This window comes from Spirosoma profusum (assembly GCF_014699005.1).
GTDB classification, from domain to species: domain Bacteria; phylum Bacteroidota; class Bacteroidia; order Cytophagales; family Spirosomataceae; genus Spirosoma; species Spirosoma profusum.
In genome coordinates, this window is record NZ_JACWZY010000008.1 from 1 (window position 1) to 115,343 (window position 115,343).

At 48.0% G+C, this 115,343-nt stretch carries 96 protein-coding genes (1 of these 96 running past the window's edge); 35 read left to right on the plus strand and 61 right to left on the minus strand.

What is annotated here, in order from left to right; all coding sequences use genetic code 11:
• Positions 1-199: 199 nt before the first annotated feature.
• From porG to IC229_RS11555, 7 genes are all read right to left on the minus strand, one after another.
• Entirely contained in the window at positions 200-871 is a 672-nt protein-coding gene (gene porG / locus IC229_RS11525) for a type IX secretion system protein PorG (RefSeq protein WP_190887129.1), read from the minus strand.
• 40 nt (positions 872-911) lie between these two features.
• A complete protein-coding gene (locus IC229_RS11530; protein WP_190887130.1) occupies positions 912-1,892 on the minus strand; it encodes a DUF6089 family protein in 981 nt (326 codons plus the stop codon).
• A 74-nt stretch (positions 1,893-1,966) separates the two neighbouring features.
• Positions 1,967-2,158: a hypothetical protein gene (locus tag IC229_RS11535; RefSeq protein ID WP_190887131.1), complete on the minus strand. Its 192-nt coding sequence runs from the start codon at positions 2,156-2,158 to the stop codon at positions 1,967-1,969.
• A 49-nt stretch (positions 2,159-2,207) separates the two neighbouring features.
• Positions 2,208-3,083 carry an NAD kinase gene (locus tag IC229_RS11540; RefSeq protein ID WP_190887132.1) on the minus strand — a complete coding sequence of 292 codons (876 nt, stop codon included), beginning with the start codon at positions 3,081-3,083 and terminating at the stop codon, positions 2,208-2,210.
• Between the two features lie 91 nt (positions 3,084-3,174).
• A complete protein-coding gene (locus tag IC229_RS11545; RefSeq protein ID WP_190887133.1) occupies positions 3,175-3,843 on the minus strand; it encodes a CBS domain-containing protein in 669 nt (222 codons plus the stop codon).
• 284 nt (positions 3,844-4,127) lie between these two features.
• Positions 4,128-4,916, minus strand: coding sequence for an alpha/beta fold hydrolase (locus tag IC229_RS11550; protein ID WP_190887134.1), 789 nt, complete (start codon positions 4,914-4,916; stop codon positions 4,128-4,130).
• Positions 4,913-5,560: an anthranilate synthase component II gene (locus tag IC229_RS11555; RefSeq protein WP_190887135.1), complete on the minus strand. Its 648-nt coding sequence runs from the start codon at positions 5,558-5,560 to the stop codon at positions 4,913-4,915. Before IC229_RS11555 ends, IC229_RS11550 begins: the two co-directional genes overlap by 4 nt.
• 216 nt (positions 5,561-5,776) lie before the next feature.
• Here IC229_RS11555 and IC229_RS11560 point away from each other — a divergent pair, with 216 nt between their 5' ends.
• Positions 5,777-7,084 (plus strand): protoporphyrinogen/coproporphyrinogen oxidase, encoded by a 1,308-nt coding sequence (locus tag IC229_RS11560; RefSeq protein ID WP_190887136.1) that lies wholly within the window; start codon positions 5,777-5,779, stop codon positions 7,082-7,084.
• 43 nt (positions 7,085-7,127) lie between these two features.
• On the opposite strand, the gene IC229_RS11565 is transcribed toward IC229_RS11560, so the two are convergent.
• The 11 genes from IC229_RS11565 to IC229_RS11615 all read right to left on the minus strand — a co-directional run bounded on the left by IC229_RS11565 (position 7,128) and on the right by IC229_RS11615 (position 19,513).
• Positions 7,128-11,597: an Ig-like domain-containing protein gene (locus IC229_RS11565; protein ID WP_190887137.1), complete on the minus strand. Its 4,470-nt coding sequence runs from the start codon at positions 11,595-11,597 to the stop codon at positions 7,128-7,130.
• A gap of 251 nt (positions 11,598-11,848) precedes the next feature.
• Complete coding sequence (locus IC229_RS11570) at positions 11,849-12,790, minus strand: hydrogen peroxide-inducible genes activator (protein WP_190887138.1); 942 nt, start codon at positions 12,788-12,790, stop codon at positions 11,849-11,851.
• Positions 12,791-12,965: 175 nt separating this feature from the next.
• Entirely contained in the window at positions 12,966-13,655 is a 690-nt protein-coding gene (locus IC229_RS11575) for a hypothetical protein (RefSeq protein ID WP_190887139.1), read from the minus strand.
• Positions 13,656-13,673: 18 nt separating this feature from the next.
• Entirely contained in the window at positions 13,674-14,045 is a 372-nt protein-coding gene (locus tag IC229_RS11580; RefSeq protein WP_190887140.1) for a GntR family transcriptional regulator, read from the minus strand.
• A 2-nt stretch (positions 14,046-14,047) separates the two neighbouring features.
• Positions 14,048-14,881 carry a hypothetical protein gene (locus tag IC229_RS11585; RefSeq protein WP_190887141.1) on the minus strand — a complete coding sequence of 278 codons (834 nt, stop codon included), beginning with the start codon at positions 14,879-14,881 and terminating at the stop codon, positions 14,048-14,050.
• Entirely contained in the window at positions 14,878-15,735 is an 858-nt protein-coding gene (locus IC229_RS11590; RefSeq protein WP_190887142.1) for an ABC transporter ATP-binding protein, read from the minus strand. Before IC229_RS11590 ends, IC229_RS11585 begins: the two co-directional genes overlap by 4 nt.
• Positions 15,736-15,882: 147 nt before the next feature.
• Positions 15,883-16,116, minus strand: coding sequence for a hypothetical protein (locus IC229_RS11595; protein WP_190887143.1), 234 nt, complete (start codon positions 16,114-16,116; stop codon positions 15,883-15,885).
• Positions 16,117-16,257: 141 nt separating this feature from the next.
• On the minus strand, positions 16,258-16,668 hold the full coding sequence (locus tag IC229_RS11600) for a hypothetical protein (protein WP_190887144.1): 411 nt from the start codon (positions 16,666-16,668) through the stop codon (positions 16,258-16,260).
• Positions 16,669-16,760: 92 nt separating this feature from the next.
• Positions 16,761-18,359, minus strand: coding sequence for a peptide chain release factor 3 (locus tag IC229_RS11605; protein WP_190887145.1), 1,599 nt, complete (start codon positions 18,357-18,359; stop codon positions 16,761-16,763).
• A gap of 91 nt (positions 18,360-18,450) precedes the next feature.
• Positions 18,451-18,828, minus strand: coding sequence for a DUF423 domain-containing protein (locus IC229_RS11610; protein WP_190887146.1), 378 nt, complete (start codon positions 18,826-18,828; stop codon positions 18,451-18,453).
• Positions 18,829-18,853: 25 nt separating this feature from the next.
• Positions 18,854-19,513: a YggS family pyridoxal phosphate-dependent enzyme gene (locus tag IC229_RS11615; RefSeq protein WP_190887147.1), complete on the minus strand. Its 660-nt coding sequence runs from the start codon at positions 19,511-19,513 to the stop codon at positions 18,854-18,856.
• Positions 19,514-19,700: 187 nt separating this feature from the next.
• Between IC229_RS11615 and IC229_RS11620 the strand changes: the two genes are divergently transcribed.
• The 7 genes from IC229_RS11620 to IC229_RS11650 all read left to right on the plus strand — a co-directional run bounded on the left by IC229_RS11620 (position 19,701) and on the right by IC229_RS11650 (position 24,928).
• On the plus strand, positions 19,701-20,642 hold the full coding sequence (locus IC229_RS11620) for a hypothetical protein (RefSeq protein WP_190887148.1): 942 nt from the start codon (positions 19,701-19,703) through the stop codon (positions 20,640-20,642).
• Positions 20,643-20,763: 121 nt separating this feature from the next.
• Positions 20,764-21,126 (plus strand): 30S ribosomal protein S6, encoded by a 363-nt coding sequence (gene rpsF / locus IC229_RS11625; protein WP_190887149.1) that lies wholly within the window; start codon positions 20,764-20,766, stop codon positions 21,124-21,126.
• Positions 21,127-21,141: 15 nt separating this feature from the next.
• Positions 21,142-21,393 carry a 30S ribosomal protein S18 gene (gene rpsR, locus IC229_RS11630; protein WP_190887150.1) on the plus strand — a complete coding sequence of 84 codons (252 nt, stop codon included), beginning with the start codon at positions 21,142-21,144 and terminating at the stop codon, positions 21,391-21,393.
• A 93-nt stretch (positions 21,394-21,486) separates the two neighbouring features.
• A complete protein-coding gene (gene rplI, locus IC229_RS11635; protein WP_190887151.1) occupies positions 21,487-21,930 on the plus strand; it encodes a 50S ribosomal protein L9 in 444 nt (147 codons plus the stop codon).
• Between the two features lie 90 nt (positions 21,931-22,020).
• Positions 22,021-22,683, plus strand: coding sequence for a Uma2 family endonuclease (locus IC229_RS11640; RefSeq protein WP_223833964.1), 663 nt, complete (start codon positions 22,021-22,023; stop codon positions 22,681-22,683).
• A gap of 73 nt (positions 22,684-22,756) precedes the next feature.
• Positions 22,757-23,755 (plus strand): GSCFA domain-containing protein, encoded by a 999-nt coding sequence (locus IC229_RS11645; protein WP_190887152.1) that lies wholly within the window; start codon positions 22,757-22,759, stop codon positions 23,753-23,755.
• A gap of 69 nt (positions 23,756-23,824) precedes the next feature.
• The gene (locus tag IC229_RS11650) at positions 23,825-24,928 is read left to right on the plus strand and encodes an Mrp/NBP35 family ATP-binding protein (protein ID WP_190887153.1); all 1,104 of its coding nucleotides are present in this window, start codon (positions 23,825-23,827) and stop codon (positions 24,926-24,928) included.
• Between the two features lie 67 nt (positions 24,929-24,995).
• Here IC229_RS11650 and IC229_RS11655 read toward each other — a convergent pair whose 3' ends face one another.
• From IC229_RS11655 to IC229_RS11675, 5 genes are all read right to left on the minus strand, one after another.
• Entirely contained in the window at positions 24,996-28,481 is a 3,486-nt protein-coding gene (locus tag IC229_RS11655; RefSeq protein WP_190887154.1) for a VCBS repeat-containing protein, read from the minus strand.
• Between the two features lie 19 nt (positions 28,482-28,500).
• Positions 28,501-29,535, minus strand: a complete 1,035-nt coding sequence (locus tag IC229_RS11660) for a GntR family transcriptional regulator (protein WP_190887155.1) — start codon at positions 29,533-29,535, stop codon at positions 28,501-28,503.
• 21 nt (positions 29,536-29,556) lie between these two features.
• Positions 29,557-29,694: a hypothetical protein gene (locus IC229_RS11665; RefSeq protein WP_190887156.1), complete on the minus strand. Its 138-nt coding sequence runs from the start codon at positions 29,692-29,694 to the stop codon at positions 29,557-29,559.
• Positions 29,695-30,116: 422 nt separating this feature from the next.
• Positions 30,117-31,619: a RagB/SusD family nutrient uptake outer membrane protein gene (locus tag IC229_RS11670; protein ID WP_190887157.1), complete on the minus strand. Its 1,503-nt coding sequence runs from the start codon at positions 31,617-31,619 to the stop codon at positions 30,117-30,119.
• 9 nt (positions 31,620-31,628) lie between these two features.
• A complete protein-coding gene (locus tag IC229_RS11675; protein WP_190887158.1) occupies positions 31,629-34,919 on the minus strand; it encodes a SusC/RagA family TonB-linked outer membrane protein in 3,291 nt (1,096 codons plus the stop codon).
• A gap of 82 nt (positions 34,920-35,001) precedes the next feature.
• Between IC229_RS11675 and IC229_RS11680 the strand changes: the two genes are divergently transcribed.
• Complete coding sequence (locus IC229_RS11680) at positions 35,002-39,066, plus strand: two-component regulator propeller domain-containing protein (RefSeq protein ID WP_190887159.1); 4,065 nt, start codon at positions 35,002-35,004, stop codon at positions 39,064-39,066.
• Here IC229_RS11680 and IC229_RS11685 read toward each other — a convergent pair.
• From IC229_RS11685 to IC229_RS11705, 5 genes are all read right to left on the minus strand, one after another.
• Positions 39,063-39,470: a nuclear transport factor 2-like protein gene (locus IC229_RS11685; protein WP_190887160.1), complete on the minus strand. Its 408-nt coding sequence runs from the start codon at positions 39,468-39,470 to the stop codon at positions 39,063-39,065. The genes IC229_RS11680 and IC229_RS11685 overlap by 4 nt on opposite strands.
• Positions 39,471-39,520: 50 nt before the next feature.
• Complete coding sequence (locus IC229_RS11690; RefSeq protein WP_190887161.1) at positions 39,521-42,490, minus strand: PVC-type heme-binding CxxCH protein; 2,970 nt, start codon at positions 42,488-42,490, stop codon at positions 39,521-39,523.
• Positions 42,487-44,028, minus strand: coding sequence for a sulfatase family protein (locus IC229_RS11695; RefSeq protein ID WP_190887162.1), 1,542 nt, complete (start codon positions 44,026-44,028; stop codon positions 42,487-42,489). The genes IC229_RS11690 and IC229_RS11695 overlap by 4 nt, the downstream gene beginning before the upstream one ends.
• Before the next feature lie 109 nt (positions 44,029-44,137).
• Complete coding sequence (locus IC229_RS11700; protein ID WP_190887163.1) at positions 44,138-46,315, minus strand: hypothetical protein; 2,178 nt, start codon at positions 46,313-46,315, stop codon at positions 44,138-44,140.
• Positions 46,316-46,499: 184 nt separating this feature from the next.
• Positions 46,500-47,531 carry a hypothetical protein gene (locus IC229_RS11705; RefSeq protein ID WP_190887164.1) on the minus strand — a complete coding sequence of 344 codons (1,032 nt, stop codon included), beginning with the start codon at positions 47,529-47,531 and terminating at the stop codon, positions 46,500-46,502.
• A 128-nt stretch (positions 47,532-47,659) separates the two neighbouring features.
• Between IC229_RS11705 and IC229_RS11710 the strand changes: the two genes are divergently transcribed.
• Complete coding sequence (locus tag IC229_RS11710; protein ID WP_190887165.1) at positions 47,660-49,345, plus strand: glucosidase family protein; 1,686 nt, start codon at positions 47,660-47,662, stop codon at positions 49,343-49,345.
• Between the two features lie 66 nt (positions 49,346-49,411).
• Here the strand turns inward: IC229_RS11710 and IC229_RS11715 are convergent, their stop codons facing one another.
• The 8 genes from IC229_RS11715 to IC229_RS11750 all read right to left on the minus strand — a co-directional run bounded on the left by IC229_RS11715 (position 49,412) and on the right by IC229_RS11750 (position 58,390).
• Complete coding sequence (locus IC229_RS11715; protein WP_190887166.1) at positions 49,412-50,560, minus strand: FAD-dependent monooxygenase; 1,149 nt, start codon at positions 50,558-50,560, stop codon at positions 49,412-49,414.
• Between the two features lie 108 nt (positions 50,561-50,668).
• Positions 50,669-51,256: an outer membrane beta-barrel protein gene (locus IC229_RS11720; RefSeq protein ID WP_190887167.1), complete on the minus strand. Its 588-nt coding sequence runs from the start codon at positions 51,254-51,256 to the stop codon at positions 50,669-50,671.
• 312 nt (positions 51,257-51,568) lie between these two features.
• Positions 51,569-52,012, minus strand: a complete 444-nt coding sequence (locus tag IC229_RS11725) for a GNAT family N-acetyltransferase (protein ID WP_190887168.1) — start codon at positions 52,010-52,012, stop codon at positions 51,569-51,571.
• A 104-nt stretch (positions 52,013-52,116) separates the two neighbouring features.
• The gene (locus tag IC229_RS11730; RefSeq protein ID WP_190887169.1) at positions 52,117-52,857 is read right to left on the minus strand and encodes a LytR/AlgR family response regulator transcription factor; all 741 of its coding nucleotides are present in this window, start codon (positions 52,855-52,857) and stop codon (positions 52,117-52,119) included.
• Positions 52,858-52,861: 4 nt separating this feature from the next.
• Entirely contained in the window at positions 52,862-56,509 is a 3,648-nt protein-coding gene (locus IC229_RS11735; RefSeq protein ID WP_190887170.1) for a sensor histidine kinase, read from the minus strand.
• 202 nt (positions 56,510-56,711) lie between these two features.
• Positions 56,712-57,062 carry a DUF2834 domain-containing protein gene (locus IC229_RS11740; protein ID WP_190887171.1) on the minus strand — a complete coding sequence of 117 codons (351 nt, stop codon included), beginning with the start codon at positions 57,060-57,062 and terminating at the stop codon, positions 56,712-56,714.
• A gap of 22 nt (positions 57,063-57,084) precedes the next feature.
• Positions 57,085-57,705, minus strand: coding sequence for a hypothetical protein (locus IC229_RS11745; protein WP_190887172.1), 621 nt, complete (start codon positions 57,703-57,705; stop codon positions 57,085-57,087).
• Between the two features lie 214 nt (positions 57,706-57,919).
• On the minus strand, positions 57,920-58,390 hold the full coding sequence (locus tag IC229_RS11750) for a hypothetical protein (protein ID WP_190887173.1): 471 nt from the start codon (positions 58,388-58,390) through the stop codon (positions 57,920-57,922).
• A 487-nt stretch (positions 58,391-58,877) separates the two neighbouring features.
• On the opposite strand from IC229_RS11750, the gene IC229_RS11755 reads away from it, so the two are divergent.
• From IC229_RS11755 to IC229_RS11780, 6 genes are all read left to right on the plus strand, one after another.
• Entirely contained in the window at positions 58,878-60,068 is a 1,191-nt protein-coding gene (locus tag IC229_RS11755; protein ID WP_190887174.1) for an acyltransferase family protein, read from the plus strand.
• Complete coding sequence (locus IC229_RS11760; protein WP_190887175.1) at positions 60,065-60,607, plus strand: DUF4833 domain-containing protein; 543 nt, start codon at positions 60,065-60,067, stop codon at positions 60,605-60,607. Before IC229_RS11755 ends, IC229_RS11760 begins: the two co-directional genes overlap by 4 nt.
• A 218-nt stretch (positions 60,608-60,825) precedes the next feature.
• A complete protein-coding gene (locus tag IC229_RS11765; protein ID WP_190887176.1) occupies positions 60,826-61,092 on the plus strand; it encodes a NifU family protein in 267 nt (88 codons plus the stop codon).
• Between the two features lie 11 nt (positions 61,093-61,103).
• Positions 61,104-61,340: a DUF433 domain-containing protein gene (locus IC229_RS11770; RefSeq protein WP_190887177.1), complete on the plus strand. Its 237-nt coding sequence runs from the start codon at positions 61,104-61,106 to the stop codon at positions 61,338-61,340.
• A 404-nt stretch (positions 61,341-61,744) separates the two neighbouring features.
• Positions 61,745-63,400, plus strand: coding sequence for a D-alanine--D-alanine ligase family protein (locus IC229_RS11775; protein WP_190887178.1), 1,656 nt, complete (start codon positions 61,745-61,747; stop codon positions 63,398-63,400).
• Between the two features lie 122 nt (positions 63,401-63,522).
• Positions 63,523-65,442 (plus strand): M14 family metallopeptidase, encoded by a 1,920-nt coding sequence (locus IC229_RS11780; RefSeq protein ID WP_190887179.1) that lies wholly within the window; start codon positions 63,523-63,525, stop codon positions 65,440-65,442.
• Between the two features lie 33 nt (positions 65,443-65,475).
• Here the strand turns inward: IC229_RS11780 and IC229_RS11785 are convergent, their stop codons facing one another.
• The 4 genes from IC229_RS11785 to IC229_RS11800 all read right to left on the minus strand — a co-directional run bounded on the left by IC229_RS11785 (position 65,476) and on the right by IC229_RS11800 (position 67,882).
• Positions 65,476-65,853: a VOC family protein gene (locus IC229_RS11785; RefSeq protein WP_190887180.1), complete on the minus strand. Its 378-nt coding sequence runs from the start codon at positions 65,851-65,853 to the stop codon at positions 65,476-65,478.
• 246 nt (positions 65,854-66,099) lie between these two features.
• On the minus strand, positions 66,100-66,633 hold the full coding sequence (locus IC229_RS11790; RefSeq protein WP_190887181.1) for a DUF4199 domain-containing protein: 534 nt from the start codon (positions 66,631-66,633) through the stop codon (positions 66,100-66,102).
• 93 nt (positions 66,634-66,726) lie between these two features.
• Positions 66,727-67,152: a helix-turn-helix transcriptional regulator gene (locus IC229_RS35715; RefSeq protein ID WP_190887182.1), complete on the minus strand. Its 426-nt coding sequence runs from the start codon at positions 67,150-67,152 to the stop codon at positions 66,727-66,729.
• A 10-nt stretch (positions 67,153-67,162) separates the two neighbouring features.
• Positions 67,163-67,882, minus strand: a complete 720-nt coding sequence (locus tag IC229_RS11800) for a hypothetical protein (protein ID WP_190887183.1) — start codon at positions 67,880-67,882, stop codon at positions 67,163-67,165.
• Positions 67,883-67,958: 76 nt separating this feature from the next.
• Here IC229_RS11800 and IC229_RS11805 point away from each other — a divergent pair, with 76 nt between their 5' ends.
• The 3 genes from IC229_RS11805 to IC229_RS11815 are packed head-to-tail and all read left to right on the plus strand — an operon-like array spanning position 67,959 to position 71,195.
• Positions 67,959-69,860 carry a CocE/NonD family hydrolase gene (locus tag IC229_RS11805; RefSeq protein WP_190887184.1) on the plus strand — a complete coding sequence of 634 codons (1,902 nt, stop codon included), beginning with the start codon at positions 67,959-67,961 and terminating at the stop codon, positions 69,858-69,860.
• A 17-nt stretch (positions 69,861-69,877) separates the two neighbouring features.
• Positions 69,878-70,624, plus strand: a complete 747-nt coding sequence (gene bla, locus IC229_RS11810) for a subclass B1 metallo-beta-lactamase (protein WP_190887185.1) — start codon at positions 69,878-69,880, stop codon at positions 70,622-70,624.
• A gap of 34 nt (positions 70,625-70,658) precedes the next feature.
• Positions 70,659-71,195 carry an arsinothricin resistance N-acetyltransferase ArsN1 family B gene (locus tag IC229_RS11815; RefSeq protein WP_190887186.1) on the plus strand — a complete coding sequence of 179 codons (537 nt, stop codon included), beginning with the start codon at positions 70,659-70,661 and terminating at the stop codon, positions 71,193-71,195.
• Positions 71,196-71,315: 120 nt separating this feature from the next.
• On the opposite strand, the gene IC229_RS11820 is transcribed toward IC229_RS11815, so the two are convergent.
• The gene (locus IC229_RS11820; protein WP_190887187.1) at positions 71,316-73,982 is read right to left on the minus strand and encodes an MGH1-like glycoside hydrolase domain-containing protein; all 2,667 of its coding nucleotides are present in this window, start codon (positions 73,980-73,982) and stop codon (positions 71,316-71,318) included.
• Between the two features lie 733 nt (positions 73,983-74,715).
• Here IC229_RS11820 and IC229_RS11825 point away from each other — a divergent pair.
• Positions 74,716-75,264 (plus strand): RNA polymerase sigma factor, encoded by a 549-nt coding sequence (locus IC229_RS11825; protein WP_190887188.1) that lies wholly within the window; start codon positions 74,716-74,718, stop codon positions 75,262-75,264.
• A 17-nt stretch (positions 75,265-75,281) separates the two neighbouring features.
• Here the strand turns inward: IC229_RS11825 and IC229_RS11830 are convergent, their stop codons facing one another.
• A complete protein-coding gene (locus IC229_RS11830; protein WP_190887189.1) occupies positions 75,282-76,118 on the minus strand; it encodes an SdiA-regulated domain-containing protein in 837 nt (278 codons plus the stop codon).
• A gap of 196 nt (positions 76,119-76,314) precedes the next feature.
• On the opposite strand from IC229_RS11830, the gene IC229_RS11835 reads away from it, so the two are divergent.
• The 8 genes from IC229_RS11835 to IC229_RS11870 all read left to right on the plus strand — a co-directional run bounded on the left by IC229_RS11835 (position 76,315) and on the right by IC229_RS11870 (position 85,199).
• A complete protein-coding gene (locus IC229_RS11835) occupies positions 76,315-76,665 on the plus strand; it encodes a hypothetical protein (protein ID WP_190887190.1) in 351 nt (116 codons plus the stop codon).
• 100 nt (positions 76,666-76,765) lie between these two features.
• Positions 76,766-77,923 (plus strand): sensor histidine kinase, encoded by a 1,158-nt coding sequence (locus tag IC229_RS11840; protein WP_190887338.1) that lies wholly within the window; start codon positions 76,766-76,768, stop codon positions 77,921-77,923.
• A gap of 77 nt (positions 77,924-78,000) precedes the next feature.
• Complete coding sequence (locus tag IC229_RS11845; protein ID WP_190887191.1) at positions 78,001-78,777, plus strand: LytR/AlgR family response regulator transcription factor; 777 nt, start codon at positions 78,001-78,003, stop codon at positions 78,775-78,777.
• A gap of 108 nt (positions 78,778-78,885) precedes the next feature.
• Positions 78,886-79,470, plus strand: coding sequence for a Crp/Fnr family transcriptional regulator (locus IC229_RS11850; protein ID WP_190887192.1), 585 nt, complete (start codon positions 78,886-78,888; stop codon positions 79,468-79,470).
• A gap of 103 nt (positions 79,471-79,573) precedes the next feature.
• Positions 79,574-80,407, plus strand: coding sequence for a DUF2306 domain-containing protein (locus IC229_RS11855; RefSeq protein WP_190887193.1), 834 nt, complete (start codon positions 79,574-79,576; stop codon positions 80,405-80,407).
• A 103-nt stretch (positions 80,408-80,510) separates the two neighbouring features.
• Positions 80,511-81,428: an RluA family pseudouridine synthase gene (locus IC229_RS11860; RefSeq protein WP_190887194.1), complete on the plus strand. Its 918-nt coding sequence runs from the start codon at positions 80,511-80,513 to the stop codon at positions 81,426-81,428.
• 323 nt (positions 81,429-81,751) lie between these two features.
• Positions 81,752-84,634: a TonB-dependent receptor domain-containing protein gene (locus IC229_RS11865; RefSeq protein ID WP_190887195.1), complete on the plus strand. Its 2,883-nt coding sequence runs from the start codon at positions 81,752-81,754 to the stop codon at positions 84,632-84,634.
• Between the two features lie 112 nt (positions 84,635-84,746).
• Complete coding sequence (locus IC229_RS11870; protein WP_190887196.1) at positions 84,747-85,199, plus strand: hypothetical protein; 453 nt, start codon at positions 84,747-84,749, stop codon at positions 85,197-85,199.
• Between the two features lie 20 nt (positions 85,200-85,219).
• On the opposite strand, the gene IC229_RS11875 is transcribed toward IC229_RS11870, so the two are convergent.
• Complete coding sequence (locus IC229_RS11875; protein WP_190887197.1) at positions 85,220-85,849, minus strand: DinB family protein; 630 nt, start codon at positions 85,847-85,849, stop codon at positions 85,220-85,222.
• 179 nt (positions 85,850-86,028) lie between these two features.
• Between IC229_RS11875 and IC229_RS11880 the strand changes: the two genes are divergently transcribed.
• Complete coding sequence (locus IC229_RS11880) at positions 86,029-86,388, plus strand: VOC family protein (protein WP_190887198.1); 360 nt, start codon at positions 86,029-86,031, stop codon at positions 86,386-86,388.
• Positions 86,389-86,415: 27 nt separating this feature from the next.
• On the opposite strand, the gene IC229_RS11885 is transcribed toward IC229_RS11880, so the two are convergent.
• A complete protein-coding gene (locus IC229_RS11885) occupies positions 86,416-87,078 on the minus strand; it encodes a hypothetical protein (protein ID WP_190887199.1) in 663 nt (220 codons plus the stop codon).
• A gap of 254 nt (positions 87,079-87,332) precedes the next feature.
• Between IC229_RS11885 and IC229_RS11890 the strand changes: the two genes are divergently transcribed.
• On the plus strand, positions 87,333-89,852 hold the full coding sequence (locus IC229_RS11890) for a DUF5686 and carboxypeptidase-like regulatory domain-containing protein (protein ID WP_190887200.1): 2,520 nt from the start codon (positions 87,333-87,335) through the stop codon (positions 89,850-89,852).
• Between the two features lie 13 nt (positions 89,853-89,865).
• Here IC229_RS11890 and IC229_RS11895 read toward each other — a convergent pair whose 3' ends face one another.
• The 8 genes from IC229_RS11895 to IC229_RS11930 all read right to left on the minus strand — a co-directional run bounded on the left by IC229_RS11895 (position 89,866) and on the right by IC229_RS11930 (position 97,523).
• Positions 89,866-91,635, minus strand: a complete 1,770-nt coding sequence (locus IC229_RS11895) for an amidohydrolase family protein (protein ID WP_190887201.1) — start codon at positions 91,633-91,635, stop codon at positions 89,866-89,868.
• Between the two features lie 217 nt (positions 91,636-91,852).
• Entirely contained in the window at positions 91,853-92,785 is a 933-nt protein-coding gene (locus IC229_RS11900) for a GlxA family transcriptional regulator (protein WP_190887202.1), read from the minus strand.
• The gene (locus tag IC229_RS11905) at positions 92,778-93,302 is read right to left on the minus strand and encodes a DinB family protein (protein ID WP_190887203.1); all 525 of its coding nucleotides are present in this window, start codon (positions 93,300-93,302) and stop codon (positions 92,778-92,780) included. Before IC229_RS11905 ends, IC229_RS11900 begins: the two co-directional genes overlap by 8 nt.
• Complete coding sequence (locus tag IC229_RS11910) at positions 93,299-94,729, minus strand: HEAT repeat domain-containing protein (RefSeq protein WP_190887204.1); 1,431 nt, start codon at positions 94,727-94,729, stop codon at positions 93,299-93,301. The genes IC229_RS11905 and IC229_RS11910 overlap by 4 nt, the downstream gene beginning before the upstream one ends.
• A gap of 127 nt (positions 94,730-94,856) precedes the next feature.
• Positions 94,857-95,516: a beta-phosphoglucomutase gene (pgmB, locus tag IC229_RS11915; RefSeq protein WP_190887205.1), complete on the minus strand. Its 660-nt coding sequence runs from the start codon at positions 95,514-95,516 to the stop codon at positions 94,857-94,859.
• Between the two features lie 41 nt (positions 95,517-95,557).
• Positions 95,558-96,289, minus strand: coding sequence for a DUF4386 domain-containing protein (locus IC229_RS11920; protein ID WP_190887206.1), 732 nt, complete (start codon positions 96,287-96,289; stop codon positions 95,558-95,560).
• A gap of 28 nt (positions 96,290-96,317) precedes the next feature.
• Positions 96,318-96,767 carry a hypothetical protein gene (locus IC229_RS11925; RefSeq protein ID WP_190887207.1) on the minus strand — a complete coding sequence of 150 codons (450 nt, stop codon included), beginning with the start codon at positions 96,765-96,767 and terminating at the stop codon, positions 96,318-96,320.
• Positions 96,768-96,959: 192 nt separating this feature from the next.
• A complete protein-coding gene (locus IC229_RS11930) occupies positions 96,960-97,523 on the minus strand; it encodes a Crp/Fnr family transcriptional regulator (RefSeq protein WP_190887208.1) in 564 nt (187 codons plus the stop codon).
• Between the two features lie 281 nt (positions 97,524-97,804).
• Between IC229_RS11930 and creD the strand changes: the two genes are divergently transcribed.
• Positions 97,805-99,175 (plus strand): cell envelope integrity protein CreD, encoded by a 1,371-nt coding sequence (gene creD, locus IC229_RS11935; protein ID WP_223833966.1) that lies wholly within the window; start codon positions 97,805-97,807, stop codon positions 99,173-99,175.
• A 109-nt stretch (positions 99,176-99,284) separates the two neighbouring features.
• Here the strand turns inward: creD and IC229_RS11940 are convergent, their stop codons facing one another.
• Both IC229_RS11940 and IC229_RS11945 read right to left on the minus strand, forming a co-directional pair.
• The gene (locus IC229_RS11940) at positions 99,285-99,695 is read right to left on the minus strand and encodes a hypothetical protein (RefSeq protein ID WP_190887209.1); all 411 of its coding nucleotides are present in this window, start codon (positions 99,693-99,695) and stop codon (positions 99,285-99,287) included.
• Positions 99,696-99,774: 79 nt separating this feature from the next.
• Positions 99,775-101,646, minus strand: coding sequence for a glycoside hydrolase family 13 protein (locus tag IC229_RS11945; protein WP_190887210.1), 1,872 nt, complete (start codon positions 101,644-101,646; stop codon positions 99,775-99,777).
• Positions 101,647-101,845: 199 nt separating this feature from the next.
• On the opposite strand from IC229_RS11945, the gene IC229_RS11950 reads away from it, so the two are divergent.
• Entirely contained in the window at positions 101,846-103,591 is a 1,746-nt protein-coding gene (locus IC229_RS11950) for an alpha-amylase family protein (protein WP_190887211.1), read from the plus strand.
• Between the two features lie 61 nt (positions 103,592-103,652).
• The gene (locus IC229_RS11955; protein ID WP_190887212.1) at positions 103,653-104,525 is read left to right on the plus strand and encodes an N-acetylmuramoyl-L-alanine amidase-like domain-containing protein; all 873 of its coding nucleotides are present in this window, start codon (positions 103,653-103,655) and stop codon (positions 104,523-104,525) included.
• A 114-nt stretch (positions 104,526-104,639) separates the two neighbouring features.
• On the opposite strand, the gene IC229_RS11960 is transcribed toward IC229_RS11955, so the two are convergent.
• From IC229_RS11960 to IC229_RS11975, 4 genes are all read right to left on the minus strand, one after another.
• Positions 104,640-106,157: a sulfatase family protein gene (locus IC229_RS11960; protein WP_190887213.1), complete on the minus strand. Its 1,518-nt coding sequence runs from the start codon at positions 106,155-106,157 to the stop codon at positions 104,640-104,642.
• 176 nt (positions 106,158-106,333) lie between these two features.
• On the minus strand, positions 106,334-107,455 hold the full coding sequence (locus IC229_RS11965) for a GHMP family kinase ATP-binding protein (protein ID WP_190887214.1): 1,122 nt from the start codon (positions 107,453-107,455) through the stop codon (positions 106,334-106,336).
• A gap of 76 nt (positions 107,456-107,531) precedes the next feature.
• Positions 107,532-109,046, minus strand: coding sequence for an arylsulfatase (locus IC229_RS11970; RefSeq protein ID WP_190887215.1), 1,515 nt, complete (start codon positions 109,044-109,046; stop codon positions 107,532-107,534).
• Between the two features lie 180 nt (positions 109,047-109,226).
• Positions 109,227-110,609 (minus strand): Gfo/Idh/MocA family protein, encoded by a 1,383-nt coding sequence (locus tag IC229_RS11975; RefSeq protein WP_394355934.1) that lies wholly within the window; start codon positions 110,607-110,609, stop codon positions 109,227-109,229.
• Positions 110,610-110,840: 231 nt separating this feature from the next.
• Between IC229_RS11975 and IC229_RS11980 the strand changes: the two genes are divergently transcribed.
• Positions 110,841-111,863: a LacI family DNA-binding transcriptional regulator gene (locus tag IC229_RS11980; protein WP_190887216.1), complete on the plus strand. Its 1,023-nt coding sequence runs from the start codon at positions 110,841-110,843 to the stop codon at positions 111,861-111,863.
• A gap of 202 nt (positions 111,864-112,065) precedes the next feature.
• Here IC229_RS11980 and kbl read toward each other — a convergent pair whose 3' ends face one another.
• Both kbl and IC229_RS11990 read right to left on the minus strand, forming a co-directional pair.
• Complete coding sequence (gene kbl / locus IC229_RS11985; protein WP_190887217.1) at positions 112,066-113,274, minus strand: glycine C-acetyltransferase; 1,209 nt, start codon at positions 113,272-113,274, stop codon at positions 112,066-112,068.
• A 3-nt stretch (positions 113,275-113,277) separates the two neighbouring features.
• Complete coding sequence (locus tag IC229_RS11990) at positions 113,278-114,240, minus strand: NAD-dependent epimerase/dehydratase family protein (RefSeq protein WP_190887218.1); 963 nt, start codon at positions 114,238-114,240, stop codon at positions 113,278-113,280.
• 212 nt (positions 114,241-114,452) lie between these two features.
• Between IC229_RS11990 and IC229_RS11995 the strand changes: the two genes are divergently transcribed.
• Complete coding sequence (locus IC229_RS11995; RefSeq protein WP_190887219.1) at positions 114,453-114,917, plus strand: Lrp/AsnC family transcriptional regulator; 465 nt, start codon at positions 114,453-114,455, stop codon at positions 114,915-114,917.
• 104 nt (positions 114,918-115,021) lie between these two features.
• On the opposite strand, the gene IC229_RS12000 is transcribed toward IC229_RS11995, so the two are convergent.
• On the minus strand, positions 115,022-115,343 hold the end of the coding sequence (locus IC229_RS12000; RefSeq protein ID WP_190887220.1) for a hypothetical protein. 2,150 nt of this gene lie beyond the right edge of the window; the window shows 322 of its 2,472 coding nt (coding positions 2,151-2,472); the start codon falls outside the window, past its right edge — the gene reads right to left on this strand; the stop codon is at positions 115,022-115,024.

Sequence of the window (115,343 nt, forward strand, 5' to 3'; positions counted from 1 at the left end):
CGCTCAAAAAACTGGCCCAGACTGGCAAAGGGACTTACACACATGTAACGCCCGAAAACGCCGACCTCAAACTCATCCTGGAAGCCCAGGCCAAACGGGCAAATTGAGTGATGAGTGATAAGTGATGAGTTTGCTGACCCAGTCAATAAGTACTGGCGTCAGCAAACTCATCACTTATCACTCATCACTCATTATTCATTTACGGGCAGAAAATCTTATAAAACGTATAGCTCACCGTGATGGCTGTATACGAATAACTGTCGCGAAGAGCAGGATTACCCGTGGCATTTTTGGCCGTTGCGTTACCGAATGTACGGTCGCCCAGACCATCTAAATAATCATTATTGGAAAAGCGTGTGCCAAATTCCAGACCAATGCTCCAGGGACGCTTGATTTCATATTTGACACCGATACCCAGCGGAAACATTAACATCCCGCCAACCTTAGCCACCGCATTCTTATACTGGCATAAACCAATTCCCCCAAAAACATAGGGCGTCCAGTTTTTGGCTTTAGGCAGCGGCTTATAATTCAGAAAATTATATTCAAAATCGACTGTAACTTCATTCATATTCGTCCGAAACGAATAATTGCGAAGTTGCTGAAGCGGATCGCTGCTGTACTTATCTTCGGCCCGGAACGCGCCAATAGCCCCACTCGCCCGCATCGAAAACGAGCGACTGAAGTTATACCGAAAGAACAGATTACCAGCCGGAGTAACAAAACGAGGATTCAGTTCGGGTGATACGTCGCCTTTGTAGAGCATACCCCCTAAACCCGCCCCTATTTCAATCTGCTGGGCCTGCGCCTGGAAACCGATAAAAAGCCCGACTACAATCAGTCGGGCTACACTCACCTGATACCGATGCATTACTTATTGTCAATAGCAGATAGTCACGGACCATGACTATCTACCGAATGGGCGGGCATTTGATTTTACCCGGAATAACGTATTGGATAGTCAATTGTGTAAGTAAATAACCGTCGGGCAGAATACCTTTCTCTCCACGCGTTGTGGTTGAGAACGGTGTCGGATCGGACGTAAAGAGCTGTGTTGCTACCGTATACCGTTCTTTATTTTCCCGTGCAGCATCGCGTTCAAACCGCCGGTCAGCCATCAGCGTCGATAAACCTTGCAGCGCATCCGGTTGTGCATAATCCCCGCCTACATCGTCCAGATAGTCCGTAAATGTATATCGGTAGCCAACTTCAAGACCAACGTTAAAAAATTCATTAATCATGTACCGCGCTCCAATACCTACCGGAATCGCCACTGTCACCAGTGAGTAAGGTTTTTCATAACCTGGCTGACCCTGTCCTTCGGTATGCAGTGGTTGCAGTTTCACCCATTTACGGGCTTCGTAGGCTCCATTATTACCGTTGGTTTCCGTAGGCGTCCGGGCTTCAGGGCTGTGCGCTAACAACGCGACGCCACCAAACAAATAAGGGGTAATTTTAGCCCGGTTTTCAGGAGTGCGTCCATCGGCAATGAAGTTATAAATCCCCGTCAGGGCAAACTCTTTCAGATCGTTCCGAAAATGCAGATTTCGTGCGTAGGGAATAGCGAGCTGGGTCGGATTACTTTTGCTAAACGTAAAATCATCTCCTGAGATACGAGCCCAGGTAAACATGGCGCGAGCGGCAAAGTGGGGCGTAAATTGTCGGGAATATCCCAGGCCCACATTCCAGCGAGGTAACGTCGTCAGCGATTTAAATGGCTGGCGGTAACCTGCCAAATCGCCAAAATAAGTTGATGAGCCACCTCCAAACGTAACTGATGAATAAGGCACAAAATGTGCGTTCAAACGCTTTTGTGCAATACCCTCCGTAACCTGGCCAACCAGCAGGCAAGCTGCTGCAGCACATACCATCAGCCAATTATTTTTATTCATACTCATAAATTAGGTGAATCAACTGCGGCTGGTCTATCAGTCCAGCCACTTCCGAAACGGTATGAAGAATGCTTTTATTGGCAGTAAGCCCCAAAATTTATGCCGTAAACGGGATTATTCGAGAAAATGGGCACTTTATGCTGGACAATTCCGGGCTCAGCTAAAAGATCAGTAGACGTAGTGAGAGTTGGTTTACCAGAAACGTAGTGAGGACGTAGTGTTGGTTTCTCAGAAACGACGTAGCAGTTTATACAAAATATAGTCATGTCAGATGCTTATATCTGACGTGGCTAACTTCACAAATGACTTCAGAACCTAGTTTCGAATATCGAAGCCCCAATTCAATTTACTACGTAGCGTATTGAGAAAACTGTCGTCGCTGAGTTTGAGCAGACGAGCTTTGAAGGTTTCTTTTTGCAGACTGATACGTACCGACACATCGACCGTAAACGAACGGGAATCGAGTGCTGCCAGAAAATTGCCGCTGCGGCTTTCAACCTCAAAAGCCAGCTGACAGCTGTCCATCACAAGCATTGGGCGAACATTCAGATTGTGCGGACTAATCGGCGTGATAATGAAACTATCGGTATGTGGAAGCAGAACAGGACCACCGCAACTGAGCGAATAGCCCGTTGAGCCCGAAGGTGTCGAAATAATAAGCCCGTCGGCCCAGTACGAATTCAGAAATTCCCCATCGAGATACGTGTGTACCGTGATCATCGATGAAGTCTGGGTCTTGGTTATGGTAAAATCGTTAAGCCCAAAAGGTAAATTCCCAAAAATATCCTGAGTCGATCGCACGCTAACCAGCGTTCGCTCATCGATTGTGTATTGTTCGTTGAAAAGCGAATCGATCATGAGCCGAACGGATGCCGGCGCTACCGTTGCCAGAAATCCCAGCCGCCCGATGTTGATACCAACAATCGGAATCTGGCTGGCCCCTACGTGCGTAACGGCATCGAGCAACGTACCATCGCCCCCAAGGCTGAAAATAAAATCGGCGTCCTTAACGCCCTCTTCGACAGTGTAGGTAGCCTCACTATAATGAGCAACGCCCGCAGTATCAAGAAACTCGCGGTAGCCATTCGAAATGATTATTTCAGCTTGTCGGCGGGCCAACTCTTCAAACATGGATTGAATGTAAGGCCGGGCCGATTCGGGAAAGTTGCGCCCGTGAATGGCGATTTTCATGAAAAAAAGCGAAGGGCAAAGGGCGAAGAGCAGCGGGAAAAGAGGTATCAACTGTTCACCCTCTGCCCCATGCCCTCTGCCCTATGCTAATTTACGTATTTAGATAACGTAGCAGCGAATTGAGACGATCCTGGTCAATACTCTCGATCGGTGTATTGGCAAAGGCTGCTTCAATCTGATAGCCAAATCGTTCGAGGGTAGCAATAACGGGGGTAATATCACGCCGATTGAGTTTGATGGTTAATCGGGAGCGGTCGGGCATGCCATAAGCCGCACTGGAAAAATAGCTGCTGATGATCTTGACGTTATTCGATTCAATCAGGCGGCTAATTTCCGACATCGAATAATCTCGTTCGTTGATGCTTAAAATCAGAATGGCGCCCCCCTCCTGCACGCCCAGTTCCTGCGTAAATTGCTTCAGAAGTTCGTTCACTGAAATGGTACCGATGCACTGACGTTCTTCGTTCAGAACGGCCACAACTTCCATCTGATGTTGTACAACCAGCCCCAGTACTTCCAGCAGGTGCTGATCTTCCTGTACATACGTCTGCTCGAACAGGCGCATGATTTGCCCCACAGGCCGTTCTTCATCAACGGCATCCATCAGCAATTCTTCAGTCAGTATTCCTCGATACTCGCCCAAATCCATCAGAACGAGTTGCCCTATGCGATGCTCCTGCATCCATTCCAGCGCCTGTCCGACGGTATCCGTCGGCTTCAGCGTGGGAATCATAGGGTCTATTAATTCGGCAGCGAGCATATTTCTAACAGTGTAGTGGAATAAACAGCAACCTGTTTGCCAGAAAACTACGTAAATTCTTGCATAGTTTCAAAACAGAAAGCTGTAATGATTCAACTGTACTCCAGAATTCGCGAACAGTTACCACTAAATCAACTATTCACCGAATTCTATAATCAAAAAAGCTTTTTTGTCATGCTGAGGTATGAAGCATCTTAAAGACCCCTTACTCTCAGGTTTGGAAGCTATAAGATGCTTCGTGCCTCAGCATGACAAAAAGCTCACTTTTAACTTTGATACTTGCATTAATTAGTCACTGATAACTGCTCGTCATAAATCGGATGACGTACCAGCCAGTTGTCCAGTAATTCATTAAATCGATTCGGGCATTCCATCATCGGCGCGTGGCAGCACTTGTCAATGAAATGAAGTTCTGAATCAACGATAAGCCGATTGAACTCATGCGCTACTTCGGCGGGGGTAATAGTATCGTTCAGCCCCCAAACCAGCAACGTAGGAACCTGAATCTTGTAAAGGTCTTTCGCTACGTTGTTACGTTGCGCCGATTTGGCAATACCCACAATGCTCATACATTTTGGAATACTGCTGGTAATCTCAAACACTTCATCAATCAGATCCTTCGACGCCACTTTCGGATCGTAGAACGTATAAGCCACCCGCTCTGCTACGTACTCATAACTTCCGCGTTTCGGAAAAGATCCGCCCATGCCGTTTTCGAACAAGCCCGAGCTACCCGTAAGTACCAGCCTTCGCACCTGATCGGGGTGGTTGAACGTGTACAAAATGGCCAAATGACCGCCCAGCGAGTTACCCAGCAGCGTCATTTCGTTCAATCCTTTCTGCGCCACGAACTTTTCGATGAACGCCAGCAACCCTTCCAGGCTAGCCTGACGTATCGGCATTTCATAAATGGGCATCATCGGAATAATGACCCGATACCGCTTCGAGAACGTAGTAATCACCTCATCCCAGTTACTAAGGGCGCCAAACAAACCATGCAGCAACAGCAGTATGTCGCCCTGTCCTTCGTCAACGTAGCGGAAACCGGCTTCTTCCCGAATCTGATAGTTCATATGTACGACGTGGTTAAGGATAAAATGGAATCGTTTTTCTTAGTACTAAACCCGATAAAGTCAATCCAGTTTTGAATAAGCTGCAATCCGTACTGGGTCAGATGCGCTTCGGGATGAAATTGAATTCCCCACAACGGCAATGTCCGGTGACGTAACGCCATGACCTCGCCCTCCTTCGAAAGCGCGGTGCAGACCAGTGGCTTCATGATACCAGTACTGGGTTGATACGTATCGGACAGATCAGTCAATATTAGTGAATGATAGCGTGTTACGTCGAATTCGGTCGGTATATTCTTCCATAATACGTCATCAGCCATCGTGCAGATTGTCGATATTTTCCCGTGCATGGGCTGTCGGGCGCGAACGAGTCGGGCACCGAAAAATTCGCCGATGGCCTGATGACCCAGACAGATGCCCAATATGGGCAACCGGTGGTGGTAATGAGCAATAATTTCCATCAGGCGACCTGCGCGCCGAGGGATACCCGGCCCCGGCGAAAGCACAACTCCATCAACCGCCTTTTTGCTCAGCTGCACCAACGATTCATTGTTACGTACTACGTGGCAACGAGCACCCGCCTGTTGCAGATAATCGACCAGCATGTACGTAAACGAATCGAAGTTGTCAATAACCAGCAGGTCCATGTGGCTATAACGCAAATTGGTGAGACAAAATTAATGCTTTCTCGGAAAAACAATAAAAACTTATTGTTAATCACTGTATGTCAAGAACTTAAATAAATGTAAACTTTGAAATATCCAATCTATATAAAAAAAATACTACTGTCTGGCTTATAATTCTTGTGGGTGAATTACATTTGAGCTTCTCCCCGTTGATGAATAACCAAACGTTTCTTTCTCATGCCTACTGATTTGCCCGAGTCGCTCGATTTACCTGTCGTTATTGTTGGTGCCGGTGTGGCTGGTCTGGCCTGCGCCGTTTATCTGAAACAGGCTGGTATCGACGCACTCCTGCTTGAAGCCGATGAAGCCGTCGGTGGACGTATCCGCACGGATGTTGTCGATGGATTTCAGCTCGACCGAGGGTTTCAGATTCTGCTGACGGCTTATCCGGAAGCGCAACGCCTTCTGAAGTATTCGGCTTTAGATTTGAAGTGCTTTCGTTCGGGAGCGCTGATACGTCACCAGCCGCCAGGCAATCCGGCTGGTTGGCGAACGTTGCTCAATCCGGCGAGGGAGCCATCTTCGGTATTTAAAATGATCGGTTCGCCAGTGGGTTCATTTAATGATAAGGTACTTCTGCTGGAGTTGCTACGTCAAACCCAAAGTTTAACCCTCGATGAACTCTTCCGGCAAACGCCTGCTACTACGTTAGACTTTCTGGATGAGTTCGGCTTTTCTGATTCCATTATTGAGCAATTCTTCCGACCCTTTTTTGGGGGCGTATTTTTAGAAGATGCGCTTACTACGTCCAGCAATTTCTTTTCATTTTGCTTCCGAATGTTTTTCGAGGGTGATGCCGCCCTTCCCGCACGCGGCATAGGTGCCATTCCAGAACAGTTAGCGAGCGGACTAAACCCGAATCATATCTGGCTCAACTCGCCCGTTCAACGTCTCGATGGTAAAACGGCTACGTTAGTATCCGGCAAAACTATTTCAGCAAACACCATTGTACTGGCTGTAGATGCTGCTCAGGCTGCTCGTCTGACTGGTCGTCCAACACCTACCGAACAGGCATTTAATCATACCACCTGCACTTATTTTGCGGCTGATGCAGCACAGCTTATCCTAAGTCCGAAGCAACGGAAACTACTGATGCTCAATACACACCGTAGTTCTTCCGTGCATAACGTAGCCATTGTTAGCGATATAGCCCCAACATACGCACCCGCCGAGAAATCCCTAATTTCGGTCAGTACACAGCAGCTCGAACTAGTCGATGAAAAAACGCTCACCGCACAGATTCGGCAAGAGCTTGCTGGTTGGTTTGGAAGCGAAGTTCAAACATGGCAATACCTACGAACGTATCATATTCCGCACGCATTACCAGCTTATTCCCCTGAACAGGCAGGTACAGATTCGCTACGTCAACCGCTTAAATTAGCCGAAAACCTCTATCAGTGTGGCGACCAGATGACGTATCCATCCCTCAATGCTGCCCTAAAAACGGGTCGGGAAGTAGCGGAAATGATAGTCGATAGTCGTTAACGTCAGAAAGTGGCAACTATTAACTATCGACTAACGGCTTTTTTTACTCTTTCACAATTCGCTTAGCGGCAGTCCGGTCACCGACGCGGATACGTAGCAGGTACGTACCAGGCGGATTCGTTTCCAGAGAAAGGGACGTATCAGCCTGTCTGGTTTCCTGCTGATGGATGGTACGTCCGTTTATGTCAGTCAGTTCAAGCGTAGCAGGCTGTGCCAACGATAGTCCACGGATGCGTACTGTCAGCGTGGACGTAGTTGGTATCGGATACACATCCACCGCATCGACCAGCAACTGGTCTTCAATACCCAATAAGGGCGTCACAGTAACAACAGACACCCGATTGATAACACTACCCGCTCCACACCCATTGCTCACTCCAGTGAGCAGATACGCACTGGTTTTCGTCGGTCTGACTTCCAGCGAATGAGGATTGGTACTGGTCTGTACGGTCATTATGCTACCGAGTCCTGACGACGTACTATCCCGATACGAGAAACTCCAGGGGGCATCGCCCGTCAGCACAACGGTAAGTCGTGCAGGCTGCCCTTCATACACGGTTGGGTTGCCCGTTAGCGTTGCGGTTGCCATCGGACGTATCGTTAACGTTGTAGGACTGGCGCTGCCATTGATCGGTACCTTAGGATTCGTAGCTACAACTCGTACGGCATAGGCACCACCGGTCAGCGTATTCGAAATAAGCCCGCCAAGCTGCCCATTGGCCGTCTGGCTCACGGGCACATCGATGTAAATCATTTTCGTCGTGTCCGTCTCGACTTTCGCTACCTGTAATTTGAAAACGCTACCCGAATTAAACGCGCCAGTCGTCTGGAAACTGGTAGTCAGTAGCGTGCCCACACACAACGTAGTGGAGGTGAGTGCCAGTGTTCGGATGGTTGGAACCAGCACCGTGACGGTAATAGCTGTGGCGATTCCGGTTGGTCCGGCACCGCATTTATTGGTTATTTCAAGTACTTGATACGTAGTGGTTTGTGTAGGAGACACCGATATAGTTGTATCCTTGGTAGCCGTTCCAGCTATGCCGTTCGACAATTTATACTGGTACGGTCCCACCCCACCAAATGTCAGTTTCAGTGGAACGTCCAGGCCGATGTTCGTTGTTACGCTGCCGCTCAGGGTTAGCTTAGGCGTGGCCTGCACAAATACACGTATCGACGCTTTGGTGCTTTCGCAACCATTGACGGTCTGCGTAACCGAATACTCATCTCCATCGGGCCGGGCGGTGGGCGAATTCGTAGAAGGCATCGGCGCTACGTTCGTTACGTTGCCATTCGGTTCAGTCCATTTCAGATTTGATCCGGTTGCCGAAAGTGCCTGAGGTGGTGATCCCTGGCAGAGTTCAACAATCGCTTTAGCAACAGCCGGTATGGGCGTTGATACTACGGTGATCAGTAAATTAGCTTTGGGGCCTTCGCAGCCGTTCACCGTTTGGGTTACGAACAACGAATAGGAAGCTCCCCGGTCGGTATTGATGACCGGAGCCGAACCAAGCTTCGTTCCATCCGTATTGTACCAGGTCAGGTTTTCGCCGGCTGCCGATGCAGGCTCCGACGGGCTCATGGCGCAGATCGTTCGTGGTGTTACGCCGGGTGCCGATGGCAATTGTTTTACGGTTACAGTCAGCGCGTTACGTGATCCCTCACACCCCTCGCGGGTTTGACTGACGTAGTACGTAGTTTGCCCAGGCTGATTCGTACTGATAGCTGGTGCTGCCGAAGAACCCGTTCCACCTGATCCAGCCGTATACCAGAGCAGATTCTGACCAGTTGCAGTCAATGTTTTGGCTGGCTCACTCTGGCAAATTGAAAGCTCGGCTGTGGTGGGGGCAGGTGGGAGAGCTTTGGTTTTTACGTTGATCGGCGCACTGGTCGTGCTGGCGCAACCAGTTATATCAAGAACATAAGCTCTAAACGACTCCACAGAGGACGTAGCACTAGCCGAAGAGGGCGAAAAAACATTCGGCACATTGACGACCAACGTCTGGTTGGTGGTTGTAGCCTCGAAGAAATTTTCTTTCGTAGCAGTTCTGAAAACGATCCAACGTTTTGAATCCGTAATAGCAGGCAACGTAAAACTGATTACCGGCTGAGTCTCACCTTCACAGAATTCATAGTCGCTTTTAACAGGCGAGGGCGCATCGGGGGCTCGGCGAACCGTTACCGTCAAACTAGCTCTTGGCCCTTCACAACCGCCAACGGTCTGGCTAACGTAGTAGATTTTGGATGAAGGTGTCGAAGGATCTGATTGTGGAACGGATGTCAATGGGTTTCCACCCGTAGCAACATCATACCAGCGTAAATTCTGACCATCTGCGGTCAATGTTTGAGCCGGTGTGTTCTGGCAGACGGATATGATTGGTGAAGCAAGTGACGGCGCCGACGGAGTATTATTGACAGATACTGGCAAAAGCACCCGAGCGCTTTCGCATCCATCAATCGACTGACTGACATAATAAGAAAACTGGCCAGCCTGCGACGTACTGACCACGGGCGTAGTAGATGAACCCGTCCCACCTAAACTGTTCGTATACCAGAGTAAACCCTGACCATTGGCCGAAAGGGCTGGCGCGGCCCCGCCCTGACACGCGCTAACTGACTGAACAGATGGAGTACTAGGTGTAGTTTTTACCGTAACAGTGGCCGTAGCACTGGAAGGGCTTTTACAGCCATTCGAACTAGTCTGAATCAGCGAATACGTCAGTGTTCGGGCCTGGTCAGTAGGTATGGTTGCCGTGGATACGTTGTTGTTTACACTAGTATTGGTTGGGGCTGGCGAATCACCGTAGTTCATCCAGGTACTGGTTAAACCTGGCACCACCGTAGCGCTAATGGTAGCTGTTGTTCCCTGACAAACTGTAAAACTGGTTTGACTGATGGTAGGAGCGACTGGAACTGCCTGCACATTGACAGTCAACACATTACGTGGCCCCTCGCAGCCATCACGAGTTTGACTTACATAGTATGTGGTTTGTCCGGCCTGACCTGTATTAACAGTTGGTGCTGTCGACGAGCCGATTCCGCCTGTTCCGTTAGTATACCAAAGTAGATTCTGGCCAGTTGCTGACAAAGACTGAGCTGGTGAATTCTGACATATTGGAAGTGTGGTTGTTGCTGGGGCAGATGGGCGAGCCTTAGTTTTTACATTGATCGGCGCACTGGTCGTGCTGGCGCAACCAGTTATATCAAGAACATAAGCTCTAAACGACTCCACAGAGGACGTAGCACTAGCCGAAGAGGGCGAAAAAACATTCGGCACATTGACGACCAACGTCTGGTTGGTGGTTGTAGCCTCGAAGAAATTTTCTTTCGTAGCAGTTCTGAAAACGATCCAACGTTTTGAATCCGTAATAGCAGGCAACGTAAAACTGATTACCGGCTGAGTCTCACCTTCACAGAATTCATAGTCGCTTTTAACAGGCGAGGGCGCATCGGGAGCTCGGCGAACCGTTACCGTCAAACTAGCTCTTGGCCCTTCACAACCGCCAACGGTCTGGCTAACGTAGTAGATTTTGGATGAAGGTGTCGAAGGATCTGACTGCGGAGCGGATGCCAGTGAGCTTCCCCCTGATGCTACATCATACCACTTCAGATTCTGTCCATTTGCGGTCAATGTTTGAGCCGGTGTGTACTGGCAAACAGATATGATTGGTGAAGGTACAGTTGGGGCGACTGGAAGGGCACTCACTACTACCGACAGAACGGCTCGCGTGCTTTCGCAGCCATTAACTGTCTGGCTAACGTAGTACGATTTTGTACCGACATTAGCGGTGTTCGGCGTAACAGCATTGACACTTGTACCACCACTGGCAGTTTCATACCACTTCAGATTCTGCCCAGTAGCTGAGAGCGGCTGAGCCGGTGAATTCTGACAAATTGAATAATTTGACTGCGAAACACTCGGAGCCGAGGGCGTAGGTTGTATGGTCGCCTGCACAGTTGCGCGCGGACTTTCGCAGGAACCGTTAATGGTTTGGCTAACGTAGTACGTAGCCACACCGGGGCTGGCTGTTGAAGGAGTTGGCGCCCCCGACAAATTACTTCCTCCCGAAGCTGTTGCATACCAGATGAGCGTTCCACCTGCGCTGGCCGTAGCGGATGCAGGACTCGCCATTGCACCCTGGCAATACGTAGCGGATGCTGTGACGGGTGTTGCTGCCGCTCCCTTAACCGTCAATACCGTCGAACTGGGCGTACCGGCCAGATCGGGGTTTTTCGATACCATCCGGATGCGGTAGTTGTTACCAGCCGGCGTATTTCCAGGAATAGTAGCCTGATATTTAATTTCGAATCTATTCCCGTCAAGAAGTACAGAAGGAATTTCGTAATAATTTCCGCCATTGGAGAGTTCAACCCGGAATTCGGCACTGGCGTAATTCCGGAATGCCGTTACGTCGATAGTTGAGCCGGGGCAGATCGTTGTAACCGGAAGAGGTTGGGTTTCAAGGGTAGAAGGCTGGGCAATTGCCCGTGTTCCGAGCAGCAGTGCCAAGGTCATGAGTAGGCCCGTGCACACCTTTTGTATAGGAAATTTATACAACAGGAACAGCCACCGTAGACGATGAATCATGTTTATGCAAATAGGTTAGGAGTCCTCTTAACAAATTGAATGCCAAAATTAATCAATCTGTCTATTTGCGCTTGAAATTCACCAATTTGCTACGAATAAGCAATTTAACGGGTCATGTTTTTTTTAAACACAAAGAAAGCAAATGGTATCATCTGATGTAACTATCAGTAAACCAGCCATCACCGTACACTTACCATTTGCCCATTATTTCCTGCCTCGATTAAATCGGTCGGCAGGTGCGCCATGATTTCGGCTTTAAATGCCTGGATGAGTTTGCGTTTCAGAAAACTCCGGTGCATCACCAAACTCACTTCGCGTACCGGTACGGGAGTCGAAAGCGGACGTAGCCGCGCTCGTCGGGCGGAATCGATGTCGATCGTAGCCAGGTACGGCAATAACGTAAAGCCCACCTGTTTGTCGATCAGTTTGATGAGCGTTTCCAGCGAACCGGTTTCGTAACGTAGCGCCATAGGATTGTTCGTCTGTCGATCAGCCCCGCACAAATTCATCACCTGATTCCGAAAACAGTGCCCTTCGGAGAGCAACCAAAGTCCGTCGGTTGGCAAATTTGCTGGCGAAACGGCTGGTTGGGAAAGCAACGGGTGACCTTCAGCCGCATAAACCACGAATGGCTCCCGAAACAGCGGAATTTCCGTGATTCCGTTTTCAGCAAGGGGCGTTACAACCAGCCCTACATCAAGCAGACCATTCCGCAGGCGTTCGACAATCTGTTCGGTAACTACTTCCTGAATCTGAACGCTTACTCCCGGATATTTCGCGACAAACTCACCAATAAAATAAGGAAGTAAATACGGCGCTAGTGTCGGAATGATACCAATGCGAAAATCACCCCGAAAGTCTTCCTTGGATTCGCTCACAATTTCCGGAATTCGACGAGCCGCCCGCAATACATCGCGTGCCTGCGCCAGAATAGCCTGCCCGGTTTCGGTTGGTACAACAGGCTGCTTCGACCGGTCGAACACCAGTACGCCCAGTTCATCTTCCAGTTTCTGAATCTGCATGCTGAGCGTCGGCTGCGTTACGTGGCAAGCTTCAGCCGCCGTAGCAAAGTGCCGATACGTATCGACGGCCACGATATAATCGAGTTGAGAAAGCGTCATGTTGTACCAAAACAGGAAGAAGAAAAGTTATCGAAAAACTCTCTTTTCTAAAACCAGAAGCATTTTTTGTCATTCTGAGGAACGAAGAATCGTAAGGTTTCTTAACCCTTAAGCAAGGATACGTTAAGATTCTTCGTTCCTCAGAATGACAAAAAGTGGAACGTATTGTAACGTATCACTTCAGCCACTTAAGCATCTGGCCGCGTAGCTGCACTTCTGCCTTAGGTGATACGTCGAGTAAAAACTTCATTACCTGCGTATTATTAAACAGTACACCGCTCGAATCCTGTACGGAAGTACGTAGCAGATTATACTGATCAGCATCTCCCAGAACAGCAAAACTATTCTGCCCCATTGTCAGCGAAAAAACCCCCGAAACGGTCAGTTTTTTTGTTCGCAGACGGCTGTTCTCCAACGCGATTGATAACGTATCGGTTCCTACGTCTGCCAGTGTCATTCGGGAATCTTTGATACGTAGTGATTGAAAATCAGGCATTCGCAAAACAATCTGATGGCGTTTCTCGTAGGCAGCGTCATCGCGTGGTTCGGCATCGTAGCCGCCAATTTCGGGTGTAAACGTAACGAATACCGTATCGTCCTGTTGACGAGTTTTATAGAATTTCACCTGTTCAGGGTCAATCAGGGCTTCGGCGCTATCCTTACTACGTAGCATAATAATTTCACCTGCTGGTGTGCCTTTTACTACCCAATTTTTCGCAGTTGGTAACGACCGATGCGCAAACGCCTGATACGGGTTTCGCCAGTCAATTTTCTCGTATTCCTGTTTGAGTAACAGGTCTGTAGCCACCATACTGGTGAGCGTTACCAGCGCAATGATGGCCAGTAAAATAGAACTTGTTTTCATGTTGATTTATTAGAGAGGTCATGAATAATGAGCGGATACGAATTGCTCGTAACGCGATTCAATCTCGGGCAATTCGATGCCCAGCAGATACAGGTTTTTGAAGAAAATGGGCAAATCATTATCCAGAAACTGCTCGCGCCGATACGCCCGAATCCGGTCGATAGCATCATCCGTCGGGAAGTAGCCGATGCCCCGTTTGTTGGCAATAACCCCTTTCTGACTCAGAAAATCATAAGTTCGCATAACCGTATTCGGGTTTACTTCCAGTTCAGCCGCCAGTTCGCGTACTGACAGAATCTTCTCGCCTACGGGCCAGCGCCCCAGCAACACCTGCTCGCTGACATGTTCAGCAATTTGCAGGTAAATGGCCTGTTTATCTCGAAAATCCATCGCTACACCTCCCTTTCTTTTAGTCCCACATAAGCGGTGATGTACGACAGAACGGCCACTAATCCCGCTACTAAATAGCGAATTTGATTCCCAATCGGTTGCGGTAAATCGAGAAGTCGCCAACTCGTCTGATCGGGTGATTCTAGTAACACAGGTGAAAACAGCCCGGCTGTACGGATTGTCGAATTACCGGTAAAAAATTCTATAAGTGAGGTGTTCAGTAAGGTGGTGAATATAGCTATGGCCAGCGTCAGTACGACTCCAAGCGCAATTGTATATCGACGTAGCATAAATGACAACATCATGTAAACCGCATGAAAAATGGCGGTAAATACCCATATCGTGACTGGAATGTTAACTAGTGCTTTACTAGCATACCAGGGTTTTAACTCAAGAAGCCCTCCGATACGTCGAATCTGGTTAAGTTGTTCGGGTGTCCAATTTCGATTATTGACAAAACCGATCCCGATAGCATCAATGAGTGTGTATACAGCGAAGAAAACTACCAGAAATCCAACGCCTGAGATAAGCCACAGTAACGTGATTTTTTCCAGTGCCGAAGCGGGCTGCATCAGGTAATTAATGGCTCGTTGTTTCTCGTTCAGGGCAGTTATCTGCTGCATAATAAATATGTACCAGCCTCCCCAGCCAACAACGAGCATAATCTTGTAACGCATATCGTCAATCTCCCTCGGATAAGAGCGATATAAGAAGATAGTGACGGCCACTAAAACGCCTATCAGCAACCCCAGATTGGCTAGCAACTGACCCCGATTGTCGGTGAAATACTTACGTAGTATGCGGGTAAATCGGGTAAATGAAAATGTCTGGTTCATGCGTTTACGGGAGTGGACAGCGTGGAAAACAATTCCTGGATACGTAGCGGCTCGGCCTGAACAGCGTTGAAGAGCCATTCTAAATCGAGCCGACTTGACTCGCCCATCGGATTTTCGGCAACAATAGCGTAACCACCCACGGCACGCTCCGCATGAAGCACCCGTTGGTTTTTATCCAATTCAGGCACCATCCCAAACCAAAGTTTCGATGTGATTTCTTCAACGCTGGCGTTCAGCGCAATACCTTGATTCGACAGAATCACGATTGGGTCGATCAGCGTTTCAAGATCGCGCGCCTGGTGGGTCGAGATAACCACGGTTCGATGTTCGTCGACGGCACCGGCCACCAACCGCCGAAACTGGCTTTTGGAAGGAATGTCCAGTCCATTCGTCGGCTCGTCCATCAGCAGTACGTCGGTGTTTGTCGCCAGTCCAAAGCCAATCAACAGTTTCTTCTTCTCACCATACGACAGTTCGTTAATTTTCTGATTTTCAGTCAGACCGAATTCACGAATGTAGCCCTGCATCTGCGCCTGATCGAATCGAGGATAAAAGGGAGCGTTGGATTCAACAAATTGCCGGATACGTACCGAAGGCATATAAAACTCTTCTGGTACTAGAAAAATGTTCTCGAGGAACGCTGGCTTTCGGTCACCAGCCACGTACTCCCCTACCCTGATTTCTCCGCTTCTGGGATATAACAGTCCGGCTATCAACCGCAGCAACGTTGATTTACCAGCTCCATTCGGCCCTAGTAATCCGTAAATAGAACCCGGTTTCAGCCTCAAATTCAAGTGCTCATACAGAAGTTTGTTCTTCTGATAGCCAAAGAATACGTCTCGTACATTAATCATGAGTCATGCGCTATAGTGTATTAGATAAATAGTACACTGCAATAGTACGAATCATTCTGTACAGAAGTCAAGTTTTCACGCTATTTTTTTTGCGCATAAAAAAAGCCTCCCAGTTTGGGAGGCTTCTTTGCAAACGACAGATTCTCTTTATTGATCCGTTGTTTTTTTCTCTTTCTTCATCTCTTTATGTTCTTTCTTCATCTCCTTAGCTGCATCTGCCTTCATGTCGTCGCCTTCTTTCTTAGCCTCCTTCTTCATTTCCTTGGCTTCATGTTTCATTTTCTTATGCTCCATTTTAGCCTCTTTCTTCACCTCATCCTGGGCAAAAGCAGCGCCCGACAGCAACGTACCAGCTATGGCCAACATCAGTAACTTTTTCATGATTTTTCGTCGTTAAGTAAAACTCAAATCTTTCTTGATAATATATGTAACTCTCTATAGAGTAGTACTGTTATTAAAGTTTTGTTAATAAAAAACCCGCATTGACCTGCGGGTTTTTGTAAATAGCGATCTATCAGTCTATTAATTCTCTTTTGGCGGCTTTATTTTTTTCGCTTTCACCTCCGTAGATGTCCCTTGCCTGACACTACTCGTATTATCGGTTTTCGTCGGAATGGGGTCACTGCTGACGGCTGGACTAGGAGAATTACTGGCCGCCCCTGCATTCTGATCCAACGTAGTACCCGTTCCGACAGTTGGGTTTGTTTGGTTGTTACTGTTACGTGGCAACGAATTCTTAGGTGTACCTGTCGTTGTACTCGTGTTCGCGTCGCCCTCGGTCGTATTATACTGTTCCGCCGATTGCCCTGCTCCTGAACCTTTTGTTGTGGAAGCGGCTGTATTTCCGGCTTTCTGATTTGTGCTACGTTGTTGAGCCTTTGCCGTACCAGCCATCAGTAGCAGTAGCGAGAATAGTCCAATTGCGTATTTCATAGCTGTTGAGTTTTATATGTTTTCATATATAACTCGACTAAACCAGAGTAGTTTACCAGAAGGCTCCGATTTACGCTATTAACGCATTCCAGCTATTCGACTGCTACGTTAAATTCCGACGTAAGATGGAACTGAATATCGGGGTTGTTTTGCTGATTCATACGTAGCATCCAGTCCGATTCGGCCAGAAAAACAGGATTTTTGTCTTTATCATAGCCAATCTGATTGCCTTTCAGGCGAATAAACTCGGCCAGTTTCACCGGATTGTCGGAGGTTATCCAGCAGGCTTTGGTGTAATTTAACGGTACCCAGCGGCACTTGGCTGCGTATTCGTTCTCCAATCGGTACTGAATCACTTCGAATTGAAGTTCGCCAACGGTTCCTACGATTTTCCGATTACCTAACTCAAGCGTAAATAACTGCGCTACGCCTTCGTCGGTCAACTGCTGAATACCTTTGTCCAGTTGCTTGGATTTCATCGGATCGAGGTTGATCAACTCCTTGAAAATTTCGGGCGAAAAACTCGGAATTCCCTGAAATTGCAGATCTTCTCCTTCTGTCAACGTATCACCAATTTTGAACGTACCGGTATCGTAAAGACCTACTACGTCGCCCGGAAACCCTTCTTCCACTACGCTCTTGCTATCAGCCATGAAACTGAACGGACTGGCAAATCGAACGTTTTTATCCAGACGCGTGTGGTGGTAAAACTTGTTACGTTCAAAAACTCCCGAACAGATGCGTAGGAACGCAATACGGTCGCGGTGGCGCGGGTCGAGGTTTGCGTGGATTTTGAAGACAAAGCCACTGAAATTTTTCTCGTCGGGCAGGACTTCCCGTTTGTCTGTCGGTCGCGCAATCGGCTCCGGCGAAATACCACAGAAACCCTCGAGTAATTCTTTCACCCCAAAATTGTTCACCGCCGACCCGAAGAATACCGGAGCCAGTTTTCCATCCAGATACGCCTGCCGATCAAACGTATCGTAGACGCCATCAATCAATTCAACATCTTCCCGAAGCTGAGCCGCGTCACGTTCACCAACCTTTTGATCAAGTAGAGAGTCAGCTAGCTCAATAGGTAGTACGTCGTCTTCAACTTTGGTTTTATTGACTTTAAAGAAATATAATTTTTTCTCGATGAGGCTATAAACACCCTTAAAGTCAGAACCCATATTGACCGGCCATGTCATAGGCCGAACGCGGATACTGAGTTTTTCTTCCAGCTCGTCAAGCAGATCGAACGGGTTACGTCCTTCTCGGTCGAGTTTGTTGATGAAAATAATCACCGGCGTATCGCGCATCCGGCAAACTTCCATCAGGCGTTCGGTCTGTTCCTCAACGCCTTTCACGCAGTCGATCACCAGAATGACACTGTCAACAGCTGTAAGCGTACGATACGTATCTTCCGCAAAATCTTTGTGGCCGGGCGTATCAAGAATATTAATTTTCAAATTGTCGTACTCAAACGTCATCACCGACGTAGCGACAGAAATCCCGCGTTGCTTCTCGATTTCCATGAAATCGGACGTAGCGGTTTTCTTGATTTTATTGGACTTAACAGCACCCGCCGTTTGAATAGCTCCCCCAAACAGCAGCAATTTTTCGGTGAGTGTGGTTTTCCCGGCATCCGGGTGGCTAATGATGGCGAACGTCCGCCGACGAGCGGTCTCTGCCTGTATATTCGTTTGCATTATTCTCAGAATCAGAATACAAATATAGTGATAAGTGATGAACGATGAGTGACGAGTTTGCTGACGCACTCATCCTTCATCACTTATCACTCTACAAAAATGCCCACATCAGCAGCGCCCAGCCAGCAATCATAGCCAGACCACCAATGGGTGTGATTGCGCCCAACCACGTAACGCCCGTGAAACAGAGGACGTAGAGCGAACCTGAAAAAATAAGGACACCACCCAGAAATGAATAACCAGCCCAGCCAAGCAGTTTAACGATTGTAGGATTACTACCAAACAGGTTCATCAACACGCCCACCAGCACCAGTGCCAGCGCGTGGTAAAATTGATATTTCACAGCCGTTTCGAACGTATCGGTACGTCCTGATGCCTCAAGCATGGTACGTAGCGCGTGGGCCCCAAAAGCACCCAGTGCTACGCCTAATAATCCTAATATGGCCCCTGATTGAATAAAGAATTTCATAGTTTTGAATTGAGATTGAACCGTTTCATAAACGATTCCCAAAAATAGCGCTCCCGACCCGAACCATCGTACTACCTTCAGCAACGGCAATTGGATAATCGCCACTCATGCCCATCGACAACTCTTGAAATGCTACGTTCGGCTGCTGACGAGTAGCCAGTTTGTCGTACAATTGTTTCAGTCCGTGAAACTCCCGACGAATCTGTTCTTCATCGGACGTATTGGTGGCCAGTCCCATCAGTCCAATGACACGGATGTTAGGTAGTGAGTTCTCTTTCAACGTATCGAGGAGAGCTTCGGCTTCTTCTGGCGACAGTCCGAATTTCGTTTCTTCGTCGGCAATGTAGATTTGGAGCAGGCAGTCGATTATTCGATTGTTTTTGGCGGCCTGTTTGTTGATTTCCTGCAACAGTTTCAAGCTATCGACCGATTGAATCAGGGATACAAACGGAGCGATGTATTTAACCTTATTCGTCTGTAAATGACCGATTAAATGCCATTCTGCGTCGTCGGGAAGTTGTGGCTGTTTCTCAACCATTTCCTGCACTTTGTTCTCGCCAAATCGCCGACAACCCGCGTCGTATGCTTCCTGAATCAGGCTGACCGGCTTGGTTTTGGTGACGGCAATCAACTTCGCTTTACCTTCCAGCGAGTTCTCAATCTGGCGTATGGCGTCAGCAATCATAGTCATTGGCGGAGTATCTTTATCGTAATAGCGTATTATTATTGCGCAAAGATACGGTTGCGCACTTCGTTGAAACACGTAGTTTTTTATCAGAATTTGCGTTAAATAATCCCAACAACACAATATTTCACCCAAAGCTTTGGTTCTGGTAACAATGTCAACCTAAGCCATACGCATAGAAAAATCGATGGAACCTAGACCTCAACCCAGCAATAACAGTCGTAACTATTTACTGGCGGCTTTACTGATTCTAGCGGCTCTGAACCTCTTATTGATCTATTTTTATTATCAGGAACGGCAGGATAACAAAAGCAAGGATGCCACTATTGCAGCCAAAACTGAAGAAGTTTTAGTAGCAAAAACAAAGCTGGATTCCATTTCGGCGCAGTTAGACGCTAAAATTGCCGAAATTCAGAAACTGGGCGGTAGCGTCGATTCGTTGATGAAAGTAAAAGCGCAACTGGAGACGGATAAGCGTGAATTACGTAACGTAACAACCTTCGACAGCAAAAAGTACGATCAGAAAATTCGGAATTATCAGAACCTTCTGGCGCAGAAAGATCAGGAAATTGCTCGTTTAAAAGAAGAGAACGGCGTGCTGGCATCACAAAACGAAGCGCTAACACAGGAGAATTCGGGACTAAAGGCGGAAAAACAGTCGCTTAGTGACTCGGTAGCGTCTGTAACAACCCAAAATCAGGAGTTAGCTGAAAAAGTGACGATTGCAGCCGCACTGCATGCCGAAAACATCGTTGTCAACGCACTCAATGCCCGTGGCAAAGAAACCGACGGCGGTACCTACAAAGCCAAACGTATCGACAAGCTACGCATATCAGTTCGTCTGGCGCCCAACGGATTAGCCAAACAGGAAGAAAAGCAGATGTATCTCCGTATTCTCGACCCCAACGGAGCCACAATTGCTGATATGGCAACTGGCTCAGGAGAATTTACCTACGGTGGGCAGGGTATGATTTACACGGCTACACAACGTTTCAACTTCGATAATAGCCGTCAGCAGGTCGATTTCATTTTTGGCCGGGGTGGGCAACGCTTCAACGAAGGGCGACACGTAGTAGAAATCTACTGCGAGGGCTTCCGAATCGGCGAGGGGGAGTTTACGGTTAAGTAGCTGGAATTGCAAGAAGTAGGGATTGTAGGGTAAAACTTTTTACATCCTTGCCATCCCTGCTCTTTGCAATCCCTGCTTTTTTTCGTACCTTTGCGCCCTCATTTCAAACAATTCTATAATAATGGTTTCGAATAACTACGAAACGGTGTTCATTTTAACTCCCGTTTTATCTGATGCTCAGATGAAGGACACCGTTGACAAGTTTCGGAAAGTGCTCACCGACAACGGTGCCGAGCTTGTTCATGAAGATAATATGGGTCTGCGCAAGCTGGCCTATCCGATCCAGCACAAGAACACGGGTTACTATCAACTCTTCGAGTTTAAGGCTCCCGGTACGATCATCGATAAACTCAACACGGAGTATCTCCGCGATGAGCGCATCATTCGTCACCTGACCATCTCGCTCGACAAGCACGCGCAGGCATACAACGAGAAGAAACGGAATGGACAAGTAGGTAAGAAAAAACAAACCGAAAACGCCTGATAGACCCTGTCAACCATGAGCTTACAAAACGAATCTGTCTCGAAAACCGAGAACCGCAAAAAATACGACCGGTTTAATAAAGCCGGTATCAAATACATCGACTACAAAGACGGTAACTTCCTGTTGAAGTTACTGAACGAACAGGGTAAAATCCTACCCCGTCGTCTCACCGGCACAACTCTGAAAAACCAGCGCAAAGTGGCCCAGGCTGTCAAACGCGCTCGTCATTTGGCCATCCTGCCTTACGTAGGCGATTCTCTGAAATAAATTAGTCGACAGTCGTCAGTCATTAGTTGATAGTAATATACTTCGACTAAGAACTAACGACTAATGACTAGTGACTAACGACTTTTTCAAAAAATGGATATCATTTTAAAAACCGATATTGCCGGCCTGGGCTATAAGAACGACACCGTTACGGTGAAGCCTGGTTACGGTCGCAACTACCTGATTCCTCAGGGGTATGCAATGATGGCAACCGATTCGAACAAGAAAATCGTTGCCGAAAATATTCGTCAGGCGGCACACAAAGCCGAAAAACTGAAGAACGACGCGCAGGCGTTGGCCGATGGCATTGGCGACATCACGTTGACTATTCCGGCAAAAGCGGGCGACAGCGGCAAAATCTTCGGTCGTGTTACAAATACGCAGGTGGCTGAAGCCCTTCGCGAGAAAGGTTTCGACATCGACCGGAAGAAAATCAGTGTTGAAGACGTAAAAACGTTGGGCAACTACGAAGCAGCGCTGGATTTACACAAAGATGTAAAACACAAAGTGAAGTTCGAAGTCGTTTCGGCAGAATAATTTCCGATCTGATTGACCCAAAACCGACTGGTACGTCTTAAGGCGAAACCAGTCGGTTTTTTGTTATATTTGATTAAACAAATTGCGCTGATGGCACTCGATTTAGACCAATTGCTGGATGCTCCCAATTTGAAACTGTTGATGCAGCAGACAGAAGTTGCGTTACGTGACGAAGCCCGACAACGACAGCAGTTTTACGATTGGGTAAATGAAGACCACAAAGCCGAATTCATCAACGGAGCTATTGTGATGCACTCGCCTGTTAAGGAACGACATTGGGTAGCCGTTGGCAATCTTTACACTTTACTCAGAGCCTACGCCATTAAACACAAGTTAGGGCGTGTTGCTTCAGAAAAAGCAATGGTTTCGCTGACACGTAACGATTACGAACCTGATATCTGTTTCTGGAATAGCGAGCGTTCAGCAGCTTTCGAGAGTGAAACCATGCAGTTTCCCGCTTCCGATTTAGCAGTTGAAGTTTTATCGCGAAGTACCGAGAAAATCGATCGGGGAATTAAATACGATGATTATGCTGCCCACGGCGTACAGGAATATTGGATTGTCGACACCCGAAAACAACTTGTGGAGCAATATAAACTTGATACCGACTTCCAGACATTTGCGCTAGAAAATACCGGTAAAATTGGCCAGGAAATCGCATCAGACGTAGTGAAAGGTTTTCGCATTTCGGTAGCTTCCATCTTCGACGAAAGCCTATGTAACGAAGCCTTAATTTCAATTCTTAACCATTGATTTTCAGCCGAATACATAACCATTATTTTTCAAAAAAACGGACCTAAATGGGCCGTTTTTTTGTTACTAAGGTATGCTGTTTCATACCGAATTTTCGCCCGAACCACTACCCTATCGCATCGGCTTAAACAGCCGGATTGTGACCATTGGCTCCTGCTTTGCCGATGTGATGGGGCACCGGCTCACCGACCATAAATTGAACGTACTGAATAATCCATTCGGCACAATTTTCAACCCAGTTTCCATTGTTAAGCTTCTGACAATGGCGCTTCAGAATGGCACGCCGGATGAAAATCACTACGTCGAACGTAATGACGTTTGGTTTCACTACGACTTTCATTCTTCTCTATGGGCCAACAGCCGCGACGAGCTTCGTAGCATACTCACCAACCGCCTGGCCGCAGCAGCTGAAGCGATACGTAACGCCGATTTTCTCCTTCTGACGCTTGGATCGGCAGTGGTTTACCGGCATATCGAAACAGGCAAAGTAGTGGCCAACTGCCATAAGATGCCGGGCTCACTTTTTGAAAAATACCTTTATCAGATCGACCACCTCCAAGACGAGTTGAATCGGCTGTTGAAAACGCTCCATAAGGTCAATCCACGTTTGAAAGTTTTGTTAACCGTCAGTCCTGTACGTCATACTCGTGATACGTTGCCTCTCAACAGCGTGAGCAAGTCGACGCTACGTGTTATTACGCACGAATTAACCGTCTGGAACGACTGGGTGACGTATTTCCCGGCCTATGAACTAATGATGGACGACCTGCGCGATTACCGTTTCTATGAAGCCGACTTGATTCATCCGAACGCACAGGCGCAGGATTATATTTTTGAAAAGTTTGCCGAAAGTGCCTTTGATACTGAACTTCGCCAATTCGTTGATGAGTGGGCACAGATACGTAAATCGCTTGCTCATCGACCGCTTTATGGAGATTCAAGCTCTGCCCATCAGCAGTTTTTAACAAAATTGCTGACTCAATTAGAAGCACTCTCGAAACGAATCGATGTTACGTCGGAACTGGCAATGGTGCGGGGACGTTTAGAAAAATGTATAATGGACAATGCATAATGAGTAGTGGCGTTTATGCCATCATTTTGCTACGTTATGCATTATACATTATTCATTATACATTATTCAATGTCAGATTACCGATTATCCCAGGAGGCAGTTTTGCGGGCGCTCAGTACCGTTGAAGAACCCGATTTAAAGCGCGACATCGTATCGCTCAACATGGTTAAGGACGTAACGCTCGGCATTGGTTCCGTGCGGTTTACAGTCGTGTTGACAACGCCAGCCTGCCCATTGAAAGAAGTGATTCGAAAGCGCTGTGAAGACGCGATTCATACGCATATCGGTGCTGATATTCAGGTTACCGTCGATATGACATCAGATGTTACGTCTACCCGAAACAATGCACCTTTGTTGCCGGGCGTCAAGAATATCATTGCCGTATCATCTGGGAAAGGGGGCGTTGGGAAATCGACAATAACGGCTAATCTCGCGATTGCGCTTCATAAATCCGGCGCGAAAGTGGGAATCATCGACGCCGATATTTACGGGCCTTCTATGCCAACGATGTTCGGTGCCGAAAATATCCAGCCACGTATTTTTCAGGAAAACGGGCAAACAAAAATGGAGCCTATCCAGCAGTTTGGCATTAAAATGCTGTCGATGGGTCTGTTGATTGCGCCAAATCAGGCGGTTATCTGGCGCGGCACGATGGCTGGCCGGGCTTTGCAGCAATTCTTCTCCGACGCTGATTGGGGAGAACTCGATTATCTTCTCATCGATATGCCACCGGGAACGGGTGACATTCACCTGACTCTCGTGCAGACGGTGCCGGTTACGGGAGCCATCATCGTAACAACACCCCAAAAAGTGGCGCTGGCTGATGCAGTCAAAGGGCTAGCCATGTTCCGGCAACCGCAAATCAACGTACCGGTATTGGGCGTGATTGAGAATATGTCTTACTTCACCCCTGCCGAACTACCTGACCATCAATATTATATCTTTGGAAAGGGCGGTGGTCAGCAATTAGCCAGCCAGTTCGACGTACCGTTGCTGGGCCAGATTCCGCTGGTACAGGGAATTCGTGAAGCGGGTGACGAAGGGCGACCAGCCATCAGCGTGGGCGAACCTGTTGCCTCCGAAGCATTCCGCTCGGCTGCCGAAGCCCTGGCGCAGCAAGTAGCAATACGTAATGCTACGTTAGACCGTACAGCGCGGGTTCAGGTTGCTTAAATAATACAGAAAATACCTGCAATGGATAAATCAACGTATTGCTGCCGCTAAGGGCTTCTGTCTACTTTTACTTGATACCGTACACTTGAAGCTGGTTGCCGTTATTGCCAATTACAAGCAAGGTAGCACCATCCTTTCGGCGAAGTCGGGCTATAGATTTTGCTTCCCTGTCAGCCTGCAAACCATTGTTTTTACTCACAACAAACCCGCCCCGTCTGTCACTCAAAAGCAATATTCCTTTTGAGGCATCGTACCAGCCTCCAATGGTTTCTGCGGCACAGGAGTTGCCAATGAGTAAGGCGTCTTTGTGTCCATCCCGATTAAAATCATCGATCAGAATACCATGCACAGGCGCAAACTGGGCCTCCTGAGGGAGTGGATGCGCTTTGAATTCATCACCAGCATTCTCGAAATACATAGTTCGAAATTCTGATGCCTTCAGATGATAGGCTCCTTTAAGTTCCTCTTCGGTGAACGACTCCTTGAACGTAGCATTCGCATACGTATTGAAATTCGGGAAACGGCGTTTCATAGATGGAATTTGAGCCGTCAGTAAATCGCGGGTTTGACGTATCCACTGTTGATCATCATTGTAATACGTTAAGACTGGGTCGATACGTCCGTTTTTGTCGAAATCGGCAGCAAATAGCTCTATCGGCTGCTCGGTCGACGCTTTGAATTTGGAATTCAACCCCAGATTACCAGCTATCAAATCCATATCGCCATCATTATCAAAATCGGCCGCTGCTAAAGTATTCCACCAACCAAAGGTCTGGGGGAGAGGGCTTTGATTGGTGGGTTTAGAACGTAGCGTATACTGCTCAATAACTTGCCCTTTGCCCAAAGCCCCCTGCCCCATGCTACCTCGTAATACGGTCACAGGCATCCACTCACCACAAAGAGCGAGATCTTGCAAACCATCTTTATCGAAATCGGCCCAGACGGCGGAGGTGACCAGGCCAATAGTTTGTAGTTCGGGAGCGATCTGTGCTGTTACGTCGACAAATCGACCGCGCTCGTTTTTGAGCAGAAAACTTTTGGCAGGCATGGGGTACTGCCCCGGAATCAGCCGACTTCCCCGAAACAAATCGAGATCGCCATCGTGGTCATAATCACAGGTAGTTACGCAAGAACCACTTACATCGATACGTGGTAATGTCTGGCTAGATAGTGTCAAACGACCTTTTCCATCATTTGTATACAATCGATCCTGATAGGCGTCCGACGGACCATTGGCATGGCTTCCCCCACTTACTACGTATAAATCCCGATCTCCATCCTGGTCGGCGTCGAAAAATAAAGCGCCTGTATCTTCCTGATTCGCGTTTTTAGGCAATTCGCTTTTCTTAAAATGGCCGTTCGATTGCTGAAAATACAGGTAACTTTTCTGGCTAAAATCAGAGCCTACGTATATATCGTCCAGACCATTACCATCCACATCGGCTACAGCCATCGGTGGCCCATTCTGGGAGAATTTATGCGGCAGCAAAGGCGTCTGCGCAAAATCATTGAATTCGCTTTCGACATGAACATAATCCAGGCCCAGTTCAGCGGCCGGTATTTCCTGAAAAAAAGCAGAAATCGAAACACTACATGGTTGGTACGTTCCTGTCGGCTTGTAAGCAATACGTAGCAATTGATTCGGTTTCACGTTATGCAGCATCTGATACGTACCATCATTCCAGATAACTTCCACAGAATCAACCACCGACGTAGCGCCCAACCCGAAATGCAGATAAGGCTCCACCGACGATACGTATCCGCGCGTTGGATTAAACTCAGCCGTTTGCCTATGGCTTCCGAAATATATATTGACGCGGGTTCCCTGCGCCGGATTCCGTTCAAGTGACAACCGAAGCCACGAATTTACCTGCCCTTTGCCATTGCTCTCCCCTGCTATACCAGCGCCCTGCACTGCGCCATTTTCATACACAAACGCTTCATCGTCAATGGCGTTGATCAGTACGTCCAAATCGCCATCATTGTCTAAATCAGCGTAAGCTGCCCCATTTGAGAAATTTGGCGCTTCAAATCCCCATTGTTCTGATACATCCTCAAATGCCAGATTCCCTTCCGCTCCCCGGTTACGATAGCAGAAATCAGCCAGCTTTACGTCTGGAAGCTCCATCAGCTTTTTGTAAGCCTTTTTATTTTTCTCCTGCATATCGCCAAACCCTCCAGCGTGTAAATCAGCCAGATAAGCGGTAAAATCCAGATTCGTTACGTCGCGCCGATAGCCGTTGGTAATTAACAGATCGCGGTAACCATCATTATCAAAATCTGCAAACAACGGCGCCCAACTCCAATCTGTTTTATCAACCCCCGCGAGTGGAGAGATTTCGGAGAAGGCCATCTTCCCAACCCCCAACTGCAACGTATTACGCATATACTGAGGCTGATAGCCCATTTGCAAATCCATGCGGAAACGGTCGTAATTGTAGCCGGGCAGCATCATTTTCTGACGCTGATTCGTGTTGGGTAACATATCGACAACCATAATATCGGGTAGCAAATCGTTGTTGATGTCGGCTATATCCACGCCCATCGCGTTGTGGGTCTGGTGCTTCAGATATTCAGCCGCGCGATTTGTGAACGTACCATCCTGATTATTAACCCATACCAAATCATTCGACAGAAAATCGTTCGCGCAGTACACATCTTCCCACCCATCACCATTCAGGTCAGCAATTGCAATTCCCAATCCATACCCTTCCGTTAAGATGCCAGCCTCATGGGTGACGTTTTTAAAGAGTGCCGCAACGGATGTTGAAAGAGTGCCGCAACGGATGTTGAAAGAGTGAGAGAGCGTTTTCGGAACTTCCACTCTTGCACTCTTTCGCTCTTTCGCTCTTTCGACGCTCATATTCCTGTACAGCCGATCATTGCTGGGCGCTTCGCCGTTGGTCATTTTCGGACGTAGCGCGTTGCGGTTGTAGCGATCGAGGGCGTTGGTCAGTACGTAGGCGTCAAGGTCGCCATCGTGGTCATAATCGAAAAAGGCGGTTTGGGTGCTGTAACCCATGTCATTCAAGCCGTATTCGCGGGCTTGTTCCTCAAATCGGACGGGATCGCCTTTCTTTTTCGTCTGGTTGATAAACAGCAGATTAGCGCGCTTGGTCGTGTCTTTATCGTAACCCGCTACGCTCACGTAAATATCCTGCCAGCCATCCTGATTCAGGTCAACAACCGTAACGCCTGTGCACCAGGCACGCGTTGTAACACCCGCCGATTCCGTTACGTCCTCGAATTGAAGTGGTGTTTCGTCAGTCTTCCCCTGACTCAGATATAATCGGGAAGACACCTGATTTCCAGTAAAAAAAACATCCTGCCAGCCATCGTTATTGAAGTCACCGATGCCAACACCACCACCGTTGTAGAGGTATTCAAAACGCAGAATATTCACCGAATCCGATTCCTGAATCCGGTTATTGAACATAATGCCAGTCTGAGACGAAGGTAGGCGACGGAACAATTTCGGCGTCGACGGTTTATGGCCAACAGCCCAGGCCAGCGAAACTGCTAGCGGAATCAGGAGCAAAATAAGTCGTTGCATGATGAGTCAGGCAAAAGGTTTACAACGACCTACGGTTGATAAACTGCATTGGAATGCGGACGGTCTGTTTCTGATTCTGCGCGATGATGCTCGCCAGATTCCGTCCAATCGCTGCTACGTCAGTTTTGATTACTGAAATACCTCCACCCAACATGGCTTTGTAACTGGCATCGTTAAACGACACAACACCTACATCCTGCCCCAATTTTAACTCTTTCCGATTGGCGTCCTGAATGATCTTTATTAAATCGTCATCATCTACAAGCAAATAGGCCGACCCTCGTTGCAACGGTGCCTCGCGAACGTCGTCCAGTACCTGCCCATTCAGATTATGAGTTTCTGTAAATTCAAGAAAAGCACTGTACCAATCGGCCGGAACATATTCATTGTCGGTCGTAACGAAATTTAGTGTGTGGTAGTTGCGGAACGTAGCAGCGTTCGCTTCGAGAATGGTTCGAAAATGCTCGCCACAACCGAAACGTACTGACGCACAGTTTCGCGGAGCCGTTGCGGTTGAGCCATCCAGAAAAATCAGGCGATCCGATGGAATTTTCTTCAGTAGGTCGGCCAGGTCGCAGATTTCGCCCAGATGGTGTGGCATCAGCACGAAATAATGATAGTTACCCGCCTGTTTCTCAAGACCATCGAGCAGATAATCGCGCTGATATTCGTAGGCATAAATATCGACTTTGTACGATTTGCCCAGTTGTTCACTAACCGCCTTAAAAATTGCCCGGTTGGTTTCGCTGATAGCACCCGTCAGAAACAGGACCCGTTTAACAATTTTACCATGCGAAATGAAAAATCCTTTGCGGTATAACGACGTAATGTGGCCGCTTTTGAGCAGGTTGCAATACGCCTTTTCGACCGTAGCGCGAGCCAGATAATACTCGGCACTGGTTTCGTTAATACTCGGCAGTCGGTCGCCGGGTTTGAAGATGCCCGCTTCAATCTGGGCAATGACGCCGTTGATAATTTGTTGAAACTTGGGCGTTTTCCCGTTTTCGTCAATCCGTAAAAATGACGTCTGTCGAACAGCAGTTCCCCCTATCATAATCGTTGCGGTTAGTGTTCATTACATCCAGCCAATACCCAAAACCAGCAATAGCATGATCAGCAACACAATCAGAGCTTCGAGCAGGTAGCTTTGTTTGTCGCTCATTGATCGTCTGAGCTTGCTGCTATAATGCCGTATCAGTCGGGTAAAAAACATAGGTTGTTACCGAAGCGAAAGTAGGCCCGTGGGGAAAAATCAACTTGGACGATTTGCGCAAAAACTTGGACGATAATTACAGAATGCGGTCTAAATGAACCTATTATGAAAACAGCCCAGATACAAGGTGTCTGAGCTGTTTATTCTAAACCTAATTTATGCAATTGCAATAGGTTTCTTACCAACCTGATTTTATCCTTTCCTACTGCTGTACTAACAAAAGGTCAACTTATGACTTAATATGAACAACGAATAGTTACTTTTTGTCATGCTGACGAAACCGGGCCGCCGGAGCGGAAGCATCTTAACCTTCCCTTACAAGTTTATTTGGATACTTTAAGATGCTTCCGCTCCGGCGGCCCGGCTTCGTCAGCATGACAAAAGCACTGCATTTACTTTTCTGTGATAATTATAGGTAGGCTCTAGTACCCCGGATTCTGTTTGACATTCGGGTTGAGATTCGTCTCGATGTCAGGAATGGGGTAATATAGATTTTTTTGTACGCTGAATGCTACATCGTTACGTGCTGAACTCCAGTTCCAGGAAGCCAGATTGATTTTTCCAGCCATGTGCCATCGGCGCAAATCGAGCCAGCGCCCACCTTCTTCGCCGGCCAGCTCGCGCAAACGTTCCCCCATGATCCAGTCGAAAATTTTGGCTTTGTCAGCTTCAGCCGTTGCGAAGTTGGCGGGCGACGTACCGCCTTTCACCATCTCGCGAGCCCGGGTACGTACCTGATTAATTAACCCAATCGCTTCCGCTGTCGAACCGCCTGATTCCAGAAGGGCTTCGGCTTTCAGCAGCAGTACGTCGGCGTAACGAAGTATGCGCGGATTATTGACTGATGCCACACCCGACTGCGATTTTTGATCGCCTGTATGCCAGTATTTGTAAAAACTCAGCGTTTTGGGGTCCAGCGTCGACGTAATACGTGGGTCGCCTGCGTCGAAAGCCTGCGCTAACTTCTGGGTAGCGATAAAAGGCGCTTGTCCGCCCAATTGCGAGATATTTTCGTACCATCCCCAGAATGCAGACGTAGAGCCAACGCCGTTCCGCTGGAAATCATTGGCCAGCCACACGTTATCGAAATCGGGTTGCGAAGCCTGAAACTCAAACAGCGATTCGGCATTATTCTCTGTTTTGACGTCGAAGTTATCGTTGAAATTTGGCACCAGACTAACGCCCGAAATTTTGTTAAATGCTGCGATAGCTGCCGTAAAATCAGCCGCTGCTTTTTTTGCCGATCCTCTGAAAACCAACGCTTTCCCCAAAAGTCCATTGGCCGAATTGCTCGTTACTCGCCCCCGGTTGGCGGCATCCCATGTGGCTGGCAATAACGTAGCAGCTTCGGTCAAATCTTTAATCGCCTGATCGAGCAGTTCGGTATCTTTCGAGCTGGGCGGGGTGATTTTATCCGGTGCCTGAATCCGTTCGGTGATCAATGGCGACGTACCGTAATAATTCCAGAGCAGGAAATTTGTATAGCCGCGCAGAAAAAGCGTTTCGCCACGTAGCCAGTTTTTCAAATTGGCCGTTTTAATGATACCGTTTTCCGCGTCTAACTTTTGCAGGGCCGTATTAGCTCGGCTAATGAGCTGATAAGCAATCCGGTAAAACGCCTGATTCTGACCCGTTGAGGGCTGCAACGTACCAAAAATCTCAAAAGCATATGTACCTGTCGACGTAATGTCATCGCCCGGTAACTGCCAGAAACCGTGAATCGGGCTATTCGCATTAAACCAATAGTAATCAGTCAGTTTAGCATATATGCCTAACACCGTTTTGTTGAAATCAGATTCTTCGGAGAAATACGACACCTCGGTTGGTGAAAGCGGTTGCAGGTCCAGGTTTTTCTCGCTGCAACTCGCGTAGAACAGCGTCGTGAAAACGACAGTTAATACAACGATTATCGAATATTTTTTCATGTTCAGGAATTAGAAAGTAGCCGAAATACCCATAGTGATCGAACGTACCGGCGGAATCAGATCGCCCCCTCCCCGGTCAACATCCTCAGGATCAAGGCCCGTCCAGGGAGTAACGACAAACAGGTTTGTTGCCCCAACATAGGCCCGTAGTCCGTTCACGAATCCAAGCGAACGTGTCAGCGAAGCGGGTAGTGAATAACCAAGTTGCACGTTTTTCAGACGCAGGAAAGCGGCACTTTCGACAAAACGATCTGAGAATCGGTTGTTTCCGGCTGGGTCCGAGCGGACGGCGCGGGGCATAGTCGTCGATGGATTTTGCGCAGTCCAGCGGTTCAGCGTGGTAGTCCACTGGTTAGTCCCTGCTCCACTCATGCTTTCACCAGCCGCCCGCCAGCTATTGTACCGATACACATCACCAACACCCTGGAAGAAAATCGACAGGTCGAACCCTTTGAAACTACCACCCAGACTAAATCCGTAATAGTATCCCGGAATGCTGCTACCCAGGAATGTCCGGTCGTTGGTGTTCACTTTACCATCGGGCGTTTCCGAACGAATCTGTCCGGCATCTTTCGGGTCGCCATACACATCCTGGAAGTACATATCGCCCGGTGCGAAATTGTTATTGTTGATCGCATCTGTATTTTTCGCTTTCCAGGCATCGATTTCAGCCTGATTCTGGAAAATACCGCCTTTCTTATACCCCCAGAGGTAATTCATCGGCTGGCCCACTTCAATACGTCCGTACTCATTTCCGAACGGCAGATTCTGGAACGTCGATTCAACCCGGTTTTTCACAGTGGTCAGGTTACCGGAAATGTTGTACCGAAAATCGTTACCGACTGTTCCATTATAGCCAAGCTGGAATTCCATTCCGCTGTTACGTACCGACGCAATGTTCAGAATTGGCTGATTCTGGTTACCCACGCTGGCGGCCAGGTTCGCAGCCTGCAAAATCCCGGAAGTCAGGCGGTTATAATACTCAACTGTAGCGGTCAGTTTGCCTTTTAGAAACGATCCGTCAAAACCTAAACTCGTAGTTTTACCGATTTCCCAGGTTAGATCCTGCACCGGGAAATCGGGCAGCGACGTACCATTCAGCAACGTACCGATACCATTTCCATTTCCCGAGCCCAGCGCATAATCGGGCGCATCGGAAACGAGAGAGAGGTACGCAAACGAGCGCGTTTCCTGGTTACCCAGTTTTCCCCAGCCACCGCGAATTTTCAGGTCGTCGATGAACGTAGCGGTTTTCATGAACGGCTCCGCACTGATCCGCCAGGCCAGCGAAATCGCCGGGAACGTACCCCATTTATAACCCGGCGCAAACCGCGATGCTCCATCCCGACGTACCGTCGCATCAACGTAGTATCGGCTGGCGTAATTATAACTCACCCGCCCCAGATACCCCTGCAACGCATTGGCATCGCGAAACGAACTGACATTGGTATACGGCTGTACGTTGGTCAGGCTGCGGAATTCCGGCTGCGCGTACTGGATCTGCGACGCACCACCCTGCAAAAATTCATACGTGTATTTCTGATCCATAGCGTTCAGCAACACATCGATATTATGATCGCCAAACGCTTTTGTGTAATTGATACTGAACTCTTTAACAATGTTTGCGTTGCGCGAATGCCGTTCGCCATACGTGCCTTTCGACGTACCATCACCTACGGTATATGGATTGCCGGGGTTTTGCAGGAACAGGTAATTGTTAACTGCGGTCCATTCGTTACGTCGGTTATAATACCAGTCGACGCTGAGCGTACCTTTGAATTTCAGCCCCAGAACCGGCTCAACCTGCACAAATGCAGTTCCTATATTTCGCAGCAACGTATACGTTCTGTCGGACGTAGCGACCATTCCGTAGAGGTTATTGTTCGTTTCCGGCCCCCACAGCAACGTAGTAGCATCGACGACGAACGGCGGAATCGAAGGCAGGTACTGCGGTCGCGACGTAACGGGCGTTCCTAACTCCGGGTTTGGCTTAAAGGTCAGGTTCACCGAAGGCGCATAACCCGACGGGCCATTAGGATCATAAATTTGCTGCCAGGGCGACGTATCAGCCGCATACTGCAACGCGCTTGGCGTATTGTCAATAGCTTCGGAATAGGCCAACCGATACGTTAGTCCCGCCGACAGGTATTTCGACACTTTCGTATCGACGTTCGTAGCTAACGAATACCGTTTTAAACTATTCTGAATCAGTGGTCCTTCAGTATTCGTATAACCCGCCGATACGTAGTACCGCGTGGCATCGTTTCCGCCCGATATCCGAAGACTATAGTCTGTATTTGGGGCATTTTTGTTCAATAAAGGCGTTTGCCAGTCGGCAGTGGGTTTATTGCCAAGATAAGCCGCGTTGGTAGGATCGAATTGAACAGGTAAGTTCTTGGCTTCATTGGGGTTATTGGCGTAAGCTTCGCGGTAAAGCGCCACAAATTGTGGCACATCCAGCATGCTCAGTTTCTTCGTTACGTTCTGAATGCTGTGTGAAACTGATACGTCCACTTTCGGAGCACCCCGAGCACCTTTCTTGGTCGTAATCAGCACCACACCATTCGCGGCCCGCACCCCATAAATAGCCGCTGCCGAGGCATCTTTCAGCACCGACATCGACTCAATATCATTAGGGTTGATCATCGACAATACGTTCACATTCCCCCGGATATCGCGAACGACCGAGCCACTGGCGTTATCCGTTCCCGAACCATATTCCGTAAGTGGAATACCATCCACTACGTAGAGCGGTTCGGCATTTCCGAACGTACTGACACCCCGGATACGTACCTGCGGACGTGCCAGCGGGCTACCACCTGGCGTCGATACGTATACGCCCGCCATTCGGCCCTGCATGGCCAACTCTGGTGCCTGCGCAACACTCTTGCTGATTTCTTTGGAAGATACCGTCGATATAGCTCCCGTCAAATCTTTCTTCTCCCGAGACCCATACCCGATGACCACAACTTCGCTCAGTGACCCTTCCTCGGCACTTAACGAAACAGTGTAATCGTTGGCATTGGTAATTGGAACTTCTTTCCGAATGTAGCCGACGAAGGATACCACAAATTGTTGAGCCGAATTAGGTACCGACAGGGTGAAATTACCGTTGGCATCGCTGGTTGTACCCTGTACCGAACCGGCAATGACGATGTTGGCACCCGGCAAGGGCGTGCTGTTGCCCGCGTCGAGAACCTTCCCTTTTATGGTTCGGGTTTGAGCATAGGCGCTACTGAAAATGAGTAGCGAAATCACTGCCATTACCAGAAGTCTGGAAATAGAGTAAGGTTTGTTCATACGTGTCGTTGTGATAATATTTAGCTTTCTGACACGAAAATTGGTATCTATAAAAGATACCTTTGTCCTATTCTGTCATAGTATGCACATCCTGAAGCTGCTTCTTATTCTCCTTTTTTTGGGAATACGTGCTTATAGCCAGATCTCATTCGAGCATCTGACTACGGCTGATGGCTTGTCGCAGAGTACAGTTTGGGCCATTGTGCAGGATAAAAAAGGGTTTATCTGGATGGCTACGTCCGACGGGCTCAACCGATACGATGGATACAGCTTCAAAATCTTTCGTCGGCAGCCAGGCCTGAAGAATAGTTTGCCCATCAGCAATATTGCAGCGATATACGCCGACGAGCATAACACGATTTGGGTAGGCCCACGTAACAACGGTCTGTGTCGACTACGGCCCGACGGCGAAACGTTTGACCATTTTCCGCTACTGGCACCCGGAGAAACTAATAATCAAGTTAGTATTTCCTGTTTTGCCGAAGCCAATAACCGGCTCTGGATTGGTACGGCAGAAAAAGGACTGTTCTATTACGATTATGCTACGCAAAAAGTTGGTCGCTACGCTGATTCCCGAATCGGCACATCGGTCACTGCCTTGTATCGGGATAAAAACGGGGAATTATGGATTGGCACAACGCAGGGAACGCTGCTGGCATTTATGCCTGAAACAGGAGAATTAGCTTCGTATTCCATTCCATTCACCGCCGACGTAGCAGTTCATCATCGCTCCATTAATGTCATCAAAAAAGATCATCTGGGTCGTTTTTGGGTAGGTACACACGGGCGCGGGCTATTCCAGTTTGAGCCTGAGTCAAAGCAGTTTCGGCAGGAGTTTATTAAGCCCGGTGTGTATGAAACAGTCAATGTTATTACCGACATTATCGACGATAAAACGGGCAATCTATGGATATTAACCGATTACGGCGCCTGGTTATATCCAAAAGGTAATTCCGATAAAAAAATTTATCTACTACCCGACAGCGAGGACAACCACAGTCTGAGTACTCATGCCCTGAAACGAGGGCTCTGCGATACCGACGGAAATCTCTGGATTGGCTCGTGGCAGGGTGGTATCAACATTCGCTACGCCCAACCGGAGCGTTTTAGTTCGTTTCGGCACGAACCCCACAATCCACAGAGTTTGCTGGCCGACCGGGTCACGGCCGTTACGTATGATCGACGCGGTAATCTGTGGGCAAGTTCAATCAAAGGGTTAACGGCCATCTCGCCCAACCGGAAGCAATTTCGTCGGTTCACCTCGGCCAACTCGCCATTAAACGCCAACGACGTTAACGTACTGTTCCGAACGCAAACGGGCAACGTACTGATTAGCACCTGGACAGCCGGATTTTCGCTGTACAACCCTGACCAGAATCGTTTCACACCATTTTTGTTGCCAGGAAAAAGTAAGTCAGTCAAAGCGTTTGCGGCCTCACAATCAAGTCGAGTCTGGATTGGGAGTCACGAACGGGAATTGTATCTGTTCGATGAAAAAACCGAGCAATTAGAACCCATCATGACTGGTGCGTTAAGGCAAATTTTTCAAAAGTTTGATCTTAACGTCTTGCTTGAAGACTCGTCAGGCAATTTGTGGATTGGTACGTATAATTCAGGTTTACTACGCTGGAACCGAAAAACGGGGCAGATTCGCCATTTTTCCAGTAGCGATAAGCCGGGCGCGCTGGGCAGCAACAGTATTACAACGCTCTACGAAGATAACCAAAAACGACTTTGGATTGGTACCAACGGCAACGGGCTCCAGTTGTTCGACGCCCGCACCGAAACGTTCCGGTCGTGGACAACTAAAGACGGTCTGGCAAACAACTTTATTGCAGGGATTATTGATGACGACCAGCGCAACCTCTGGCTTTCGACCAACGGCGGCATTTCATGTTTCAACCCGACAACCCATTCCATCGAAAATTATGACCAGAGCGACGGACTAATTGGTAAAGAATTTCTGCCCGATGCCTGTACGCGGCTCCCGTCTGGTGAGCTTGCGTTTGGAAATATGCAGGGATTGGTTGTTTTTCATCCGAAGCGCGTGCGGTCAAAAACAACTCCTCCAGCCGTATACCTGTCAGATTTAAAACTCTTTAATCGTCCTATCAATCCAGCCGATAGCGACGCACCGGCGCATCTGGATATGACTGACGTAACGAAACTGATTTTCCATCCGTATCAATCAGTTTTTACCATTGATTTTACCGCGCTGTCGTTTCTGCCGCACCGCAACATACGGTACGCCTATCAACTCGTCGGCTTCGATACTGATTGGAACTACGTTGGTTCGCAGCGATCGGCTACGTATACGAACCTGCGCGAAGGAGATTATCAGTTTTTGGTCAAAGCCGCGATTGGAAACAGTGCGTGGAGCCAGACGAAAATTGTACAGATAACCGTATTGCCACCCTGGTATCGGACGTGGTGGGCCTATCTGTTGTATGGGCTGCTGTTTGCAAGCGCCTTACTGACTTTCCGCCGAATTGTAAAAATTCGGGAGCGGTTGAAAGCTGACATACGTATCAAGCAATTGGAAGCAGAGTCCATCAAAGCGCTCGACGATGCCAAAACCAGTTTCTTTACCAATATTTCGCATGAATTTCGAACACCTTTAACGCTGATTCTGACGCCTTTAGACAAACTCATATCGGAACCAAGTTTTGGTGATCGGCTTCAGCACCAGTTTCAAACCATTCAGCGAAACGCTCAGCGATTACTACGTTTAATTAACCAGTTATTGGATTTATCGAAGCTGGAAAGCCAGAGTCTGGTTCCTGACATCAGCCGCAACGACATTGTTCCGTTTGTAGAACGTATCGTTCATTATTTCGATGAACTGGCAGAAAGCAAACGGATTGCGCTAACGTTCCGAAGCAATTTCGATACGTTCGAAGTTTTTTTCGATGCTGATATTGTTGAGAAAGTTATTTATAATCTGCTGTCGAATGCATTCAAGTTTACGCCACAGGGAGGAGAAATACGGGTTAACCTGATGTTAATGCCGACCGAGAAAGGAGTTCGTATTACGGTAACCGATACGGGAATTGGTATCTCACCAGCAGCGCAGGCGCATATTTTTGAACGGTTTTATCAGGTAAGCGACCAGCATACGCAAAAGAAATCGGGTAGCGGCATTGGACTGGCTCTCACCCGCGAACTAGTTGAACTGCACAAGGGAAGCATTTCCGTTGAAAGCACTGAGAATGTGGGCACTACGTTCACGGTTACCTTGCCGGTCGACGCCCAGTGTTTTCCACCGGAATGGATTTCGCAAGCATCGGAGTTGATCACAGAATCCGTTCAGACATTGCTTCCCATTACGTTGCCAGAGAAAGCCACTACGTTACCAACCAAAGTATTACCGATTTTACTGGTTGTTGAAGACAACGAGGAACTTCGGCAGTATCTGAAAGAAAGTTTTTCGGGAACGTATCATGTACTAACCGCAGCCAACGGTCAACAAGCGATTTCGCTGGCGCAGAAGCACATTCCTGATCTGATTCTATCGGATTGGTTAATGCCAGTCCAGTCCGGGACTATCAAGTCCGGTCCCGAAATTGACGGAACTGAACTTTGTCAGGCAATTCGAGCCAACGAAAAAACCAGCCATATTCCGTTTCTGCTGTTAACATCACGGGCGGCAAATCAGAGCCAGATTATGGCTTTTGGTGCGGGTATTGACGATTACATGACCAAGCCATTCAACCTATCGATTCTTGAAACGAAAATAAAAAGCCTGATTCAGAATCGTCAGTTGCTACGTGCAGTCTGGCAGAAGAAAATACTGGCCTCTCCATCCGACGTCCAATTGCCACCGATGGAAGAACTGTTCGTCCAGAAAGCCATTTCCATCATCGAAGCCCACATTGACGACGCCCATTTCGACGTAGAGCAATTAGAAGAAGCGATGAACCTGAGCCGGATGCAACTTTATCGGAAGCTAAAGAGCATTCTGAACCTGTCGGGCGCGGAGTTTATTCGTCAGGTGCGGCTAAAAAGAGCCGTTCAATTGCTCGAAAGCGGTCATTATAACGTATCGGAAGTAGCCTGGCAGGTTGGTTTCAACGATCCGGCTTACTTCAGCCGTTGCTTCAAAAAAGAGTTTGGTAAAGCGCCACAGGAGTTTTTGTCAAAAACTTAGAAAGCTTCAAAGCAGTCGTAATTCCGTTGTCGGATTATTTTTCCGTTTTCAAACTCCATGAAGAGGGCAAAATTGGCTTTCATTTCGTCGCCGGGAACCAGTTGCCCGATGGGTATGGAAAACACACCTTTCCAGATAACTTCCAGAATCACTGTATTGCCGTAAACATACTCTTTCTGAATATCGTATGACTGGGTCGTAATGATTTGCTTTCCCTTTTCTGACCGCTTGATCAATGTGTGAAAATCGCTGACTCCACCATTTGGGTTTAGTCGGTTGGGATACTCAATCTGTTGAATCTGTTCAGAATAATAACCCGCTAAATCCTGGCCCGCTTTGCCTTTGGAGATGTCATCAAGATGCTGTTTGGCCAGCGCGAGAATGTCGAAAGTATTGGTTTCCATACTGGTTGCAGAAATGACAAAAATACGTCTATTATACATCGAAGGATAGCTTACTTCAATGTCGACAGATAAGTCACTAAATCGACCAGTTCCTGTTTTGACAATGCTTCGCCAAAAGGAGGCATCATCGACTGGGGCGCTTTTACTTTCGACCGAATATCATTTTTACGTAGCGTCTGTTTAGTACCACCCGGTAATTTCAGGACTACTTCATCATTCGATTCGCTGCCTAATAACCCCATTAACTGACCACCATCGCGTGTGTGAATCTGATACGTTTCGTAACCATAATTGATACCTTCATCGGGATAGAGAATAGCACGAAACAAGCCTTCCTTCGAGAGTTTTGCGCCGATTTTCGACAATTCGGGGCCGAATAAAACGCCTGTTTGCTGCACCCGATGGCAGGTCTGGCAGTTTTGCGCAAAAATCGTTTTCCCCTTATTGGCAACACCGTTTTCGTGAACGAGTAGATAGACGGGTGGCAAAGGTTCGCCGTTTTTACCAGCAGGTTTTGGTAAATAATCAGCCGCTTCGCGCTTGATTTCGTTGCGGAAAGCACCAAATAATACGCTGCTGGCTGTCGGTTTCAATACGTCGGGAAACGATTTTTTCTTCACTTCATCGAGCAAGGCGCGTTCCCCGACCCAACTGCTTCCCAACAAGCGAGTCGCAGTTTTGCGCAGTTCGATTGGGCGCGTTTCATCCAACATAATACCACTCATCAACGACAGAGCATCGGGGCTTCCGTTGCCTTTGAGAGCCGTCATGATGGCTTCGGCAGTCTTATCATCACGCAGTCGTTGGCGGACAAATTCTTTTTCGCCGAATTTCCAGAGCAGTTGCATGGCTTCAATACCAACCTGCTGGGAAGCGCAGCAACGTACCAGATTAAGCAATTGATCGCGTTTGTCAGTGAGGTGAAACTTCTCGATCAGATGAACGTAACTCTCGGTTTGGCCAGCCGTCGACAATGCCGTTTCGAGTGCCCGGTTCAGCGTTTCGTTACGTACTACGTTGCTTCCGTCTATGTGCTCAAGCGCCAGCCGCTGAATATCTGGACGTGAATCGTCTAATAACGAGAGTAATACGTCGTTTTTTTTCGCCGATGGGTGAAAATCGAAAGCCCGAAAATATCGTAGCGTTTCGGTAGTATTGGACGTTTGCCGGATAAACTGCCCTAGTAACGGCAAGGTTTTCGCGGAACGAAGTCTCCAGACAATATCACGTCCGGCGGATGTATTCCAGTTCGCACCGACTTTTCGTTGCCAGGCGTCGAAACAGGCATCGGCGTTCAGGTCGGAGCCGATGCCGAGGGCTTCCAGATACCAGCGATCTTTGCCCGTGTGGTGCATCGCCAGCGTTGCCCACGACTCAGCCGCTTCGGGCGTTTTGAGGAAACGTAGCGCAATAGCCCACTCCCGACGAACTTCGGGTGCCGGATCATTAGCTAACGTAGCACATAACGCAAACGGGAAATTTTCCTGCTGCCGAGCCACTCGCAAGGCGGTGATACGTAGGTCAGGGTTAGAGCTACGTAGCGCCTGCGTTAGATAAGTTATGCCCGTTGATGGCAATTGAGCCAGCAGCCACAACGCCCGCGCTCGCCAAATCGAATTTGTTGACTGATACAGTTTTTGCAAACTGTTTTCGGCCTTGCTACCCATTTTTTGCAGACTCGCCCAGGCTTTCCGACGTGCGGCCCAATTTGGATTTTTCAGCGCTTCAGTAGCGGCTTCGGGTGTATCGAAGCGAAGTTTAGGAGCGCGATACGTTGCTTTTTCGCCATAATTTACCCGGTAAATTCGACCTCTGTTGGCATCAGCGGCCGTTCCCCCACCAATGCCAGGATCGTACCAGTCGGCCACCATTACCGAACCATCGGGTGCTACGCTCACATCAACCGGGCGGAACCATTGTTGGCTGCTTTTCAATACGTTCCGAATGCTTGCGGTATAGCCAGCGCCCTGTTTCTGCGTTGTGTATGAACGCACTACGTTGTATAATGCTTCGGCATGGAGCAGTTGATTTTGATAGATAGCTGGAAACTGCGTTCCCTCATAAACACATAAACCCGCTGGCGAACCCGCACCGGTAATCAGCATAGTTGGTATAACGCCGGGATCGTTCTGGTGCCAGTGTCGTGCGGGAACTGTTTTCTCCAGATTGGTGCGCGATGCGGTCCAGGCGGCTCCGGTTATTTCGTCGGCAAAACCGTAGTTGCCGTATTCCATTACGTAGTCAATCCGGACGGATTCATTGCCATCATCGTCATTGTCCGACACCCAAAGATTACCGAACGAATCCAGCGTCGGTTCGTAGTGATTTCGGAAATTGTGAGCGATGGTTTCCAGATGACTACCGTCGGGATTACAGCGTAGAATCAGTCCATTACGGTATGGATTTCCTTTGCCATTTACAGGATTGCCTGCTACGTCGAGTATGGGTTTTCCATGTTTATCACGCACTTCTCCTCCATTGTTCCCCATCGAAAAATAGAGTTTGCCATCAGGTCCCCAGAACGGCGCGTGAATGCCGTGATCGCGCTGACCAAATCCCGAAAACAACGTATCGATGCGGTCGGCGTGGTCGTCGTGATTGGTATCGAATAACGTCAATAAATAAGGTGCCTGCGCAAGAAACACGCAATCTTCGCCGATTAGCAGGCCCATTGGCGATTTCATTCCGGGATGCTCGAAGAAGATGGTACGTTTATCAGCCCGACCGTCGCCGTTTACGTCCTCCAGAATAACGACTTTGTCGCCTTTTTTATCGAATTCGGCAGGTGCTACGTCGTAATTATGCGATTCGGTCACCCAAACGCGCCCGCGCTCGTCCACGTCCATATTGGTTGGATTCGTCACCAGCGGTTCGGCGGCAAATTGCTGAACCTTAAATCCTTTGGGTACCTGCATCGTTGCCAGAGCCGCTCGTGGATCGTGCGGGTCAGGTAATACGCCGATGAACCCAAATGCAATGGTTATGGCTACGATAACACCTGTCGATACTCCTCTCTTCATACGCCCTCTTTCGCCAGCATTTCCGTGGCTTCGGTATCTTTATATTCCTGCGTAAGCTTTTTTAAATCTCGTTTCAACTGACTGATAACTGCCCCATTTTTAGGATTGGCATACTCATTCTTCATCTCATCTGGATCGGTTTTCAGATCAAAAAACTCCCATGATTCGCCGTTTCCGTAGAAATAAATGAGTTTGTAGCGTTCCGTTCGAATACCAAAATGCGCCATCACGCGATGGTCGTACGGGTACTCGTAGTAGTGGTAATAGACGGCTTTCCGTGATTCGGCAGGTTTAGGTAGCGGCAGAAATGATTTTCCCTGCATATCAGCCGGAATTGGAACGCCCGCCGTTTGTAGGATCGTTGGTGCAAAATCGGTATTGACGAAAAGCTGCTTAGTCCGGGTTCCGGGTTTGAGTTTAGGCGGGTAACGTACCAGCAACGGCATGTGAAGCGATTCTTCGTACATAAACCGCTTGTCGAACCAGCCATGTTCGCCCAGATAAAAACCCTGATCCGACGAATACATAATCAGCGTGTTCTCTTTCATACCGTGTTTATCGAGGTAATCCAGTACGCGTCCTACGTTCCGATCGACGGATAAAATACAGGCCAGATAGTCGTGCATGTAACGTTGAAACTTCCAGTTATCCAGCGCTTTACCAGTCAGTTTTTGTTCTTTGAATGCCTTGTTGAGCGGGTCATAATAAGCTTTCCAGGCTTTGAGTTGGGCCGGATTCATGCGTTTGATAATCGGCATGGTGTCGATATCGACTTTCAGATCGAGGCCGAGCCGCATGGTGGGTGTAGCAATCTGCATATCCTGATGCTGAGCCGCTTTACGTCCTTCATACGTATCGTAAAAAGTGGCTGGCATCGGAAACGTTTTGCCATCGAAGGCATGTAAATCAGTGGTATCGGGCTGCCATTCGCGGTGGGGCGCTTTGTGACCAATGACCAGACAAAACGGTTTCGACGTATCGCGACTGCTTTCGAGCCAGTTCAGCGCATCGTCGGTAATTACGTTGGTAGCATACCCTTCTTTCCGAACAGTTTTGCCATCCATCTGGATGAAATTCGGATTGTAATACAGCCCCTGACCAGGTACGACTTCCCAGAAATCGAAATATTGCGGAGTGGCTTTCAGGTGCCATTTGCCAATCCAGGCCGTTTGATAGCCAGCCTGTTGCAAGTATTTCGGAAACATAGCCTGGCTGGCATCGAAGGTGCCCTGATTGTCGCGGTGGCCGTTTATGTGGCTGTATTTTCCCGTCAGCAACGTAGCACGGCTTGGCGCACAAATCGAATTAGTGCAGAACATATTTTCGAATACGGCCCCTTCGCGACCAATCCTGTCGATGTTGGGCGTTTTGACGTATGGACTGCCATAGGCGCTTATGGCTTTTAGCGCGTGATCGTCAGAAAAAATGATGATAATGTTTGGCCGAGAGGGCGCTACGTCCTTCACTGGAATCCAACTAAAGGCAGCAAGGCTAATTAGCGTAACTATTCCGAAAACGAGTTTGGTAATTCGAGTCATGCTGTTTATTTTTTTGTCATGCTGAGGAACGAAGCATCTTAAGGTTTCCTTACCAGCGAGTGATGAAACCTTAAGATGCTTCGTTCCTCAGCATGACAAAACTATTTCTTCATTTCAATACTACTTCGCCCGTTTGGGCATCTAAAAGTAAGGTTGATCCGCGTTCCAGCGGAATCGTTACCGATTTTCCACTTTTCAGACGTAGCGTTCGTGTACCACCGTCTTTGGTATGTAGCAATAGAAGTCCGGAATTCGCATACGTGAAATCGTTACGTTCGTTATAAATGTGGCAACCCGCCTGTCGGAAAATTTCGCGAAATCCTTCGGTTCCATTCAGGGGCAATCCGCAGAAAATCGACGTAAAATCTTTCGATTTTTTTCGGGCTGTAATAACCTGTTTACCCGTCTGCAACTCAGCCAGTGGCTCGGCGGCTTTGTCATTCACAGCCACGAGCGGCTCTACAGGCCCACTGAATTTGTAGTCGTAAGCCGGTTTCAGGAATGTAACGTTTGGCGTCTGTTTACCATCGATACGTTCCAGATTCATGCCCGTCAGCGATTTTACAAAGGCTAAATCGAGTCGTTCGCCGTTTGTATAGCCCGTCAGATAATTCCAGACGATGGTACGTCCGTCTTTCGCTACGTTGTTCAGAATGAAGGTTCGCTGCCTATCCGTTAGCTTATAAACATTCATAAAAACCACGGCTTTATACTGAGCCAGATTGACCCGGTTCAGGTCGAAATCATAGACATGATCGCCGACTGCGCCGGAACGCATAGCCTGCTCAATGGAATGATCCAATACGTTAACCGTGATAGGTAACGGCGCCGATTTTAGGTAATAAAATACATCCTGACTCCAGACGTAAAGTACATCAGCTTCAGAATGATATGGAACAGTGAGCCGCTTTTCGAACAGTTCTTTTTCGGCCTTCATCACGGCCAGATACTTCGGGTCATCCCACCAGCCAAAGCCTTTCTGCGGACCAAAATCATAGAACCAGAAGCCAATGCCCCGCATCAGGGGCAGTAACGCACAACGCTTCATGATGCTGGCATACGTAGTGTCGTAGCGAGAGGTGTAACGGATATTTTCAAAGTCATTCTTGTATAGATAGCCGTTGTCGATTTCGTCGAACCAGAGTTTATTGTGCAGCAACGTCGATTCGATAATGCCGCGCGAATTTCCAGAGCCCCCTGCTTTTCGACTGTCGGGCCAGTACGTTTGCGGAGCGGATAAATAATCGATGTAGGGGCTGTCGAGAACTTGTTGGATAAATAGGTGGCCGCCAACAGTTTGGCGATTGAACGTCATGTGCAAGTAGCCGTAGAAAATGCCCGTAACCAACGGCCGAGGCCAGTTTTCTTTCGCCAGTCGGCAGAAATAAATGGCATCGTCGGCTACGACCTGCTGCTGTGCGGTGAAGTAATCAATGGTACGTTGGTCCTGAATGGGATCTTTAAAAAAGCCATCCTGCGTTTTGAGCCGTTCTGCTACGTTGGGCACCGTTGCGTTGTCGAACGTAGCATTTGTCGATTGCCAGTTTTTTTGAAGTGCCGATACCGTTTTATATTTGGTTTTGAGCCAGTTGCGGAAATAGTTCGTCATGGCTGAACCCGTATCCGGATCGTGTTCGATGAAGCCCCAGTAATGCCATTCGCCATAAATGCCGCCCGCTACGTGCATACCAATCAGGGCGTTACCTTCTGGTGTTTTCGAGAGTTTCTGGCAAAGCTCAACCAGTTTCTGACCAGATTCCTGACGCCATCGAGTCGATGCCAGGCTTGCCCGCAAAGCTGCGTGAATGTCGTGTTCTTCGTTATGATGTGGTGGTCCGGCCAGCAGCGTTGTATCGACCGGTGTATCAGCGTATTGGGTGCATTCTTCCGGGTGCGCCTTATTCCACCAGAAGGGCGCATTTACGTGGATACGTAGCACGACACCCGCTTCGGGGCATTGGTCGAGTACACCCCGAATCTGTCGTTGCGCCTTCCGAATGTCAAGTGTGTCTGAGTTTTTGTACCAGATATCCTCGAACCACAAATCGACCTGGAATAGACGAAAACCAATCTGACAGAAGTTATTCAGATTTCGGGCCGGCACTTCTTCCCACGACCAGCGCCCGCCGTATGCATGTGTGAGTGCATAAAACGTTGGCGTTTGCGGGTTCCCGTTCACAAAGAGCGTCGGCCGGCCGTTAAATGGCTTTATCTCAGCCGATTTGTGCGATTGCGCCAGCAAGCCTAAACAGAGTAAGCAGAATGCAATTGATAAATAAATCTTCATTCCAGGTAAAGGATGATGAGGGCACTAATCATTTATTCTTTTGTCATAAATGGAGCTTGAGGTTTGCCAATACCAAATACATTAGATTATTTTTTGTCATGCTGACGAAGGAAGCATCTTAAGCTTTCCTAATTCACTTATAAGGATACCTTAAAATGCTTCCTTCGTCAGCATGACAAAAAAGTCATTTCGTTTTGGTTTTGAGCCAATCCATCAACCGCTCCTGATACTCGCCAAGGTAACTATGTTCAACGCCCTCAATTTCTTTCCACCACAGCGATACGCCTGCCTTCAGGAGATCATCTTTGAGTTTACGATTCTCTACGTTCAGCCACTCTTTTTCGCCCCAAACCATCCAGACAGGCATGTCTTTAAATTTCGCGGCATCGTCATAAGTCACGTTTTTACCCAATGCGGCTGAATACAAACCGACGGCGGCCCAGCGATTCATCGTTTTCTGAGCAATGCGGAACGTACCACCGCCACCCATCGAGAAACCATAGAGATATTGCCGTTTGGGGTCAGTCTTGAATTGGTCATCAAAATCCTGTAAACATTCAAAAATGTCGGTTTCTGCTACGTCGCGATAGCCTTTGTCGCCCCGCCCCCATGGATAAATCATGAAACCTTCCCGGCGACTCATCTGAGACGTAGCGCCCGCCGGTTTTGGTTGTAAATAGTCGTAGAGCATGTGCCAGGGCGGATTATTCGTGCCACCACCGCTCCCATGCAGTTCTACGTAAAAAGGGAAATTGGTTTTCGTAGACGTAAAGTCCTTTGGTAGAAACAACCAGTAATAGCTGTTTTTCCCATCTGCCTTGGATTTGAAGGCCATAATTAGAGGCCGGGTTCCTTGCAGATACGTTTCCCATTTGGCGCCTTCGCCCTGAAAAAAAGACAGCGTACCAACGGCTGCCTGCAGATGTTTATCTTCAGGACGCAGCCTGTGCGTCGAATCGAGGCTCATTCGTATAACCGACTCGAAGTGGCGTTTCAGTAGTGGATTTTTCTCGTTTGCAGCCAACGTCCGTAAGTGGGTAACTAACTGTTGTATCTCGTTACGCTCGCTTGCCCAGGGCAATTTGGGTGTTTCACTGGTATTGCCCGAAGTCGCAGCCTGTGCATGGCAATAGAGGCACGTAGCGATTAGAGCTAGTAAAAAGACATATTTTTTATAGGTAGATGCAAACGTATTCATCCGAATTATGAGATTCATGTTGCAAACAACGCATCCTGAGCGGCTTACTTATCCTGCTTTATCCTGACTATCGACAAAGCAGGACAAACCCTCGCTGGGAATTGACTTTCTTGCCAAACATTCGTTTTTCGTCCCAATCGAGAACTATGAAATCGTTTTATAAAGCTCTTCTACTTTCTGTATTCATTTTTAATAGCTTATCTGCCAGTTTCGGCCAGCAGTCAACTCAATTTGGCAAAGGAACGGATGAATATGGTACGTTTTTCAATAGCCTGAAAGATCAGCTTGTTCATACGCAATATCGAAAAACGGTTCATTTCGGCGGGAAGGAACGTAAACAATTTGTGCAATGGATTCGAGATCATGTACATGTGATGAAAGCCATGAAATACCTGGAACCGGATATCAGTACGTTCTGGCAGTTTTTCATCGAGCAGCAAACGTCCGAAGGTCTTTATTTCGATTACTATTACCCAATGGTAGCGCGGGAAAATCACCGGCTCAATCTGTTCGAGAAGCGGTATTGGAAAGTATTCGCCAGAGATACCATTCAAATGCACCGGCTGCCGGTCGAGGCCGATCTGGAATACCTAATGGTTGAGGGTGGGCATTATATCTGGCAGGCCACCGGCGATACGTCCTACCTTAAAACCTGGATTTCCCGGCTCGAAAAAGGAATTCGTTATTCGATGACCGATCCACTACGTTGGTCAAAAAAATACCAGCTCGTGAAGCGCGGATATACCCTCGATACGTGGGATTTTATGCAGTTGCCGACCACGCGAGCCGAATACGTAAGGCAGGGCAAGGACGTACAGACCGGCATTTTCAACATCGATGAAAATACACCGATGGGAATTATGCACGGTGACAACAGCGGTACGTATGCAGCCTGTCGGCAACTGGCTCAGCTTTACGTTGCATTAGGCAATTCAGCAAAAGCAACGTATTGGACTGAGCAGGCCGATGGCATTCGAAAACGTACCAATGACCTTTGCTGGAACGGGAAATATTATGCGCATTTTATTGCTGATGACCCAGTTCCCTCCTACCTGAACATGGATCAGAAAAATACGCTGAGTTTGTCGAATCCATATGACATCAACCGGGGCTTGCCGACGGACGGCATGGCCCAGTCGATTATTCAGACGTACGAGAGTCTGAAAGGAAAAAACGTAGAAAATTCATTTGCCGAATGGTTCGGCGTTTACCCGCCCGTTGAGCCAAGTTACGCGGATTATCTGCCGGGTTCTTACATGAATGGTGGCGTCAATACGATTGTTGGCGGAGAACTGGCGAAAGCCGCTTTTCAGCATGGTTTTGAAGAATATGGCGTGGATATTCTAAAACGTATGATAGAACTCAATGAGAAACACGGCGGCAAACTGCCCGTTTCCTACAAACCCGATGGCACGGTTGACGAAGGCATTCCGGACAACTGGGGACAAGCGGCCATTATGAGCGCAATGATCGAAGGACTGGCCGGCGTTGTCGATCTGGGCCACTCGTTCGAACAGGTTGAACTGGCGCCCCGCTGGTTAGCAGCCGGGAAAAATGAAGCTGATATAACCATTGCTTATGGACCTTCAGGAAAATATCTGCACTATGGTTATCAGCATAATCCGCAACGCAAAACCATTACGTTGTCCATCGACGGAGCCTCAAAACAATACAATCTCCGTCAACTTTTACCAGCAGGAAAGCGCTTGAAACGCCTGGCAATCGATAATAAAACGAGCGCTTCAACGCTCGAAACTGTGCGGAACAGCCAATACGTTCAGGTGAAGAATATACCCGCTGGAAAGCATACTATTGAGCTGGTTTACAAATAACTACCAGTTTTTGCTGTATTCACTTAACAACAAGCATTCGAAGTTGCGTAGATCAAACAGATTCTATCAGAAATCAACTTCATAGATTTGTTTAAGCTGGCTTTCATTCATGCTGGGCGGCAAGAGCCGAAAGACGCTGTTTCGCAGCCAGGCAACTATCGGTCGCTGCGTTTGCGCAACCTGACCAATTTGCCGGGAACGATCCGTAATGTAATGCGTACGTTTCAATCGCCGTTGTTCAAATCGCTTAAACGCATCCGAGGCCAAACCACCCTTATTCAGTTCATCAGCCAGCACAACAGCATCTTCAATTGCCTGACAGGCGCCCTGCCCCATATTGGGCGTTGTTGCGTGGGCTGCATCGCCTACCAAAACGATGTTATCAAACGCATAGCGAGGAATTGGTTTTAAATCAAAGATGTCGTTCCAAAGCAGATTTTCATTTTTGACTCGCGCGAGAACCTGCGGAATTGGCTCATGGTAGTCGCCAAACAAACGTAGCAGATCTGAAGTCCTAAACTGACGCATCTTAGGATCATTCGGCTGGGCATTCACGCAGGCAAACCAGTACAGGAGATTGTCTGCTAAAGGGGCCATTCCAATACGTCCATTAATACCCCACGTTTCCGTCGCTGCGGTTATATCCAGACCTGTACTATCAATAACCGATCGCCAGCAGGTATAACCAGCGTAGCGGGGGTGGCTGTCGGGCACGAGCTGTTGGCGGATTGGTGAATGTATACCGTCGGCAACAATCAGGTAATCAGTCGAATGCTCAGTACCATCGTCAAAATGAAGAATGCTACGTTGCCCTTCTTTACTGACACGAGTTGCGCGTTTACTGGTTATAATGGGCGTATCAGCTACTTGATTCAGCAATTCCCGATGCAACGCCCCCCGGTGAATGGTAAAGTTGTCAATCCCATATTTCTGACTGATACGTTTGCTATCGGTACGGGTAATAATACGTCCCTGCTGGTCTAGAATGGTAAACGCGTCAAGAAAGCGGCCAGCACTAAGGATTGCTTCAGCAATACCCAGTTTTTGCAAGGCTTTGACAGCATTGGCGGCCAGACCGAGTCCGGCGCCTAAGGCTTTTATGGTTGGAGCGGCTTCGAAAATAGTCGGCTGAAGACCGATCTGCCGCAACGCAATGGCGGTAGTTAGTCCGGCAATGCCAGCGCCAATGATGGTGAATTGTTCGTGAGTACGCATAGTGAAATGGTTATATTTATTTTACTCAGAAAGTAAAATCGAACTACTCAAAATAAAGAGGGAACTGGTTAAAATTGGTTCGCCAATTTAGCCAGTTCCCTTCGTTAATTAGAAGCGGCCTCCGCCAATATCGAAGCCAAGTTTTACAGCGAAGTAACTATTCTTACTATCAATGGCCGAGTTGATAAATTTGGCCGTTGTATTCGGAACCAGATTGTACTCGACCCCGAACACAAAGTGATCGGCCTTGATACCTATCCGAGCCATACCGCCAAATTTGTTTTCGGTCACGAATTTAGCTTCATACGGAGTCTGGTTTTCATAGATGGTAATCGTACCACCCGAAGTGACCCTAAAACCACCGGCACCTATGCCAATAAACGGACGAACGTTTCCATTACCAAACAGATAGGTAGCTGTAGCTATGGTTGACCCAATGGCTGCTACGTCGCCGGAGAGCATTGTGCTGTTGTACGTTACACCTCGTGCTACGTAGGCAGCTTCCAGGCGAAGGCCCAGATCAAAGTTGTCGGTGACACCGTACTTCGGCTCGATAGACCAAGTTCCTCCACCCGAAAGGCCAGAACTATTTGGGCGGGCGTAGCCCCCTGAGAAATTAATTTTAAAGGGCTTGTACTCTTGTGCGGTGGCTGAAAATGCCATCAAAACGAAAAAAAGCAAGTGAATGCGTTTCATGATTGTTTTTGTTTGTAAAAGATTGATTAATAATTGTTTAAGTTTTAAAACTTGATCAAAATTAGTAGGAGTTAATCGGATAGACTGGCATAACTGAACGTGCGGAAGGTTTGAGTAAACAATCGGTTTTCGCTTGAGTAAACGGTCGAAAAAAGGTCTTTTGAACTATCCGGAAACGACAAAATCCGGAACGTAGCAACCTCGCTACGTTCCGGATTTTATTGTAAGCTGGAATCAATTATCTGTCCCTGATACTGCGTTTTTTTTTGCTGATGTATTAGTCCCGACGGCATCTTGCTGTCGGGGACTACCTTAAAGTTGCCATTCCCACACTTCGCCGTCTTCGGGATGAATGACCGTGCCTACCCAGCTAAATCCGATCTTTCGGAGAATCGCCGTTGAGGCATTTGATTCTGGCATCGTTTGCGCTTTGATACGTATACCCGAATCGGTCGTTTGCGCGATACGTACTAAATCGCGGGCCATCGCTGTGGCAATTCCCTGTCCCTCAAAATCAGGAAACGTAAAGTAGGCAATTTCAACGGCGTTGGCCGAAGGTGGTGTTTTGAAAGCGCAGGTGCCCACTACGTTGTTATTTAGCAAGGCGAGGTATCCGGTCCAGGGCGGCACAAATCCGCTGGTTTTGTACAAAGTTACAGTTCCGTCAATAACGTCTGAAATCAAGTCTGATAATGGCCCTGGCACGTTGAGTATTTCACCAGATTGACCAATTGGTACTAATTGAATTACTGCCATAATTTGGTAATTTATTGCATTCGTGTAATTACCTGTCCATTTCTAAATAGCTCTGTTTTTCAGCCATTTGTGGATTAGCAACGTAGTGAAAGATTGATTTGGATTTAACCCAATTGCTGTATTATTTCTGCTTTTTTCCGGCGCGACACTTCCACGGCCGTCCCGTCTTTCAGGACCAGAAATCCTTCATGGTCAATAAAGGAAATTTGGGTTCTGTTGACCAAATGCGACTTATGAGTACGTAGAAAACCATAAGGAGTTAGCAGTTCTTCGTATTCGCCCAGGTTTTTGGAGGTCAGGTACTGCTTATTCAGGGTGGTGAAGAATTTGGTATAACCTCCCAGCGCTTCGCAGCGAATAATCTCGCTGGGTAGAAAGAAATGAATGCCTTCACGAGCGGGAACGGCCAGCCGAAATTGACCGGGATCATCGGCCTGCATGTTCTTAATGATATTTTTTAACTGCTCAGGCTGATAGGCCAATTCCCCCTGTCGATGGGTGTAGCGTTGTACCGCGTTCACTAAATCCTGTGCGTCGATGGGTTTGAGCAGGTAATCAAAGGCGCTAAACCGAATCGCCTGAATCGTGTATTCGTTATAAGCCGTCGTAAAAATCACCTGAAAGGGACGGTGCTGCATCCGGCTCAGTACGTCGAATCCGTTGAAGTACGGCATTCGAATGTCAAGAAATAAAATGTCGGGCCGAAACTGCTGAATGGTGGTTGTTGCTTCCCGGGCATCGTTGCAGACCAGTACCTGCCCGATTTCGGGAACATATCGTTCCAGCATCAGGCGCAATACGTCGGATGCTTTCAGTTCGTCGTCAATGATGAGTGCTTTAAGCATGGTCTTAATTGGGTAAACGTATTAAAATTCGAGTACCGGAAGCTTTTCCATCGTTATCGTAGAGATCGACAATGGTGAGCGGAGGAGCATCAGTAGTTTGTTCGTTCAATGTTTGTAAACGTTCGGCCGTAACGCTCATTCCCTTACCGGTATGGGCAGCCAGATTCACGGACTGTTTATTGAGTGCCTGAGCCGCCACCCGCCCGATGCCATTGTCTTCGATGGTGCAGAGCAATCCTTCTGATTCCCCGTCCGGCTCGAAACAGACACGTAGTGACCGAAATCCTTCCTGATGGAGCAGGCCGTGCCAGATGGCGTTTTCGACAAACGGCTGAATCAGCAGTGGAGGAAGTTGGGTTTCGTCCTGATCGATTTCTTCATCACAACAAATCTCGTGATAGAACGTATCATCGAACCGAAGCGACTCCAGTTCAACGTAGAGGGTTAACATCTTGATTTCCTCCCGCAAACTCACCTGCTGTTTATCGCTATGGGTCAGCACCATACGTAGCAGCTTGGAAAATTTCGAGAGATAGAGCGTGGCCGACCGTTCGTTGCCGGTCATGATCATCTGCTGAATGGAATTGAGCGCGTTGAACAGAAAATGCGGGTTCATTTGCAGACGCATACTCTGCAATTTTGCTTCGGCGGCTTTACGTTGGTTGTCGACTAAGGCCAACTGCGTTTGCTGGCGAATCTCTTCCAGTTGCGCAACCAGAATTTTACTGGCGCACAGTGAAGCTACCGTCGTCAGAATTTGCAGATGCCAGGAGGTATAAAAATTCTTCCGGGAATGTTCGCTGTCGATCACGCCAATAAGTTGATCGTCAATGACCATCGGCACAGCCAGTTCCGAAAACCGATGCCGGTCATCCACAATGTAGCGGTGATCTTTGGTTGTATCGGGCACCATGAGCGGCTGAGCGGTAAGGGCAACCGTGCCCACAATTCCCTTGCCGATAGGAATTTCGAGCGGTGAAATAATCTTGAAATCCTCGGTGGATTTATGCCCCCAGGCTGCTTTCTGCACCAGCACCTGACGGGACGTATCGAGCAGGTAAATGACACAGTGTTCAAAACCCAATTTGGCAATACAGTTCCGCGCTACGTCCCACACAGCCTCCTCTACGTTACGTTGGCGGCTAAGCGACGTATTGAAATAGTTAACAACCTGCTCAGTTTCTAACGTATAGCGAAGGTTGTCGGCGACGAGTTGCTGACGCAAAAGCTGCTCATCGTTTTTGCGTTGAATGCTACGTTCGCGGTGCCGCTGCCAGGCAACTAAAGCCGCTACAATCGACAGTAATGAAAAGCCAATGAACCAGGGCCGCTGCCAGAAAGGTGGTGCAATGGTGACAGCAATATCATGGGGAGCGGATATCCAGGTACGTCCGTCTTTGGAAGCCCGCAACTGAAACCGGTAGTTTCCCGGAGCCAGGGATCGATAATGGACGTAGTTGGCTTTGGTAGTCATCTGCCAATCTGGGTCGGCACCCACCAGCCGGTACTGGCTCAGCATCGTTTGTGTACCCATCAGATCGATAGTAGCCAGCTCAAACGTTAGATTATTCTGCTGATAGTCAAGCTGGAGCGCGCTTGTATCGGATCGAACGATTGGGTGATCGTTAACCCTGGTCTGCCGGATATTGACGTACAACTTTCCCTGAGATACGCTCATTCGTTCTGGTCGAAACTCGTTAATACCACCGAAACCGCCGAATAAAGCTCGTCCATCGCCTGTTAGATAAGCCGCATTTACACGAAAACCATTCGCCAGAAAACCTTCATTTTCATCGAAGTAGGTAAGTTGCTGGCTATCTGGCCGATATCGGACCATAAAGCGTTCTGCATCAAACCAGATATTTCCCTGCTTATCACGTAATAGTGCCTGAATCTGGTTTACACGCAACCCATGCTGGCGGTTCAGAAACCGAATTTTTTTGTCCTTAATTAAGGCCAGTCCATTGCCCGTTGCTGCGTAGACCGTGCCACGTTTATCCTCCGTAAAGCTATAACAGGGTGTTTTCAGTCCCTGCCGTCGGCCATAATTATCCAGCGTGTTACGTTTTGCGTCGTAGCAGTAGATACCGAAGGTTTCGGTGCCCATCCAGAGTCGTTTTTGCGAATCGACAAACAGGCAATACGTTCGTTTACCATCCAGTTGCCGCAAAAGCGGATGATCCAGGTGAGCCGAACGGGTTAACGTAACCGGATCAATAGAAAAGATGCCTCCGCCGGAACACGTCCAGATGCGGCCGTCAGGGCCTTCAACAATGTCGTGCAGGAAAAGGCTATTATACGCCTGAACCGTACTGTCCTGCGGGAAAGGGGTATACCGGCCGTTGGTCGGATCATAAATACCCAGACCAACGGCATAAGCCGAGACCCATAACCGGCGTTGCCGATCCTGCCAAACCGTCCGTATCTGCGCTTTCAGGGGCGTTCCGACGGCTGCGCTTGGATAATGAGTCAGGCGAATAAAATAGAATTCAGACTCATTGCGGGTACGGTCCCACTGGATCAATCGATCTTCGGCCGCCAGCCAGAATTTATTTGTTCCCGTTTCGACTATATCGTTAATATGGCCGTTGAACATACCTCCCTTCTTGTCTAGGAAAATAGAGGTGTAGTGCGCGGTGTACTGACGAATATTGGCAATACTCACCCCCGACGCATGAACGACTACTACGTATCCATCGGGGGTACACAGCAGTCTGAAAAGCCGATTCGAGATCAACGACCCCGGAATGAGGGCATTCGTACCCAAATTCGTTATCTGTTCAGTCTTCGGATTAAACACCATCAGACCTTGCCCGATGGTTACTACGTAGATATTGCCATCGAGACCCCGCTTCATCTGTCGGGCCGGGCTCGTCATGAGTTCGCCCCGATGAGGGTCTACCAAGGGATAACGTTTCACAATCTGCTGAGTATGCACGTTTATTTTCCAGAGTTGGCCTGCGCTCACGCCCACGATTATCTCATCTGAATTGATCATTAACCCTGACCATCCGATGCCTCTTCCTTCCATTTCAAATACGATCTGGCTAGTTTGCTTCGAAAAATCTACGACCCGGACCGAATAGCCGTAGGTATACAGAAACTGGTCGTTCTGAATGGGCGTAATGTCGATATTGTCATTTCCAGCCAGTATTTCGCCATCGAGCCAGGGTAAATGCTGCCAGGTATGCGTAGTCTCATCGAACGCGTAATGCCCGCGCGATGTGAAAGCAACTACGCCAAACCCCCTGGTTTCAAAAACAGCATAGGTCCGAAACGTACTGGAATTACCCAGGCGAGCGCGCTGAAAGACCATTCGATTCTCAACTCGACAAAGCCCTTCTTCAGATCCCACCCAGATACGATTCTTGCTGTCGCAGAACAGGTTTGTGAAACTGTTTGTGCCTAAATCCGGGTGTTGCGCCTGATAAAACGTTTCGATGGTTGAGCCATCATACAGATTAAGTCCGTCGGACGTAGCAATCCACAGAAATCCATTCTGATCCACCGCTATGTCGTTCACGCGGTTACTCGACAGCCCATCTTTTATGCCCAGATTATTGAAACGAAGCATCTGAGCTGCAGTCTTTTGCTGCAACGTTACCCAGAGTAAGATACTCCAAATCAATATGCTGAGCAATCGAAGCTGCATTAAGGAAAGTCGGTTTTAACTGTAAATGAAGAAGTGACTATTGCCTTAAATATACGGCTCAATCGCTTTACGATTTGATGGAAAGCAAACCACCGGTTGGTCTTAACGAACGAACGGTAATTGTGCACGTCAATTTGTATGTTTAGATAGCTAATTGCCTGACTTCGAAATCACTTTCCTGGCAACGTATCACTACGTCTAATCAGGCGTGGTTTTTAAGTAAGAAAAAAAGCGGGCAGGTAATGGCAAACGTAATGGTGAATGCAAGTGCTAAATAAAGCCACCAATAAGGCATTTTCAGCCGACGGCCTTCCATCAGCATCCAGACCAGGGCAGGTACTGTAATGATGAAAAAATCAATACGGATGAACGTATCAAACGGGTGAGAACAATCCGCAGCCAGGATGTTTTGAAGGGATAAAGAATCGGTTGAAGACAGCATAGCCCGACAATTATAAACCCAGAGCAGAATGAGGCCAGCCAGCGCAAACAACAGATAACCCCAGGCCAGTAGTAATCGATTGTCCGGTTGCCTGTCAAGGGAAAAATTCATGAGTGTCTGACGATTAACGAACTTAATGATCGGAAAGACATAAAGCTGATTGATCCGCCTTAATCTTTTTAATATCAGCGATATAGCGTTGGGTACAGGCAATAATCGCCAGAACGTATTGATGCAGGTCCAGCACAATTGGATCGGCGTTCGTTGGCCAGTTCGTGTATACTGTTTTAAAATCCAGACTGGTTATATTGACAAACGCAATCAACTCAGCACGACCGCGGATAAACTCTCGAATCAGTTCCGTTTTTCCGAATAGACCAGTTGGCACTAACTGCCGGGGAACATCTATAATTGTCTGATTAACAATATCGTCCATCCAATTTAGATCATCGTAAATATCTGTTCGCTGAAGCCGTGTTATTGGGTATCGTCGATAAGGCACATCCGTTAGTTCCTGACAATGCATCTTATCCGCTTTGATTAAATACTCCATTATTTTACCAATCGACCACTGATTGGTATCTAGCTGGTTCATAAACTGATTCTCAGTCAATTCCTGAACCATCGACACCAGGTGTTCCTGCGTTATTCGAAGCCAGACCAACAATAACTGCCGATCTGTCTCTTTCCACTGTCGGATCGATACGTTCTTTCGCCATCCAGCGGACTTTTTAAGATGAATGAAACCAAACATAAGCGAAAAATAAGATTTAGGATGTGGTAAGTTTTCCCCGTTTTAGCAGGTATAAAGCCTTGAAACAAGCTAGAAAGGATTGGCATTTGATTGTACCGGTTATCCATATACGTTTTAATAGAATGGAACACGCGATCTGGCGCATGTTCCATTACCGGCCTCTTTTGAAACATCCTTTCTCTCTACAACAATTACTGGCGCGTCTCCAGCGCTTTTATCTTTTCCTTGCCTGAAGTGGCTCTACGTTTAATTTATTATTCGACGTAACGCGCAGCCCAACTACCGTGAAACTGCTTTTGTCAACCCCCGTAACTTCGTAGGTGATGCGTAACGTATCGCTGGCTATAATCCCCTGACCTTCAATCATTACGTCGGTTCCGTGCTGATTTTTAAAAACTTGTTTCGGTATGATCAATGAATTTCTGGAAACCGTTGCGGGTAAGTAGAGCTTAAAAAAATCGACGAAATTGTAAATCCGCACTTTTGCGTCACCGGCTCCACGCGAAATGTCCATAAAATAGTCGTCGTGCGGACCTCTGTTTACTTTAAAACGACCTAAAAATGGTGAAGTCGGATTTGCGTTATACGCTGTGCAACCGCTTAACCCAAGTAGTAGCCTCAGCAGTACTAAAAGTAAAAGTTTGTAGAGGCTTTTGTTTTCGAGTAATTGTCGTGCTACGTTCATGAGCGTATATGATTAATTATAGCCGATTCGGGTGATACTTCAAATTCCAACAAGCTGGCTTTAGAGCAGACTGATGCCGTTTAAAATGATGATCCAAAAGTAAAGTGGACCGACAAAGACCATAGTGATTAGTTCACCAACGGTTGCTCCGGCTGAAGGAAAGGTCTTTTGTCTGGGTACGTTCCTGGAAGCTAACAAAACCATACGAACTCCCTCATTCTCTTCCTTTTACAAATCTCCATCCTATTTTAATTTTGACCGGGTTAGTTGCTACGTGGTTAGCAGGTAGCGTGTCGAGGGTTCGATGACCGATGGTTTACTCAAACCTTCCGCACGTTTAGTTCCGCTGATTTTCCGGGTTAACTCTTGTTACGTTTGCTTCAGAATTTGCATCTATCTCAAACGGAATGTCCTAACTCAATGACTGCTGCCTCAGCAGCTAATCAAAGATATCACTAACCAACAGTTCTAAATCGCTCTGACTTGTATGAAAACTCTACCACAACATCGCCTTTATTATATCGACTGGATCAGGGTACTGGCGTTTATGCTCCTGATTTTCTTTCACAGTGCCATGCCGTTTGTACGTTTTGGGTGGGAAATAAAAAATGCGCAGCATTCCTTATTTCTGGACCGACTCATTATCTGGATGCATCAGTGGCGTTTACCGCTGTTATTTTTCATTTCTGGGGTGGGCGTTAGTTTTTCCCTTCGCAAACGTTCGGTCCTCGCCTTTTTCGGCGAACGCGTTGTCCGACTATTTATACCTCTTTTGTTTGCCATGTTGTTTACCATTCCACTACAAGTCTATTTTGAGTGGCTGCAAACGGGGAAAATCCATATGAGTTACTGGCAATTTTACCCCACCGTCTGGAATTTTGTGCCTTATCCTGACGGTTCACTTACCTGGAGTCACATGTGGTTTGTGGTCTACTTATTCACCTTCACGCTATTGTTACTACCTGTTTTCGCTCTTTTCAAGATACCATACATTCAGCAACTGGAGCAGAAAACTGATACGTTCTTCCGCCATCCGCTGGCAAATCTGTCGCTGGTAATCCCCTTTACGTTGTATTACTTTTTGCTGTACATCAAATGGCCAGAACAACAGAATCTGCTAAGCGACTGGTTTATTTTTTGCTCCTCACTGACGTTCTATTTCCTGGGTTTTTTTCTGGCGAATCTGCCATCGTTCTGGCAGACCTGCGAAACGTACCGTAAATTTTTCCTGGTCGTAGCGGTCAGTTGTATAGCCGTTTTATACTGGAAGTTTTACTGGGGTGTTACGTTGCCCGAACGGCAGGATAACTCGTTGTATATCTATGGCGTAGCGAACAGTTTACACATTTGGGCAATCATTCTCACGGTTGTTGGTTTTGCCAGGCGTTACCTCAATTTTTCAAACCCCTGGCTTACGTACTTAACCCCAGCGGTTTACCCGTTTTATATCCTTCATCAAACCGTCATCGTCGTTTCAGGCTACTACGTTGTCAGTTGGGATCTTCCAATCTTCATCAAGTTAGTACTCATCATTTTGATCTGCTTCCTGGTCATCATCGGTTTGTATCACCTGCTCATCCGACGGTTTATTCTGACCCGGATTCTATACGGACTTAAGCCAAAGCCGGGCAATCGTTTAGCCAAATCCAGAATACCAATTGAACAACAAATACCATGAAAATCATTTGCTTTTTCACGATTCTAGTCGCCTTACTTTTATGGAGTTATCTACCCATACAGGCGCACAAAGACACATTTCCGGTTCCGGCAACATCGCCCAATCAACTATTTTACCTCCAACGTAGCAAAGATGCCAACACGGTTATCTACGAAGCTAACGTAACAGCCAGTAAAACGCTGGACCCCGGCAAGCCCGTGCAGGTTTACTGGATACGTTATGCGGAGCAGGGGCAGCGGAAAGATTTGTCGTCTGTTCAGTGGCGAATGGCCTATGGCTATGTGCATAATCCGTCATCGGATTCCAATTCGTATGACATCAGCTTAAATGCTTTTAAAAAACGGCAACTCCACGTAACGTTCCATCAGGGAAAACCCGTAGCTACTACGTCAATAAATGGGCAACAGGCTTATTTACAAAAAATATTTGTGCAGGTCGACCCTAAGCCACATTTGATTCCAAAGGTCCAGTTTGTTGACATGTACGGGTCAGATTTGAGTACCGGTTTACCTGTCTATGAGCGAATTTTGCCTGATTAATCAATCGAGTGGCCACTGTGTTCAATTGGCGGCATTAGGCCGGTTATTCATTTATAAAATACGAACAAATTTGCGCGAACCGACGACTTATCTTTTTTTGTTATCTTGCAGGAGAGGAATTGCGAAACTGTATACCTGTTTCAGAAAGACACTCTTAATACTTTAACAAACAGAAAATTACGGGCAAATCACTAAATTTACCGTAAATCAAGCATCCAATGGAAACGGTAGTTAACAACGACCAACTGATTACGCGAATTGAAAAAGCGCTCGATTCGATGCGTCCTTACCTGGCAGCCGACGGGGGTAATGTGAAGATATTGGAGGTTACGGATGACAAAACCGTTCGGCTTGAACTGGTTGGTTCGTGTGGTACGTGCCCCATGTCGGCCATGACATTCAAAGGCGGCCTGGAAGAAGCCATCCTGAAAGCCGTCCCCGAAATCACGAAGGTAGAAGCGGTGAATCTGACGCCTGCTTACTAAGCGCAGCTATCATGCTACCAGACGTTATCACGATAAGCCCTAAAGTGATGGGAGGCACGCCTGTTTTTAAAGAAACACGCGTGCCCATCCAGTCTTTGTTTGACCATCTGGAATTAGGTATTACGGTAGATGATTTTTTGGACGATTTTCCTACAGTTTCGAAAGAACAGGTTCTAGCTGTCCTCAAAATAGCAGAACGCTTATTGACAGCGCCCAACCTCAATTCCGTTTATGAGGCTGCTGCTTGACGAGAACGTACCTAAAAAAACTTAAATATCGGCTAGTTGGGCCTGACGTTTATACCGAACCTGTTTAAACTTTAAAAATAGCTCCCAAATGAGTGGTTTTGTCATTCTGAGGAACGAAGAATCTTAATGTTTCCTCGCTTGTGAGTCAGGTTACCTTAAGATTCTTCGTTCCTCAGAATGACAAACTAAAAGTTTAAACAGCCTCACCGTCAGAGAATGAAACCGAAGAAGTACTTCTACTTGATTTTAACTTCTCTTGCTGTCAATTATTCCATTGCTTCCCGAAACACTTCAAGTACCGCTGCATCCGGGAGCAACAGTATTGAAAAATGAATGAAGAAGCCGCGAGTTTTCAGACAAGCGGCTTTTTTGTTTCTTTGCAGTTGATAATATTCCTCAATTCTGTGAAAATAGGCATTTTTTTCGGCGGACCGGCGCGTGAACGCGAGGTGTCGTTTGCGGGTGGACGCACGGCGTTAGCCAATCTAGACAAAGGTTTGTTCGAACCTGTTCTGATATTTGTCGATGGGCGCGGCCGATTCCGACTCGTCGATACGGACTTTCTGGACAATCCTACCCTGCGCGATGCACTACCGCAGGATGATTCTGGCTTCTCGGTTTACGATGAATCATTAGATAGCCATACTCTGGAAAATCTATTTCCTGAAATCAGGCCGGAGCATTTCAAAAACTATTTTGATCTGGCATTCCTGGCTATGCACGGCCCCGACTGCGAAGACGGTGCTATTCAAGGACTTCTGGAATGGTACAAGATGCCCTATACCGGTCCCGGATTAGTTGGTTCATCGATTGGAATCAACAAAATTCTGCAAAACGAACTGATTGCGCTGGTAAACGGCCAGCAGAAAAAAACAGCGACCATCAGCCGGGATGCTTATGAGAAATCGGACAAAGCGCAGTTTTTCGAGTCGCTAATCGGGCATATTGGCTTGCCGATTGTCGTAAAAGCCCCGCATCAGGGCTCTTCCATTGGCGTAGTCATCGTGCGCGAATCTGACCTCACGCAGTTTTGCCGGGCGGTTGAGCAATGCTTTTTTACAATGAGTATTCAGCCCGATGGCTGGAGTAAATTAAGCGAATGGGCCGAATTATCAGTTGATGAGAAGCAGGAACTGGCGCAGAAAATGGTCAGCCTCGACTCAGGAATCAGCTTTCCCGTCGTGATCGAACAATCAGGCGAAATCATTAAACACCCCAGAGATTTTGTCCAACGGCTGGATTCAATTATGAAATCGGGGAATCCGACGGTAACGATTGGTTCGCTGAACGCCGAAGATGAGGTGCTGTTTGAGGAATTTATCAGTGGGCAAGAGTTTTCATGTGGTGTTATTCAGGACGATGATCAGGTAGCCATTGCCCTTCCGCCAACCGAAATTTACAACGTAACGAGCTTCGATTTTGAATCGAAATACAAGCTTAACACAACTAAAAAACGAATTCCTGTCGGAACCAGCCTGGAAAACAATCGCAAAATCCAGTTGGCGGTCGAAAACGTGTTTACGCAATTGGGTATCAACGTCTATGCACGTATCGACGGTTTTCTAACACCCAATGGGGACGTATTACTTCATGACCCCAATACAATTCCGGGTATGTCGCCGTCGTCGCTGATTTTCAAACAAATGGCCGAGATTGGATTGAACCTTTGCCAGTCGCTGACGTATCTTATTCGCCAATCGTTGCGCGAGCGGATACGTAGCGGAAAAGATACGTATCACCTTAAAACGCTGCTGGCCAATCTGGACGTAGCGTTGGCTAGTCGTAAAGCGAATCCGTTGCCAGAACGTGTCGTTTCGTTCGGGCCGGGTGACGCGGAATTTGCAGCCGCCAAACAACAGTACAATGAACTGGCAGCTTCAGGAACGGTACGTCCGTCGTTGATGTACATTAAAAATAAGGAAGAATATCACGAGATTCCGGTGAATTTGCTGTTTAAGGAAACCATCGACGAACTGGAAACAGCCTTAAGTCAGCCCCGCCACCCGCTGCTTGTCGAAACAACGGAGCGGACGGCTCATATCACCGAACGTTACGTGTAAATCTGAATACATAATTGTCGTATTTTAAGAAAAAGGCGCCTGGATGAATCTAAGCGCCTTTTTTCTCATATATTATCGCCTTAATACGTCAAATACAACCTTCATCTTTAAAACCAATCTTCATGAAACAGCTTTTTACAGCACTCATCTGTTTTCTCTGCACAACTGCACTTTACGCCCAAAAATCGTATTACGGTCCTGAAGCAATCTGGCCAGAACAGGATACCGCCCGTAAATTTTACACTGTAAAAGGCGACCGACACGGCATTAGTTATTTCAAAAAACACCAGTTCAAGGAAGTCCAGTATCAGCCGGGACCGACGCTTAGTTTCGACATCTATCACACGCCTGATGTCATGCACAGCTGGTGCCGCAAATGGGCTGAGCAATATCCAAATCTGGTCGATTTGTATGAAGTAGCGAAAAGCTATGAAGGGCGCCCGATTTTGCAGATGACGCTGACTAATAAGAAAACGGGCAAACACACCGACAAACCCGCAGCCTATTTTGAAGGGGGGCGGCACAGTGGCGAAGTGACCAGTAGCGAAGCCGTGCTTTGGCTAGCCAAACACCTGCTCGACAATTACGGGAAAGACCCGGTCATCACGCAATTGCTCGATACAAAGTCCATTTACCTACGTCCGCAGAACAATCCCGACGGTGCGACAATGTATTTATACACCGCCCAACGTAACAGAAGCTCGATGCGTCCCCGTGATGATGATCGTGATGGTCTGCTGGATGAAGATACCGAAGATGATCTCGACGGCGACGGCATTATTTATCAGATTCGAAAAAAAGCAGTTACAAAAGAGGAGTTCGAAAAAGCGGATTACGTACTGGACCCAAAAGACAAATCGGGTCGGTTGATGAAACGGGTTAAAGAAGGACAAGGCCAGTGGTTGGTTTATACGGAAGGTATTGATAATGACGGCGATAGTAAATACAACGAAGACGGCATCGGCGGTCTCGACAATCACCGAAACTATCCCGAAAACTGGCGCCCCGACCAGGGTGGCGATTTTACAGGCCGGGGTTACTCGCAGGGGGGAGCCAGCGATTACCCGCTCAGCGAACCTGAAACACGTGCTACGTATACGTGGCTAATGGGCCATCCCAACATTTCGGTGGTGAACTCGATGGATACGCGTGTACCGATGCACTTGCGGCCGCCCTCTACGTCGTCGAGTGCCGAGAGTATGTTCCCGCCGGATCTGGCGATTTACAAACACATGGATAGCCTCGGTCTATCGTTTACGGGCTACCCGTGGGCGGGCGATGTGTACGATACGTATCATACGCGCAACAAAACCGACCGTCTGACGGGTGATCCAACCAAACCAACGCCTTTGTTCGGCCACGGGCCCGATTTTGGCTATTTTCAGTACGGCGCTGTTTGGTATGGCGATGAACTCTGGAATGGTGGTGCCATGAAAGATTACGACGGCGACGGTGATTACGACGAATACGACGGCCTGATGTGGGATGACGAGGCCAACGGCAAACGCGGTTTCAAATCCTGGACAAAGTTCACGCACCCGCAGCTTGGTGCCGTTGAGATTGGCGGTTTTCATCCCAAATTTTTTGCGCAGAACGGTCCGGCCTGGCAGTTGGAAAACTGGATTTCGAAGCAATCGAAGTTCAATTTAGCAATGGCTAAAGAACTTCCCCAGTTAGAATTCACCGACGTAACAGTACGTCCATTGGCCAATAATGAATTCGAAGTCAGCGTATTGTGGAAGAACTCGGGTAAATTACCCGTAGCGTTGGAGCAGGCAAAACGCGTCAAGATGGTACAGGAAGACCGCGTTACGTTGGATATTGATAAAGCATTGCTGAAAGGTTTCGATCAGGCTAAAGTAGTCATTACTCAACCAACAATCACGGATAAAACTATCTATTCCGGGTACACTGGCATTGGTGAAAAGAAGGAAGCTACGTTCCGCGTCAAACTCAATCAGCCGGGGCCGCTGAAAGCCAAAGTCAAATTGCTTTCAACTCGGGGCGGTTATAAGGAAAAAGAAATTACGATTGGAAAATAAATCGTGTACGTAGTGACAAGGCATGCCTTGTCACTACGCAATGTCTTCCCAAAGCTCGATGTTATTTCCTTCAGGATCAAGGATATGCACAAACTTACCATAGTCATAAACGGCTATTTCATCCAGAATGGTTACGCCTTCGCTTTTTAGCTGCTCCACCAGTTCTTCAATATTCTCGACACGGTAATTGATCATGAAGTCCTTTTTGGATGGCTCAAAATAGTTGGTGTTTTTGTCGAAAGCTCCCCAAACGGTTGACCCTTCTTTACTTGGGTCATCTGCATCGCGCCATTTAAATTGCGTACCATAAGCCTCCATTGGTAATCCCAGATGTTGAGCGTACCAGTCTTTCATTTTCTTGGGGTCATCGCACTTAAAGAAGATGCCGCCTATTCCGGTTACTTTTTTCATGTGTTTATTTTTGTAACAGTCTTCTCAATCTTATCAGTTGATAATACTACGTTAATGGGAACAATAGATTAATGTACCCTTAACTAATTCGTTTATAGCACATTGCTGACGCTTAGGGCTTCGACAGGATCAGCCTGACAAACCAACTTAAGAGTATACTGTCAGGCTGATCCTGTCGAAGCCCTAAGCGTCAGCAATACGTTGACTTAGCCATTACACACGTTACGTTAATCCTCCTTTCGCCCATCACCCAACCGGCAGAAATTCTTTTCGACGTAGCAACGTAGCACTGAGCAACGTAATGATCAGCCCTACCGGAAAAATTTCAATAAACGTATAGGCAAATCGAACCAGCGGGTTTTTATACGACTCTGCCACCTGCCGGAAATCGGCCATCGACGTAGCGATTTCCTGTTCCGTAGACCCTTTCTTACGCATGGCCGCTTCCATATTCTGCGCCGTCCACTCCATAAAATTCGGCCAGACAGTACTGTAGTAGAATTCCCATGAAAGACAATACATTATGGACGCAATCAACGTAATAAGAATACCCACTTTAAACGCCGAACCGAACGTAATGGCCCCACCCAGATGGTTGTCGCGGTACGATTTTATCCCGAAAAAAATCAGGGATAGGGCAATGACCATGGTGGTATATCCCACCCACATACTATTGTCACCCGTAAGGGTACCATTTCGCAAAAACGGTATCGTCAGGCCGAACATACCTCCTACTATGATACCGGCAATCGTGCCATAAATCAGAACAATTTTCTTCATGATGTTTTTTCGTCAAAGCAAGTAAAACAGCCATTTGCGCGCATCACCCGAAAGTATGATTTAGCGATTTACCCCCAAAATCATCCGAATGTACTAGGGAAGCAACCCGATTTCCTTAGCTCGCTGGATGGCTTGTGTCCGGCGTTTGGAATCGAGTTTGAGAAACAGATTGGACGAATGTGTTTTGATCGTATTGAGCGAGACAAACAACGTATCGGCAATTTCCTGATTCGACAGCCCCTTTGCCATCAGTTCCAGCACCTCATATTCGCGTTTGCTGATGCCCAGCGTTTCCAGGCGTTTGGTATCGAATTGATACGTAGTTTGAGGTACAAGAACCGTTTTCGGCCGGGTGAGCTTTAAACCGGCCCAAACGCCGAACGCGGTAAACAAAACGGCAATCGTACTAAGGTAAATTTCAAGGGATAAAGAATGTACCATAAACCGAAACTCCAGCAGCTTCAGTGCTACAATTAAAGCGGCCAGCGAGAGCCCGTATAAAAAAATTGTCCGTTTCATAAGCAGCCACTTAATTCAAATTCAGGCCAAACAGCACCCCGAACCAGGGCTTTTGCTGGTAAATCCAGTGCTGACGATTCGCATCGGCCAGGTAGTCGATTCCAAAAGCCAGCCCTACGTTGAAAACACGGGCATCGTAAATCGTAGCGATACCCGCGTCGAGTACAACGCCTTCGTACTCAATACCAATCGGTGAACGGGTCACGAAATCAGTCATAGACGTAGAGCCGATACCGGCAAAAAATCCGTACCCAAATCCGCGACTCCGCAACTGACGAACCCCAAATGTCGGCGTAACCGATTGCCAACGATAATTGTATAAATCGACACGCCGGCCTACGTAGAGAGCAGCGTTAAAATTTGAATTCAGTTGGGCAGGTAAAAGTCCTTGAGCAGGCCTGATTTTAAACGGAAGCGTAAACACATCGACGTCGATTTCGCTACGTCGAAACGTCCAGTATTTATACGTTGACGGCGCTACGTATTGACGTTTATCTATCTGCTTAACAAGGAGTTGCAACGTATCACCTGAGTCAATGACGTAATGTTTTTCGTTTCGAAGTTCAGGTTGATTCATTGACCGTATGGAATAAAAATCAGGTTCCAGTGTACTCACCGATGACGTAACACGACAACTTTGCAAAGCGCAGAAGCCAGCAACATAAAGCAGATTACAAACGATACGTAGCGAAAAAGTCATAGTACAGTTACTGCTGTCTGGTTGCGACATACGCCTATCTCTATTTTAGCGAAATAATTTGAGATTAAAGACGCAATTTGGGCTATTTTGCACAAAAAAACACTGCATGCCAACGTACTGTTTCCGAACGCTAGTGGCGGTTTTATTACTTCCCGTTCTGGCCGTTGCCCAGCCAACTCCTACTGCTAATCCATACCCATTCACTCCCACGCAGGATTCAGCTTTTGTGCGCGAGAATTATCAGAAAACGGAATTTATGGTGCCTATGCGCGATGGCAAAAAGCTGTTCACGCAGATTTATGCGCCAAAAGACCAAGCTGGCAAGCATCCGATCATTATGCAACGCACTCCGTACAGTTGTGCTCCCTACGGAACCGATATATTCCGTAAGCGTGTTGGCCCGAATCCGTTCATGCTACGCGACAATTATATCGTTGTGTATCAGGATGTTCGTGGCCGTTGGGCGTCGGAGGGTACGTTTATCGAAATGACGCCCCACAAGGACGTAAAGAAAAATCCGACTGATGTGGATGAAGCGTCTGATACGTATGACACTATCGACTGGCTACTGAAGAACGTAGCAAATCATAACGGGAATGTCGGGCAATGGGGAATCAGCTATCCGGGTTTCTTTACGTCGGCGGGTTCCGTTTCGGGGCATCCAGCTCTAAAAGCATCGTCGCCACAAGCGCCAATGGCCGATTTGTGGCGAGATGATGCGTTTCATAATGGAGCGTTTATGATTGCGGCTAACTTTAGTTTTTACCCGTATTTTCAGGAACACAAGCAACCCACCAAGCAAAATCCTCCGCCCATTTTCGAAACGAATGATCCCGATGGGTATCATTTTTACCTGAATATGGGGCCATCGGCCAACTCCGAAAGCCAGTACTTTAAGGGACGTAACAAATATTACCACGAGAATTTCGAGCATCCTGATTACGACGACCATTGGAAAAAGCGGAACATTTTGCCGCATCTCAAAGGTATCAAACATGCCGTGATGGTGGTCGGCGGCTGGTACGACGAGCAGGATTTATTCGGTACGTTCAATACGTATAAGGCGATTGAAAAACAGAATCCGGGTATTCAAAATACGTTTGTAGTTGGTCCCTGGGTGCATGGTGGCTGGGCGGGGCCTTCCGGACAAACGCTTGCTGATCAGGATTTTGGGTCGAAAACATCGCCGTATTATCAGGAAAATATCGAAGCCAAATTCTTTAAACATCACCTTTTCAACGAAACTACGCCACTGGCCCTACCCGAAGCTACGTTGTTCGAAACGGGTACGAACCGCTGGCGGACGTTTGACACGTACCCACCGAAAGGCACGCAGTCCAAACAATTGTATTTGCAGGCAAACGGTAAGCTGGCGTTTACGTCGCCAGCAACCGGAGCCGCCTTCACCGAATTTTTATCCGACCCGGCGCATCCAGTGCCTTTTTCGAGTAAAATCAACGATGGTTTTTCGGCTGAATATATGGTTGAAGACCAGCGTTTTGCCTCCGCCCGCCCCGACGTATTAACCTTTCAGACCGAACCACTCAGTGACAATTTGACGCTGGCGGGACCTATTCTGGCTCAACTAACCGTGTCAACTACTGGCACCGACGCCGACTGGGTTGTGAAAGTCATTGATGTATATCCGACCGATACGCCCCAAAATCCGCAGAATAAGGACGTAGTGCTCGGCAATTATCAGCAATTGATACGTAGCGAAATTATTCGCGGACGCTACCGCAACAACATCAGCAAGCCCGAAGCCTTTACGCCCAACAAGCCGACGAAAGTTGCTGTGGAATTGCAGGACGTACTGCATACGTTCAAAAAAGGACATCGGCTGATGGTACAGGTGCAAAGTTCATGTTTCCCCTGGGCTGATCGAAATCCGCAAAAATTCGTTCCGATTTTTTCTGCCAACGAATCTGACTACCAGAAAGCTAACCATCGCGTTTATCATGGTAAACAGGGAACTAGCTTTCTGCAAATAGGCATATTGGGTCAATAGTTAACAAATTATACGTCATGCGCAGTTTCCTCACGGTTTTAACGGTATTCCTGCTACGTTACGGTCAGGCCCAATCCGTATCGGTACCCAAGCTGCTCGTAACGCCCCTGAACGACCGCGTTTATGTACACACTACGTATGGCATTTACAATAATTCGGCAGTTCCTTCCAACGGATTGATTATCAAAACGAACGAAGGTATAGTACTGGTCGATTCGGGATGGGACAGCGACACGAGTACCGATAATACGCGGCAGATACTCAAGTGGGTAGCTGATAGTCTGCATCAGCCTGTGAGACTCTGTATCGTAACACACGCTCACGACGACCGCGTTGGTGGAATTCGGGCACTTCAGAAAGCGGGCGTTCGGGTTGTTAGCACAAAGTTGACCGCTCAGAATGCGGTAAAACGGGGCTATCCGTCGCCCGAAAGTATTTTACCCAACGATACTACGTTCACCATTGGTAATGAGCCAATTCGCCCTTATTTTCCGGGAGCAGGGCACACTGATGATAACATTGTGGTTTGGTTACCGAATCAGAAAATATTGTACGGCGGTTGCCTGATCAAAAGTGTGGCCGTTTTTGGTATGGGAAATCTTGCCGACGCCAATTTAAAAGCGTGGCCGGAATCGATGCGCAACGTCATAAAACAGTTCAGAACGGCCCAGGTCGTGGTTCCCGGTCATGAAGGCTGGAGCGATGCAAAAGCACTGGAACACACGCTGCAACTCGTTACTAAATATAACGCATCGAAGAAATGATGCTACGTTCGATAGCCCTATACGAATACATACCATGACTATTCGATTCGCTACCCCCGATGATGCACCCGCTATTCTGGCTATCTATGGGCCTTATATTCAGCAGACAAGCATTACGTTCGAATATGACGTACCGAGTGCGGATGAATTTGCGGGTCGGATACGTACCATTCAGCAGCAGTTACCTTATTTGGTTGCCGAAGCAGATGGCAACGTAGTGGGGTATGCCTATGCCGCCAAACACCGTGACAGAACTGCTTATCAATGGTCGGTTGAAACATCGGTTTACGTGCATCCTGATGCGCATCGTAAGGGCATTGCCCGCCAGCTTTACACTACGTTGTTTGATTTGCTACGTCGGCAAGAGTATTATAATGTCTATGCGGGTATTACGTTGCCGAATCCGAAAAGTGAATCGTTTCACCAATCATTTGGCTTCGAGCAGATTGGCATTTACAAACACATTGGCTATAAATTCGGGGCCTGGCACGATGTAGTCTGGTACCAACTCAGTCTTCAACCACTCTCGGCACAGCCGGCCACGCCAATTAATATTGCTCAGTTAACGTAGCGGATTGTCAAGGGCAAAGCACCAGCTTTACCCTTGACCTGAATAGTACTTTGTCGTACGGGCCAAGCTGGAACGCCAGCCCGGTGGAACGGTCCTCCGTAGTGGCTTAGCCCAGACACATTACTTCTCCACACTTACGGCTTCTGACTGATATTTGTACCAGTATTCAATCAGATCGGCTACCAGACCTGTCCAACCGGTTTGGTGGCTGGTACCTAAGCCCATCCCATTGTCGCCGTTGAAGTATTCGAAATACATATAAAGGCCCTGAAAATAAGGGTCATCCTGCATTTTTTTGTAAGGGCCGTAAGCGGCTATATGGCCCGATGAATCGCGCCGGAAAATGTTGATGAGCCGTTCAGCTACTTGTACAGTAGCCTCTTTTACGCTCATAATATGACCCGAATTTGTCGGATATTCGACTTCGAAATCATCGCCGTAGTAGCGGTAAAATTTCAATAATGAGTCGATCAGCAGAAAGTTAACCGGGAACCAGATCGGTCCTCGCCAGTTGGAGTTTCCGCCAAACATACTCATCTCCGATTCGGCGGCAACGTAGCGCACCTGAAACATTTCACCATTTAAATCGAACTGATACGGTGTTTTTTCGTGGTGTTTCGAAAGCGCCCGGATGCCGTAGTCCGACAGGAATTCGGTTTCGTCGAACATCCGTTTCAGAATCATTTTCATCCGATGACCACGTAGCAGACTCAGCAGATGGGTTTCGCCTTTGCCGGGTTCGTGCCAACGCGACACCAGCGAAGCCAGGTCAGGACGGTTGGTGAGCACCCACTCTACCCGGCGTTTGAAATCGGGGAGCTTTGAGAGCAGTTCTTCGTCCAGAATCTCAACGGCAAACAGGGGAATCAACCCCACCATCGACCGAATCTTCAACAGTCGGGCATTGTGATCGGGCATGTGCAGTACGTCGTAGTAGAACTGGTCGATTTCGTCCCACAGGCTGATATTCTGCCGACCCAAGTTGTTCATGGCTGACGCGATGTGCAGGAAATGCTCGAAAAATTTGCTCGCCATATCCTGATACGTCGGTCGCGTCAGCGAAATTTCGCAGGCGATACGTAGCATGTTGAGCGTATACATGGCCATCCAGCCCGTACCGTCGGCCTGTTCGATACGTCCGCCCATTGGCAATGGCTGGCTCCGGTCAAATACCCCAATGTTATCGAGCCCCAGGAAGCCACCGCCAAAAATATTATTGCCTGCTACGTCCTTTCGGTTTACCCACCAGGTAAAATTGAGCAATAGTTTATGAAACACGCGCTCCAAGAAATTCACGTCGCCCGTTCCGTTTTGCTCCCGATCAATTTCATAGACCTGCCACGTTGCCCAGGCATGAACCGGCGGGTTTACGTCACTGAAATTCCACTCATAAGCCGGAATCTGGCCGTTGGGATGCATATAATACTCCCGCAGAATAACCGCCAGCTGGCGCTTGGCAAAATGGGCATCGAGCCGGGCAAGGGTTAGAGTATGGAATGCCAGATCCCAGGCCGCAAACCACGGATACTCCCACTTGTCGGGCATGGAGAGGATATTGGCGGTGTACATATGCCGCCAGGTTTCGTTTCGGGCATACACCCGTCCCTGAAACGGCACCGGCATTTTGGGATCGCCTTTGAGCCACTCGTTAACGTTGTAATAGTAAAACTGCTTGCTCCAGAGCATACCCGCATACGCCTGACGCTGAATGGCAAGCAGTTCGGTGTCGGTTACGTTTTTCTGGAGGTTCGCATAGAAGGCATCGGCCTCCACTAATCGCTTGTTCCAAATGGTATCAAAATCGTCGAAGGGGTGTTGCTGGCTCGTTTGCGCGCTGAATCGCAGCCGTATAGACACGCTCTCCCCGGCTGGTACCTTTTTGGTGTACTGCGCCGATGCCTTTGTACCAATCTGGTTGGGGTTAACGTAGCTTTTTTTTCCGCCCGACATAATGTAATTATTGATGCCGTCCTTTGGGTATTTCGTTACGTTCGGGCGTCCATAAAGCCGTTCGGTATTGGTGTCATTGTCGCAGAACAGCAACGTATCGGCGTCTTCGCAGTAGAGCTTATATTTACCTAACTGCCTGTGATTCACCTCAATCTGATTATTGGCAATCCCATTGAGCATTGGGCGATCTTTGTATTGATCGTAGCCCCAGGCCCAGGTATTCCGAAACCAGATGGTGGGCAGCAACGTCAGCGGAGCCGTTTTGTCGGAGCGATTGTGTGCAGTTACTTTCACCAGCCAGTCGTTCTGGTCGGCTTTGGCGTATTCAATAAAAATATCGAAGTACTCGTCTTTGTCGAAAATGCCCGTGTCCAGCAATTCAAATTCCGGCTCCTGCCGACTTCGGCGGGCGGATTCAATCACAAGCCGATTATACGGAAACTCCTGCTGCGGATACTTGTAAAGCATCTTCATATAGGAGTGCGTCGGCGTACTGTCCAGATAATAATATAGTTCCTTTACGTCCTCGCCATGATTGCCTTCCGGCCCGGTCAGGCCGAACATACGCTCCTTCAGAATCGTGTCTTTGTGGTTCCAGAAAGCCAGTGCAAAGCAGATGTGGCCTTTGTTATCGGAAATGCCACCGATACCTTCTTCACCCCAGCGGTAAGCGCGCGAACGGGCCATATCGTGCGATACGAAATTCCAGGCATCGCCATAGGGGCTATAATCTTCGCGGACTGTACCCCAGGCACGTTCGGATAGATAAGGTCCCCATTTTTTCCAGCCTTTATTATCGGCTCGTTCGTAAATACGTTCGCGTTCGGCAGTTGGCATAAAGTTCTATCAAGTCTGGTGGGGCTACGTTCAATTCACCCGAAGCCGTTTATTCGTATACGCTGATTAAACCGGTTAAGTCGCTTCGGCAAAATCTGTTTGGTAAACAAGCATCAAATATAGTTATGCATGCTGAGTATTTACCCGAAAAAACGGGCCAAATTCTGCTTTTTACGTATTTGACAGTCAGAAAGATACTGTTCTAACTTCATGGTACGGTTCATCATTACGTGTTTCGACGCAAAAAACGAGAGAAGTCATTTCTTAAATTAGGCTGCTTTCCTAATGTTCTCTGTTTAACTAACTGGGGAAAGGAAAGCTTTTATTATCTAAAGAATCTCTAAAAAACCACCATGACTCAACGTGATACGTCCCTCAACCTCACTATGTATATCTCTGCGTTTTTTACAGCTTTAGAAGCAAAACCCTAGCCAAATACATGAAGTTTTATTGATGTAAATACAATTTTAATGACCGTCTAATAAATAAATTAAGTATCAACTTGAAGAGTATAATTATATCGATATTCAAAATAAAACCAATAATAAGTGTCTAAAACACATTTATAGTGAATAAAATACTAAAATCGCATCTTTTAAATTTACAAATTTAATTTTTCATTAACATATATCAGCTGTGTACCAATAGTTTATTCAATTAACCTAAGCTTTATCAATATAAAACATTGCTAGCAACGTATTGTATTAATTATAAAAAAACTAACCTGAACGTTATGAAAAATACAAATTTTTTAAAATATAACTCAGCACCATCCCATCAGTTTGACACCAGTAATTTTGAAGAGCTTTATCGAAAGTACGTAAAAAAAGTCTATCAAAAATGCCTGTCTATGACGAAAAGCGTTGCCACCGCTCAAGACTGCACACAGGAAATTTTTCTAAAAGTGTTTGCAAATCGTCGTCAATTCAAGAATAATTCACATCCATCTACCTGGCTCTACGCCATTACACAAAATCATTGCCTGGACCTAAATCGTATTGAGAAGCGGTTACCCACTTCGCCCCTCCCCGATTCTTTTGACGCTGACGCAGGGGCAGACGATTATGAAGCAGCCAGCGAACAAAGCAAGCTCCTTGCCAAAGCTATGCGAAAACTTTCGGCTGAAGATGAGGCACTTATGCGCCTTAAATACGAACAGAATTATTCTATTCAGCAACTCAGCCAGCAATTCGGTTTATCGGAAAGCGCCATTAAAATGCGGCTGAAACGTAGTCGGGATAAAGTGAAAGAATTACTGAATAAAGCCCGAAGCTTCGAGTAACACACAAAAAATCAGCCTCACTTTTTATAATTAAACTTGAGTATATACCCTTTCTTGCCGTCGCCTTCGCTGGCAATGAACAGGTCGCCGTTTGGCGCGAAACAAATGCCTTCCGGCTGGCGAAATAACTTGGAATCCAGTACGGCGGAATAGGTAATTTTTGCCCGTCGACTCGTAATAACCAGTCGTTTACCTACCGACGTCAATACGTACCAATCGCCTGTAATGGGATGAACTGCAATCCCCGAAGGCTTGTAATCTTTAGGGTCAATCCCCGCTCCTTTCAGTTGCTCGTCGTTCAGGCTCATGTCTTTGAAAACCGCCCGATTTAATAAGTCGAACGAATACACAGCTTTATCGCTGGACGGGCCACCGCCGTTTTTTACGGCAATCAATAGACGCTTTGTTTTGGGATCATAACCGAGTCCTTCTACTTCGGTTTTCTTGGGCAACTCGGTTTTAGTACGTCCAATCTCCTTCGATTCGGGCTTGAACCGGAACAAATTGCCATTGCTTTCGAGCACATACACTTCATCGTTCACGTATTCGATACCTTCAAAGTCGCCATAACCGCCAAAACCAAACTCATTTGTTACCTTGCCTTTGCCCGTATCGAATTCATAAACAACGGCTTCTTCGTCCTGAACACAGAGCAGTTTGTGGTCTTTGTAATACGTTAGTCCCGATATTTCTTTCAGTTTTTTAGGCAGTACGTAGGTCTCAGTCGGTACGTCGAGTTGATAGGGTAATCGAAAGGGAGCGGTAATAACCTCGGCTTCGGGTTTGTCGGTTTTCTTCGAGGAAGGACCACAACCTGTAACTAATAATAACACTGCCCAGATAAAGCGATTCATACTACGTTCGGTTTGGGGTAAAGGTACGAGGCAGGGATGTTTTTACCACCCCCAACTAAGCAGTTACTACGTATCCGTCATTTATCGTCCTGAATCTCAGTCTCATCATCAAAAAATCGTCACTCAGCAAAACTGATTTTCCAGAAAAAGATCGCCGTTCCAACTTTGCTACGTCAAACGATAAACAAATACAATCATGAAAAAATTAGCCATTTTGATGCTGGGGTTGACCATCGCCACCGCATCGTTTGCCCAAACTACCGACAAAACTCCTGAAACAAGCGTTTCAATTACGACTGACCAAAAACTGAAACTTATCGTTGGTCGTGAGTCAGCTATTGCCACCGTTCGATTGCTCGATGCGCAGGGCCACGTACTTTATTCAGAGCAAGCTGATTTGCAGGACGGACTACGACAGAATTTTGATCTGACAGCCCTGGACTATGGTACGTATGAACTATCCGTGTCAGTCGGGAAGGAGCGCGTTGTGAAAGAATTTGTGATTGACGACAAGCCCGCTCAGAAAATCATTGAGGTTCGCTCATAAACGCGAAGCTGGCATTCGCCCAACCAAAACCGGCATTCCGCCGGTTTCTTTTTTGCCAGACGTCTGCGCTGAATAGTTTTGTATAATGACTGAATCTACGCTGACATATCGGCTATCCAACTATCAAAAATGGCAACTCGCCCTGAGTGTGTTTGTCATCTACTTTCCTATACGAATGTACGTTAATGGCGCATCGATATCCTGGTTGTTCATGCCACGTAACATTCCGTTCTGGATTCTCGAAATCATTGTCAGTATTCTGTTTTTATACCTCTGGCTGAACGTAACAGAGTGGCTTCAGCAACGCTACGTTACGCGGTTTGGCGACGGTTTCTTTATTGAATTCAAGATTCCAGCCCAGATTGCGGTGTTGGTCATAGCCAGCGCGTTAGCTGTTACGTTCAACATTGCCTTTTCTTCATTGTGGCACAGCCTGGATGATGTATTGGAGCAGCGTTTTGGTTTCAGTCAGTATCAGGAACCTCGCCCACCCCGTCCGCAAAGCCCACCCCGTTCACCTGAAGATCGTCGAAGAAACCGCGATCAGCGTCGGCGAGTGAATAATGGCTTAACGGTGATGGCTATGATATCAACGTTTTATCTGGCGGCCAATCGCCGGGCAAATCGAAGGCTGGAAGATGTGCAGATACGGGCTGAACGACTGGAAAAAGAGAACCTACAAGCTCAGTTTGCAGCTCTCAAAAGTCAGGTTAATCCGCACTTTCTGTTCAACAGTCTGAGTATTCTGTCGTCGCTGGTACACGCCGATCCTGAACTGTCCGAAAAATTCATCGATCAATTGTCGAGAGCTTATCGCTATATTCTGGAGCAGAAAGACAACGAGCGGGTTCTTCTGAAGACCGAACTCGAATTTATCCAGGCGTATCGTTTCCTGCTGAATATCCGGTTTGAAAACAAATTCGACATCGCCATTGACGTACCAAAAGACGCGCAGAACCGATACAGTATCGCCCCGCTCACCTTGCAACTACTGGTCGAAAACGCCGTTAAACACAACCGTATGTCGGCAAAAGAGCCATTGCACGTATCGATTCAACTAGAGGGTAATTGTCTGGTTGTCAAAAACAATCTGCAACAGCGCCCACAAACCGAAGCCTCAACCGGAGTTGGCTTGCAAAACATTATCAACCGCTACGCCCTGCTCACCGATGAGCCGGTCTGGGTAGGCGAAAGCGACGGAAATTTTGTGGTGAAAATTCCATTACTAAATGGCGAAAAAGCGAAAGAGGTGATCTAAAGAGTGAAAGAGCGCAAAAAAGCTTGCGTAAGCCTTTCATTCTTTAGTTACTCTTTCACTCTTTGGCTCTTTAAACTATGAACGTTGTAATTATTGAAGATGAGAACCTGACAGCCAAGCGGCTAGAGGGATTGCTCCATAAATATGACCCTTCTATTAACGTACTGGAGCGCCTTCCTTCAGTGTCCGAAGCGGTTAGCTGGTTTTCGGCTCCGCATCCGGTCGTCGATCTGGTGTTTATGGATATTCACTTAGAAGATGACCTTGGCTTTCGCATTTTCGAACAAACGGAACTGACCACGCCGGTTGTTTTTACGACCGCCTACGACGAGTACATGATTCAGGCGTTTAAGGTGAACAGTATCGATTACCTGCTGAAACCCATCAATTACGATGAACTGGTAGCAGCTATCGAAAAATTCAAGGCTCTTAAGAAGCAGTTTGGTCAGGAGAACCCGGGTACGCCCGACATCGAGAAGTTGCTCAATCTAATTGGCAAGCCCAGAGAAACTGACTATAAAGACCGGTTTATGATTACGGTGGGGACGAAAATACGTAGCATTCCTACCACCGATATTGCCTATTTTTTTCTGGAAGAAAAAGTGGTCTTTCTGGTTACCAAAGATGGCCTGAATCTCCCCGTCGATTACAGTCTGGATAAACTCGTTCAGCTACTCAATCCCCGGCAGTTTTTTCGGATTAGTCGCCAGTTTCTGGTGTCGCTGCCAGCCATTCAGACCATCCATACGTTCTCGGCGGGCAAACTCAAGCTCGATTTGGCACCAAAATCCCGCCACGAAGTCTTCGTCAGTGGCGACCGCATGACCGAGTTTAAGGAATGGCTTGGGAAGTAAGTTTAAAAGTCAATAGTCATAAGTCGTCAGGTATGGCAACGTAACAGCCTAACTGCCTATCTTTACTCAAGAGATTAATTTTGTGGACTTGAGTAAATACACGGGAGCATGGAGCATTACTACGCAAGATTCTTCAGTTACATTGAAGAAATTATACCCCTGCCCGAAACCGACAAGGAATCTATTCGGCAGTCCTTTAAGCCGATTTTTGTACCCAAAGACACGATTATTGAACCCGCTGGTCAAATTCCTCAGTATCACAATTTTATTGTCTCGGGCTTCATGCGGAATTTCCATCTGGATAAAGACAACAACGAAATCACGGTTGATCTTAACAAGGGCTCCCGTTTTTTTACGTCTTATTTCCATTTCATGAACCGCTCGGTTTCCAACGAAAACCTTCACTGCATCACAGATTGCGAATTACTACGTATCAGTCGAGACGATGTAGATGCAAGCGCGAAACGTAGTACTACCCTGAAGGATTACACCATACAGATTCTGCAAAAACACCTCGAAGAAGACAAACAACGACTCAATGATATGACTACGCTGACGGCTGAAGAACGGTATGAAAAATTTCTCAGCGAGAAACCGGCCATTATCCAGAACGTACCGTTACGTCACGTAGCGTCTTATCTGGGTATTACGCAAAGGCATCTGAGCCGACTCAGGAAGGAAATTGACTTCTGACACTCATACGGCAAAAAAACCGCTCATCCGTATTGGACATTTGTCTAATCAGCCAGAAAAAGGGCAGCCTTAAGTTTGACTAAAACTTAACTGGCTTCCTATTATGGTTACTGCAAATCCTCTACCCCTCAAAGAAAGAAACGCTACGTATGCAGCAAAAACCCTCACCTACGCAGCAGCCATATGGCTGGCTGTTGCAACGGTAGGTCAATGGTTATTTGGAATCTATATTCTCTTCTTTTACGGCAAAGCCACCATTACGGGTGATTTTGAGCGATGGAACGATGTGTTGCCGCGCGGTTATGTCGAAGGGGACTGGAAAGGAAATCTTATCATTGGGGCACACGTATTGTTGGCTGCAATCCTGGTTATCGGTGGGCCGTTGCAACTGATTCCTCAGATACGTAAACGTTTGCCTCATTTCCATCGCTGGCTTGGCAGAATCTACGTAGTATCGGCAATCGTTGTCAGTACGGCTGGATTATTCATGCTCTGGACGCGGGGTACGGTTGGCGACGCCACGCAGCACATCACTAACAGTATTCAGGCAATTTATATCGTTTTGTTTGCCTTACTCACCATCAAATACGCCCGATCTCGGCAAATCGCTAAGCATCGAGTCTGGGCGCTACGTCTGTTTATGGTTGTGAATGGTGTCTGGTTTTTCAGGGTGTTGCTGATGGGCTGGTTAGTCATCAACGGGGGGCCTGTCGGTTTCAATCCCAAAACATTTACGGGTCCATTCCTTACGGTTTTGTCAATTTTCACGTATGCGATTCCGGCTTCGCTCATTGTGCTGGAACTCTACTGGTATGCAAAACGAAAGCAGAATAGTAGGCTTAGTTTCGTTACATCAGCCCTCATTTTTCTATGTACTATTATCACGATTATCGGCATTTTCGGAGCAACAATGGGCATGTGGCTACCCCGATTGTGAATGAGTTCAAAGCGCGAAAGTGTGAATGAGCGAACCTGACGGATGGCCTTTCACAATTTCACTCATTCGTTCTTTCACTCTTTATACTTCGTACCTTTGTCGGATGGAAAGCCCCCAATCACCCAGCCCGCGACGTGGCGAACGTACCAACATCAATTTAACCGTTTCGGAACCCGCCGAATTGATGACGTTCTTACTTACTCAGTTACCGCACAAGAATCGAAATAACATCAAATCGCTGCTACGTAACAAACAGATTCTGATTGAAGGGAAGGTTTACACACAGTTTAATCATCCGCTACGTCCGGGGCAGATCGTTACGGTAGCGGCCAGTCGGGCACCCGAAACCTCGCAATATCGGGGGCTTACTATTCTTTATGAAGATGTTCACCTGATTGTCATCAACAAACAGGCTGGCTTGCTCTCAATGGCTACGAACAAAGAGCGCGACCGTACGGCCTATGGCATTCTGAGCGACTACGTTAAAAAAGAAAATCCGAAGAATAAAATCTTCATCATACACCGGCTCGACCGCGAAACGTCGGGCGTGATGATGTTTGCACGTAGTGAAAAAGTACAACGTATCATGCAGGAAAACTGGAATTCCACCACCAAACAACGTACCTACGTAGCACTGGTAGAAGGTGTTCCCGAACCACATCAGGGGACCATTACGTCCTACCTCCGCGAAAGCAAAGCGCTGATCGTGTATTCCAGCCAGAACCCGGAGCTCGGGCAGTTGTCCATTACCAATTATAACGTAGTGAAATCCAACCGCCATTTCGCCCTGCTGGAACTGGAGCTGGAAACCGGACGTAAAAATCAGATTCGGGTACATATGCAGGACATTGGCCATCCAATTGCGGGCGATACCAAGTACGGCGCTACGTCCAACCCGATCGGTCGATTGGGGTTACACGCTGAAGTGCTGGCATTTGACCACCCCATTACCGGCGTACCCATGCGGTTCGATGCAGCCATTCCGAAAGGCTTTCTGAGCGTATTGAAGGAAGCTAATTGACATTTTTTGTCATGCTGACGAAGGAAGCATCTTAAGGCGTCCAAACTTGAGGGTAAGGATGCTTTAAGATGCTTCCTTCGTCAGCATGACAAAAAAATAGCCTATTCATAATTGCGTATTCACGTTGTTTAAACTTTACTCTTCAATTAAGGTTATTCGTGCAGTACAAAAGCAAAATTGTATTTATCCCATTTTGATCCTTTTGGGCCGCACTGACCTCCGTTGCCAGTTTCTCGCTTTCAGCAGCCAAAAATCGGCATTCGACCAGATTAATTTCCTGGTTCAGTGCTCCTGCAGGACCTTTGGGGCTCAAACCTGAAGTTATGAAGACGCTGCTACTTTCCTTATGTATCCTCGCTGGCACTACCGCTTCGTTTGCCCAGGTGCCCGCCATTCCCGGCAGCACGACCGCAACGACACCGGTAACGCCGAGTAACCCAACTACTACGTCACCCGCAACCAGCACACCAGCCCCAACGGCTCCCGTATCCCCACCAGATCCGTTTGGCAAAACACCAGCCACAACCGCTCCCGACAATTTTACGATGCCGGGCGGACAAACGCCTGCTCCCATTCCCGCCGTTCCCGACAATGTTCAGCCATCGCCGGGTGCTACGCCATCGGAAGCCGATCCAATTGCTCGTGGTAATGGCAAAATAACTGGGGTACTTACTGATTCATCGACCAATAAGCCTGTTGAATTCGCAACCATCGCCCTGCTCAATATCTCGACCAACAAACCCATCGACGGAACCACCGCCGATGCCAAAGGGCAATTTACGTTGAACCGCCTGGCTCCCGGCAGATATCGATTGCAATATTCCTTCATTGGTTACAAGGACAAACGTAGCGCCGTCATTACCATCGATAAGGGTACCAACATTAATGTGGGTGCAGTTAAACTGACGCCCGATGTACGTACGCTTAGCGAAGTAAACGTAGTAGGTCAGGCCGCCGTTATCGAAGAAAAAGTAGACCGGCTGGTGTACAACGCCGATAAAGACATTACCGCAAAAGGGGGAGACGCTACCGATATCATGCGAAAAGTACCGATGCTTTCTGTCGACCTCGACGGGAACGTATCACTACGTGGCAGCGGCAACGTACGCGTACTGATCAACAACAAACCATCGACCATCGTAGCGGCCAGTGTAGCCGATGCGCTGAAGCAGATTCCGGCCGATCAGATTAAAACGGTAGAAGTCATTACGTCGCCATCGGCTAAATACGATGCCGAAGGTTCTGCCGGTATCATCAATATCGTCACCAAAAAGAATACGTTACAGGGACTTACGCTGGATATTAACGGCGGAGCTGGTAACCGGGGTGCCAATCTGGGCCTGAACGGTAACTACCGCACGGGCAAAATGGGCTTCTCGCTGGGTGGATTTGGTCGGGCGGAGTATAACGTAAAAGGCGCGTTCCTGAACGATCAGACAACGCGTAGTTATGACCTGGCCACCAATACGTATTCAGGTATAACCCGGACAGTTCAAACCGCCAATACGTTGAGTCAGCGTATATTCGGTAACTATCAGTTGGGCTGGGATTATGACATCGACAAAAATACGTCGCTGACAGCCAGCCTGCGCTATGGTGCCCGAAACGGGATTATGAATCAATTCAACCTGCTTACGCAGACAACTACGCCCAATAGCTATTTCCCCATCCTCAACGATCGGAACGTAAAAACCACTGATTTATCGGGTACGGTCGATGCGAATGTGAGTTACACAAAAACGTATAAGCCGCAGCAGGAATTTAGCGTACTGGCTCTCTACAGCCGGAACAACCGCACGAACGATTTCGTAGCTGACTTGCTGAGCAACGCTGATTTTCAAACCATAACGAGCCGTCAGAAAAACAACAACGATAGCTACAATCAGGAATCGACTTTACAGGTTGATTATCAGACACCTATCAAAACCAATCAATTGATCGAATTTGGTGGTAAGGGTATTTTCCGGCAGGTAAACAGTGAATATCAGTACTTCTTTTCTACAGGCGATAACGGTGCGTATCAACTCGATACCAGCCGCCCATCCAACACGTTGTTTTACGACCAGAACATCGCCGGTACGTATCTGTCGTATACCGTACAAACGAAAAGCAAATACACGATCAAGGCAGGAGCTCGCTATGAGTATACTTTTATCAACGCCAAATTCAGCAATGAATCGGCGGGGCAGGCAACCTCCATTCCGAACTACGGTGTGCTGGTTCCCAGTGTCAATATCTCGAAAAGTCTGAAAGGTGGACGTATCATCAAGCTGGCGTATAACCGTCGGATTCAGCGGCCGGGCATTCAGTTCCTGAACCCGAACGTCAACTCCGCTAACCCGACGAACATTACGATTGGTAACCCGTATCTGTCGCCCGAAATCACGGAGAACGTAGAGTTCAGCACGAGCATGAATATCAAAGGGCTTTACCTGAATGGGTCGATCTTTGCCCGACGTACCAACAACGAAATCACGGCTGTTCGCGACGTATCACAGCAATCCATCGGTGATCCGACCAATCCAGTTTTCCAGCAGGTGATACGTACCAGCTATCAAAACGTTGGTCGTCAAGATGCTATCGGGTTGAATTTGTTCGGTAACGGTACGTTGTTCTCCAAACTGCAATTGGGTGGCGGTATCGATTTATACCACGTTAATCTGACCAACAACAATGCAAATCCGATTTACTCGGCTTCTAACTCAGGCTGGGTAATTGGCGGACGGCTCATGAGCAGCCTGTCGCTGAGCAATGGCTGGGGTGTTCAGGTGTTTGGCGGTGGACGTGGCAAACAGGTGCAGCTACAAGGCGAGCAAAGTGCCATGTATTTCTACAACATAGGCGTCCGGAAAGAATTCAACAATAAGAAAGCCAGCCTGGGTATTGCGGCCGAAAATATCTTCAACCATCCGTTCACTCAGCGTTCTGAGTCAGTTTCGCCGATTCTGACCCAATATTCCCAAAATAGTTTCTACAACGCAGGAGTTCGGTTGACGTTCAACTACAAACTCGGCAAGATGAGCTTCGACGCTCCACAACGTCGACGGAAATCGGTTAATAACGACGACGTAAAAGGTGGCGATGAAGGTGGTGGTAACGCTGACAATAATAACAATGGTGGCCAGCAGCAACAGTCAGCGCCAGCGGGTGGTGGAAACCGTGGTGGTGGCAATCGTGGTGGCGGTGGTGGCCGTGGCCGTCCTTAATCGACTCTGATACAACAACCTCATAATTGGAAAAGGTGATGCCCAAATACCTCCTGCACTGTGGGAGGTATTTTTTTATATTCGCCCAGACCAACTGAGCCTAATTATCTTCATGCTGACTTCCAGACAACTTCGTGGAATAGCTTCTTACTGGGGTGCGCAGTGTACGTACAAAAAGCTCGTTAATAACCAATGGCTTTTTGTGAGCACTAATGAGCACGTTGTGGGTCACGTATTGCAAGGTTTGCAGGATGGCACAATAAAAGATATCACGCTTCACCTTCGTGTCATAAAAAGTTTAACCGATGAAGAACTCTGGCAATGCGCTAAACTACATGGGGAATATGAAGAGGCATTTATAGACCGCTACGGTGATTCGATGCGAATGGGCAACTTTCAGATTTTTTTTGACGGAAACTTATATAACCATGATTGGGAGCCTGTCGACTATTCAGCGACCATGAAAAAACCTGTCAATAACATGGGCGCGATCTATTCCTATCTTCAGTCCATTCACATCTACATACCCGGCACTGTGGATAAAGAATTTGTTTCATTGATTTGAACCAAGACGCTACGTTGTCTTCAGGATTTGGGGTAAGAAGACGTAGCTTTTATTCGTGCGATTTGCTTCAGGTGTCTGTCGGTATGCGCAAAATGAACGACCATTAGTGCATGGATGCTACGTCGGCGCTCCTTCCCCCATCGGTACGTAAAATGCGATTTTAAGTCGTAAGTCGTGTTCCGAATGAATTCGATAAAGTTATTTCTGCCGAACAAAAAGTACGTTAGATTATCGTTCCCTTTCATAAAACCAAGCGGTTCAGCGTTCCACTCAGCCTTATGAGGGCTCGGGTCATTCATCCAGGCGATATAGCTACTATCGGGAAGTGACAGACTATCCAGCACCGGTTCAGGTTTTGAACTGAGCATAATGTCGGCTTCCTGCACAAAGATTCGTTCGTAAACTCCCAAATGCTCGACAACCTGCGCAATCGACCAGCTTGCCGAATCTTTTTTGAAGTGCCACTGCGCCGGTGTCAGATTCCTGGTTTCACTGATTACGGCCAGTTTGGTACGTTCAAGATTATCGACCAGAAATTTTCGATCCGTTTCGGTCCATAACTTAACCGTCTGTGCACTGGCTAAATTCGCAACCAACAGTAAGAGGCTCAAACAGGTACTATCGCGAATGTAACGAACAAGTTTTTTCATTATTAGCTTATTAGGATTGACGTTTCAATCTACACCTAATATGCTTTTAGCCAGCCAACGTTTTATTTATCGTATGTAAATGGATAAACTGCCTAGAATTTTTGGTTTTGAATAAATCAATAGTTTGTTTTGCATAGTACTATCTTATACCTTCAACCGAACTAACTTCTATTAAGCGAATGAATAATTGGATACAGTGGTTTGAGATTCCTGTTTATAAATTCGATCAGGCGAAGCTTTTTTACGAAACGCTTTTCGACATACGTTTAGAAATCATGGATTTAGGCGCTTTAACGATGGCCGTATTTCCGCCCAGTCTGGCTTCGGGAGCCCTTTGCCAGGGCGAGTGGTATCATCCTTCTGAAAATGGCGTGACGCTTCACCTCAAAGTAGATAGTCTGGAACAAGCCCTGAGCAACGTAGAGGCATTAGGTGGAAGCATCCTGCAACCCAAAAAACAGATTTCGACCGAATTAGGGTACATGGCCTTGATCAAAGATTGTGAAGGTAATCGATTGGTGCTACGTGCAAGGCAGTGAGGTATTGATTAGCGTTCAAAACGTCTGTCAATTTAACTTTCTTAGTGCGGCTGCAATGGGCAAAAAGGAAACGCTAAATAAAGCGTAACTGAATCGTTTAATTATTCGCCCATAAAACGGGTCAATCAGGATTCCAAATTGCGTGAGAAGTAGAGCAATGAAAAATAAGATAATGGCCCACTTCGGAATTTTCGTTGATAAGATGAACGCTATGCCCAATAAAATCTGCGCTAGAAATGTAAAGTCAGCGTATTTCAGTAAAAAGAAAATTTGCGAATTATCGTAAAATAATGGTTTTACAAGCGGGTCATTTTGGATGGCATTTAAGACTTCGTAGGCCGTTTCTTTAGGCATTTTAAAAACACCAATCAGGCATAAGTCAATCGTGAATTGGCCAAATAGCACAAACGATGAAATAAACGTGAACACCGTACTTAACTGTACCAAGAAATAAGCTCTTGAATTTTTGAAATAGTAACAAAACGCAATAAATGTAGGTATCAATAAAACTACGCCCAGCATCAGCAATACGTGAGCGTTGATCCAGTCGTTGGGGTGTTTCTTAATCAGGTCGTAAAACTCAGCTTCTTTCTGCTTCGAGATGAACAAATACAGTTGCCCACACGCATACAACGGATAACAGCTTATCAGGCTAATTATCCAGATTAGATTTCTCAATTTTAGCGGCATCTTTATTTACCAGTTTATCGAAAGCGTACAGTTTATACAACAACTCAATTAAGATTTATCCGTTCGCGACCGCTGCAACGAACACTCTCCCTTCTACGTACTAGTTTAGAAAAGCCACATTCCTACCCTTTGTTACGTTGGTTATAGTAATCTTCTGTTGAGAGTCTGCACTTTTTTTAGTTTCTGAATACCTAGTAAACTCTATTGACTAATCATCAGTTTGAGCTTATATACGACCTGATGCCACCATTTGAATGAAGCAATCGCTACTGACTGTGATGAGTCTGTTTCTGCTCGTCTGGTTTTCGCCAGTCAGGGCGCAGCATGGTTATACCATCAGTGGTCGCGTTACCGATGCTGTTTCTGGAGCGGGCATTCCGTTTGCCAGCGTAGCGCTAAAGGGCAAAACTACCGGCACTACGTCTGATGCTGAGGGACGTTACTCGCTACGTCTAAGTGAGTTATCGGATTCGTTGGTGGTGCTGAGCCTCGGATATCGCACACAATCCTACGCTATTCAGCAGCAATCCGCCCAAACAATTGATGCTCAACTAACTGCTGCCGCTACGAAGCTGGCGGAGGTTAGAGTCTACGCGAAAGGGGGCGACCCGGCCTATCGGGTTATGCGGGAAGTGCTACGTCGACGCGACCAGTTCAATCCGGCACAACTCTCAGCTTATCAGTACGATAGTTACAACAAAATTGAGGGTTACATCAACAGTTTCACACGGAAGAATAAGAAACGACCGGGTTTAGTCGGTCGGTTTTTGGGGAAACTCCCCGCCATCACCGACGAAAATGGGCAGCCTGCCGTACCGGTGTTTATTTCAGAAACTTTCTCTACGTTTTACGCGCGCATCAATCCCGAACTGGTAAAAGAACGTATTCAGAAGTCGCGGGTGGCGGGGGTGGGTGTCAGCGACGGCGGGCTGATTTCGCAGTTTACCGGAGCTTCGTTTCAGCAGTACAATTTCTACCGCAATTCGCTCTACATTCTTCGGAAAGACATTCCTTCGCCCGTTGGCAGCCAGTGGGAAACGGTCTATACGTTTCGGCTCAAAGACACGGTTGTGCTGAATAACGCCGTTTGTTACGAAATCGAATGTACGCCCAAACGTAACAGCGATCTGGCTTTTACCGGAACCGTCTGGATTGATACGTTGCAGATGGCGCTGTCGCAGACCGACGTTCGTATAGACAAACGGGCCAATATCAATTTCGTAGAAGAACTGCACATTGAGCAAAGCTGGGAAACACTGCCATCAGGAATTCGCTTTCCAACGCTTACGCAGGTCACCATCGATACTGACCAACCTGTGCCTAATTCACCGGGGGCGTTGCTACGTTTCTTTTCGGCATCCAGTAACGTTATCGAAAATAAACCGGAAGAAGTCGCTTTTTATACGCCATCCCTCGAAATAGCCGACGATTTTAAGGAAACCGATGCCACGTTCTGGCAACAGGTTCGCCCCAGCTCCTTAGATCCCAGCGAGTTACGGGCCATGCAGGTAGTCGATTCCGTACGGAACGTACCGCTGGTGCATTTCGCTGGAGAAGTCATAAAGCTGGGCGTACTAGGCTATGTTCCGCTTGGCAAGTCAAACATCGAACTAGGCCCGATTTTGTCGTCATACGCGAAAAACAACATTGAAGGTTATCGATTTCGGCTTGGGTTTCGCACGAATACCGGTTTTAGCCGCAAATGGCAGCTTAACGGATACGTAGCGTACGGTACGTTGGATAGGCAGCTAAAATATTCGGCCAATGTCGAGTATATAATCAGTCGTAAACCCTGGACTGTGGTGGGTATCCGGCACAGCTACGATCTGGAACGGGTTGGTATTTCGTCCGATAACATTGGCAACAACTCCCTGTTTGCGGCTTATTCCCGCTTCGGCAACATCAGCCGACCTTATTTTCAGGAAGAAAATCTGCTGTATTTCCGGCGCGAGATGAAAGGGGGAGTCACGCAGACGGTCGCGTTGCGGAATCGAAGTTTCGAGCCGTTGTTTGCGTTTGCGTTCCAGCCGCAACCCAACGACCGCGACCAAACTATCCGCAGTACGTATCAAACGTCTGAATTCATTGCCGAAACCCGCTACGCTCCCGACGAAGTTATCCTTCAGAACGAGAACGCTCGAGTCAGCACCGGTGCCACCCGAAAACCCATTTACACGCTACGTTACGCCCTTGGTTTTCGGAACCTGCTGGATGGCGATTTCGCGTATCATCGCATCAATCTCGGCATACGGCATTCGTTTCGGGTGGGCGTACTGGGCCGAACGTATTACAATGTTGGTTTGGGAATTATGCCGTCGACCGTTCCTTATCCGCTGCTCTACATGCCGCTGGGCAACGAATCGTCGTTCTACGTCGGCAATGCCTACAACCTGATGAACTACTTCGAATTTATCTGCGATCGGTGGGCAACGCTCCAGCTAGAGCACAACTTTGGCGGACTGTTATTCAATCGATTGCCGCTGATACGTCGGCTCAAATGGCGCGAACTCGTTACGGCGAAAGTATTGGTGGGTAGTGTTTCGGACAGTAATCTGGCTATGATTCCGAAGACCGGTACGTCGGGAGAAGCGATTGAAGGCTTTAGTTCACTCAACCACACGCCCTACGTTGAACTTGGTTACGGCATCAACAACATTTTTAAAGTGCTACGTGTCGACGCCATCCACCGCGTAACTTACCGCGACAACGTAGGGCGTACCGGCATTCCGGTTACGCCATTTGCGATCAAATTATCGGGCTGGCTTTCGTTTTGATACTATGTAGCGTTTACTTCGTAAAATACACCTGCTTAATTTTTCCATTCTCAATTTTATAGATAGCCACCGCCTGCACCGGGGCTTTATCGGCCGCGAACGTAACGCGCTCATGGTCAATGACGGTGTTGTTCATAACGATGCGGTTGACCAGTTCGCAGTGGAGCGCGGGAGTATTGGCAAGAAAGGCGTAGTTTTTCCGCATTGCTTCTTTTCCCTTGCTACGTAGTTCGTAAGGTAGATTATATATTTCTACGTCCTCTGCATAAGGCTCCAGAAATGCTTCCAGATTTCGGGCGTTGTAGGCGTTCAGTTGCCGCTGAGCCAAATCTTCGGGTTTATCGGGCAGCAGTTGCGCCGGAGTCATAACGTAACCCCGATTCACGACCGTCTCAATACGGGTCAACGTAGTAAGATCGGTCAAAGGGTTCTGCGGTAGCACCAGTACGTTTGCCCACTTACCTTCGGCCAGCGAGCCAATCTGTTCTTCTTTATTCAGAATCCGGGCCGCGTTAAACGTTGAAGCCTTCAGCAGGTCAGCGTTGGTTAGTCCAGCGGTTTTCATGGCCTGTAATTCATCAATGTACGAGGTGCCGTGAAACGTGCCGGGATTACCCGCATCGGTACCGGTCACTACGTTCACACCGGCTTTCCAAACCCGAATCAGATTCGCCCGCACGATTGAATCCCGTCGCGTTTGCCGAGTCGCAAAAGTCGGCCCGTTCAGATATTCGTCCATGCGTTTTTTCAGCGCCGGTTCGGGGATATGTTTCGTGTCGAACAGGCTGCCCAGCACGTAGGGGTTGGCTCTCGTAAACTCGTAGGGCGTGAGTTTACGGCTGTCGGTAAAAAAACCTTTGATGCCGCCTACAACCACCATAGTAGGGTTATAGCTAACATTCTTCTGCTTCATCAACGCAATCAGTTCATCATCGACCAGGCCATCTTCAGGGCTGTGTACCAGATAATCGGCCCCGAACTTCACGCCCAGTTTAGCCGCCAGCAATTCCTGCGTATGGATAGCGACTTTCAAGCCATTTTTGTGGCTCTCGTCAATGGCGGCTTTCACCATCGCCTGCGTTTCTTCACCCGTACCGACACCCCGGACGATGTACCAGATTTTGATAAAATCAGGTTTGTAGGACAACTGTTTCCGTACCTGCTCGCGGGCCTCTTCGGGCGTATTGGCTTTGAGAATGGGCGTATCCTCAATCTTGAAGGCTTCGGGCTGGTAAGTGGAAATGAGCGGACCCGTCAGCAGAATCTGCGGGCTGGTAGCCTGTTGGTTGAAACGGTCGCGGTATGGATACTGAGAGATCGGACCGCCTACATCGATAACCGTGGTGATTCCGCATGCCAGATACCGACGTAGCAGATCGCCCATGTTGTCGCGCAACCACTGCCGCTCCGTCTCATAAGGCCGGTACTTCCGCAAATCAATGCCATCGGGCCGCGTATACAAACCACCCGACTGAAACAGGTGAATGTGGCTGTCAATCAGTCCCGGCATGAGCCATTTACCCGTAGCATCCACCACAGTTGCGCCGGTTGGCGGGGTCAAATTCTTGCCAATTTTGCGAATGAGACCGTTTTCAATGAGCAGACTCATCCCTTCGCGCACCTGACCAGTTTCTACATCCACGAGGTTGCCGTTCGTTATCAGCACCGGTCCAGCGGGTTGCGTAGACATGTCACGTGCTGCTTCCGATCCGGTATTTTGGCTGGTTTGAGCCAGGACGGGGGTAGCGAGCAGTGTGAGCAGGAGAAGCAGAAGTTTTGGCATAGCGGTTATTGGGGATCGATGCCGCTGAAGTTAACACACTTCGGCGTTGACCTGAAATCTACAACAAAGTCCGTGATTATCGATTACGTTAACTATCCTCGGTCGACGGATTTACAACAGGTTTACCTGTAGTTTTTGTCATGCTTCCTTCGTCAGCATGACAAAAAACGCTCATTTCTGAGCTTGTGCCTAAAAAACCCAAACTGGCACCTTGTTGCTACGTATCCACCGATTTAAGGATTCGCCGTACTTGCTTCTCACTCATCAGCCCAACTTTCTGCGCAATCTGAGTCAATGTTAAATCTTTGTGATTCAGAAATTTATCGATCAACTCTCTACGAATCAGGTTAATGTAGTAAGTAGCAGTAATTCCGGTTTCTTTTTTAAAGATCCGGGTGAAATTACGTTCGCTCATATTGGCGATTTCGGCGAGGGCACCCAGGTTGTGTCGCTGGTAAATATGCTCAATGATGTAATCCTGCGCTCTATGAATACCCGTATGAATGTGATTTCGGAATTGCAGCAAAACACTTATTTGCTGATTGCTTCCGTCCCGGCGATTGTAAATAACCAACTCGCGCGCCACTTTATGCGTAAAATAACCGCCTTTATGCCGCTCGATAATGTATAAAAGCAGATCGATACCCGACGCAATACCGGCACTTGTGTAAATATTATTTTCCTCGACAAACAGAATGTTTTCTCTGACGTTGGCCAGCGGATACATTGCTTGTAGTGTTCGGGTTTGCTTGAAATGCGTGGTGCAGGCAATACCATTCAGCAGTCCGCATTGCGCCAGGACAAAAGCTCCCGCACAAATACTAACCAATCGAATCTGTTGCTGATGACACTGGCGAATCCAGTCAAATAGCGATTGATTACGAGCAAATTCCGGCGACAGCAGATACGTTACGCTGGAGCCAGGAATAAGCAGATAATCGCCCGCCGAAAGGTTGATTTGGGAGAAGTGGAGCGGTTTTTTCATGTGCAAGCCCGCACTGCTCTGCACCTCTGCGTCAATGCCGCAGTATTCGATAATGAAGCTAGCCCCGTAATCGATGGCTTCGTGAATGGTCTGATCGGGACCAGCGAGGTCCATCAGGTGTACGTTGGGCAGGATGAGGAATACAAACTTTATGGGTCTATCCATCCAACAGAGGGTAGTATCGTTCTTTCAGTACGTTCATGTGCCAGCGTTGGTGCCCCGGCATGCAAAAACCAATGGCCGCTACGGTGTACTCACCTTTAAAACCCATCCCCGCTTTCTGAAGCATGTCGGGCGTAAACGATTTCATTAAGCTCAAAAACGACAAATGCACCGTCCGCAACTCATCCACTAAACTTTCCATCGACCGCGTACTACTCTGAGCGGCCAGTGCGTATACATCTTCCTCAAACGAAGGCATGCGCTGCGATTCGCCACGCGCAAACGACAGGGCACGATAGCCGAAAATCCGTTCGGTATCGATGAGGTGTTGTAGAATGTCTTTCACCGTCCATTTGCCGGGCGCATATACCTTGTCGCCCAGGGCTTTCCAGGTTTCGAGCGGAAATTGGTCAAGTTCGTCAAGGCTGGTTTGAATGGCTTCGGGCAGTGTTACATCGTCGCACAGGTTGATGTAGCGATCAAAGTAAACGGGCATGGGATTGAGTTGGGAGCGAGTCATTTTTGGCCGGTTTCTTTAGTGTTGATACGTTCGGCAAACTGACTTTCTAGGGCTGTAACCGCCGAAAGTGCATTTGCATCGTTTTTGTACGTCTGTTTCAGTTGGTCGAAAATAGTCTGTCCGCGACTATCTGCCAGGAGTGTTAGCTGCAACAAATGATAAAAGATATCGTTGGTATTATTTTCCTGTACGGCTCGGTGAAAAGCTGCCAATACAACAGGGTATCCTTTTTCGGAAGCGCCCAGCGTTCGGAGCGTTTCGACGGCTGCCAGCCGGTGATCCCAGACGGGAGTTGCGAGTGTCCAGTGCGGTAGTTTGGCGGCATTGACGTATGATAGCGCGAAATCTACGGCGCGTTTATCACCTAGTTCTTTCAGCCCATTCAGGCTACTGATGAGGCTTTGATTTTTCCAGGAAGGCTTGTCTTTTAAACGAATCAGCGTGTCAAAGGTGGCCGGGCTTTTGCTACGTCCCAACGCAATAGCGGCCGAGTTAAAAACGCAATCGCTCCTGTCCTTCAGATAGTTGAGATACTGATCAACATATTGTGCGTCGCGGGTTTGCCCCAGCAACGTAATGGCCGCCGAACGTACCCGTGTACTCACCAGCTTACCGTTCGCGACGATGAACAGCGGCTTATCGACCGTAGCCGTAAATTCGGTGGTACGTAGATCGCCGGGGGCGTCGAAACAGGGAACCCAGAAGCGGTTCCTCTCCCCTTCGCCCATACTCCAGATCTGTCGTCGGCGGTTGGGCTCGGTCGACGACGGTTCAAAAAAACGAATGCCTTTTCCCGTACTCCCCCCAATGTTTGCCGGGTCGGTGCCATTCACCCATTGCGTACGATAGCGAATCGATACAGTAGTCTGTTCACCAGCCTGATACGTTCTGCCAAGAGCTATACGCAGGTTATCCTGGGTTTGTTGCCGATTGTAGCTATAACGTAGTGACGTACCATCCGCCAGGGTTATAGTTTCGATGTCCATTTGAACCGCATCAAGTCGCAACGTATCGATACGTTCTACCGGTAAGAACATAATGGCAACGGTACCATATGCCAGTTTTCCCGACCAGTCGAATTTCAGATTTACACTGATATGTTTCGTATCGACCTGTGATTTTCGAGGTTGATACGTTGTAGATGGCTGGGCTAAAACGCTTGTAGTGAAGAGGAACAGAAGAATTGACTTATTTACCAACCCCCTTCTAAAAAAGGAGGGGACTATCCAGAGACTTACTTGTTCCCCTATACTGGATTTGGATGAATAACTAAAGATTGTCTTTACGAAAGCCACCTTCTGTTTTAGGAGGGGCCGGGCCCACGCTGGGTTGGGGGTGGTCGGATTAACGTATTGAGGGTGGAAACCTACAAATTTGGGTCTGTGATTTGGGGTTTCCACCCGCGTTACTACCTGATAACCACTCATGGTTTTGGATTCGGTTAATTATCCGAACCCAAAAGTAGATTACCCTTCACTGCCACGACGGCCAATGTCGGGACATATCCGGCCAGGAAAATTACTTATGAAAATGATAAGTCGAGCGTAACAGTCGTCAGTTTGAAGCTTTAGTCAGTACGTCCTCAACCGTCAGATTTTCCAGTGAGGAAGCGACCAAATCGGCCTGGGTCAGTACGTCGGAGGAGCCCAGCCCAACCACGAACATACCCGCACGCTTACCAGCTTCCACGCCTGCTACGGCATCCTCGAACACCACGCACTCAGCCGGGCTAACTTCCAGTTCGTCGGCTCCTTTGGTAAACACTTCGGGGTCGGGTTTGCCTTTGCTGATTTTGGTGCCGTCGATAATTGCGTCAAAGGCATTGGTCATGCCGATACGTTCCAGAATCATAGGGGCATTCTTACTAACAGAGCCCAGCGCCGTCAGCAGTCCAGCTTTACGTACCTGCGAGAAGAACGTAGCCACACCGGGCAAAATATCGTCGGAGGTCATGCGGCTGACCAATTCGAGATACCACCCATTTTTCTGAGTAGCCAGTTCCGTCTTTTTTTCATCGGAAAGCACCAGGCCGCCGTGCGCCAGAATAATCTCCAGCGATTCGGTGCGACTAACGCCCTTGAGCCGCTCGTTGAACTCCTCCGAAATATCGAAGCCAAGTTCGTTAGCCAGTCGTTTCCAGGCCTGATAATGATAAATAGCCGTGTCGACAATCACGCCGTCAAGGTCGAACAGAAAAGCTTTGATAGAAGGCATTGACGCTATATTAATTGGATAAGACGTAAAGGTAGGCAGTTTTAAACGCTCGCCAGTACGTTATCCAATCGATTGAGTCGTAAAAACTGTACGCCCACAGTCACAAGCCATACCAGCCAGAACGTACTTCCCAATAAGCCAGCCAGATCCCAAGCCGGAAACCCCGGAATAACCGTCGCCAGCAAATCTCCCTGCGCCATCAGATAAATGGCGGATGCTACGTAGCCAAACCAGCTCACCCATGAGGGAAATAAAGCCAGCTGAGCGAATGTCCGCGCTATTAAAATTGTCCAGGCAATCGTCAGCAATTGCCCCAAATGTTCACCCAGCAAAACGCCCCCAAATTGATGAATCGTCTGAAAAGCAGCCACACTGGCCGCCCGGATTGCGGGATCGGTCGTGTTTACATAATTCGTTGCCAGCACCGGCACCACAAATGTCCAACGTAGCAACCCGACAATCTGCACGAGTCCTGATGTAACGCCAAGTGTAGTAGCCAAACGCACAAAATATACTTGATTTTCAAATCGCTGACCAATCAATACGTATGCTATGAGCAATGGAAAACCGGAAAGTGCAAACGCCAGCCAGGTGAAAATCAGCGTGGAGCCGCCTGCATGAAACTGCGTCAGAACCTGTCCAGGCTCCTCCCGGAGAACAAGCGGATAATTGAACGTAATGGTTAACAGTGTGTAGGGAATAAGCACCAGTACAGCGCCGAGAATTAGTAGAAAGCCAATCAGGCGGTTCGATGGAATTGACGAGGAAGTCATCGGTGTGATTAGTAACGTAGTGAAATATTTACCAGCTGAACGCATAGCCGATACCGGGCGTAGGATTGACTTTCAGGCTTTCGCCCGGAGCCATCAGTGCAGCCACGCCGATACGTAGATTTAGCCCTTTCCAGACCATCCAGCGAAAACCGACCTCGCCCATAGCGCCGTTCTTTTCCCGATAGTCACCGTTAAAACCACGAACGTAGGAGACAGACGTATAAAACGAGGAAGGATTGGGTTTGCACCCGACCGGTAGAAACCAGTACGTTAGCCCTGCCCGCAGAAAGGACGTATTGACACCTGCCCGAAAGGCAGTTAGGTAATAACCCGCGTGAACGGAAACGTGATTCTGGCGGTACTCCAACCCGATGGATGGGTTGCGAAAACCGTTGATACTAAGCTCGTGGCGGGGAAATTGCTGGGCAAACGTAGTGCTGGCCCCAAGCAGCAGACTTATTGAAATTAACCGTTGCATATCGTCTTTTTGTTGTGATTGACGATGCAAAGGTGGCCGACCAACCAGCCAATCTACTGGACAAATGTCCAAATCGTACGGCGGACATTTGATGGTAATTACATATAATATGGATAGGTAATTTTTGTCATCCTTCCGCTCCGGCGGCCCGGCTTCGTCAGGATGACAAAAACTTACTATAACTCATGTTAATTACCGAATCTGTCCCCGAATTCGGCTCAGATGCCGGGGCGTAACACCCAGAATTGACGCTAAATATTGAAGTGGGACTTCCTGTAATAAATGAGGTTCATTGTCCAGCAATTTCCGGTACCGTTCTTCGGCCGTTAAGGTCAGCAGATTAAAGCGACTGTCCTCGATGCAGTTGATCTGGTCTTCGAGAAGCGCAATGTAAAATGACTCAAAAGAAGGCAGATCGCTACGGAGCTGATCGAACGCCGATTTGTGAATTACCCAGATCACACTATCGGTTAAGGCGCGGATGCTTTCGCGGGCGGGTTTCTGTTTCAGAAAACTACTGAGCGAAACCAGAAAACCTCCCGGCCCCGGTGTATACGTAGTGACTTCGTCGCCATCACGCAGGCAGAAATACTGGAAAACGCCTATCTCCACAATTCCAATGTACTGGCTTATTTGTCCTTCCTGAACATACAAATCGCCTTTTTGCAACGCTCGTCGTTGAAACTGTTGCACTACGTGAGCCTGCTGATCGATATCGAAACCCTGTTCGCCAAGAAATGCGCCTAGTCCTTCCATGTTTGTAGTCTTTTTACAATTCTTACGAGCCTTTTTCGTAAGAGCCTTATTTGTCATGCTGAGGGACGAAGCATCTTAAAGCATCCGAACTAACGAGTTTAGGTACTTTAAGATACTTCCTTCGTCAGCTTGACAAATAAGGCTCATACAAAAAACTCATCGTTATGTTCTGTCTCACTGCCAGCTAGAGCCGTTCAAAAAAACTTTTAACAAAAATTGCGAAATTCATTTCAACTCCATTTACTTTGCAACACAAAGTACTTTTAAATGAACAATGAACCATGGAACAATTACCGGCCCCCGGACATTCCGCTTCTATTATCGACCGTATTAACAACTGGATCCGTACGTCTACAATGTTGAAACTAGCCGTTATCGGTTTTCTGGTGCTTGTGTTACTGATTCCGACAAGTATGTTGCAATCGCTGATTCAGGAGCGGGAAGCCACCCGTGATGAAGCTACTGCCGAAGTGAGTGCCAAATGGGGAGGCCAGCAAGTGATTGGCGGACCTGTTCTGTCGGTTCCGTATGACGTGGTTACGAAAGATGCCAAAGGGCAGTTACAAACTGAAACAATGTTTGCCCATTTCCTTCCCGACGATTTGCAATTCGATGGCAACGTAACACCCGAACGTCGAAATCGCGGCATTTTCGTGGTGATGCTCTACCATACCAAACTCACCATCAAAGGCAGTTTTCGGAAACCCTCGGTAACGTCGTTGGGCCTGTCGGATGCGGCTATGAAGTGGGATAAAGCATTTTTATCGCTGGGTGTAACGGATATGCAGGGCATCAAGAACGCCATTACGTTCCGGATCAATAACCAGACATTGGAAGCCGAACCAGGTATTCCAAGTGCAGATATTTTGCCGTCGGGCGTGAGTGTTCCGATTAAGCTCGACGCTGATACGTATCGTTTCGAGTCGGTAGTTAATCTGAACGGTAGCACGCAGTTGAGTTTTCTGCCGTTCGGGAAAGAAACGCGGGTAAATCTGCATTCGCTCTGGAACACACCCAGCTTTGTGGGGTCGTTTCTACCCGACCAACGTAGCATTACGTCGCAGGGATTTCAGGCGTCCTGGAAAGTGCTGCAATTCAACCGGAATTTCCCGCAGCAGGGTATCGGTAACTTTCTGACACGCGCCAATCCCAACGAAGCATTACCTACATTCGGCGTGAAGCTGCTGCTGCCGGTCGATGAGTATCAGAAAACGATGCGGTCGGCCAAATACGGGATTCTGTTCGTGATTCTTACGTTCGTGTCGTTCTTTTTCGTCGAAATCCTCGACCGCCGACGCATTCACCCGATTCAGTATCTGCTGGTAGGTTTCGCGATTTGCCTGTTCTATCTGCTGCTTCTGTCCATCTCCGAACATGTTTCATTCGATGGCGCTTATCTGATTGGTAGTGTTATTATTCTGGCACTCATTACGTTCTACGTCCGCTACGTCTTCCAGAATACCCGCCTGACTATTTTGTTCAGCGGAATTCTCGCCCTGCTCTACGGATTCTTTTACTCGCTGCTTCAATTGGAAGATTACTCGTTGCTGCTCGGTAGTTTCGGTCTATTGCTCATCCTGGGAGTCATCATGTACCTGACCCGCCACGTGAACTGGTATCGGGGTTATGCTTCGGAAGAAGTGACGACGTAGTGCTGGAATATAAACCCCTAAATCCCCTAAAGGGGACTTTGCTCACTTTCGGACAAAGTCCCCTTTAGGGGATTTAGGGGTTTATATTCGAAAGTTAACTTTCAGTTTTTTACTCCTTCACCCCCATAAACGCCAATCCTTCAGACGTACCAACGGCGTGATGTACTTCCAGTACCCAGCATGTTTTCGTCCCTTTCAGATCACGTATTTCTTCAAAGTTATATTGACCGATGGATTGTCCATTCAAGGTCAGATCGTGACTAGTGGCGCTGAGTTTCGTGGCTTTAATATCTGCTAATTTGTAGCTCCCGGCGCCAAAACGGTCGTAGGTAAACTGATACGTATCGGCGCCTGTCACCTGAACCGTTATCCGTTGCGTAGTGGGCATAGCACAACGTACCGGGTCGATTTGCATCCGAAACTGACCCGGCAACGTACCGTCGTCCACTTGCGAAATGGTTTCTTTCCGGCAGCCGACAAGCGCCAACAACAGTACAAAAAGGAACGTAGTGGTTTTCATAAGGCAAGGTTTTTTTATCGGAAGATTCCGAAATACCCTAAACCGTTGGAATGTAGTGTTTTAAAGAAACGAGGGGACATTACTTCCCTAGCTCCAGTACCAGCGCCGTTTTGGCGGGAAGTTTCAGCAGTTTTAAATCAGAAATTGTAGCGTCGGTCAATACGTTTCGGGCTGACGTAACGCCGTTCATTCGTTCGGCAAATCGGGACGTATCGAGCGAGATTTCTTTGTCGTTTGTGTTCGTCGCTACCATTACGGTTTTGTTGGCGTCGTACCGGAAATACACATACGTACCATCCTGCGGCAGAAACTGCATCAGTTTTCCAGTATGCAGCACCGGGTTGCCGCGCCGATACGTAGCGAGTTTCCGAACGTACTGAAACGCTTCATTTTCCCGGTCGTTACGTCCGGCGGTTTCAAATTTATTTTCCTTATCGCCGGGGAAACCACCGGGGAAATCGCGCCGGACTTCGGCATCTGACGGGTCTTTGAAATTCTTCATCAGAATTTCCGTACCGTAGTACATCGACGGAATGCCGCGCGTGGTCAGCAGCCAGGTCAGGCCAATTTTATATTTATCCAAGTCTTCGCCAATCACCGACAGATAGCGGTCGGTATCGTGGTTGTCCAGGAACGTAACGAGTTTGTTGGGATCGACGTAGACGGCATCCTGCGCCAGTGCCTGATAAAACCGATTGACGCCATCGTCCCAACTGAATTTCTGTTTCAGCGCATCGTTCATCGACGCATACAGCACAAAATCGAGTCCGCCCGGCTGATTGGATTTAAATGGGAAATTGATTTTGTTACGTGTGTAATATGCCTGATCCACTACGTTGTTCACCCACGACTCGCCAAAGATGTGAATCTTCGGGTATTCATCCATCAGCGCCTGATTGCAGCGATTCATAAACGGCTGATCGTTATACATATACGTATCGACGCGCCAGGCATCAACGCCAAAATTCTCAACCGTCCAGATGGCGTGCTGAATCAGGAAATTCGCTACGTAGGGATTGCTTTGGTTTAAGTCGGGCAGGAACGGCACAAACCAGCCGTCGAGCGTAACGCGACGGTCTAACGTAGCACCATGCGGGTCGGTGATGGGCTGGTATTTGTACGACGTATTGGTGTAGGTCGGCCACTGGTGCAGCCAGTCTTTGCTGGGTATATCCTTGATAAACCAGTGATTAATGCCGCAGTGGTTATAGACCGCATCCTGCACCACTTTCATCCCCATGCCGTGCGCCTTTTTCACGAATGCCTTATATGCTTCGTTCCCGCCCATGCGCCGGTCGACCGCGTAGTGATCAGTGAAACCATAGCCGTGATACGCCGAACGCATGGCTCCGCCCTCGTTTGTCAGCGGCTGGTTATTTTCCAGCACAGGCGTGAACCAGATGGCCGTAACGCCCAGATCTTTCAGGTAATCAAGCCGTTGGGATGCGCCGGCCAAATCGCCACCGTGCCGATAGAATGGATTCGCCCGGTCGGCGTTGGGGTCGGCCATGTCGGCAAATTTATCGTTGCTCTCGTCGCCGTTGGCAAAACGATCGGGCATGGCCAGGTAAATGAAGTCAGCCGACGTAACACCCTGTCCTTTTGGCGATTTGTCGCGGGCTTTCAACTCAAATGATTGCGTCAGCGTGTGGCCACCTCGTTTACCCGTGATTTTTAGCGTACCGGGTTTCGCCGTAGAAGCAATCGTCAGATCGAGAAATGTATAATTCGGATTCTCGACCGTATGTGTTTTCACCAATTTAACGCCCGGATAATTAAGCGTATAGGCTAACGTACCAGCATTAGGTCCGTAAACAAGCAGTTGCACATTTGGATTTTTCATGCCTACCCACCAATTAGTTGGATTAACGCGCTGAATGGTAGCCTGTTGAGCGAACAGTAATTGAAGTGAAAGGAATAAAAGAAAACAGCCAATCGTGAATTGTTTCATAGATATCATAGGTCAATCATAAAATAATGCAACAAGAACGTAAAATTAGCCCAATATTTTCCTCAAAAAAGGCCATAGTTTTGCGTCGAGAAATTAAAGAGCGAAAGGGTGAAAGTGTGAAAGAGCGAAAGACCATCCGGCAAACTCGCTCCGCATCGCCATCACTCTTTCGCTCTTTCACCCTTTCGCTCTTTAAACTATGCACACATCATCTGCTACCCCGGTAAGCGACAAATTGGTTATCTATCAGATTTTTACCCGTCTGTTTGGTAATCAGAATACGACGAATCGCTGGAACGGAACCCGTGATGAAAATGGTGTTGGTACGTTCAACGATATAAATAACGAAGCCCTTCGGAGCATCCGGCATTTCGGCGCTACGCACGTCTGGTTTACCGGTATTCTGGAACACGCTACGCAAACAGATTATTCGGCCTATGGCATTCGCCCGGATGACCCGGCTGTGGTGAAAGGGCGTGCAGGTTCGCCTTACGCGGTGAAAGATTATTACGATGTTGACCCCGATCTAGCCGTCAGTGTGCCCGACCGGATGGCTGAGTTTGAAGCCCTTGTGCACCGTACGCACGCGCATGGACTGAAAGTGATCATCGATTTTATACCAAACCACGTAGCGCGTCAGTACCATTCCGACGTAAAGCCAGCTAACGTAGTGGATTTAGGCGAGCGAGACGATACGTCGGTAGCGTTTTCGCCCCAAAACAATTTTTATTACCTGCCAGGCGAAACCTTTGTGCCACCCGAGGGCAACGTATCATCTGGTACGTTACACGAATTTCCGGCCAAGGTGACAGGCAGCGGTTCCATTACAGCCGCTCCAGACGTAAACGACTGGTACGAAACTGTTAAACTAAACTACGGAATCAACCTGCACGACTGGAGCCAGCATTTCAATCCGATTCCTGCTACGTGGCATCAAATGCTTGATATTCTGCTATTCTGGTCGGCGAAGGGTATCGATGGTTTCCGCTGCGACATGGCGCATCTGGTGCCGGTAGCGTTCTGGCACTGGGCCATCCGGCAGATCAAACGACGGTATCCCAACCTGATTTTTATTGCCGAGATTTACGATCCCAGCCTGTATCGCTCGTTTATTTTTGAAGGCGGTTTCGATTACTTATACGACAAAGTTGGGTTGTACGACGCCGTTCGTCGGCTGATGGAAGGGCACGGTTCCTGTTACGAACTCACGCGGGTATGGCAGCAGGAATCCGGCGATTTTGCCCAACACATGCTCCGGTTTCTGGAAACCCACGACGAACAGCGAATTGCGTCTCGTTTTTTTGCGAATGACCCCTGGGCGGCCATACCAGGCATGACCCTGACCGCCACCATGCATACCGGCCCAATATTGATTTATTTTGGTCAGGAAATTGGGGTACGGGCAGAAGGCAGCGAAGGATTCAGTGGCGACGATGGCCGCACAACCATTTTCGATTACTGGGGCCTGCCCGACTGGCAGGGCTGGATAAATGCCCACGCCAGCGGAGATGCTGCATACCGACCGGGCCGCTACGACGGTGGTGAACTGACCGATGATCAACGCACACTACGTTCTTTTTATCAGCAACTGAATCATTTAGTCAACGGGTCAGATGCCATTCAGAACGGATATTTCTACGATTTACAGTACGCCAACGATAATGGCCAGAGTGCTGGGTACGATGCTCATCAGCTATTCAGTTACCTGCGCTTCAGCGACCGTCAGAAGTTGCTCATCGTCTGCAACTTTTCGAATCATAACGCCTACGATACAACGGTACGTATCCCGGCGGCCGCGTTCGATGCCATGCGACTCGATGCCAGTCGAACGTATCAGTTTACCGATATTTTTCTGATGAATACAACTGTAGAAAGCGTGGGCAGTGTAGGTGTTCCGTTGCTGGTCCAGCCACGTAGTGCATGGGTGATAGAAATAAAATTGTAGATTAGCGATACGTTTTGTGCCAATCACCGTCAAAAGGTTGCGCACACACTCCCACCGGACTATGCAAAAACTTTACACAGCACTTTTTCTGCTGCTTGTACCGTCTATTCTATGGGCGCAGGAAACTATTACTTCGCTGCAATCGCTGAGTCTGATTGGCGGTAGAACTCCGGCCGAAACAGCCGTTGGTTTTGGTAAACAATTACTGGGTTCTCCCTACGTAGCGCACACACTCGACGGTATCTACCCTGAACAACTGATCGTTAACGTTCAGGCATTTGACTGCACTACGTATATCGAAACCGTTCTGGCGCTTACCCTGGCCTGGCATGACGTAGCAGATAAACAGAATCAGGCGCAACTGGAGCAAGCGTTCCGGAAATACCTGACAAAACTCCGCTACCGGGATGGCCGAATCGATGGATACGCCAGCCGCCTGCATTATTTTTCGGACTGGCTGCGCGACAATGAACGTAAAGGACTTCTGGCCGACGTAACAGCTGAACTGCCCGGAAATTTATCTGTCGCGAAGCCGATTTCGTACATGACTTCCGCAACGTACAAATACGTACCATTGCAAGATCCCGCTATTTTCAAACAGGTAGCCCTGACGGAAGCTTCGCTGAGTCAGCAGTCTTTTGCCTTTATTCCGGCCAAAAACGTTCGACAGGCTGAGAGCCAGCTTCGGGAAGGTGATATTGTGATGCTGACCGCTGCTCGTCCCGGCCTCGATATGAAACACGTTGGACTGGCTGTACGGCAACCCAACGGACGCTTTCATCTGCTTCATGCCTCCTCCGATCAGGGCGAAGTGGTGCTCACCTCCTACCCCATCAGCGACTATGTTCTGTGGCATAAGCGATTATCAGGTATTCGCGTAGCCCGATTACGTTCGGAAACAAACCTCTCGGTGTCGGTTTCGCATGGTAATTAACTTGATGCAATTTGAGGTATAGTTGTGACACAGAGATGCACAGAGATTTTATTATTTTCCTCAGTGAATCTCTTTTACCCTCCGTGCATCTCTGTGTCACAACCTTTTTTAGGTTTACTGCGCTTTCTTATTCCGAATCTTATCCAACTGCTGCTTCATTTGCTGAACGCGGTCGGGATGCAGATCGGCTACGTTCTTTTTCTCGCCAATATCATCCGTCAGATTATACAGTTGGGGTTTGGGATTGTTACCGAGTTCAGTATTGGTATTTTTGGAATAAGACTCTCCGTTGCTGGGTTCGATGTACTTCCAACGGGCCTCGCCAGGCTTTTTCTGTACAATCGACAACGTACCGGCATGCTCAACAATCACCGAGCGGCCAGTGGGGTCATGGCCAAGCAACGCATTGAGTTGGTTCTCACTGTCAGGCGAGTCAGCCTGATTGAAGGTCTGCCCCAGCAACGTAGCAAAATCGGCCAGAAAATCAACCTGACTGATGGGTGCTTCTGAAACACCAACTTTTACCTGACCCGGCCAACGTATCAGCAGTGGAACTCGCGTACCGGCTTCGAACGCGCTGTACTTTCCACCACGTAACGGCCCAGCGGGTTTATGCCCACCCAGTTTTTCAACAGCCTGATCCTGATATCCGTCATCGACCACCGGCCCATTATCACTGGAAAGCATTACGATGGTATTATTGGCCAATCCCAGCCGATCGAGTGTTTTCAGCACTTCGCCCACTTCCCAGTCGAATTCCAGCAACGCATCCCCCCGGGCGCCCAGACCACTTTTGCCGACAAATCGTGGATGGGGCACACGCGGTACGTGAACATCATGCGTCGCGAAGAACAGGAAAAACGGTTTCTTCTGATTCGCTTCGATGAACTTAACTGCCTGACTCGTAAATACATCGGCCATATCTTCGTCTTTCCAGAGTGCAGCTTTTCCACCCGTCATCCAGCCGATACGTCCTACGCCATTCACTATAGTCATGTCGTGGCCGTGTGAGTGCTTCATTTTCAGCTTCTCCGGATTTTCGCTTCCCGTCGGCCAGTCACCAATTTTCTGTTTATAATCAACCTGAATTGGATCTTTGGGATCGAGGTTGACGACGCGGTGATTTTCTACATACACACAAGGCACCCGATCGCCGGTAGCGGCCATGATGTAGGAGTTCGTAAAGCCCAGTTCCAACGGGCCGGGTTTCACCTCACCGTTCCAATTTGGGCCTTCTGGGCCACCTAATCCTAAATGCCATTTACCGACAGCGCCCGTCTGATAGCCAGCAGATTTGAACACTCCCGGCAAGGTACTACGTCCGGGTTTGATGATGAGCGATGCGTTTCCCGGAGCGATACCTGTGCCCTTTTGCCGCCAGGCGTATTCACCCGTCATCAATGAATAGCGGGAAGGTGTACAGGTAGCCGCCGTTGCGTAGGCATTTTTGAATCGTAATCCCTGACTGGCCAGCCGGTCGATATTGGGCGTTTTCACTTTAGTGGCTCCGTAGCAACTCAGATCGCCATAACCAAGATCATCCGCGTAAATGAGCACTACGTTCGGGCGTTGCTGGGCAAATACCCCGACTCCAGAAAGGAAGAGACTAATAATGAGAAGCTTATTTATCATAAAGGCAAGCCGTTTTTTGTCATGCTGACGCAGGAAGCATCTTAAAGTATCCTTACTCATTAGCTAGGAACTTTAAGATGCTTCCTGCGTCAGCATGACAAAAACACGAATAGAGATTAATGAATTTCAGGCTAAAAATCGGCTTAAGTTACTTATTCCAGACTGCTTAACCACATCTAACTAACTGATTCCCGTTCGAAAGCAGGGCGCGATTGCGAAGTTGTCCCTTCATCAACCGAGACGATGTAAGCCTGCCCGCCTTCTCGTTCGATGGCTTCGGCTACCTGTTCGGCATTGTTGGGTGCGTAGACAAACATACAGCCTCCCCCGCCTGAACCGTTGATTTTCCCTCCAAGCGCCCCGGCTGCCAAAGCAGCATCGAGCATCCGGTTGATTTTAGGCGTCGAAATCTGCTGAGCCTCACGCAGGTTAGCCTGGTGTTCAGTTAGCAACTGACCAAATTTTACATCGTTGAGCGACGTACTACCGGAGGTTTGCAACAGCGTCAACGCTTCGCGCAGGATGTCCCGGTTCGAGAAGGTTCCTTTCAGCAATATATAATCGTCTTTCGTCAGAGTATCTTTGTATTCCGGAATAGCTGTGATGTCGGTAGAATGCAACGAAAAGTCGGGATTTAATTCCGTCAACTGCTTGACAATACGTAGCATGCCGAATTTTACCCGTCCCAAAATGCCGATAGTATCTTTTGGCTCCTGCGAGTTGCCCAGTACGAACGTACCAAGCTTCGGGTGATACGTTTCCAAATGAATAGCGGGCTGCGATTCCAGATAAATAACGCCCCCCACAGCCGTCGAATAATGGTCCATCATACCACCCGGTTCGCCAAATTCCAGGACTTCGGCAACGTAAGCTAGCTCAGCCAACTCTTTGGGGTCCAGCACTTTCGAATTATCGGCCAGTTGCGTCAGTACGTTCAGCCAGCTAATCAGCAAAGCCGATGAACTCGACGTACCGGCATTGATGGGTATTCGTCCCCGCACTTCGCCTTCGATACCTGCACCGAACTGAAAGCCTCTACGTAGCAATACGTTGATGGCGCTTCGAAAATAATCGCGGTCGTGCTGATACGTCAGGGGTAACTGATTCAAACCAAACCGTTCCTGAGTACCAAGATCCGGCAAGTTCAGTAGTACGTCCTGCCCGTCGGTACGTTCAGCCGTGATCTGAATGCGACAGGAAATGGCCGCAGCGATAACGGGCAGACCCAGATAATCCAGGTGTTCGCCAAACAGGCAAATACGGCCGGGCGTGGAAACCGAAACGGCTTGTGAATTCATAGATGCAAAATCAGATTTAGGAACTACGAACATACGCATTTTGTGGTATCAATCCTTCCCGGAATACCTAATGCAGTTACATACCTCCGGCAGTTACTTTAGGATTGACAATTTCCCACTCGTTGATGTGGGAAGGTACGTGTTCGCGCTGGACGATGGCGTCGAACTGCTTAACCAGGTCGGGATGCTGGGCCGCTACGTTGGTAGTTTCGCTTTCGTCTTTGCTCAGGTCGTAGAGTTCCCAAGAGGCTTTTCGGTTTTTACGTACATCCGTTTTTACCCCTTTCCAGTTACCTATTCGAACAGCCAGTTGCCCGCCTTTTTCGGGAAATTCCCAATAAATAAAATCGTGCTTCTTCTGCGGTTTCCCCAGCAACGTAGGTAGAAACGAAATACCGTCGGTTTTGAACGGCTGCCTGTAACCCACCAATTCGGCCAGGGTTGCCAGCAGATCGAACTGAACCGATACGTGGTCAGTCACTTGTCCAGCTTTGATTTTTCCGGGCCAGCGGGCCAGCATGGGCTCCCGAATACCTCCTTCATACACATCCATTTTCAATCCGCGCAATTTGCCTACGCTGTTGAAATAAGCTGCTTCGACGCCCCCGTTGAACGTAGCGCCGTTGTCGCTCGAAAACATCACGATGGTGTTGTCATCAAGTTTCAAGTCTTTCAGCAATTGCATCAACGTACCGATCTGCTTGTCCATGTATGTAATCATGCCCGCATACGTAGCACGCGGGTAGGGCGTCGAAGCATAGCTTTTCTGGCCTAGATACGGCGTATCATCAAACTTGCCAATGTATTCATTTACAGCCGATTCGGGGGCTTGTAGCGATGCGTGCGGAACAGTGAATGGCAAGTATAGAAAGAAGGGACGATCTTTAGTTGACTTCACAAACGCCTGCGCTTTCTGAGCCATTTTGTCGATGGCGTAGTCCTTTCCCCGGAAGTAAGCAAAAGCTTCTGGTGTAGCCGTTTCAGGGGTTAATTTCTTATGGACGTTGATAACTGGATTGTCAAGTTTGTCCCATTTACCGTTCTCCCAAAGATGAGTTGGGTAAAAGTTATGTGCCTGTTTCTGATCCAGATAGCCGTAGAAATAATCGAATCCCTGTTCATTTGGGTTGCCGGTCGTGTTAGCCATCCCCATGCCCCATTTGCCAATACAGGCGGTTTTATAACCCGACTGTTGCAGCATTTTCCCTACGGTAAACGCACCCGGATACAACGGCATTTGCCCCCCTTCGAGCGAATCAGGAAAGCCACCCATTTCGTAATTACCCCGGATGTAGGAATGGCCGCCGTGTTTGCCGGTCATGAGCATACATCGGGCGGGCGCGCACACGGGTGTACTCGTGTAATGCTGCGTGAAGCGTATCCCCTCACGGGCAATCTGGTCCAGATTAGGCGTTTTAATTTTTTGCTGCCCGTAACATCCCAGTTCTGCATATCCCATATCATCAGCGTAGATGTAGATGATGTTGGGCAGTTTGGCAGGGGGCGTATAGCTTGTAGATAGCCAGACAGTTATCAGGAAGGGAATAGTCAGGATAAGGGAAAAGCGTTTTGGGGCAAGAAGTTTTTCCATACGTATCATCCTGTTAATAAGAAACTTATTTCAGCTACCAGCACAAATAGAGCCGTTTTCTTAAAATGATGACGCGGCCATATCAATTTGGCCGCGTCATGCACGTAACCAACCTATTTACTTACCAAAATTTTAAATCTGTTTTACGTTTTTCACCGTGACATTCCTTTTGTCGGATCGTTAATAGATATCGTTAAGGCCGAAAATGGGCTTATTCGTTTTCCACTTGCCCCTCGTAAAATCGGGAATATCGATGGGTTTGCTCCCCTTGGCGATGCTCTCTTCCGATAGCGGACTGATGGCGCTCCAGGCCGCTGCGTCGTATACGTCGATAGGAGGAGCAACCTGATTTTTGATGGATTCGATAAAGCCACGTAGCACGAAGAAATCAATGCCACCGTGGCCCGCGTTTTGCGCTGTCTGGGCATGCTGTTTCCAGAGTGGGTGATCGTATTTATCCTGATACGTTGCAAATGGTTCCCAGGTGTGGGGTTTGGGGCTGAGGGGGTTGCCTTTCGCGTCTTCCAGATAAATCATTTTATTATCGTCCATCCAGATGCCCTGCGTACCCTGCGCCCGGAAACCCAGCGAATACGGACGTGGCGAATTCGTATCGTGAATAATCATGATATTCTCGCCGTTGGCGCATTCGACCATCGTGGTCACTACGTCGCCCAGTTTGAAGTTGACTTTTGCATTGGGGTGATTTTCACCGCCTTTGTCCACTACGTATTTGTGCAAACCCCGACTTTTGGTCGCCATTGAGGTCAGGCGGACAAACTGGTTACCCCGGTTGATGTTGAGCCAGTGCGCTACCGGCCCCAGTCCGTGCGTTGGGTACAGATCGCCGTTGCGGTCGACGGAGTGTTGCGTGCGCCAGCTTGCTTCCGAGTAGGCGTTTTTGCCAAACTCAGCACCCACGCCGTGGCCTTTGCCGTCGTTGAATTTGATGTTACGCAGATCATGTTCGTATCCGCAGTGCGCGTAGGTCATTTCGCCAAACATGCCCTGACGTACCATGTTCAGAATGGCCATAACGTCGCGCCTGTAGCAGACGTTCTCCAGAATCATGCAGTGCGACTTTGTCTTCTCATACGTATCGACCAAATCCCACGACTCTTTCAACGTAACGGTAGCCGACACTTCAACACCCGCGTATTTGCCAGCCTTCATGGTTGCAACGGCCATCGGTACGTGCCATTCCCAGGGCGTAGCAATCACTACCCCGTCGATGTCGTCGCGTTTGAGCATCTCCTGAAACGCTTCATCTCCTTTTGAATAAGCTACTGGTGCTTTTCGACCCGCCTTCTCGATCATGGAGTTGGTTTTGGCAATGGAATCGGCCGAAATGTCGCAGATGGCCGTAATCTCAACATCGTCGCGATAAAGCGCCTGACTTACATGACTACGACCACGCAAGCCAACACCGATAAAAGCCAGTCGTACTTTAGCCAGCGGGGCTGTCTGTGCAGCCGCCAGTGTTGTATTATATAAAGAAGGCAGAAAAGGCACGGCAGCGCTACTTAAAGCAGCAGTCCGAAGAAAAGAGCGACGGGTTGTCATTGTCAGAAGCGATTAAGGGATACGGAGAACGTATTGTTTACCGTGAAAAAGTGATTGTAAATTAGTCGTTATTTACCACTACGTCAACAGATAAGCGAGTATCCGGCAGCTTGTAAGTCCCATTTTGATTGCGCAAACGTTTGAATCAGGCTGTGCAAACGTTTGTCTAAAGCAGCAATTATTTTATATTTTGGCAGTCTCGCCAACTCGGTTTGATCAAATCCGCCGTCAATGAAAGAATTCATTACGATAAAGGAGATAGCTCGTCAATTACGTATCGCGCCGTCAACCGTATCGCGTGCCTTACAGGATAGCCCACGTATCAGCACGCAGACCAAACAGGCCGTGCGAAAATTAGCCGACCAGTTACAGTATTTTCCCAGTATAACCGCCCGAAATCTGCGGCAGGGCAAGACCGGGATTGTTGCCGTTGTGCTGCCCGAAATCCGCGAGAATTTCTTTTCTGAAGTTGTGAATGGCATTGAAGAAGTAGTCTTTGCCGCGCATTCTACGGTTGCGCTGTATCAGTCGCATGACCGCTACGACCGCGAAAAACAGATTCTGGAAACGCTGGCGTCGAACCAGGTCGATGGCGTATTATTGTCCGTCGCGAAGGAATCGCAGCAGTTCAACCATATTCAACGGTTGCTCGACCGACGAATTCCGGTAGTACTTCTGGATCGGATTCCGCCAAAAATCAATACGCATCAGGTCGAATGCAATATGGAGAAAGGCGCGTTTGAAGCCACCAAATGGCTGGCGCAACGGGGTTTTCAACGTATCGCGCTGTTGAATGGACCGCAGCCATTGGTAGCCAGCGAAGAACGGTACCGAGGCTACGTGAAAGCCCTGATTGAAGCAAATCTCTCGGTCGAAAACTCACTTATTAAACGCGTTGATTTAACCACCGCCGACATCACCGAGAAGATGAACCAGTTGCTGGATTCGGCCCGTCCAGATGCCGTACTGACGTTCAATGATTACGTAGCACTCGATGCCATGCAGGTGTGCCGAAGTCGGGGGAAACGTATCAATCAGGATATTTCGTTCGTCAGTTTTGCCAATCTACCGCTTACTACGTATCTGGAGTATCCACCACTCGCTTCGGTGGAGCAGCATCCCTACAAAATCGGCTTTACAGCGGCTGACATTTTAATAAAAATCAACGATGGTACGTTGAACGGGTCTGAACTGCAAAAAATCGTTCTGGAACCGGAATTGGTTGTAAGTGAAGGAAGAATTAAGGAGTTGTAAGGTTGTCCACGAACCTGTTTAAACGTAGGTTTAGAAGCCGGTATTGTCATGCTGACGCAGGAAGCATCTTAACGTTTCATAATGTATTTGAAGGATACGTTAAGATGCTTCCTGCGTCAGCATGACAAAAGCACTCATTTGCGAACTTGTTCTTAAAAGTCTAAACAGGTTCGAGGGCAACTCGATAACCCTACAAATCCGCTTATTTCACCAGTTCCGGTACTGAAATAACGCCCAACTCCTGCCCTACTTTTGTAAACGCAGCCACAGCTTTTTCCAGATGTTCAGGCTCATGACCCGCCGAAATCTGCACCCGTATCCGAGCTTTGCCGTTGGGTACAACCGGGTAGAAAAATCCAATTACGTAAATGCCTTCTTCGAGTAGTCGGGCAGCGAATTTTTGCGCCAGCGGAGCATCGTAGAGCATGATTGGCACAATCGGGTGTTCACCGGGAAGGATATCGAAACCGGCGGAAGTCATGGCTTCGCGGAAGTATTTCGTGTTCGACTCCAGTTTATCACGTAGCGCCGTTGACCCTTGCAGCATATCGAGCACTTTCAACGAAGCACCCACAATCGTTGGCGCTAACGTATTGGAAAACAGATACGGACGCGACCGTTGACGTAGCAGTTCAACAATTTCCTTACGAGCTGCTGTAAACCCACCCGACGCACCGCCCAGCGCTTTTCCGTACGTACCGGTGATGATATCGATACGTCCTAATACGTTCCGGAATTCGGGCGTACCGCGACCGGTTTTGCCCATGAATCCGCTGGCGTGGCATTCATCAACCATCGTCATCGCCCCGTATTGATCGGCCAGATCGCAGATTTTATCGAGTTGGGCAATTGTACCGTCCATCGAGAAAACGCCGTCCGTCACGACCAGAATACGACGTGAAGCCGAAGCCGCTTTTAACTGCGCTTCCAGATCGGCCATGTCGTTGTGTTTATAACGAAACCGTTTCGCCTTGCACAACCGAATCCCATCGATGATCGACGCATGGTTCAGTTCGTCGGAAATGATGGCATCCTGTTCGCCCAGCAACGGTTCAAAAACACCACCGTTGGCATCGAACGCAGCAGCGTAGAGGATGCAATCTTCGGCCCCTACAAATTCGGCCGTTCGCTGTTCCAGTTCCTTATGAATGTCCTGCGTACCACAGATGAAACGTACCGACGACATGCCAAAACCGTGCGTATCCAACGTATCATGAGCAGCCGCCACTACGTCGGGATGCGACGACAAGCCGAGGTAATTATTGGCACAAAAATTCAAAACTTCGCGCCCGCCGTGAATGGCAATCACCGACGACTGGGGTGACACGATGATACGTTCGGACTTATACAGACCGGCTTCTTTGATGCCGTCCAACTCCTGCTGAAGTTGTTCTTTGATCGTTCCGTACATAGTTTAATGTGTTGCGACAAGCGGCTGATAAACCGGTGTCAGATGAGTAATCATTTCCTCCGTCATGCGCGGCAGATCGAAGGCGGGTTTCCAGCCCCAATCCTGCTCGGCTACCGAATCATCGATGGTTTTGGGCCACGAATCGGCAATGGCCTGACGGAAATCAGGTTTGTAATACGTAACAAAATCTGGGAAATACGTCTGAATTTCAGCCGTTAATTGGGCAGGTGTAAAACTCACACCGGCCAGATTATAGGAAGTACGTATCGAAATTTTTGCTTCGGGCGCATCCATCAACTCCAACGTAGCACGTAATGCATCGTCCATGTAGATCATCGGAAGCAACGTATCTTTCGACAGAAAACACTCAAAATTGTGCCCCTGAACGGCTTCGTGGAAAATAGCTACGGCGTAATCGGTTGTGCCTCCACCGGGCATCGACTGGTAGCTGATTACGCCCGGATAACGTAGCGAGCGAACGTCGAGGCCATACCGTTTGTGGTAATACATCGACCAGTTTTCGGTAGCTACTTTACTGATACCGTAAACGGTAGCCGGGTCCAGAAACGCCATTTGCGGGGTTTCGTACTTAGGCGCATGTTCGCCAAAAGCCGCAATCGAGCTCGGAATAAACACTTTTTTGACCTTGTTCAGCCGGGAAACTTCCAATACGTTGAGCACGGTCTGCATGTTCAGATTCCAGGCCCAGAGCGGGTCGCTTTCGCCTTTTGCCGACAATACGGCCGCCAGATGATAAATCTGCGTGACGCGATATCGACGGACAACTTCGGTTAAGGCTTCGGGTTTGGTGGCGTCGAGTAGTTCGAAAATTCCCTGCTCAGTTTGCGGTTTGCGGAGGTCGGCCGCAATGACGTGATTTTGGCCGAATTGGGCTTGAAGCAGGGGGATAAGGGCCGTACCGATCTGCCCATTTGCTCCGATAACTAAAATGCTTTCTCGTTTCATAGCCAATGAATTGAACCTTTGAAAACGGATACTAAGAGCTAAACTATTTTTATTAATGAAGTGCAATCTAATTACGGCACAAAGTTATATTTACCGATAATTCACAGATACTATTCAAAAAAATTAGAAAATATTATTGTTAAAGCTAACTTTCACCAAGAAAATCACTGATTAGGCTTACTACTCTATTTATTCATAGAAATTTTTTCGGCATGGAAACCCTGGACGACCTTGATAAGAAGCTACTCAGGCTATTACAGAAGGATGCAAAGCTGACCACAAAGGAACTGGCGGCTCAACTTGGGCTTACTTTATCACCTGTTTATGAACGTATTAAACGGCTTGAAGGGCTGGGCTTTATCAAACAATACGTTGCTGTTCTGGACAAAAGTTTGTTAGGACAGCCCATCACTACGTTCTGCCAGGTGTCGATGCGCTACCACGACCAGGGCTTTATCAATAATTTTGAACAGGAAGTGCAGAAGCTCGAAGAAGTGCAGGAATGCTATCACATGGGCGGCCAGGTCGATTTCCTGCTCAAAATTCACGTCGGTAGCCTGGCCGAATACCACGATTTTGTCAAGAACAAACTCTCTCAGATTGAGAACATTGGTGTATTAAACAGTACGTTCGTGCTCAAGGAAATCAAGCACAATCTGGGGTATCATATTCCTTAATTTTAGCTGGGGCAGAGATGCACAAAGGCAACATAGAGTTACAGGGAGAAATATCTCTGTAACTCTATGTTGCCTCTGTGCATCTCTGCCCCAGCTAAACCTAACTACTTATACTCCAGCAACGTAGTAGCCTCGCAAGCCTTATCCGTTTTAAACCGAACCCAACGAGCCTGAAAATCAGCAGGAAAAACGTAATTAACTGTTTTCCCAGCCGGAACTGAAATCGTCTTATAATTCATCCAGACACCCGTTCCAACTGGGTCCGCTTCGATGGTGAACGTAACGGGTGTAGTGGCTTTGTGCGACAGTTGCAAACTCCGTTGGTCATAAAAGCCAATTAAATACGGGTCCGATGCTACATTCGCGTTCACGGACGTAGCATTCCAGGGGCCACCGTGACCCGTTGGTTTGCCGAGTTTCCAGAGA

What these genes read in the sequence shown, in the direction of transcription:
- IC229_RS11905 (WP_190887203.1), bottom strand. Translation starts at nt 93,302, where the DNA reads ATGACTCGCTCCCAACTCAATCCCATGCCCGTTTACTTTGATCGCTAC.
- IC229_RS11530 (WP_190887130.1), bottom strand. Translation starts at nt 1,892, where the DNA reads ATGAATAAAAATAATTGGCTGATGGTATGTGCTGCAGCAGCTTGCCTG.
- IC229_RS11860 (WP_190887194.1), top strand. Translation starts at nt 80,511, where the DNA reads ATGGAAAGCCCCCAATCACCCAGCCCGCGACGTGGCGAACGTACCAAC.
- IC229_RS11900 (WP_190887202.1), bottom strand. Translation starts at nt 92,785, where the DNA reads ATGGATAGACCCATAAAGTTTGTATTCCTCATCCTGCCCAACGTACAC.
- IC229_RS11950 (WP_190887211.1), top strand. Translation starts at nt 101,846, where the DNA reads ATGCACACATCATCTGCTACCCCGGTAAGCGACAAATTGGTTATCTAT.
- IC229_RS11575 (WP_190887139.1), bottom strand. Translation starts at nt 13,655, where the DNA reads ATGAAAACAAGTTCTATTTTACTGGCCATCATTGCGCTGGTAACGCTC.
- IC229_RS11570 (WP_190887138.1), bottom strand. Translation starts at nt 12,790, where the DNA reads ATGACGCTTTCTCAACTCGATTATATCGTGGCCGTCGATACGTATCGG.
- IC229_RS11755 (WP_190887174.1), top strand. Translation starts at nt 58,878, where the DNA reads ATGAAAACTCTACCACAACATCGCCTTTATTATATCGACTGGATCAGG.
- IC229_RS11770 (WP_190887177.1), top strand. Translation starts at nt 61,104, where the DNA reads ATGCTACCAGACGTTATCACGATAAGCCCTAAAGTGATGGGAGGCACG.
- IC229_RS11670 (WP_190887157.1), bottom strand. Translation starts at nt 31,619, where the DNA reads ATGAAAAAATATTCGATAATCGTTGTATTAACTGTCGTTTTCACGACG.
- IC229_RS11895 (WP_190887201.1), bottom strand. Translation starts at nt 91,635, where the DNA reads ATGCCAAAACTTCTGCTTCTCCTGCTCACACTGCTCGCTACCCCCGTC.
- creD (WP_223833966.1), top strand. Translation starts at nt 97,805, where the DNA reads ATGGAACAATTACCGGCCCCCGGACATTCCGCTTCTATTATCGACCGT.
- IC229_RS11830 (WP_190887189.1), bottom strand. Translation starts at nt 76,118, where the DNA reads ATGAATCGCTTTATCTGGGCAGTGTTATTATTAGTTACAGGTTGTGGT.
- IC229_RS11620 (WP_190887148.1), top strand. Translation starts at nt 19,701, where the DNA reads ATGGAACCTAGACCTCAACCCAGCAATAACAGTCGTAACTATTTACTG.
- IC229_RS11975 (WP_394355934.1), bottom strand. Translation starts at nt 110,609, where the DNA reads ATGACAACCCGTCGCTCTTTTCTTCGGACTGCTGCTTTAAGTAGCGCT.
- IC229_RS11595 (WP_190887143.1), bottom strand. Translation starts at nt 16,116, where the DNA reads ATGAAAAAGTTACTGATGTTGGCCATAGCTGGTACGTTGCTGTCGGGC.
- IC229_RS11545 (WP_190887133.1), bottom strand. Translation starts at nt 3,843, where the DNA reads ATGCTCGCTGCCGAATTAATAGACCCTATGATTCCCACGCTGAAGCCG.
- IC229_RS11675 (WP_190887158.1), bottom strand. Translation starts at nt 34,919, where the DNA reads ATGAACAAACCTTACTCTATTTCCAGACTTCTGGTAATGGCAGTGATT.
- IC229_RS11680 (WP_190887159.1), top strand. Translation starts at nt 35,002, where the DNA reads ATGCACATCCTGAAGCTGCTTCTTATTCTCCTTTTTTTGGGAATACGT.
- IC229_RS11850 (WP_190887192.1), top strand. Translation starts at nt 78,886, where the DNA reads ATGGAGCATTACTACGCAAGATTCTTCAGTTACATTGAAGAAATTATA.
- IC229_RS11785 (WP_190887180.1), bottom strand. Translation starts at nt 65,853, where the DNA reads ATGAAAAAAGTAACCGGAATAGGCGGCATCTTCTTTAAGTGCGATGAC.
- IC229_RS11580 (WP_190887140.1), bottom strand. Translation starts at nt 14,045, where the DNA reads ATGGATTTTCGAGATAAACAGGCCATTTACCTGCAAATTGCTGAACAT.
- IC229_RS11590 (WP_190887142.1), bottom strand. Translation starts at nt 15,735, where the DNA reads ATGATTAATGTACGAGACGTATTCTTTGGCTATCAGAAGAACAAACTT.
- porG (WP_190887129.1), bottom strand. Translation starts at nt 871, where the DNA reads ATGCATCGGTATCAGGTGAGTGTAGCCCGACTGATTGTAGTCGGGCTT.
- IC229_RS11910 (WP_190887204.1), bottom strand. Translation starts at nt 94,729, where the DNA reads ATGAGTGGTTATCAGGTAGTAACGCGGGTGGAAACCCCAAATCACAGA.
- IC229_RS11970 (WP_190887215.1), bottom strand. Translation starts at nt 109,046, where the DNA reads ATGGAAAAACTTCTTGCCCCAAAACGCTTTTCCCTTATCCTGACTATT.
- IC229_RS11690 (WP_190887161.1), bottom strand. Translation starts at nt 42,490, where the DNA reads ATGAAGAGAGGAGTATCGACAGGTGTTATCGTAGCCATAACCATTGCA.
- IC229_RS11725 (WP_190887168.1), bottom strand. Translation starts at nt 52,012, where the DNA reads ATGGCAGTAATTCAATTAGTACCAATTGGTCAATCTGGTGAAATACTC.
- IC229_RS11870 (WP_190887196.1), top strand. Translation starts at nt 84,747, where the DNA reads ATGCTGACTTCCAGACAACTTCGTGGAATAGCTTCTTACTGGGGTGCG.
- IC229_RS11730 (WP_190887169.1), bottom strand. Translation starts at nt 52,857, where the DNA reads ATGCTTAAAGCACTCATCATTGACGACGAACTGAAAGCATCCGACGTA.
- IC229_RS11600 (WP_190887144.1), bottom strand. Translation starts at nt 16,668, where the DNA reads ATGAAATACGCAATTGGACTATTCTCGCTACTGCTACTGATGGCTGGT.
- IC229_RS11875 (WP_190887197.1), bottom strand. Translation starts at nt 85,849, where the DNA reads ATGAAAAAACTTGTTCGTTACATTCGCGATAGTACCTGTTTGAGCCTC.
- IC229_RS11700 (WP_190887163.1), bottom strand. Translation starts at nt 46,315, where the DNA reads ATGAAGATTTATTTATCAATTGCATTCTGCTTACTCTGTTTAGGCTTG.
- IC229_RS11865 (WP_190887195.1), top strand. Translation starts at nt 81,752, where the DNA reads ATGAAGACGCTGCTACTTTCCTTATGTATCCTCGCTGGCACTACCGCT.
- IC229_RS11805 (WP_190887184.1), top strand. Translation starts at nt 67,959, where the DNA reads ATGCCAACGTACTGTTTCCGAACGCTAGTGGCGGTTTTATTACTTCCC.
- IC229_RS11565 (WP_190887137.1), bottom strand. Translation starts at nt 11,597, where the DNA reads ATGACCTTGGCACTGCTGCTCGGAACACGGGCAATTGCCCAGCCTTCT.
- IC229_RS11965 (WP_190887214.1), bottom strand. Translation starts at nt 107,455, where the DNA reads ATGAATTCACAAGCCGTTTCGGTTTCCACGCCCGGCCGTATTTGCCTG.
- IC229_RS11655 (WP_190887154.1), bottom strand. Translation starts at nt 28,481, where the DNA reads ATGCAACGACTTATTTTGCTCCTGATTCCGCTAGCAGTTTCGCTGGCC.
- IC229_RS11615 (WP_190887147.1), bottom strand. Translation starts at nt 19,513, where the DNA reads ATGATTGCTGACGCCATACGCCAGATTGAGAACTCGCTGGAAGGTAAA.
- IC229_RS11540 (WP_190887132.1), bottom strand. Translation starts at nt 3,083, where the DNA reads ATGAAAATCGCCATTCACGGGCGCAACTTTCCCGAATCGGCCCGGCCT.
- IC229_RS11605 (WP_190887145.1), bottom strand. Translation starts at nt 18,359, where the DNA reads ATGCAAACGAATATACAGGCAGAGACCGCTCGTCGGCGGACGTTCGCC.
- IC229_RS35715 (WP_190887182.1), bottom strand. Translation starts at nt 67,152, where the DNA reads ATGAAACGGACAATTTTTTTATACGGGCTCTCGCTGGCCGCTTTAATT.
- IC229_RS11710 (WP_190887165.1), top strand. Translation starts at nt 47,660, where the DNA reads ATGAAATCGTTTTATAAAGCTCTTCTACTTTCTGTATTCATTTTTAAT.
- IC229_RS11665 (WP_190887156.1), bottom strand. Translation starts at nt 29,694, where the DNA reads ATGTTTTTTACCCGACTGATACGGCATTATAGCAGCAAGCTCAGACGA.
- IC229_RS11550 (WP_190887134.1), bottom strand. Translation starts at nt 4,916, where the DNA reads ATGAACTATCAGATTCGGGAAGAAGCCGGTTTCCGCTACGTTGACGAA.
- IC229_RS11955 (WP_190887212.1), top strand. Translation starts at nt 103,653, where the DNA reads ATGCAAAAACTTTACACAGCACTTTTTCTGCTGCTTGTACCGTCTATT.
- IC229_RS11780 (WP_190887179.1), top strand. Translation starts at nt 63,523, where the DNA reads ATGAAACAGCTTTTTACAGCACTCATCTGTTTTCTCTGCACAACTGCA.
- IC229_RS11990 (WP_190887218.1), bottom strand. Translation starts at nt 114,240, where the DNA reads ATGAAACGAGAAAGCATTTTAGTTATCGGAGCAAATGGGCAGATCGGT.
- rplI (WP_190887151.1), top strand. Translation starts at nt 21,487, where the DNA reads ATGGATATCATTTTAAAAACCGATATTGCCGGCCTGGGCTATAAGAAC.
- IC229_RS11745 (WP_190887172.1), bottom strand. Translation starts at nt 57,705, where the DNA reads ATGTTTGGTTTCATTCATCTTAAAAAGTCCGCTGGATGGCGAAAGAAC.
- rpsR (WP_190887150.1), top strand. Translation starts at nt 21,142, where the DNA reads ATGAGCTTACAAAACGAATCTGTCTCGAAAACCGAGAACCGCAAAAAA.
- IC229_RS11640 (WP_223833964.1), top strand. Translation starts at nt 22,021, where the DNA reads ATGGCACTCGATTTAGACCAATTGCTGGATGCTCCCAATTTGAAACTG.
- kbl (WP_190887217.1), bottom strand. Translation starts at nt 113,274, where the DNA reads ATGTACGGAACGATCAAAGAACAACTTCAGCAGGAGTTGGACGGCATC.
- IC229_RS11825 (WP_190887188.1), top strand. Translation starts at nt 74,716, where the DNA reads ATGAAAAATACAAATTTTTTAAAATATAACTCAGCACCATCCCATCAG.
- IC229_RS11925 (WP_190887207.1), bottom strand. Translation starts at nt 96,767, where the DNA reads ATGCAACGGTTAATTTCAATAAGTCTGCTGCTTGGGGCCAGCACTACG.
- IC229_RS11790 (WP_190887181.1), bottom strand. Translation starts at nt 66,633, where the DNA reads ATGAAGAAAATTGTTCTGATTTATGGCACGATTGCCGGTATCATAGTA.
- IC229_RS11560 (WP_190887136.1), top strand. Translation starts at nt 5,777, where the DNA reads ATGCCTACTGATTTGCCCGAGTCGCTCGATTTACCTGTCGTTATTGTT.
- IC229_RS11930 (WP_190887208.1), bottom strand. Translation starts at nt 97,523, where the DNA reads ATGGAAGGACTAGGCGCATTTCTTGGCGAACAGGGTTTCGATATCGAT.
- IC229_RS11885 (WP_190887199.1), bottom strand. Translation starts at nt 87,078, where the DNA reads ATGCCGCTAAAATTGAGAAATCTAATCTGGATAATTAGCCTGATAAGC.
- IC229_RS11740 (WP_190887171.1), bottom strand. Translation starts at nt 57,062, where the DNA reads ATGAATTTTTCCCTTGACAGGCAACCGGACAATCGATTACTACTGGCC.
- IC229_RS11685 (WP_190887160.1), bottom strand. Translation starts at nt 39,470, where the DNA reads ATGGAAACCAATACTTTCGACATTCTCGCGCTGGCCAAACAGCATCTT.
- bla (WP_190887185.1), top strand. Translation starts at nt 69,878, where the DNA reads ATGCGCAGTTTCCTCACGGTTTTAACGGTATTCCTGCTACGTTACGGT.
- IC229_RS11645 (WP_190887152.1), top strand. Translation starts at nt 22,757, where the DNA reads ATGCTGTTTCATACCGAATTTTCGCCCGAACCACTACCCTATCGCATC.
- IC229_RS11695 (WP_190887162.1), bottom strand. Translation starts at nt 44,028, where the DNA reads ATGACTCGAATTACCAAACTCGTTTTCGGAATAGTTACGCTAATTAGC.
- IC229_RS11735 (WP_190887170.1), bottom strand. Translation starts at nt 56,509, where the DNA reads ATGCAGCTTCGATTGCTCAGCATATTGATTTGGAGTATCTTACTCTGG.
- IC229_RS11945 (WP_190887210.1), bottom strand. Translation starts at nt 101,646, where the DNA reads ATGAAACAATTCACGATTGGCTGTTTTCTTTTATTCCTTTCACTTCAA.
- IC229_RS11820 (WP_190887187.1), bottom strand. Translation starts at nt 73,982, where the DNA reads ATGCCAACTGCCGAACGCGAACGTATTTACGAACGAGCCGATAATAAA.
- IC229_RS11650 (WP_190887153.1), top strand. Translation starts at nt 23,825, where the DNA reads ATGTCAGATTACCGATTATCCCAGGAGGCAGTTTTGCGGGCGCTCAGT.
- IC229_RS11890 (WP_190887200.1), top strand. Translation starts at nt 87,333, where the DNA reads ATGAAGCAATCGCTACTGACTGTGATGAGTCTGTTTCTGCTCGTCTGG.
- IC229_RS11800 (WP_190887183.1), bottom strand. Translation starts at nt 67,882, where the DNA reads ATGTCGCAACCAGACAGCAGTAACTGTACTATGACTTTTTCGCTACGT.
- IC229_RS11715 (WP_190887166.1), bottom strand. Translation starts at nt 50,560, where the DNA reads ATGCGTACTCACGAACAATTCACCATCATTGGCGCTGGCATTGCCGGA.
- IC229_RS11845 (WP_190887191.1), top strand. Translation starts at nt 78,001, where the DNA reads ATGAACGTTGTAATTATTGAAGATGAGAACCTGACAGCCAAGCGGCTA.
- rpsF (WP_190887149.1), top strand. Translation starts at nt 20,764, where the DNA reads ATGGTTTCGAATAACTACGAAACGGTGTTCATTTTAACTCCCGTTTTA.
- IC229_RS11760 (WP_190887175.1), top strand. Translation starts at nt 60,065, where the DNA reads ATGAAAATCATTTGCTTTTTCACGATTCTAGTCGCCTTACTTTTATGG.
- IC229_RS11750 (WP_190887173.1), bottom strand. Translation starts at nt 58,390, where the DNA reads ATGAACGTAGCACGACAATTACTCGAAAACAAAAGCCTCTACAAACTT.
- IC229_RS11920 (WP_190887206.1), bottom strand. Translation starts at nt 96,289, where the DNA reads ATGACTTCCTCGTCAATTCCATCGAACCGCCTGATTGGCTTTCTACTA.
- pgmB (WP_190887205.1), bottom strand. Translation starts at nt 95,516, where the DNA reads ATGCCTTCTATCAAAGCTTTTCTGTTCGACCTTGACGGCGTGATTGTC.
- IC229_RS11765 (WP_190887176.1), top strand. Translation starts at nt 60,826, where the DNA reads ATGGAAACGGTAGTTAACAACGACCAACTGATTACGCGAATTGAAAAA.
- IC229_RS11980 (WP_190887216.1), top strand. Translation starts at nt 110,841, where the DNA reads ATGAAAGAATTCATTACGATAAAGGAGATAGCTCGTCAATTACGTATC.
- IC229_RS11535 (WP_190887131.1), bottom strand. Translation starts at nt 2,158, where the DNA reads ATGACTATATTTTGTATAAACTGCTACGTCGTTTCTGAGAAACCAACA.
- IC229_RS11705 (WP_190887164.1), bottom strand. Translation starts at nt 47,531, where the DNA reads ATGAATCTCATAATTCGGATGAATACGTTTGCATCTACCTATAAAAAA.
- IC229_RS11835 (WP_190887190.1), top strand. Translation starts at nt 76,315, where the DNA reads ATGAAAAAATTAGCCATTTTGATGCTGGGGTTGACCATCGCCACCGCA.
- IC229_RS11660 (WP_190887155.1), bottom strand. Translation starts at nt 29,535, where the DNA reads ATGATAGGGGGAACTGCTGTTCGACAGACGTCATTTTTACGGATTGAC.
- IC229_RS11610 (WP_190887146.1), bottom strand. Translation starts at nt 18,828, where the DNA reads ATGAAATTCTTTATTCAATCAGGGGCCATATTAGGATTATTAGGCGTA.
- IC229_RS11720 (WP_190887167.1), bottom strand. Translation starts at nt 51,256, where the DNA reads ATGAAACGCATTCACTTGCTTTTTTTCGTTTTGATGGCATTTTCAGCC.
- IC229_RS11960 (WP_190887213.1), bottom strand. Translation starts at nt 106,157, where the DNA reads ATGATAAATAAGCTTCTCATTATTAGTCTCTTCCTTTCTGGAGTCGGG.
- IC229_RS11995 (WP_190887219.1), top strand. Translation starts at nt 114,453, where the DNA reads ATGGAAACCCTGGACGACCTTGATAAGAAGCTACTCAGGCTATTACAG.
- IC229_RS11555 (WP_190887135.1), bottom strand. Translation starts at nt 5,560, where the DNA reads ATGGACCTGCTGGTTATTGACAACTTCGATTCGTTTACGTACATGCTG.
- IC229_RS11585 (WP_190887141.1), bottom strand. Translation starts at nt 14,881, where the DNA reads ATGAACCAGACATTTTCATTTACCCGATTTACCCGCATACTACGTAAG.
- IC229_RS11815 (WP_190887186.1), top strand. Translation starts at nt 70,659, where the DNA reads ATGACTATTCGATTCGCTACCCCCGATGATGCACCCGCTATTCTGGCT.
- IC229_RS11880 (WP_190887198.1), top strand. Translation starts at nt 86,029, where the DNA reads ATGAATAATTGGATACAGTGGTTTGAGATTCCTGTTTATAAATTCGAT.
- IC229_RS11855 (WP_190887193.1), top strand. Translation starts at nt 79,574, where the DNA reads ATGGTTACTGCAAATCCTCTACCCCTCAAAGAAAGAAACGCTACGTAT.
- IC229_RS11940 (WP_190887209.1), bottom strand. Translation starts at nt 99,695, where the DNA reads ATGAAAACCACTACGTTCCTTTTTGTACTGTTGTTGGCGCTTGTCGGC.